The sequence below is a fragment of the Rhodococcus sp. KRD175 genome, from assembly GCF_017168275.1.
GTDB classification, from domain to species: Bacteria; Actinomycetota; Actinomycetes; order Mycobacteriales; family Mycobacteriaceae; genus Rhodococcoides; species Rhodococcoides fascians.
Genome location: NZ_JABFAQ010000005.1, coordinates 556,958 through 656,712, shown reverse-complemented (window position 1 = coordinate 656,712; position 99,755 = coordinate 556,958). Strand labels below are relative to the sequence as shown.

The 99,755-nt window shown below is 65.4% G+C and carries 112 protein-coding genes, 4 tRNA genes and 2 pseudogenes (1 of these 118 cut by a window edge); 79 read left to right on the top strand and 39 right to left on the bottom strand.

The window, feature by feature from the left end:
* From J1M81_RS11310 to J1M81_RS11270, 9 genes are all read left to right on the top strand, one after another.
* Positions 1-905 (top strand): hypothetical protein (locus J1M81_RS11310; protein ID WP_241257844.1); only part of this gene is annotated, 905 nt, incomplete at its 5' end.
* A 12-nt stretch (positions 906-917) separates the two neighbouring features.
* On the top strand, positions 918-1,760 hold the full coding sequence (locus tag J1M81_RS11305) for a sugar phosphate isomerase/epimerase (protein ID WP_032365210.1): 843 nt from the start codon (positions 918-920) through the stop codon (positions 1,758-1,760).
* Positions 1,761-1,780: 20 nt separating this feature from the next.
* Positions 1,781-2,638 (top strand): thioesterase family protein, encoded by an 858-nt coding sequence (locus J1M81_RS11300; RefSeq protein WP_032369773.1) that lies wholly within the window; start codon positions 1,781-1,783, stop codon positions 2,636-2,638.
* Positions 2,639-2,656: 18 nt separating this feature from the next.
* On the top strand, positions 2,657-3,472 hold the full coding sequence (gene proC, locus J1M81_RS11295; protein WP_027498355.1) for a pyrroline-5-carboxylate reductase: 816 nt from the start codon (positions 2,657-2,659) through the stop codon (positions 3,470-3,472).
* Positions 3,473-3,599: 127 nt separating this feature from the next.
* Positions 3,600-3,836: a helix-turn-helix domain-containing protein gene (locus J1M81_RS11290; protein ID WP_008713658.1), complete on the top strand. Its 237-nt coding sequence runs from the start codon at positions 3,600-3,602 to the stop codon at positions 3,834-3,836.
* A gap of 231 nt (positions 3,837-4,067) precedes the next feature.
* Positions 4,068-4,169, top strand: a complete 102-nt coding sequence (locus tag J1M81_RS11285; RefSeq protein ID WP_003402602.1) for a 30S ribosomal protein bS22 — start codon at positions 4,068-4,070, stop codon at positions 4,167-4,169.
* A 166-nt stretch (positions 4,170-4,335) separates the two neighbouring features.
* Positions 4,336-5,463, top strand: coding sequence for an NAD-dependent epimerase/dehydratase family protein (locus tag J1M81_RS11280; RefSeq protein WP_228139283.1), 1,128 nt, complete (start codon positions 4,336-4,338; stop codon positions 5,461-5,463).
* A complete protein-coding gene (locus tag J1M81_RS11275; RefSeq protein ID WP_027498354.1) occupies positions 5,460-6,509 on the top strand; it encodes a lysophospholipid acyltransferase family protein in 1,050 nt (349 codons plus the stop codon). The genes J1M81_RS11280 and J1M81_RS11275 overlap by 4 nt, the downstream gene beginning before the upstream one ends.
* Before the next feature lie 19 nt (positions 6,510-6,528).
* A complete protein-coding gene (locus tag J1M81_RS11270; protein ID WP_032365213.1) occupies positions 6,529-7,017 on the top strand; it encodes a GNAT family N-acetyltransferase in 489 nt (162 codons plus the stop codon).
* A gap of 18 nt (positions 7,018-7,035) precedes the next feature.
* Here J1M81_RS11270 and J1M81_RS11265 read toward each other — a convergent pair whose 3' ends face one another.
* Positions 7,036-7,971, bottom strand: coding sequence for an HAD family phosphatase (locus tag J1M81_RS11265; protein WP_045840673.1), 936 nt, complete (start codon positions 7,969-7,971; stop codon positions 7,036-7,038).
* A gap of 204 nt (positions 7,972-8,175) precedes the next feature.
* Between J1M81_RS11265 and J1M81_RS11260 the strand changes: the two genes are divergently transcribed.
* The 15 genes from J1M81_RS11260 to J1M81_RS11190 all read left to right on the top strand — a co-directional run bounded on the left by J1M81_RS11260 (position 8,176) and on the right by J1M81_RS11190 (position 19,233).
* Positions 8,176-8,457, top strand: a complete 282-nt coding sequence (locus J1M81_RS11260) for a glutaredoxin family protein (protein WP_027498351.1) — start codon at positions 8,176-8,178, stop codon at positions 8,455-8,457.
* 155 nt (positions 8,458-8,612) lie between these two features.
* Positions 8,613-9,425 carry a redox-sensing transcriptional repressor Rex gene (locus J1M81_RS11255; RefSeq protein WP_027498350.1) on the top strand — a complete coding sequence of 271 codons (813 nt, stop codon included), beginning with the start codon at positions 8,613-8,615 and terminating at the stop codon, positions 9,423-9,425.
* Positions 9,422-10,819 carry a glutamyl-tRNA reductase gene (locus J1M81_RS11250; RefSeq protein ID WP_032390607.1) on the top strand — a complete coding sequence of 466 codons (1,398 nt, stop codon included), beginning with the start codon at positions 9,422-9,424 and terminating at the stop codon, positions 10,817-10,819. The genes J1M81_RS11255 and J1M81_RS11250 overlap by 4 nt, the downstream gene beginning before the upstream one ends.
* The gene (gene hemC / locus J1M81_RS11245; protein WP_027498348.1) at positions 10,816-11,775 is read left to right on the top strand and encodes a hydroxymethylbilane synthase; all 960 of its coding nucleotides are present in this window, start codon (positions 10,816-10,818) and stop codon (positions 11,773-11,775) included. Before J1M81_RS11250 ends, hemC begins: the two co-directional genes overlap by 4 nt.
* Before the next feature lie 159 nt (positions 11,776-11,934).
* A complete protein-coding gene (locus J1M81_RS11240) occupies positions 11,935-13,497 on the top strand; it encodes a bifunctional uroporphyrinogen-III C-methyltransferase/uroporphyrinogen-III synthase (RefSeq protein ID WP_027498347.1) in 1,563 nt (520 codons plus the stop codon).
* A gap of 88 nt (positions 13,498-13,585) precedes the next feature.
* Complete coding sequence (hemB, locus tag J1M81_RS11235; protein WP_032399480.1) at positions 13,586-14,560, top strand: porphobilinogen synthase; 975 nt, start codon at positions 13,586-13,588, stop codon at positions 14,558-14,560.
* Complete coding sequence (locus tag J1M81_RS11230) at positions 14,557-15,195, top strand: hypothetical protein (RefSeq protein ID WP_230593372.1); 639 nt, start codon at positions 14,557-14,559, stop codon at positions 15,193-15,195. Before hemB ends, J1M81_RS11230 begins: the two co-directional genes overlap by 4 nt.
* An 81-nt stretch (positions 15,196-15,276) precedes the next feature.
* Positions 15,277-15,450, top strand: a complete 174-nt coding sequence (locus J1M81_RS11225; protein WP_155288423.1) for a hypothetical protein — start codon at positions 15,277-15,279, stop codon at positions 15,448-15,450.
* 35 nt (positions 15,451-15,485) lie between these two features.
* On the top strand, positions 15,486-15,926 hold the full coding sequence (locus tag J1M81_RS11220) for a hypothetical protein (protein ID WP_155288584.1): 441 nt from the start codon (positions 15,486-15,488) through the stop codon (positions 15,924-15,926).
* Positions 15,916-16,404 (top strand): hypothetical protein, encoded by a 489-nt coding sequence (locus J1M81_RS11215; protein ID WP_027498343.1) that lies wholly within the window; start codon positions 15,916-15,918, stop codon positions 16,402-16,404. The genes J1M81_RS11220 and J1M81_RS11215 overlap by 11 nt, the downstream gene beginning before the upstream one ends.
* Positions 16,401-16,652 carry a hypothetical protein gene (locus tag J1M81_RS11210; protein WP_032375558.1) on the top strand — a complete coding sequence of 84 codons (252 nt, stop codon included), beginning with the start codon at positions 16,401-16,403 and terminating at the stop codon, positions 16,650-16,652. The genes J1M81_RS11215 and J1M81_RS11210 overlap by 4 nt, the downstream gene beginning before the upstream one ends.
* Positions 16,653-16,668: 16 nt before the next feature.
* Positions 16,669-16,950 (top strand): metal-sensitive transcriptional regulator, encoded by a 282-nt coding sequence (locus J1M81_RS11205; RefSeq protein WP_027498342.1) that lies wholly within the window; start codon positions 16,669-16,671, stop codon positions 16,948-16,950.
* Positions 16,951-16,971: 21 nt separating this feature from the next.
* Positions 16,972-17,175 (top strand): heavy-metal-associated domain-containing protein, encoded by a 204-nt coding sequence (locus J1M81_RS11200; RefSeq protein WP_032375559.1) that lies wholly within the window; start codon positions 16,972-16,974, stop codon positions 17,173-17,175.
* A gap of 85 nt (positions 17,176-17,260) precedes the next feature.
* A complete protein-coding gene (locus tag J1M81_RS11195) occupies positions 17,261-18,436 on the top strand; it encodes a sorbosone dehydrogenase family protein (RefSeq protein ID WP_032375560.1) in 1,176 nt (391 codons plus the stop codon).
* Complete coding sequence (locus J1M81_RS11190; protein WP_032375561.1) at positions 18,436-19,233, top strand: cyclase family protein; 798 nt, start codon at positions 18,436-18,438, stop codon at positions 19,231-19,233. The genes J1M81_RS11195 and J1M81_RS11190 overlap by 1 nt, the downstream gene beginning before the upstream one ends.
* A 14-nt stretch (positions 19,234-19,247) precedes the next feature.
* On the opposite strand, the gene J1M81_RS11185 is transcribed toward J1M81_RS11190, so the two are convergent.
* Genes J1M81_RS11185 through J1M81_RS11175 form a run of 3 tightly spaced genes read right to left on the bottom strand, consistent with a single transcriptional unit; the run spans position 19,248 to position 22,858 of the window.
* On the bottom strand, positions 19,248-21,215 hold the full coding sequence (locus J1M81_RS11185; RefSeq protein ID WP_027498339.1) for an acyl-CoA dehydrogenase: 1,968 nt from the start codon (positions 21,213-21,215) through the stop codon (positions 19,248-19,250).
* Positions 21,216-21,258: 43 nt separating this feature from the next.
* On the bottom strand, positions 21,259-21,465 hold the full coding sequence (locus tag J1M81_RS11180) for a hypothetical protein (protein ID WP_027498338.1): 207 nt from the start codon (positions 21,463-21,465) through the stop codon (positions 21,259-21,261).
* 46 nt (positions 21,466-21,511) lie between these two features.
* Entirely contained in the window at positions 21,512-22,858 is a 1,347-nt protein-coding gene (locus J1M81_RS11175; RefSeq protein ID WP_052061315.1) for a serine hydrolase, read from the bottom strand.
* Positions 22,859-22,945: 87 nt separating this feature from the next.
* Here J1M81_RS11175 and J1M81_RS11170 point away from each other — a divergent pair, with 87 nt between their 5' ends.
* Genes J1M81_RS11170 through J1M81_RS11155 form a run of 4 tightly spaced genes read left to right on the top strand, consistent with a single transcriptional unit; the run spans position 22,946 to position 26,705 of the window.
* Complete coding sequence (locus J1M81_RS11170; protein WP_241257953.1) at positions 22,946-24,229, top strand: adenosylmethionine--8-amino-7-oxononanoate transaminase; 1,284 nt, start codon at positions 22,946-22,948, stop codon at positions 24,227-24,229.
* 39 nt (positions 24,230-24,268) lie between these two features.
* Positions 24,269-25,402, top strand: coding sequence for an 8-amino-7-oxononanoate synthase (locus J1M81_RS11165; protein ID WP_032375597.1), 1,134 nt, complete (start codon positions 24,269-24,271; stop codon positions 25,400-25,402).
* Entirely contained in the window at positions 25,399-26,088 is a 690-nt protein-coding gene (gene bioD / locus J1M81_RS11160) for a dethiobiotin synthase (RefSeq protein WP_032375563.1), read from the top strand. Before J1M81_RS11165 ends, bioD begins: the two co-directional genes overlap by 4 nt.
* 53 nt (positions 26,089-26,141) lie before the next feature.
* Positions 26,142-26,705 carry a hypothetical protein gene (locus tag J1M81_RS11155; protein WP_052061314.1) on the top strand — a complete coding sequence of 188 codons (564 nt, stop codon included), beginning with the start codon at positions 26,142-26,144 and terminating at the stop codon, positions 26,703-26,705.
* Here the strand turns inward: J1M81_RS11155 and J1M81_RS11150 are convergent.
* A complete protein-coding gene (locus J1M81_RS11150; protein ID WP_032365223.1) occupies positions 26,702-27,208 on the bottom strand; it encodes a pyridoxamine 5'-phosphate oxidase family protein in 507 nt (168 codons plus the stop codon). The genes J1M81_RS11155 and J1M81_RS11150 overlap by 4 nt on opposite strands.
* A gap of 117 nt (positions 27,209-27,325) precedes the next feature.
* Here J1M81_RS11150 and hemL point away from each other — a divergent pair, with 117 nt between their 5' ends.
* The 7 genes from hemL (at position 27,326) to J1M81_RS11115 (ending at position 35,087) form a co-directional block, all read left to right on the top strand.
* Entirely contained in the window at positions 27,326-28,645 is a 1,320-nt protein-coding gene (hemL, locus tag J1M81_RS11145) for a glutamate-1-semialdehyde 2,1-aminomutase (protein ID WP_032365224.1), read from the top strand.
* Positions 28,646-28,696: 51 nt separating this feature from the next.
* Entirely contained in the window at positions 28,697-29,359 is a 663-nt protein-coding gene (locus J1M81_RS11140; protein ID WP_027498332.1) for a histidine phosphatase family protein, read from the top strand.
* Positions 29,352-29,942: a TlpA disulfide reductase family protein gene (locus J1M81_RS11135; protein WP_032365225.1), complete on the top strand. Its 591-nt coding sequence runs from the start codon at positions 29,352-29,354 to the stop codon at positions 29,940-29,942. The genes J1M81_RS11140 and J1M81_RS11135 overlap by 8 nt, the downstream gene beginning before the upstream one ends.
* Before the next feature lie 5 nt (positions 29,943-29,947).
* On the top strand, positions 29,948-30,757 hold the full coding sequence (locus tag J1M81_RS11130; protein WP_032365436.1) for a cytochrome c biogenesis CcdA family protein: 810 nt from the start codon (positions 29,948-29,950) through the stop codon (positions 30,755-30,757).
* Complete coding sequence (locus tag J1M81_RS11125; protein WP_032375565.1) at positions 30,754-32,373, top strand: cytochrome c biogenesis protein ResB; 1,620 nt, start codon at positions 30,754-30,756, stop codon at positions 32,371-32,373. The genes J1M81_RS11130 and J1M81_RS11125 overlap by 4 nt, the downstream gene beginning before the upstream one ends.
* Positions 32,374-32,376: 3 nt before the next feature.
* Positions 32,377-33,360, top strand: coding sequence for a c-type cytochrome biogenesis protein CcsB (ccsB, locus tag J1M81_RS11120; RefSeq protein ID WP_032375566.1), 984 nt, complete (start codon positions 32,377-32,379; stop codon positions 33,358-33,360).
* Positions 33,361-33,734: 374 nt separating this feature from the next.
* Positions 33,735-35,087 (top strand): AAA family ATPase, encoded by a 1,353-nt coding sequence (locus tag J1M81_RS11115; protein WP_371828093.1) that lies wholly within the window; start codon positions 33,735-33,737, stop codon positions 35,085-35,087.
* A 9-nt stretch (positions 35,088-35,096) separates the two neighbouring features.
* On the opposite strand, the gene J1M81_RS11110 is transcribed toward J1M81_RS11115, so the two are convergent.
* Entirely contained in the window at positions 35,097-35,294 is a 198-nt protein-coding gene (locus J1M81_RS11110; protein ID WP_027498326.1) for a membrane protein, read from the bottom strand.
* A gap of 135 nt (positions 35,295-35,429) precedes the next feature.
* A complete protein-coding gene (locus J1M81_RS11105; protein WP_027498325.1) occupies positions 35,430-35,645 on the bottom strand; it encodes a BldC family transcriptional regulator in 216 nt (71 codons plus the stop codon).
* Between the two features lie 199 nt (positions 35,646-35,844).
* On the opposite strand from J1M81_RS11105, the gene J1M81_RS11100 reads away from it, so the two are divergent.
* Both J1M81_RS11100 and J1M81_RS11095 read left to right on the top strand, forming a co-directional pair.
* Positions 35,845-36,198, top strand: a complete 354-nt coding sequence (locus J1M81_RS11100; RefSeq protein WP_032399478.1) for a DUF4229 domain-containing protein — start codon at positions 35,845-35,847, stop codon at positions 36,196-36,198.
* Positions 36,195-37,277 carry a PLP-dependent cysteine synthase family protein gene (locus tag J1M81_RS11095; protein WP_027498323.1) on the top strand — a complete coding sequence of 361 codons (1,083 nt, stop codon included), beginning with the start codon at positions 36,195-36,197 and terminating at the stop codon, positions 37,275-37,277. The genes J1M81_RS11100 and J1M81_RS11095 overlap by 4 nt, the downstream gene beginning before the upstream one ends.
* 6 nt (positions 37,278-37,283) lie before the next feature.
* Here J1M81_RS11095 and J1M81_RS11090 read toward each other — a convergent pair whose 3' ends face one another.
* The 4 genes from J1M81_RS11090 to J1M81_RS11075 form a co-directional block, all read right to left on the bottom strand.
* On the bottom strand, positions 37,284-37,595 hold the full coding sequence (locus J1M81_RS11090; protein WP_027498322.1) for a hypothetical protein: 312 nt from the start codon (positions 37,593-37,595) through the stop codon (positions 37,284-37,286).
* Between the two features lie 5 nt (positions 37,596-37,600).
* Positions 37,601-40,060, bottom strand: a complete 2,460-nt coding sequence (pepN, locus tag J1M81_RS11085; RefSeq protein WP_032399448.1) for an aminopeptidase N — start codon at positions 40,058-40,060, stop codon at positions 37,601-37,603.
* Between the two features lie 25 nt (positions 40,061-40,085).
* The gene (locus tag J1M81_RS11080; RefSeq protein WP_057472747.1) at positions 40,086-41,480 is read right to left on the bottom strand and encodes an HNH endonuclease signature motif containing protein; all 1,395 of its coding nucleotides are present in this window, start codon (positions 41,478-41,480) and stop codon (positions 40,086-40,088) included.
* 67 nt (positions 41,481-41,547) lie between these two features.
* The gene (locus J1M81_RS11075; protein ID WP_032399446.1) at positions 41,548-42,456 is read right to left on the bottom strand and encodes an NAD(P)/FAD-dependent oxidoreductase; all 909 of its coding nucleotides are present in this window, start codon (positions 42,454-42,456) and stop codon (positions 41,548-41,550) included.
* 74 nt (positions 42,457-42,530) lie between these two features.
* On the opposite strand from J1M81_RS11075, the gene J1M81_RS11070 reads away from it, so the two are divergent.
* From J1M81_RS11070 to J1M81_RS11050, 5 genes are all read left to right on the top strand, one after another.
* Entirely contained in the window at positions 42,531-43,031 is a 501-nt protein-coding gene (locus J1M81_RS11070; RefSeq protein WP_052061312.1) for a MarR family winged helix-turn-helix transcriptional regulator, read from the top strand.
* A 68-nt stretch (positions 43,032-43,099) separates the two neighbouring features.
* Positions 43,100-43,441: a hypothetical protein gene (locus tag J1M81_RS11065; RefSeq protein WP_206498033.1), complete on the top strand. Its 342-nt coding sequence runs from the start codon at positions 43,100-43,102 to the stop codon at positions 43,439-43,441.
* A 55-nt stretch (positions 43,442-43,496) separates the two neighbouring features.
* Positions 43,497-43,712 carry a hypothetical protein gene (locus J1M81_RS11060; RefSeq protein ID WP_032365231.1) on the top strand — a complete coding sequence of 72 codons (216 nt, stop codon included), beginning with the start codon at positions 43,497-43,499 and terminating at the stop codon, positions 43,710-43,712.
* Positions 43,713-43,718: 6 nt separating this feature from the next.
* Positions 43,719-44,222, top strand: a complete 504-nt coding sequence (locus tag J1M81_RS11055) for a Clp protease N-terminal domain-containing protein (protein ID WP_204858209.1) — start codon at positions 43,719-43,721, stop codon at positions 44,220-44,222.
* 33 nt (positions 44,223-44,255) lie between these two features.
* Positions 44,256-44,636 (top strand): phage holin family protein, encoded by a 381-nt coding sequence (locus tag J1M81_RS11050; RefSeq protein ID WP_032365232.1) that lies wholly within the window; start codon positions 44,256-44,258, stop codon positions 44,634-44,636.
* On the opposite strand, the gene J1M81_RS11045 is transcribed toward J1M81_RS11050, so the two are convergent.
* From J1M81_RS11045 to J1M81_RS11035, 3 genes are all read right to left on the bottom strand, one after another.
* Positions 44,633-45,502, bottom strand: coding sequence for a 1,4-dihydroxy-2-naphthoate polyprenyltransferase (locus J1M81_RS11045; RefSeq protein WP_032399445.1), 870 nt, complete (start codon positions 45,500-45,502; stop codon positions 44,633-44,635). The genes J1M81_RS11050 and J1M81_RS11045 overlap by 4 nt on opposite strands.
* A 47-nt stretch (positions 45,503-45,549) precedes the next feature.
* Positions 45,550-46,800, bottom strand: a complete 1,251-nt coding sequence (locus J1M81_RS11040; RefSeq protein WP_206498032.1) for an Hsp70 family protein — start codon at positions 46,798-46,800, stop codon at positions 45,550-45,552.
* Between the two features lie 154 nt (positions 46,801-46,954).
* Positions 46,955-47,734 carry a PIG-L family deacetylase gene (locus J1M81_RS11035; protein ID WP_027498315.1) on the bottom strand — a complete coding sequence of 260 codons (780 nt, stop codon included), beginning with the start codon at positions 47,732-47,734 and terminating at the stop codon, positions 46,955-46,957.
* A 182-nt stretch (positions 47,735-47,916) separates the two neighbouring features.
* On the opposite strand from J1M81_RS11035, the gene J1M81_RS11030 reads away from it, so the two are divergent.
* Positions 47,917-49,473, top strand: coding sequence for an alpha/beta-hydrolase family protein (locus J1M81_RS11030; protein ID WP_206498064.1), 1,557 nt, complete (start codon positions 47,917-47,919; stop codon positions 49,471-49,473).
* Positions 49,474-49,478: 5 nt separating this feature from the next.
* Positions 49,479-49,859 carry a DUF4440 domain-containing protein gene (locus J1M81_RS11025; RefSeq protein WP_032365236.1) on the top strand — a complete coding sequence of 127 codons (381 nt, stop codon included), beginning with the start codon at positions 49,479-49,481 and terminating at the stop codon, positions 49,857-49,859.
* Between the two features lie 47 nt (positions 49,860-49,906).
* On the opposite strand, the gene aztD is transcribed toward J1M81_RS11025, so the two are convergent.
* From aztD to aztB, 4 genes are read right to left on the bottom strand one after another with little or no spacing between them, the layout of a single operon-like run.
* Entirely contained in the window at positions 49,907-51,100 is a 1,194-nt protein-coding gene (gene aztD, locus J1M81_RS11020) for a zinc metallochaperone AztD (RefSeq protein WP_179274505.1), read from the bottom strand.
* A 29-nt stretch (positions 51,101-51,129) separates the two neighbouring features.
* On the bottom strand, positions 51,130-52,056 hold the full coding sequence (aztC, locus tag J1M81_RS11015) for a zinc ABC transporter substrate-binding protein AztC (protein WP_032386212.1): 927 nt from the start codon (positions 52,054-52,056) through the stop codon (positions 51,130-51,132).
* Positions 52,053-53,276, bottom strand: a complete 1,224-nt coding sequence (locus J1M81_RS11010) for an ABC transporter (protein ID WP_206498031.1) — start codon at positions 53,274-53,276, stop codon at positions 52,053-52,055. The genes aztC and J1M81_RS11010 overlap by 4 nt, the downstream gene beginning before the upstream one ends.
* On the bottom strand, positions 53,258-54,139 hold the full coding sequence (gene aztB, locus J1M81_RS11005) for a zinc ABC transporter permease AztB (RefSeq protein WP_206498030.1): 882 nt from the start codon (positions 54,137-54,139) through the stop codon (positions 53,258-53,260). Before aztB ends, J1M81_RS11010 begins: the two co-directional genes overlap by 19 nt.
* Before the next feature lie 53 nt (positions 54,140-54,192).
* On the opposite strand from aztB, the gene aztA reads away from it, so the two are divergent.
* Entirely contained in the window at positions 54,193-54,843 is a 651-nt protein-coding gene (gene aztA, locus J1M81_RS11000; protein ID WP_032399440.1) for a zinc ABC transporter ATP-binding protein AztA, read from the top strand.
* A 22-nt stretch (positions 54,844-54,865) separates the two neighbouring features.
* Here the strand turns inward: aztA and menE are convergent, their stop codons facing one another.
* Genes menE through J1M81_RS10975 form a run of 5 tightly spaced genes read right to left on the bottom strand, consistent with a single transcriptional unit; the run spans position 54,866 to position 58,153 of the window.
* On the bottom strand, positions 54,866-56,002 hold the full coding sequence (gene menE / locus J1M81_RS10995) for an o-succinylbenzoate--CoA ligase (protein ID WP_032399439.1): 1,137 nt from the start codon (positions 56,000-56,002) through the stop codon (positions 54,866-54,868).
* Positions 56,003-56,012: 10 nt separating this feature from the next.
* A complete protein-coding gene (locus J1M81_RS10990; protein ID WP_027498307.1) occupies positions 56,013-56,327 on the bottom strand; it encodes a DUF3349 domain-containing protein in 315 nt (104 codons plus the stop codon).
* 4 nt (positions 56,328-56,331) lie between these two features.
* Entirely contained in the window at positions 56,332-56,661 is a 330-nt protein-coding gene (locus tag J1M81_RS10985; protein WP_027498306.1) for a DUF3349 domain-containing protein, read from the bottom strand.
* 26 nt (positions 56,662-56,687) lie between these two features.
* On the bottom strand, positions 56,688-56,975 hold the full coding sequence (locus J1M81_RS10980) for a hypothetical protein (protein ID WP_027498305.1): 288 nt from the start codon (positions 56,973-56,975) through the stop codon (positions 56,688-56,690).
* 5 nt (positions 56,976-56,980) lie between these two features.
* On the bottom strand, positions 56,981-58,153 hold the full coding sequence (locus J1M81_RS10975) for an inorganic phosphate transporter (RefSeq protein ID WP_027498304.1): 1,173 nt from the start codon (positions 58,151-58,153) through the stop codon (positions 56,981-56,983).
* A gap of 177 nt (positions 58,154-58,330) precedes the next feature.
* On the opposite strand from J1M81_RS10975, the gene J1M81_RS10970 reads away from it, so the two are divergent.
* Together J1M81_RS10970 and J1M81_RS10965 are read left to right on the top strand one after the other, a co-directional pair.
* Positions 58,331-59,659: a hypothetical protein gene (locus J1M81_RS10970; protein WP_230592925.1), complete on the top strand. Its 1,329-nt coding sequence runs from the start codon at positions 58,331-58,333 to the stop codon at positions 59,657-59,659.
* Positions 59,660-59,764: 105 nt separating this feature from the next.
* Complete coding sequence (locus J1M81_RS10965; protein ID WP_230593371.1) at positions 59,765-61,036, top strand: EAL domain-containing protein; 1,272 nt, start codon at positions 59,765-59,767, stop codon at positions 61,034-61,036.
* On the opposite strand, the gene J1M81_RS10960 is transcribed toward J1M81_RS10965, so the two are convergent.
* The 3 genes from J1M81_RS10960 to J1M81_RS10950 form a co-directional block, all read right to left on the bottom strand.
* Positions 61,033-61,413, bottom strand: a complete 381-nt coding sequence (locus tag J1M81_RS10960) for a VOC family protein (protein WP_032369747.1) — start codon at positions 61,411-61,413, stop codon at positions 61,033-61,035. The genes J1M81_RS10965 and J1M81_RS10960 overlap by 4 nt on opposite strands.
* Before the next feature lie 101 nt (positions 61,414-61,514).
* Positions 61,515-62,636 (bottom strand): diguanylate cyclase, encoded by a 1,122-nt coding sequence (locus J1M81_RS10955; RefSeq protein ID WP_230593370.1) that lies wholly within the window; start codon positions 62,634-62,636, stop codon positions 61,515-61,517.
* A 6-nt stretch (positions 62,637-62,642) separates the two neighbouring features.
* On the bottom strand, positions 62,643-63,536 hold the full coding sequence (locus J1M81_RS10950) for a 1,4-dihydroxy-2-naphthoyl-CoA synthase (RefSeq protein WP_027498299.1): 894 nt from the start codon (positions 63,534-63,536) through the stop codon (positions 62,643-62,645).
* Between the two features lie 68 nt (positions 63,537-63,604).
* Here J1M81_RS10950 and J1M81_RS10945 point away from each other — a divergent pair, with 68 nt between their 5' ends.
* Genes J1M81_RS10945 through J1M81_RS10935 form a run of 3 tightly spaced genes read left to right on the top strand, consistent with a single transcriptional unit; the run spans position 63,605 to position 65,713 of the window.
* Positions 63,605-64,249: a PaaI family thioesterase gene (locus tag J1M81_RS10945; RefSeq protein WP_027498298.1), complete on the top strand. Its 645-nt coding sequence runs from the start codon at positions 63,605-63,607 to the stop codon at positions 64,247-64,249.
* Complete coding sequence (locus tag J1M81_RS10940) at positions 64,246-65,217, top strand: o-succinylbenzoate synthase (RefSeq protein ID WP_032375579.1); 972 nt, start codon at positions 64,246-64,248, stop codon at positions 65,215-65,217. Before J1M81_RS10945 ends, J1M81_RS10940 begins: the two co-directional genes overlap by 4 nt.
* Before the next feature lie 52 nt (positions 65,218-65,269).
* Positions 65,270-65,713 carry a hypothetical protein gene (locus tag J1M81_RS10935; RefSeq protein ID WP_206498029.1) on the top strand — a complete coding sequence of 148 codons (444 nt, stop codon included), beginning with the start codon at positions 65,270-65,272 and terminating at the stop codon, positions 65,711-65,713.
* An 84-nt stretch (positions 65,714-65,797) separates the two neighbouring features.
* Here J1M81_RS10935 and J1M81_RS10930 read toward each other — a convergent pair whose 3' ends face one another.
* The 4 genes from J1M81_RS10930 to J1M81_RS10915 are packed head-to-tail and all read right to left on the bottom strand — an operon-like array spanning position 65,798 to position 69,764.
* Positions 65,798-67,195, bottom strand: coding sequence for a DUF2252 domain-containing protein (locus J1M81_RS10930; protein ID WP_027498295.1), 1,398 nt, complete (start codon positions 67,193-67,195; stop codon positions 65,798-65,800).
* Positions 67,196-67,217: 22 nt separating this feature from the next.
* Positions 67,218-68,066, bottom strand: coding sequence for a siderophore-interacting protein (locus J1M81_RS10925; RefSeq protein WP_032375580.1), 849 nt, complete (start codon positions 68,064-68,066; stop codon positions 67,218-67,220).
* A gap of 49 nt (positions 68,067-68,115) precedes the next feature.
* Positions 68,116-69,180: an AbrB family transcriptional regulator gene (locus J1M81_RS10920; protein WP_032375604.1), complete on the bottom strand. Its 1,065-nt coding sequence runs from the start codon at positions 69,178-69,180 to the stop codon at positions 68,116-68,118.
* The gene (locus J1M81_RS10915) at positions 69,177-69,764 is read right to left on the bottom strand and encodes a flavin reductase family protein (protein ID WP_032365245.1); all 588 of its coding nucleotides are present in this window, start codon (positions 69,762-69,764) and stop codon (positions 69,177-69,179) included. Before J1M81_RS10915 ends, J1M81_RS10920 begins: the two co-directional genes overlap by 4 nt.
* 62 nt (positions 69,765-69,826) lie before the next feature.
* Between J1M81_RS10915 and menD the strand changes: the two genes are divergently transcribed.
* Positions 69,827-71,437 (top strand): 2-succinyl-5-enolpyruvyl-6-hydroxy-3-cyclohexene-1-carboxylic-acid synthase, encoded by a 1,611-nt coding sequence (menD, locus tag J1M81_RS10910; protein ID WP_032375581.1) that lies wholly within the window; start codon positions 69,827-69,829, stop codon positions 71,435-71,437.
* On the opposite strand, the gene J1M81_RS10905 is transcribed toward menD, so the two are convergent.
* Positions 71,434-71,937 carry a DUF2505 domain-containing protein gene (locus J1M81_RS10905; protein WP_027498290.1) on the bottom strand — a complete coding sequence of 168 codons (504 nt, stop codon included), beginning with the start codon at positions 71,935-71,937 and terminating at the stop codon, positions 71,434-71,436. The genes menD and J1M81_RS10905 overlap by 4 nt on opposite strands.
* Before the next feature lie 55 nt (positions 71,938-71,992).
* On the opposite strand from J1M81_RS10905, the gene J1M81_RS10900 reads away from it, so the two are divergent.
* From J1M81_RS10900 to J1M81_RS10885, 4 genes are all read left to right on the top strand, one after another.
* Complete coding sequence (locus J1M81_RS10900; RefSeq protein ID WP_045840680.1) at positions 71,993-72,481, top strand: hypothetical protein; 489 nt, start codon at positions 71,993-71,995, stop codon at positions 72,479-72,481.
* Positions 72,474-72,899: a glutaredoxin domain-containing protein gene (locus J1M81_RS10895; RefSeq protein WP_032375582.1), complete on the top strand. Its 426-nt coding sequence runs from the start codon at positions 72,474-72,476 to the stop codon at positions 72,897-72,899. The genes J1M81_RS10900 and J1M81_RS10895 overlap by 8 nt, the downstream gene beginning before the upstream one ends.
* A 63-nt stretch (positions 72,900-72,962) precedes the next feature.
* Complete coding sequence (locus J1M81_RS10890; protein WP_197077412.1) at positions 72,963-74,102, top strand: glycosyltransferase family 1 protein; 1,140 nt, start codon at positions 72,963-72,965, stop codon at positions 74,100-74,102.
* A 14-nt stretch (positions 74,103-74,116) separates the two neighbouring features.
* A complete protein-coding gene (locus J1M81_RS10885; protein ID WP_027498286.1) occupies positions 74,117-74,812 on the top strand; it encodes a demethylmenaquinone methyltransferase in 696 nt (231 codons plus the stop codon).
* A gap of 12 nt (positions 74,813-74,824) precedes the next feature.
* Here J1M81_RS10885 and J1M81_RS10880 read toward each other — a convergent pair whose 3' ends face one another.
* The gene (locus J1M81_RS10880; protein WP_032375584.1) at positions 74,825-76,072 is read right to left on the bottom strand and encodes a geranylgeranyl reductase family protein; all 1,248 of its coding nucleotides are present in this window, start codon (positions 76,070-76,072) and stop codon (positions 74,825-74,827) included.
* Positions 76,073-76,366: 294 nt separating this feature from the next.
* On the opposite strand from J1M81_RS10880, the gene J1M81_RS10875 reads away from it, so the two are divergent.
* Together J1M81_RS10875 and htpX are read left to right on the top strand one after the other, a co-directional pair.
* Positions 76,367-77,386, top strand: a complete 1,020-nt coding sequence (locus J1M81_RS10875; RefSeq protein WP_032365250.1) for a polyprenyl synthetase family protein — start codon at positions 76,367-76,369, stop codon at positions 77,384-77,386.
* Positions 77,387-77,473: 87 nt separating this feature from the next.
* Complete coding sequence (htpX, locus tag J1M81_RS10870) at positions 77,474-78,343, top strand: zinc metalloprotease HtpX (protein ID WP_032375585.1); 870 nt, start codon at positions 77,474-77,476, stop codon at positions 78,341-78,343.
* 66 nt (positions 78,344-78,409) lie between these two features.
* Here htpX and J1M81_RS10865 read toward each other — a convergent pair whose 3' ends face one another.
* Positions 78,410-78,910: a YajQ family cyclic di-GMP-binding protein gene (locus tag J1M81_RS10865; protein ID WP_027498282.1), complete on the bottom strand. Its 501-nt coding sequence runs from the start codon at positions 78,908-78,910 to the stop codon at positions 78,410-78,412.
* A gap of 175 nt (positions 78,911-79,085) precedes the next feature.
* Between J1M81_RS10865 and J1M81_RS10860 the strand changes: the two genes are divergently transcribed.
* The 11 genes from J1M81_RS10860 (at position 79,086) to rplA (ending at position 83,827) form a co-directional block, all read left to right on the top strand.
* A tRNA-Tyr gene (locus J1M81_RS10860) sits at positions 79,086-79,168 on the top strand.
* A gap of 183 nt (positions 79,169-79,351) precedes the next feature.
* Positions 79,352-79,424, top strand: a tRNA-Thr gene (locus tag J1M81_RS10855).
* Positions 79,425-79,487: 63 nt separating this feature from the next.
* A tRNA-Met gene (locus J1M81_RS10850) sits at positions 79,488-79,560 on the top strand.
* Positions 79,561-79,641: 81 nt separating this feature from the next.
* The gene (gene rpmG, locus J1M81_RS10845; RefSeq protein ID WP_027498281.1) at positions 79,642-79,809 is read left to right on the top strand and encodes a 50S ribosomal protein L33; all 168 of its coding nucleotides are present in this window, start codon (positions 79,642-79,644) and stop codon (positions 79,807-79,809) included.
* 137 nt (positions 79,810-79,946) lie between these two features.
* Entirely contained in the window at positions 79,947-80,459 is a 513-nt protein-coding gene (gene hadA, locus J1M81_RS10840; protein ID WP_045840660.1) for a (3R)-hydroxyacyl-ACP dehydratase subunit HadA, read from the top strand.
* Positions 80,446-80,871 (top strand): (3R)-hydroxyacyl-ACP dehydratase subunit HadB, encoded by a 426-nt coding sequence (hadB, locus tag J1M81_RS10835; RefSeq protein WP_027498279.1) that lies wholly within the window; start codon positions 80,446-80,448, stop codon positions 80,869-80,871. The genes hadA and hadB overlap by 14 nt, the downstream gene beginning before the upstream one ends.
* A 189-nt stretch (positions 80,872-81,060) precedes the next feature.
* Positions 81,061-81,133: transfer RNA gene (locus tag J1M81_RS10830), tRNA-Trp, on the top strand.
* Between the two features lie 30 nt (positions 81,134-81,163).
* On the top strand, positions 81,164-81,634 hold the full coding sequence (gene secE, locus J1M81_RS10825) for a preprotein translocase subunit SecE (RefSeq protein WP_027498278.1): 471 nt from the start codon (positions 81,164-81,166) through the stop codon (positions 81,632-81,634).
* 60 nt (positions 81,635-81,694) lie between these two features.
* Positions 81,695-82,519, top strand: coding sequence for a transcription termination/antitermination protein NusG (gene nusG, locus J1M81_RS10820; protein WP_027498277.1), 825 nt, complete (start codon positions 81,695-81,697; stop codon positions 82,517-82,519).
* A 64-nt stretch (positions 82,520-82,583) separates the two neighbouring features.
* Complete coding sequence (gene rplK / locus J1M81_RS10815; RefSeq protein WP_008713829.1) at positions 82,584-83,018, top strand: 50S ribosomal protein L11; 435 nt, start codon at positions 82,584-82,586, stop codon at positions 83,016-83,018.
* Between the two features lie 89 nt (positions 83,019-83,107).
* The gene (rplA, locus tag J1M81_RS10810) at positions 83,108-83,827 is read left to right on the top strand and encodes a 50S ribosomal protein L1 (protein ID WP_027498276.1); all 720 of its coding nucleotides are present in this window, start codon (positions 83,108-83,110) and stop codon (positions 83,825-83,827) included.
* A 70-nt stretch (positions 83,828-83,897) separates the two neighbouring features.
* Here rplA and J1M81_RS10805 read toward each other — a convergent pair whose 3' ends face one another.
* Together J1M81_RS10805 and J1M81_RS10800 are read right to left on the bottom strand one after the other, a co-directional pair.
* Positions 83,898-84,809 carry an alpha/beta fold hydrolase gene (locus J1M81_RS10805; protein WP_045840661.1) on the bottom strand — a complete coding sequence of 304 codons (912 nt, stop codon included), beginning with the start codon at positions 84,807-84,809 and terminating at the stop codon, positions 83,898-83,900.
* 10 nt (positions 84,810-84,819) lie between these two features.
* Positions 84,820-86,766, bottom strand: a complete 1,947-nt coding sequence (locus J1M81_RS10800; protein ID WP_032375587.1) for a CocE/NonD family hydrolase — start codon at positions 86,764-86,766, stop codon at positions 84,820-84,822.
* A gap of 173 nt (positions 86,767-86,939) precedes the next feature.
* On the opposite strand from J1M81_RS10800, the pseudogene J1M81_RS26810 reads away from it, so the two are divergent.
* Positions 86,940-88,502: pseudogene (locus J1M81_RS26810) on the top strand (Mu transposase C-terminal domain-containing protein); the annotation flags it as partial.
* On the opposite strand, the pseudogene J1M81_RS10785 reads toward J1M81_RS26810, so the two are convergent.
* Positions 88,496-88,870: pseudogene (locus J1M81_RS10785) on the bottom strand (MFS transporter); the annotation flags it as partial. The pseudogenes J1M81_RS26810 and J1M81_RS10785 sit on opposite strands and share 7 nt — an antisense overlap.
* Positions 88,871-89,056: 186 nt before the next feature.
* Here J1M81_RS10785 and J1M81_RS10780 point away from each other — a divergent pair.
* From J1M81_RS10780 to J1M81_RS10765, 4 genes are all read left to right on the top strand, one after another.
* Positions 89,057-89,761 carry a TetR/AcrR family transcriptional regulator gene (locus tag J1M81_RS10780; RefSeq protein WP_027498235.1) on the top strand — a complete coding sequence of 235 codons (705 nt, stop codon included), beginning with the start codon at positions 89,057-89,059 and terminating at the stop codon, positions 89,759-89,761.
* A gap of 344 nt (positions 89,762-90,105) precedes the next feature.
* Positions 90,106-91,344 (top strand): SDR family oxidoreductase, encoded by a 1,239-nt coding sequence (locus tag J1M81_RS10775; RefSeq protein ID WP_027498234.1) that lies wholly within the window; start codon positions 90,106-90,108, stop codon positions 91,342-91,344.
* Between the two features lies 1 nt (position 91,345).
* A complete protein-coding gene (locus J1M81_RS10770) occupies positions 91,346-91,543 on the top strand; it encodes a hypothetical protein (protein ID WP_027498233.1) in 198 nt (65 codons plus the stop codon).
* 35 nt (positions 91,544-91,578) lie between these two features.
* Positions 91,579-92,283, top strand: a complete 705-nt coding sequence (locus tag J1M81_RS10765) for a phosphatidylserine decarboxylase (RefSeq protein ID WP_228139274.1) — start codon at positions 91,579-91,581, stop codon at positions 92,281-92,283.
* Between the two features lie 86 nt (positions 92,284-92,369).
* On the opposite strand, the gene J1M81_RS26305 is transcribed toward J1M81_RS10765, so the two are convergent.
* Entirely contained in the window at positions 92,370-92,927 is a 558-nt protein-coding gene (locus J1M81_RS26305; RefSeq protein ID WP_228139273.1) for a hypothetical protein, read from the bottom strand.
* A gap of 1 nt (position 92,928) precedes the next feature.
* Between J1M81_RS26305 and J1M81_RS26300 the strand changes: the two genes are divergently transcribed.
* Positions 92,929-93,429, top strand: a complete 501-nt coding sequence (locus tag J1M81_RS26300) for a hypothetical protein (RefSeq protein ID WP_027498230.1) — start codon at positions 92,929-92,931, stop codon at positions 93,427-93,429.
* Positions 93,430-95,649 carry an MMPL family transporter gene (locus tag J1M81_RS10755; protein ID WP_032375379.1) on the top strand — a complete coding sequence of 740 codons (2,220 nt, stop codon included), beginning with the start codon at positions 93,430-93,432 and terminating at the stop codon, positions 95,647-95,649.
* Here the strand turns inward: J1M81_RS10755 and J1M81_RS10750 are convergent.
* Both J1M81_RS10750 and J1M81_RS10745 read right to left on the bottom strand, forming a co-directional pair.
* Complete coding sequence (locus J1M81_RS10750; RefSeq protein ID WP_027498229.1) at positions 95,631-96,347, bottom strand: hypothetical protein; 717 nt, start codon at positions 96,345-96,347, stop codon at positions 95,631-95,633. The genes J1M81_RS10755 and J1M81_RS10750 overlap by 19 nt on opposite strands.
* Entirely contained in the window at positions 96,344-96,877 is a 534-nt protein-coding gene (locus J1M81_RS10745; RefSeq protein ID WP_045840763.1) for an RNA polymerase sigma factor, read from the bottom strand. Before J1M81_RS10745 ends, J1M81_RS10750 begins: the two co-directional genes overlap by 4 nt.
* 144 nt (positions 96,878-97,021) lie before the next feature.
* Between J1M81_RS10745 and J1M81_RS10740 the strand changes: the two genes are divergently transcribed.
* The 4 genes from J1M81_RS10740 to rplL form a co-directional block, all read left to right on the top strand.
* Positions 97,022-97,798, top strand: coding sequence for a CHRD domain-containing protein (locus J1M81_RS10740; protein ID WP_027498227.1), 777 nt, complete (start codon positions 97,022-97,024; stop codon positions 97,796-97,798).
* A gap of 155 nt (positions 97,799-97,953) precedes the next feature.
* Positions 97,954-98,430: a class F sortase gene (locus J1M81_RS10735; protein WP_228139272.1), complete on the top strand. Its 477-nt coding sequence runs from the start codon at positions 97,954-97,956 to the stop codon at positions 98,428-98,430.
* A gap of 328 nt (positions 98,431-98,758) precedes the next feature.
* Positions 98,759-99,340, top strand: a complete 582-nt coding sequence (gene rplJ, locus J1M81_RS10730) for a 50S ribosomal protein L10 (protein ID WP_008713855.1) — start codon at positions 98,759-98,761, stop codon at positions 99,338-99,340.
* A 90-nt stretch (positions 99,341-99,430) separates the two neighbouring features.
* Positions 99,431-99,755 carry the 5' portion of a 50S ribosomal protein L7/L12 gene (rplL, locus tag J1M81_RS10725; protein WP_008713856.1) on the top strand. The gene runs 62 nt beyond the window's last position, so the window shows 325 of its 387 coding nt (coding positions 1-325); its start codon is at positions 99,431-99,433; the stop codon falls past the right edge of the window.

Below are 99,755 nucleotides of genomic sequence, written 5' to 3'. Positions count from 1 at the left end.
GCCCGACCCCGTACCAACCGGCAGGCAAGCGCGACAAGCAGCAGCCCGAACCGGAACTGCTGTCGGGCTCCACGACCGTCGCCGGAGACCTGCTCAATCGATCGCACGACGACACCGCGCGCGGGTTGCGGCCCGCTGCTCCTGCCGCGCAGGGATCGGAGCGACGCCCGTACGGGGCGACTCAGGCCGAGCAGGGACGGGCCCGTCGATCGGCGGGATTCCAGCCGCCGCGTTCGACCGAATCCGCCGAACCCAAGACCGACGTCACCTCGCGTGCGCCGCTCGTGGAGAGCCCACATGCCGCTCTCGTCGAGGTGGACGACCTGGCGAAGACCGCGGTCACCCCGCGCATCACGCGCGGCATCGAGGTCGACGACGAGAAGACCGCTGACAAGAAGATCGCTGACGAGAAGACCAATGATGAATCGGCCGACGAGGCCGGCACTCAGGTCATACCCGAGGTAGTCGACCTCACGAAGCCGACCACCGACGACGACCCTGCCGACCCGAAGACCGCCGACACCCCGAGTACCGGCTCGCGTGCCGATCGACGCAAGTCGGCGAGCAAGGACCAGGCGAGCAAGGACACGGCGAGCAAGGACACGGGAAGCAAGGACAAGTCCCCGGTCAAGGGCAAGGGCGGCGCGGTTCGGCAGTGGCTGGTGCTCATCGGGCAGGCAGTGGTGTCGATCGTCGTCGGTGCGCTGCTGTTCAAGGGCTTCGAGCAGCTGTGGGACGTGCTGCCATGGGTGGCACTGGTGCTGTCTGTGCTGGTCATCGTCGGTCTCGTCGCGGTGGTGAGGATTCTCCGGCGTACCGACGATCTGGTCTCGATCGTCATTGCCATAGCCGTCGGTGTGTTCGTCACGCTCGGTCCGTTGGCCTTCCAGCTCAGTACCGGCTGAGTTTCGACAACGATGGCGGCGAAGCGAATCAAGGTCGGATTGTCCACGGCCTCGGTGTACCCGCAGAACACCGAGGCAGCGTTTCGCTATGCCGCCGATCTGGGTTACGACGGCGTCGAACTGATGGTGTGGGCCGAATCGATCAGTCAGAACGTCGATGCGGTGGCTGCGCTGTCACGTGAGTACTCGATACCGGTGCAGGCCATCCATGCGCCGTGTCTGCTGATCTCACAGCGGGTGTGGGGATCGGATCCGATCGTCAAACTGGCCCGGTCGGTCGAAGTGGCCGAGAAGCTGGGTTCGGCGACCGTCGTCGTGCATCCGCCTTTCCGCTGGCAGCGCAAGTACAGCGACGGATTCGCCGATCAGGTGGCGGAACTGGAATCGAACTCCCACGTCGTGGTCGCAGTGGAGAACATGTTCCCGATGCGTGCCGACAGATTCTTCGGTCGCAAGGAGAAATCCGCCCAACGGCTGGAACGACGCGGAGGCCCGGGAGCGGCGCTGTCGGCGTTCTCGCCGTCGTACGACCCGACCGACGTCGGTCACGGCCACTACACACTCGACCTCTCGCACACCGCGACCGCAGGCTCGGACGCACTCGAGATGCTCGACCGGATGGGCGACGGGATAGCGCACCTGCATCTGGCCGACGGCCGCGGCGCGTCCGTGGACGAGCATCTGATCCCGGGGCACGGCAGCCAGCCCTGTGCCCAGGTCTGCACCGAACTGGTGCGGCGTGGATTCGACGGCCAAGCCGTCATCGAGATCAACACTCAGAATGCGCGCACGGTGCCCGAGCGTTCGTCGATGCTGGACCAGGCGCTGCAGTTCGCCCGCGCACACCTGTCCTGACTGCCGGTAAGTTGTCCGGAATGAGTTCCACCAGCCCGTTCCGGGCCGCAACCACACTGGTCCCACTCGACGTCTCCGCAGACACGGCGTCCTTCGCCGGTGCGATCGATTCCACCTGGACCATCGGCCCCAAAGTGCACGGCGGGGCGATGCTCGCCATCTGCGCGGCCGCCGCGCGTCAGCAGATCGTGCTGATCGACCCGGCCCAGGTCGAGATCCAGCCTTTGGCCGTCAGCGTCAGCTATCTGGCCGCGCCCGACCCAGGCGAAGTGGCGCTCACGACGATCGTGCGCAAGCGCGGCAGGCAGGTCTCGCACGTCGACGTCGAGCTGACTCAGGCCGGACGCGTCGCAGTGCGGGCGGTGGTCACCCTCGGTCGGCCCGACTCGGAGGAACCGAACCACGAAACCCCGTTGTCGCTGACGTCGATGGCCGCGGAGCCTCCTGCGGACACCCTCGCGGTGGCAGGCGATCACCCCATGGCGTCGATCGTGCACGTCGCCAAGGGCTGCGAGATGCGGATCGAACCGTCGTCGGCATCGTTTCTCACCGGTCAGCAGGGTGAGGCCGAAATTCGACTGTGGGTGCGCCCCTTCGCGGGCGACGAAGCCGACGCCGACACGTCGGTGCTCTTCGCGTTGATGGCAGGCGACATCTCGGCCCCGGTGACGATGAACCGCGGAATGTTCGGCTGGGCACCGACGGTCCAGCTGACGACATATCTGCGTCGCCGCCCGGCTCCCGGGTGGCTGCGAGTGGCAGCGACCAGCTCCGTCATCGGCAGCACCTGGTTCGAGGAGGACCACCTGATACTCGACTCGACCGGTGCCGTGGTGGTGCAGAGCCGACAGTTGGCGATGGTGCCGCGCTCGAACTGACATGGCAGGCTTGGCCGTATGACGAGAATTGCAGTGATCGGTGGCGGACGGATCGGCGAGGCATTGATTGCGGGACTCCTCGAGGCCGGTCACGCCGTGCGCGACCTCGTGGTCGCCGAGAAGTCCGAGCCGCGCGCCAAAGAGATCGCGAAGGACTTCGGAGTGCTGACCGCCAGTGTCGCCGACGCGGCCGAGGGAGCCGACGTCATCGTGCTGGCGGTCAAGCCGGCCGACGTCGAAGGCGCCCTGAATCAGATCACCAAGATCGAGCTCGACGGTGACCGCGAACAACTCATCGTCTCGCTCGCCGCAGGAGTGCCCACCGCCAAGTTCGAGCCCAAGCTCCCCGCCGGATTCCCGGTCGTACGGGTCATGCCCAACACCCCCATGCTGGTGGGGGAGGGCGTCAGTGTGCTTGCGCCGGGGAAGTACGCCCGCGCCGAGCACCTCGAGCTCGTGCGTTCCATCCTCTCGGCCGTCGGCAAGGTCGTCGTCGTCAAGGAACATCAGCTCGATGCGGTGACGGCCGTGTCCGGGTCCGGTCCGGCCTATTTCTTCCTGGTCGCCGAGGCCATGATCGACGCGGGAGTGGGCCTGGGATTGAGCCGGGATGTCGCGTCTGCACTCGTCGCACAGACGATGGTGGGGTCGGGAGCGATGCTGGATCGCTCGGACGAGTCCGCCAGCGAGCTTCGGTATGCCGTGACCTCCCCGGGCGGAACGACCGCCGCGGCGGTACGCGAATTGGAGCGAAACGGCCTCCGAGCTGCGTTTTTCGATGCTCTCGGTGCCGCCAACGCCCGATCGATTGAGATGGGCATCACAGCAGAATAAAAAATCTTTTCCCCACACCCGTCGCAGTAACCCCATCTGTCCCTATAGGCTCGGGGGCAGCACGTGCGTGTCTGTTCGGCAGGAGGGGAAGCCTGCCGCATGAGACGTGCCGGAGGTAAGTGGATTGATGGCGTCTATAAACAAGCCGTCCAAGGGTTCGTCCCCGGACGGTCAACCGGCTCTGGCCGGAACACAGTTCCTCACTGTCGCCGAGGTGGCGACTCTGATGAGAGTTTCGAAAATGACCGTGTACCGACTGGTGCACGGCGGAGAGCTGCCCGCAGTACGGGTGGGTCGATCTTTTCGTGTGCACGCCAAGGCGGTACACGACTATCTCGAGACCTCGTATTTCGACGCAGGCTAGTGCACGTAGCTAGGTCGTAAGACCGGGCCGGTTTCGTAAGTCACGGCTCACACCGGTAGGATTGGCGTTCGTCGTGCCAGCCAGCCGGTGTGCAGCCGTGGGCGAGTACGTGGCCCCAGCGCCAGCTCGGTGACCAAGGTTGTTGGCTCGAAGCCTTCGGGCTTGGTTGTCAGGTAGGCGTACGCAAACGGCGTGCGCGAAAACGCTAGAGAAGAACGTGAGGACACCCGCATGGGTTCAGTGATCAAGAAGCGTCGCAAGCGCATGTCGAAGAAGAAGCACCGCAAGCTGCTTCGTCGTACCCGCGTGCAGCGCAGGAAACTCGGCAAATAAGCCTGCCGTCATCTGCTTCACGGCCGAGCCCGTCACCATCGGTGGCGGGCTCTGCTCGTTCGAAGGCGAGTTGCATCTTTCCTTCCAGTCCTCCTTTCCTTTCAGACCTCGCGGAAACCTGTCGATCCAGTAGGCTCGGCACGGGAGCCGAAGTTGGGGAGGCGCAGTGAGTCCGAGCGATCGTGGTGTTGCCGCGCCCCGGGTGGTGCTCGTGACCGGTGCCAGTCGATTCCTCGGCGGATACCTCGTTACCCGGCTCGCTCAGAACCCTCGCATCGAACGTGTCATCGCTGTCGACGAGAAATCTCCGAGCAAAGATCTGCTGCGACGTATGGGTCGCGCGGAATTCGTTCGTGCCGATATTCGAAACCCGTTGATCGGCAAGGTGATTCGTAACGCCGGCGTCGATACCGTCGTGCATGCGGCCACGGTCGCCAAGCCTCCGAAATCCGGCGGCCGCGCGACGATGAAAGACCTCAACGTCATCGGAGCCATGCAGCTGTTCGCGGTGTGCCAGAAGTCGCCGACCGTGGAGAAGGTGGTCCTGCGGTCGTCGTCCTCGGTATACGGATGCAGCGCCAAGGATCCGGTGAAATTCACCGAGGAGATGAGTGCCCGACGCCCACCGAGCGGCGCGTACGCCAAGGACACCATCGACATCGAGGGCTACATTCGCGGACTCGGTCGTCGTCGCCCGGATATCGCGGTATCGATCCTGCGTATGGCCCCACTGATCGGCCCGCGGCTCAACGGCACCATCTCCCGGTACATGACGTCACCGCTGATCCCGAGCATCGTCGGACGCGACGCGCGCATGCAGTTGTTGCACGAGGAGGACGCCCTTGCGGCCCTCGAACGCGCGACCATCGGCGGGCCGGCGGGCACGTTCAACATCGGTGCCGACGGCACCATCATGCTGTCGCAGGCGATTCGACGTGCCGGTCGCGTGCAGGTTCCGGTGCCGTTTCCACTGTTCAAGAGCGTGGGGCGGGCGCTCATGGGCGGAATGATGCGCGAATTCACGACCGAGCAACTCGATTACTTCCATTTCGGCTGCGGGCTGGACACCACACGGATGCGGTCCGTGCTCGGGTTCGAGCCTCGGTGGACCACAGTCCAGGCGTTCGACGACTTCGTGCGCGGCGCGGCTCTTCGGCCGGTCGTCCGAACCGAATGGGTCGACGCGATCGAGAATCGGCTGCTCGGGGCCGTCGACACGGGGGCGTCCGCGGCGCGCGTACTGGCCTCGCTCGGCAGTGCCGACACGGCGCGAGAATCCGGAGCGGACAGGTGAGCGACGTGGCCAAAGTCATTCCCTTGCACGGCGGCGCGTCCGCCCGGTCCGCCCGCGCAGCGCAGGGTTCACGCGAGCGGCACCCATCGGCCTACGCCGATCCACGTGAGCCGACGCCGCTGGTGGACCCGACCCCCGCCGCTTCTGCGGCCACGATCGCCGCAGAAGCGGCACCCGTGCTGTCGATGATCGACGACACCAAGACCGCGATCGTCGACCAGATCTCCTCGGTCGCCGAATTCGTGCGTCGACGCCTGGCCGGCGACTACAGCGTCGACGAGTTCGGCTACGACCCGCACTTCGCCGATGCCGTCTGGCTGCCGCTGCTGCGTCCGCTGTTCGACAAGTGGTTCCGCGTCGAGGTCAAGGGCATCGAGAACATCCCCGCCGAGGGAGGTGCGCTCGTCGTGGCCAACCACGCCGGAGTCGTACCGGTCGACGCGCTGATGACGTCGGTTGCCGTGCGCGATCATCACCCTGCCCACCGGCCGTTGCGAATGTTGGCTGCCGACATGGCATTCGAGATGCCCGGCGTCGGCACGATCGCCCGCAAGGCCGGGCATACGCTGGCGTGCAATCCCGACGCGGAGCGGCTGCTGCGCACCGGGGAAGTTGCCGCCGTGTTCCCGGAGGGCTTCAAGGGCATCGGCAAACCGTTCAGCGAGCGGTACAAGTTGCAGCGGTTCGGCCGCGGCGGCTTCGTCTCGGCTGCGCTGCGAACGGGTGCGCCGATCATTCCGTGCTCCATCGTCGGGTCAGAGGAGATCTACCCGAAGATCGGCGACATCGCCCCGCTGGCACGACTGATGGGGATGCCGTACTTCCCGGTGACACCGTTCTTCCCGCACCTCGGGCCGCTGGGCCTGATTCCGTTGCCGTCGAAGTGGTACATCGAGTTCGGCAAGCCCATTCACACCGACTCCTACGACGCCACCGCGTTCGAGGATCCGATGGTGCTCTTCGAGCTGACCGACCACGTGCGCGAAACCATTCAGCACACGTTGTACCGACTGCTTGCCAAGAGACGCAACGTCTTTCTCGGATAGCTCGGGTTATCCTCTGCCAGTGCATATTCGCGACACCACGGTAGAAGACCTCCCCGACATTCTCGACATCCACAACGATGCGGTCGCCAACACCACCGCCATCTGGGACGAGGAACAGGTGGACCTCGCCGATCGCACAGCGTGGTTCGAGGGACGGATCGCTGCCGGGTACCCGGTACTCACCGCAGAGGTCGACGGCCGGGTCGCCGGCTACGCGTCGTACGGCCAGTGGCGAGTCAAGAGCGGCTACCGGCACTCGGTGGAACATTCGGTGTACATCCACCGCGACTTCTATCGCCGCGGCCTGGCCAGTGCCCTGCTGAGCGAATTGATCGACCGGGCCAGAGGCGGCGACATCCACGTGTTGGTGGGGTTCATCGAATCCGAGAACACCACGTCCATCGCACTGCACGAGAAGTTCGGCTTCGTTCGCGTCGGACAGATGCCGGAGGTGGGGGTCAAGTTCGGGCGCTGGCTGGACCTGACCCTGATGCAACTGACGCTCTGACCCGACGGACGGGCGAGGTCAGGCCTTGCGGCGACCGATCACCGCGGCGAGACCGCCGCCCACCGCGCCCAGGGCCAGCGCAGTGGGAACGCCGATCTTGGCGGCCTTGCGTCCGGTGCGATAGTCGCGAATTTCCCAGCCGCGGTTCTTCGCCAGCTCACGCAGGTCCGGATCGGGGTTGATCGCGACCGCGGTACCGACGAGAGAGAGCATCGGCACGTCGTTGTGGCTGTCCGAATACGCGGTGCACCGCTTGAGGTTGAGGCCTTCACGTACGGCCAACGACCGCACCGCATGAGCTTTGCCGATGCCGTGCAGGATGTCGCCGACGAGACGGCCGGTGAAGACGCCGTCCTTACTCTCGGCGACAGTTCCCAGCGCGCCCGTCAGGCCCAGCCGCTTGGCGATGATCTGCGCCAGTTCGAGGGGAGTGGCGGTGACCAGCCACACCTGCTGACCTGCGTCGAGGTGCATCTGGGCGAGGGCACGGGTGCCCGCCCAGATCTTGTCGGCGATCATCTCGTCGTAGATTTCCTCGCCGAGCCGGCTCAGTTCGGCAGTGGGACGACCGGTGATGAACGAGAGCGCCTTCTCGCGGCCACTGGCCACGTCCTCGCTGTTCTCCTTGCCGCTGACCCTGAATTTGACTTGCTGCCAAGCGAATTGGGCCACGTCGCCCGTGGTGAAGTACTTTCGGGCGGCGAGTCCGCGCGCGAAGTGGATGATCGACGCGCCCTGGACCATGGTGTTGTCCACGTCGAAGAAGGCGGCTGCGGTCAGATCGCGGGGAACCGCTCCCTCGGACTCGACCTGCAGGGCGAGAGCGGCATCGGCGCTCGCTTCACCCGCGACGTTGGCGCGGACCTCCGCATCGGACGGGCCGAACGGATTGCGAATCCGGCGAATACGCCGCTTGCGCTGCTTGTCCCCGTCCGGATCGTTCGTGTCGACCATGTCGACATCGGGCGTGTCCTCGATCGGCAGGTCTGTGCCCCCGTCAGTCACCACGTCCACCTCCCTCGCCAGTACGTCACTCGCAGCCTAATGCGTGTGTCCGACACGAGCGTCGCACGACGGCACCTACCGACGATGAACAGTTCCCGACGCACCGCGCAGCTGTGACCTTCGTCTCTGTTACCGGCATGTCAGAGTGGACGGATGGAAACGACTCCGTCCGGCGTGGCACTTCTCACCCGCGCAGGCTGCCATTCCTGCACCCACGCGTCCGCGGTGCTCCACGAGGTGTGCGCCGAATTCGGCGTCGCCGTGACGGTCATCGACGTGGACGAGGCCGCAGCCGAATCGCCTGACCTGCGCGCGGAGTACGGCGACCGAGTGCCCGTGGTGCTACTCGACGGTGTCGAGCACAGTTACTGGGAGGTCGACGTGCCCCGATTGCGGGCCGATCTGGGCCGGGCAGGGCACCCTAAGAACGTGTGATTGCTCTCCGTGTGCAGGTGAGGGCCGGTATGCGCAACTTTGTTCATTCGTTCACAAGCAGTTACCGTGGTGTGAACAGCATTCGTGAAATAGACACGAACGCAGGATCAGCGTGAAGACCGGCATCGACGCCGTTCGGACGAGGAGCCCCAGACGTGACCGAAGAGCGCCCGTCGCCCAGCGGCGTAGAGCGGGTCATCCCTCAGGCTACGGTCACTCGTCTCGCGACATACCTGCGGGTCCTCTCGATCCTTGCAGACGAAGGCGTTCTCATCGTCTCGAGTGAAGAGCTTGCCACCGCAGCAGGCGTCGGATCTGCGAAATTGCGCAAAGATCTCTCGTTTCTCGGACCCAACGGTGTGCGCGGAGTCGGTTACGACGTCGCGCGCCTGCGCGCCAAGATCGACAGTGCTCTCGGGCTCGACCGTGGCCACCGCGTCGTACTGGCCGGTGTGGGCAACCTCGGTCAGGCCCTCGCCGGATACGGCGGTTTCGCACGTCGCGGATTCACCATGGTCGGCCTGTTCGACAACGACCCCGCGCGAGTCGGCACCGAGGTCGAGGGACTCACCGTTCGGCATATCGACGAGCTCGAAGACGCCTGCCGCGAACTCGAGGCGACCATCGGTGTCATCGCCACTCCCGACGAGGCCGTCCACCAGGTGGCGGGCCGGTTCGTTTCGGGCGGAGTCGAGTGCATCCTGAGCTTCTCGCCGATGGTGCTCGACGTCCCCGACCACGTCGAGGTACGCCGAGTCGACCTGGCCGTCGAGATGCAGGTTCTGTCCTTCAACAGCTCCCGCAACGTGTCCGGGCCGACGATCGTGACGGCCCCGGTGCCGACGCCCGTGTCGGCGTCACCACTGCCTTCCACCTCGCGTCTGGGTCGCAGTCACGGCCCGCGCATCGCCGGTAATCCAAGCCCAGTCAACAGTTCGACAAGAAACGGATCGGTGATTGCACCGTGAGTGTCCTTCTCGTCGGGATATCGCACCGTAGCGCTCCCGTCGCAGTCCTCGAGCGTGTCGCCATCACGGACACCGATCGCCCGAAACTGACCGACAAACTGATGGCCAGCGGAAACATTTCCGAGGTCATGGTGGTCTCCACGTGCAACCGCGTCGAGATCTACGCGGTCGTCGACGCGTTCCACGGCGCACTGACCGCCGTCGGCGAAGTTCTCGGTGAGCACTCCGGCCTCGAAATCGCCGACCTGACCAAGCACGCCTACGTTCGGTACAGCGAGGCAGCCGTCGAGCACCTGTTCGCCGTGGCCAGTGGCCTGGACTCGATGGTCATCGGAGAGCAGCAGATCCTCGGCCAGATTCGATCGGCCTACGCCGCCTCGGACGGTCAGCAGGCATCGGGCCGCGTCATGCACGAACTCGCGCAGCAGGCCCTCCGAGTCGGCAAGCGCGTGCACAGCGAAACCGGCATCGACGCCGCCGGAGCCTCGGTGGTGTCCGTCGCTCTCGACCGCGCCGCAGACGTGTTCGGCGGCTCGCTCCGCGGCCGCACCGCTGTGGTCCTCGGCGCAGGAGCGATGGGCGGACTCGCCGTCGCACACCTGGGCCGCGCCGGAATCGAGGCGCTGACCGTTGTCAACCGCACCCGCGAACGAGCCGACCACCTGGCCGAGAACGCCGTCTCGAACGGAATCACCGCCTCCTCGGTCGCGCTCGAGAACCTGGCCGACGCAGTGGCCGCCGCCGACATCCTCGTCACCTGTACCGGTGCGGTGGGGGCCGTCGTCTCCATCGCCGACGCCCACCTCGCACTCGCCCGCCGCGACGCAGACCGGCCGCTCGTGATCTGCGACCTGGGACTGCCGCGCGACGTCGACCCGGCCGTCTCCGGTCTGCCGGGCATCACCGTCTTCGACATGGAATCCCTGCAGCGCGACCCCGCTGCCGGAGCTGCCGCGAACGACGCGTCGGCCGCACGCGAGATCGTTTCCAACGAACTCTCGGGTTACCTTGCAGGACAACGACTTGCCGAGGTCACCCCCACCGTCACGGCGCTGCGCCAGCGCGCCGCCGAGGTGGTCGAGGGGGAACTGCTGCGGCTCGAGTCGCGGCTGCCCGGGCTCGACTCCCCGCAGCGTGACGAAGTGGCCCGCACAGTGCGCCGCGTCGTCGACAAGTTGCTGCATTCACCGACGGTGCGCGTCAAGCAGCTCGCCAGCACTCCCGGCGGAGATTCCTATGCTGCGGCGCTGCGCGAATTGTTCGAGCTCAGCCCTGGTTCGGTCGAGGCCGTGGCGACTCCCATGGAAATCGGTTCCCTGGAGTTGGTCGACGACTTCACGGCAAGCCGTACCGATCTTCGCCCCGGAACTACCGCCGAGGGGGATCAGGAATGACCGGCGTCGTCAAGATCGGTACTCGCGGAAGCCTTCTCGCGACCACTCAGGCCGATACGGTTCGGGTGGCTCTCGCTGCGGCGGGAGTCGAAGCCGAACTGGTGATCGTCAAGACCGCAGGCGACCTGTCGGCTGCACCGGTGCAGACCATCGGCGTCGGGGTGTTCACCGCGGCGTTGCGTGAGGCCCTGGCCGACGGCACCGTCGACATCGCCGTGCACTCGTACAAGGATCTGCCGACCGCCGCCGACGAGCGCTTCACCATCGCTGCCATTCCGGCGCGTGAAGATCCCCGCGATGCACTGGTGGCCCGCGACGGGCTCGTGCTCGGTGAGCTGCCGGCCGACGCGAAGGTGGGTACCTCCGCGCCCCGCCGTATTGCTCAATTGCGTGCTCTCGGACAGGGATTGGACGTTCGACCCCTGCGCGGCAACCTCGATACCCGCATCGGCAAGGTGGCCTCGGGTGAGCTCGACGCCGTCATTGTCGCGCGGGCGGGACTGGCCCGTATCGGCAGGTTGGACGTCGTCACCGAAGCGCTGGATCCGGTGCAGCTGCTGCCGGCACCCGCACAGGGGGCACTGGCCGTCGAATGTCGCAGTGGCGACACCGATCTCGCCGCCTCAATCGCCACACTGGACGACGCACATTCGCGGGCCGCAGTGGCCGCCGAACGCGGACTGCTCGCCGAACTCGAAGCCGGCTGCACCGCGCCGGTAGGTGCGATCGCCGAGGTCGTCGAGTCCATCGACGAGGACGGCCGCATCTTCGACGAGTTGTCGCTGCGCGGCTGCGTCGCGGCCATCGACGGCAGCGACACCATTCGCGCGTCGATCGTCGGGTCACCCGACCGGGCCGAGGAACTGGGCCGCGAACTGGCCCGCGAACTACTCGATCTCGGTGCACGCGAACTCGTTTCGGTCACCGAACCAGCACAGGGCGGATCTCATGTCTAGGGCAATAACGGCACCCGTTCGCGGACGCGCCAAACGCGCGGCGACCCGTCCCGTAGTGCGAAGAGAGTCGATCGCCACTGCCCGGCTGATTCCCAAACGGGGCACCGCAACCCCGATAGAACTGCAGTACCCATACAAGACAGCACTGGAGAACAACCGATGAGCCCAGTCCGCAAGAACACCAACGGACGGATCCTGTTCGTGGGATCCGGGCCCGGTGACCCGGCTCTGCTCACGGTCCGGGCACGGGAAGTGCTCGGAGCGGCCGAGCTCGCTTTCACCGATCCCGACGTCGACAAGGGTGTCACCGCTCTCGTCGGTGCCGACGTCCCTCGCGATGCCGAGACGGGTGAGAACGGGGTCGAGGTGCGCCCGGCACTGGGCGAGCCCGCCGAGGTCGCCAAAACCCTTCTCGCCGAAGCCAAGAACGGCCACGATGTGGTGCGTCTGGTCTCGGGAGATCCGCTGACCACCGACTCGGTGATCGCCGAGGTCAGTGCCGTGGCCCGCACTCACGTGCCGTTCGAGGTGCTGCCCGGTCTGCCTTCGGGCTCCGCGGTACCCAGTTACGCAGGCATGGCACTCGGCTCCGGCCACACCGAAGCGGACGTTCGCGGCGAGGTCGACTGGGCTGCACTCGCGGCTGCTCCCGGCCCGCTGGTGTTGCACGCCACGGCGGGGCACCTGGCCGAAACCGCCAGTGCCCTCGTCGAACACGGCCTGGCACCGCAGACACCTGCAGCCATCACCGTGCGCGGCACCACCCGTCAGCAGCGCACCGTCGAGGCCACACTGGCCACCCTCAACGACGCGGGATCCGAGCTCGTCGGATCTCTGGTGGTCACCGTCGGCAAGGTCGTCTCCGGACGAAACAAGATGTCCTGGTGGGAGTCTCGCGCACTGTACGGCTGGACCGTGCTGGTGCCGCGCACCAAGGATCAGGCCGGCGAGATGAGCGATCGCCTCGTCACGCACGGTGCCATCCCCATCGAAGTTCCGACCATCGCCGTCGAGCCCCCGCGCAGCCCGGCTCAGATGGAACGGTCCGTCAAGGGCCTGGTCGACGGCCGCTACCAGTGGGTCGTGTTCACCTCGACCAACGCCGTTCGCGCGGTGTGGGAGAAGTTCGAGGAATTCGGCCTGGACGCGCGTGCGTTCTCCGGCGTCAAGATCGCCTGTGTCGGTGAGGCAACCGCGGCCAAGGTGCGCTCGTTCGGCATCAATCCCGAACTCGTTCCGTCGGGGGAGCAGAGCTCGCTCGGACTGCTCGAGGACTTCCCGCCGTACGACGAGGTCTTCGACCCGGTCAATCGAGTTCTGTTGCCGCGCGCCGACATTGCTACCGAGACGCTTGCTGAAGGGCTGCGCGAACGCGGCTGGGAGATCGACGACGTCACGGCCTACCGCACCGTCCGGGCAGCGCCGCCCCCCGCCGAGACCCGCGAGATGATCAAGACCGGTGGATTCGACGCGGTGTGCTTCACCTCGAGCTCCACCGTGAGGAACCTGGTAGGCATCGCAGGTAAGCCGCATGCTCGCACGCTCGTCGCGTGCATCGGCCCGAAGACCGCCGAGACGGCCGTCGAGTTCGGTCTGCGCGTGGACGTGCAGCCGGAGTCGGCTCAGGTCGGACCGCTGGTCGAGGCGCTGGCAGAACACGCGGCTCGGCTGCGGGCCGAGGGTGCACTGCCGCCACCGCGCAAGAAGTCACGCAGGCGGTAAGAAGTCACGCAGGCGCTGATGCGCCTCGTGCGCGTTGTGCGTAGCTCCGGCTACGCACAACGCGCACGACGAACTAAGTGAGGCTCGCTTGTTCCCCACCGACCGTCCCCGACGCCTTCGCCGCACTCCGGCACTGCGCCGCCTCGTGGCCGAAACGTCGCTGCAGCCACGGCATCTGGTGTTGCCGATGTTCGTCGCCGACGGCATCTCCGAGCCCCGCGCGATCAGCTCGATGCCCGGAGTGTTCCAGCACACGCTGGACTCGCTGAGCAGGGCCGCCGAGGAAGCAGTCGCAGCCGGTGTCGGCGGCGTGATGTTGTTCGGTGTCCCCAAGGTCGAGGACAAGGACGAGAACGGTTCGGGGGCAACGGATCCCGACGGAATCCTCAACCGGGGCCTGGCCCGTCTGAAAGCCGATCTCGGTGACTCGACGGTCATCATGGCCGACACCTGCCTCGACGAGTTCACCTCGCACGGCCACTGCGGTGTGCTGAGCGAGAACGGCTCGATCGACAACGACGCGACGTTGCTGCGGTACGTCGACATGGCCGTCGCGCAGGCGGAATCCGGAGCGCACCTGCTCGGGCCGAGCGGCATGATGGACGGCCAGGTCGGTGCCATTCGGGCTGGACTCGATGCGGCCGGTCACTTCGAGGTGGGGCAGCTGGCGTATTCGGCGAAGTACGCGTCTGCGTTCTACGGACCGTTTCGTGAAGCGGTCGGCTCGTCGCTGCAGGGTGACCGTCGGACGTATCAGCAGGACGCGGCCAACCGCCGTGAGGCGACCCACGAGGTCGAGCTCGATCTTGCCGAGGGTGCCGACATGGTGATGGTCAAGCCGGCGATGTCGTATCTGGACATTCTCCGCGACGTGGCCGAGATGTCACCGGTTCCGGTTGCGGCGTACCAGATTTCGGGGGAGTATGCCATGATCACCGCCGCTGCCCAGAACGGGTGGATCGACCGGGATGCCGCGGTCCTCGAATCGCTCGTCGGCATCAGGCGCGCCGGTGCAGATGTCGTACTGACCTACTGGGCAACCGAAGTGGCGGGCTGGCTGTGAACGATTTTCCTCCGAGCAACAACGCGGACGGTAGCAATCCTGACAGCAACATGCCGAACAATCCTCCGTTGCAACCGGACTGGCAGCGCTGGGAGCTCGAACACGGCTTCCCTCAGTCCGGTCCCGAGCTCGAGCCGGCCGCTCGCCCGGCACCGGTGGATGTGGAGACTGCCCGGCACCTGTGGTGGGGAGTTGCACTGATTGGTGCGATCTCGGCGCTGTACTCGGTGTGGACGCTGTTCGGCGCACGCGCGGAATTCGCGCAGTCTTTGCTCGACGACCTCGCAGCACAGGGTGCGGCGGCGGACATGACCGTCGAATCCACGCAGTCCATGGTGACGGTGATGCTCGTCGTGACGCTGTTCGTCGTCGCGGGATTCGGTGCGTTGTTCCTGTTCTGGGTGAAGCGGATGCGCGCCGGCAAGATGTGGGCGCGCATGCTGCTGACCATCATCGGCTCGATCACCGTGTTCACCACGATTCTCGACCTGTTCGCGATCGCATCGAGTACCGGTGCGATGAACATCGTCATGAGCGTGCTGAGCATCGGCCAGGGTGTGCTCGCTGCGGGTGCGATCTACCTGATGCACCGCAAGGAATCCAACGAGTACTTCCTGTCCTCGCGGAAGCGCTGATTTCGAGCGTGTTCCGCGCGCCGAGCCTGTCGGTGTGACTACCATCACTTTCGATAAACGTATCGAGTGATCGGATCGAACATGGCAGAGAACATTCCGGTGCCGCCCAGTCGTGCCCTCCCGGAGTCGATCGCGGCGGCCGAGAGCAACGCGTGTCCCGCCGAGAACGGCAGGCCCGGGTGGGCATTGCTCGGTCTGCTGCTCGCCGTGTCGGCGGCCATCGCCATCATGGCGCTGGGAATCTCTGCCGGCTGAACTCCGTGCCACCGCGCGGTGGCAGTATGTCGAGCGTGAGTGCTGACATTGACGAATCGATGGTTCGTCCCCGGGTGGTCTCCACCGCGTACTGGTTGTGGTTGGCGTCGGCAGTGATGCTGATCGTCGTCTGCATGATCGCGCTCACGTTGCCCGTCGATCAGATCCGCGCGTCGTTCACCGACGGCGGTGCGAGCGACGAACAGATCGACTCTTTTCTGACCGTGTTCCGAGGGCTCGGTGTCATCTTCGGCGTGGTCGGCCTGGCAGTGGGGCTGATGTCGGGCCCCGTCCGAGGTGGCGCCCGACGGTTCCGACGGGCGTTGGTGGCGCTGTCCGGGGCCACCGCGCTGCTCTTGACCTTCGCCGCGCTCGTCTTCCCATTCGTGTTGCTGATCATCACGATCGCACTGGTCGTTGCATCGGTGCTGGTGTATCGCCCGTCGGCGCGAGAGTGGTTCGTTCGTGAGCAATGATCTCGGCGGCACCGACCCCGTTCTGTTCCACGAGCCCGGTGGCCGTTGGCGCGCCCTGCTGTGGGGCCCCGCGTTCTGTCTGGTGGTGCTCGCAGTCGAGCTGGCGTCGGGACCGGTGATTCACTGGTTCGCCCTGGCGCTGTTCTCGCTCATTCTCGTCGGACTGACCTACGTACAGCTCCGCGCGGCCCGCATGCATGTCAGCGTCGAGCTGACCACTCGGCAGCTGCGCCAGGGGACCGAAACCGTCGACGTCGCCGAGATCACGGAGATCTTCCCGCCTGCCGAGTACGAGGACGGCGAATACGAGCCGAAGAAGTGGGAAACCGCACGCGTTCTCGGTGAGCTCTCGGGGGTGCCGCGCAAACGGCACGGCATCGGGTTGCGACTGGTCGGTGGCGGTCTGGTGCAAGCGTGGGCGAAGGATGACGACGGTCTACGCGCCGCACTCGAGACGGCGAAGCAGGAGTACGTGTGAGGAAGTCCGTCGGCTGGGTGGAACTGGTCCTCGCAGTGGTCGCGGTGATCTGCGCGGTGGTGTGCTGGAAGGCAGGCGTACGCACCACCGAATTCGCCGCCGTTCCCGACGTGTCTCCGGCGTACACGGGCACGTACTACTCGGGGTCGTGGATTGCGGTCGCCGCCCTGGCGGTGATCGTCGGGGGACTGGTTGCCATCGATGGCGTCCGTCGCCTGCTGACGGACGAACCTTCCCATACCGGGTAGGGGTATGATCGACGGCATGAGCAGCTACAGCGCCGAACAGGACGACCTGCTGAAAAGACTGCGTCGCATCGAGGGGCAGGTGGCCGGCATTTCACGCATGGTCGCCGACGACCGGTACTGCATCGACGTCCTCACCCAGGTATCTGCGGTGACGAAGGCGTTGCAGTCCGTCTCGCTGAAGCTGCTCGACGCCCACCTCGCCGGGTGCGTCGTCGACGCCGCGCGGCAGGGCGGACCCGAAGCAGACGCGAAAGTCAAAGAGGCGTCCGAGGCCATTGCGCGTCTCGTACGTTCCTGACCAGGCACAGGAGGCAACAAAATGCAGACGACCTACTCCGTCGAAGGTATGACGTGCGCGCATTGCGCAGCGTCGGTGAAAGAAGAAGTGTCCGAGGTTCCGGGCGTCACGGGCGTCGATGTGGACGTCGACACCGGAGCCGTCGTGATCAGCAGCAACGCGGAACTCGACGCTGCTGCCGTCGACGCCGCGATCGAAGAAGCCGGCTACCGAATCGCGTCCTGACTGCGTCGGCCATCTCCTCGGTGTGTTTATGATCGTGTGATACCGGTCATATCGGGCTGGTGGCCGATCGTCGTCAGGAGTGTGGATGAACAAGCTGGTGTCCAGTTCCGGTGTACTCGCCGCCAGCGTCTTCCTGACGCTGGCATGCTCGACGGGCGCGACGGCACAGGCCGATCCACTGCCCGACCTGACGGTCACCACCGTGCTCGACGGGCTCGCGAAACCGTGGGATGCCGTGGTTGCCCCCGACGGGACGGTGCTGACCGGCGAGCGAGCGGGGCGATTCGTCATTCGTGACGTCGGCGGTGCCACCCGCGAGCTCGAAGCGGATCTCGGCGATCTCTACGCGTCGGGCGAGACAGGCCTGATGGGCATCGCACTGGCGACGGACTTCGCCACATCCAGAACCATCTACACCTGCCAGGGCGTGCAGGGTCAGGGAACAGGTGCCGGCAGTGCGGGCACCGGTAGTGCGGGCGGGGGCACCGACAACCATATCGCCGTGGTGTCGTGGACCGTCGACTCCGCATGGACCGAGTTGACGCGCACCGGCACACTCGTCGACGACATCCCCGTCGCCGACGGTGGTCGCCACGGCGGCTGCCGCATCTTGGCCCACCCCGACGGCACCCTGTACATCGGAACCGGAGACACCGCGTCGCCGTCGGTGCCGCAGGATCGAAACTCGTTGGGCGGCAAGGTGTTGCACATCAACGCCGATGGCTCGGCGGCGGCCGATGCACCCGGACGTGTCTTCACGCTCGGTCATCGGAACGTACAGGGGCTCGCGATACGGCCCGGCACTCAAGACATCTACGAGGTGGAGCAGGGAACCACCAGGGACGACGAACTCAACCTACTGGTCCCCGGCGGCAACTACGGCTACCGGCCGGATCGGCTGCCGTTCGTCTACGACGAGTCGGTGCCGATGACCGATCCCACCCGGGTGCCCGGGGCCCGCGCGGCGGTGTGGAGTTCGGGTAGCCCCACTATCGCGACGCCCGGCCTGACGTTCGCCAACGGCGCGGGATGGGGTTCCTGGAACGGTTCCGCAGTGGTGTCGAGTCAGCAGGGCGAGAAGCTCGTGTTCCTCAAGCTGTCCGAGGACGGCACGGACTACGTCGACGAAGCCGACGCCCTGGTGGGTACCTACGGTCGGCTGCGCTCGCTCACCAGCTTCGGAAGCGACGGAGCCTTCCTGCTGACCACCGACAACGGATCCGACGACAAGGTTCTGCTCGTCACCCCCGCTGCCGACTGATGTGCGGCCCCGAGGTCGTCGAAACTGTTCACCGCAGAATCGGACGTAGGGCGCTGTTCGGGTCGTTGGGGGCAGCTGCCCTGACGGTTGCGGCCGGCGGTGCTGCACACGCCGCACCGGCGGTCGTACCGGCGATCCCCGCGGGTCGACTGATCGATCTGACGCACACGTTGAGTCCGACGTTTCCGGTGTGGCCGGGTAACGAACCGTTCTCGATGCACCCGGTCGCCGCCTACGAGTTGGGTGGCTTCCTCGTCAACAAGCTCTCGTACTACGAGCACACGGGCACGCACATCGATGCCCCCGCACACCGAGTGCGCGGCGGTGCGACGGCCGACATCCTGCCGCTGGAAGACCTGATCGCCCCGCTGGTCGTGCTGGACATCTCCGCGCGGGCCGCGTCGGATCCGGAATCGGTCGTGACGACCGAGGACATCGCTCGATGGGAGCTCGAGCACGGACGCATACCCGATCGCGCGCTGGTGGTCATGCACAGTCGATGGCAGGGCCGGCTCGCCGAACGTGCCGCACCCGGGTTCGGCGGTGACGCGGCACGGATGCTGGTGCGCGAGCGCAACGTCGTCGGAATCGGGGTCGACACGCTCAGTCTCGATCGGATGAACGACCGCGACTATCCAGCGCACACAGCGGTACTCGGCGCAGGCCGATACGGAGTGGAGGCACTGGCGAATCTGGATGCCGTGCCCCCGACAGGGGCCACGGTCGTCGTCGGCGCACCGAAGCACGCGGGCGCGACCGGTGGTCCCTGCCGGGTCTTCGCGATCTCTCCCGGCTGAACCCCGATTACGCGTCAGTGCGCGTGGCTGGGGTTTCCGGCCGGTTCTTCCTCGGTACCCGCTCCGGGCTCGCCGAGCATTGCTGCACCGACGAGAGCCTCGGGCACACCGAAGCCGTCGACCAGCAACTCCGCATGCGGACGCAGGGTGCGGCACCGCTCGTTGATCGCGCGAGTCACTGCCTTGGAGCGCTCGGTGGACAGGTAGCGATGCTCGATGAACCAGGCCTTGTCGTCCTCGATCACCGACAGGGCGTAGAGATCGCAGACCTCCTCGAGCAGGTCCTTGGTGGTCGCATCCTCACACGACTCGATACCGGCGATGAAGGCCTCGAAGATGATGCGGTCGATGTGGGCGCTCGCAGCGTGCAGAACGTGGTCCTGTACCGCGTTGAACGCGTCGAACGAACTGCTCTCCTTCGACTTCGACTGCAGACGGCGCGCGACCGTGGACAGCAGATACTCCTCACGATCCTCGAACATCTTGACCTGGGTGCCGCGGTTGAACAGCGACCCCTCCTCTTCGTTGTCCTGACGCCGATCGAGAATGGTCTGCATGATCGCCTGCGCCGCAGTGCGTTTGACGACGCGATCGCCGACCATGTCGGCTGCGAACTTGACCCACTCGACCGGGCTCATCGACTTCACGTCGTCGGCGTACGCGGTGAGCAGTTCCTTGGCCACCAACTGCGTGAGCACGTGGTTGTCGCCCTCGAAGGTGGTGAACACATCGGTGTCGGCCTTGAGTGAGATCAGCCGGTTCTCGGCCAGGTAGCCAGCGCCGCCACATGCCTCGCGTGCTTCCTGGATCGCGGCAGTGGCGTGCCAGGTGTTGGCGGCTTTGAGGCCGGCGGCACGCGACTCGAGCTCGCGCTGCTCCTCGGCATCCGGGTTGTCCGCAGTCTGCAGCTCGTGCATCTTCGACACCAGCTCGTTCTGCGCGAACTGCAGTGCGTACGACTTGGCGATGAGCGGGAAGAGTCGACGCTGATGCACCAGGTAGTCCATGATCAGCACTTCCTGATCGGAACCGGGGGCAGCGAACTGCCTGCGCTGCAACGCATATCGCGTCGCGATGTCGAGGGCGACACGAGCTGCGGCCGCAGCGCTGCCACCGACTGTGACGCGCCCGCGGATCAACGTGCCGAGCATCGTGAAGAACCGCCTGGACGGATTCTCGATGGGGGAGGTGTACGTGCCGTCAGCAGAGACGTCGGCATACTTGTTGAGCAGGTTGTCCCGCGGAATGCGGACATGGTCGAACATCAGTCGGCCGTTGTCCACGCCGGGGAGTCCGCCCTTGTACTGACAATCCGAGGTCGTCACGCCGGGGAGGTCGTCGCCGTTCTCGTCCCGGAGCGGCACGAAGAAGCAGTGCACGCCGTGGCCCTCGGGCTCCTCGCCCGGCCCTGCGGTGATCAGCTGCGCGAAGACGGCAGCGACGGTCGCAGTCTCGGCGGCACCACCGATGTAGTCCTTGCGGGAGGACGGAGTGGGTGAGTTGATCACGAACTCGTCGGTCTTCGGGTCGTACGTCGCCGTCGTCTCGAGAGACTGCACGTCACTGCCGTGTCCGGTCTCCGTCATGGCGAAGCAACCCAGCAACTCGAGGTTGATGATCTTCGGTACGTACGCCTCGTGGTGACGCTCGGTACCCAGGTTCTCGATGGCACCGCCGAACAGTCCCCACTGGACCCCGGCCTTGACCATCAACGACAGGTCGCTCATCGCGAGCATTTCGATCATCGTCACCGCGGCACCGACGTCTCCGGTACCGCCGTGTTCCTTCTTGAATCCGTTGTCGGCAGCCCCGGCCGCGGCGAGAAGCTTGAGCTGCTCGAGCGCCTTGGTGCGGGCGATGACGGTGTTCGGTGTGTAATGCGGGCGGAACTCGTCGCGCGCGAGTTGCTTGCGCGCCTCGTTCTTCACATCACGCCAGCGGCCGTCCAGAGTGTTCCGAAGGTGATCCGTTGTGGTTGCCATACTCGACGGTAACCTTTTGCCGCGGCCCGTGAGGCCCGGAACTTCAGACCGGCCAGACGAATTCTCGGAACACGGCCCGGAAGGTCCGCCAGAAGCCGGATCTGCCGTAGGGACCGTCGTGGAACAGCGACGCGCAGTTGTCCTCCATGGCCCTGGTCACCAGGGGACTGAAGTCGGTGAACTCGCAGACCAGGAACTCTTTGAAGCCCGTCGGCCACGCCTGCTGAGCCGGTTCGTGTTGTGCCTCCACGGGCACGAGTGTAATCCAGCGGTAACACCGGTGTTACAAATCCCACTCACTTCAAGAGAGCAAAAGCTTCCTGCGCAACCAGGAACGCGTAGCTGGACGGGATCAGGTCGATGGCACCGTCCGCCCGGAACTGCTCGGTGACGATCCAGTCCTGCCCCGAGGCGTCGGTTGTCAGGAACGCCGCGGCGAGGTCGCCAGGAGCGTTTCCGCCTTTGAAGCCGGAGTACGGCCAGCGAGCGGGATCGAGCTGCACACCCGGGGTGATGGCCAGGATCCGTCGATTCTCCTCCGCCGACGGGCCGGTCGCCAGGTACCCCACGGCCGCACACACGTCCTGTGCGTTGGCGAACCACTCCACGCCGTCGGCCGATGCCGGGTTGTCGAGAAAATTCTCGAAGTCGATGTCCAGCGGCCGGGAATCGGCTTGCTTCAGGAGCTGCTCGCGAGCGTCGGCATCTGCGTCCGCCCATTCGGAACGAAGATTCGGATTCCCGAACCCGATGACGAAGAACTGTCGGGTGTCCATCATCGGCGTCATCGCCGCGGGATCGTGATGACCCATCGTGGCGAGCTGAGCCTCGACGCGGTCCCGACCGAGGCGTTCCATCAGCAGGTCCGTGGCGGTGTTGTCGGACAGCGAGATCATCTTCTCCGCGGCCTCGCGCACCGACACCGTCGTGCCGTCGCGGCGATTCTGCAGCTCACCCGATGGCGCACTCTTGTTCTCGTCGCGGATGGTGAGCTGCTCGTCCCATTGCACGCTGCCCGCCTCGATCTCGTCGGTCAGCGCCCCGAGAACGTACAGCTTGAACACCGATCCCAGCGGGAGCATCGCGTCGGCATTGACCGAGTACACCGACTCGCACTCACCGCCGTTCAGACGAGACGCACTGTAGGAGTAATTCGGAGCCACCTTCGACAGGGCGGCATCGAGCTCGTCGAAGGACGAGATCTTCGGAGTTTCCGGACTGGCCAGAATGCCGTCGAGCGTGCCGTCGGCACCGAGGGAGGTGGTGATCGTGGCCGGAATGCCGGCGGTGGTGAAGCGAAGAACGGCGCTGTCCGGTCCGGCCTCGAAACCCGTCGCCACGTTCGGCGCACCGGCGCGCAACTGCTCGAGAGGGGTGACGAGCCCGCCCATCGGCTCGAGTGCTGCCGCCAGCTCCGGGCCGGTGACGGCGTCCACCGCCGCGGGATCCGGGGCGGCGTCGGCGTTGATCCACTGCAGAATTCGGTCGTTGACCGCGCCCAGCGGCGTCGAGGTGTCGATCGCGAACGCCGGTGCCGTGGTGGTCGTGGGCGTCGGCGTTTCGGACGGTCCCCCGCAGGCGGACAGCGTCAGAGTTACGGCCACGACCACCCCTGCCAGTCTCGTCACGGTGCGCGTCGTCATGTCGCAATGCTAAAGGATTCGGACATTTCGCCACCCGCCCAGTCTCGGTACGGCCGGTCGGGTGCTGTGGCAGTGTGCTCTGGCGTGCTGACTTCAGACGACGTCCGTCGAATAGATTCCGAGCATCTCTGGCATCCCTACAGCGGGTTTCCGTCGACGACGACACCGTTGGTCGTCGACAGCGCGTCCGGGGTTCGACTGACGTTGGCCGACGGCCGCCAACTCGTCGACGGCATGAGTTCGTGGTGGGCGGCGGTGCACGGCTACCGGCATCCGGTGCTGGACGCGGCAGCTCGAGACCAGCTCGACCGCATGAGTCACGTGATGTTCGGAGGCCTCACTCATGCGCCGGCGGCGCGATTGGCGGAGCTGCTGGTCTCGATCACGCCGGCCGGGCTGGACAAGGTGTTCCTCGCAGATTCCGGGTCCGTGTCCGTCGAAGTCGCGGTGAAGATTGCATTGCAGTACTGGCGTGGGCGGGGTGAGAGCGGGCGTACGAAGTTGCTGACGTGGCGGGGCGGCTATCACGGGGACACGTTCGCGCCGATGAGTGTCTGCGATCCGGACGGCGGGATGCACAGGTTGTGGACCGGTGTGCTGGCGCAGCAGGTGTTCGCGCCCGCGCCACCCGCCGCGTCCGATGCGGCGGGTATCGCCGCCTACGTCGCCGAGTTCGGGCAGGTGCTCGCGGCGAATGCGAACGACGTAGCCGCGATCATCGTCGAGCCGATCGTGCAGGGTGCCGGCGGAATGCGCTTCCACGACGCACGTCTGCTGGTCGAACTGCGCCGACTCGCGGACGAGTACGGCGTGCTGTTGATCTTCGACGAGATCGCCACCGGGTTCGGCCGCACCGGTGAGCTTTTCGCCGCCGATCACGCGGGCATCGCACCCGACATCATGTGTGTCGGCAAGGCGTTGACCGGCGGCTACATGACGCTGGCGGCGACGCTGTGCACCACCGAGGTGGCCGAGACGGTGTCGAGCAGTGAGGCGGGCGGTCTGATGCACGGGCCCACGTTCATGGGCAATCCACTGGCCTGCGCGATCGCGGTGGCGTCGGTGGAGCTGCTGCTCTCGCGCGACTGGCGCGCCGAGGTCGCCGCCGTCGCAGACGTGCTGACCGAACGGCTCGAGCCGGCCCGGTCGCTCCCGGGCGTGGCCGACGTGCGCGTGCTCGGCGGAATCGGGGTGATCGAACTGACCGGCGCGGTCGACATGGCACGTGCGACGGCCGTCGCCGTGGACGCAGGTGTGTGGCTGCGGCCGTTCGGCAGGTTGGTCTATGCGATGCCGCCGTATGTCTGTACCGAGGCCGATGTGGCAGCCATCGCCGACGCCATGGTGGCGGTGGCGCGAGACCATACTTGAACACCCATACTTGAACACTGTTCAAGTATGGTCGTGGACATGAGTGCACTCGATTGGCTCGACGCCGCCGCATACGACCGTCGCGCGGCCGGGCTCGAGCGCGTCGTCGACGCTCGCAGTCCCGAGGATTCGACACTCGACCTGGCCTCGAACGACTACCTCGGCCTGTCTCGACATCCGCACGTCGTCGACGCGGCCTGCGCGGCCACGCGTCGGTGGGGTGCCGGGTCCACCGGATCTCGACTGGTCACCGGCACGACCACCGCCCACGAACAGCTCGAGCAGCACCTTGCCGACTTCGTCGGCGCCGAGACCGGACTGGTCTTCTCGTCCGGCTACACCGCCAATCTCGGAGTCGTCACCGCGCTCGCCGACCGCGACTCCGTCGTGATCTCGGACGCTGCGTCGCACGCGTCGTTGATCGATGCCTGCCGTCTGTCTCGGGCGCGGGTGGCCGTGGCGCGGCATCGCGACGTCGAGCACGTCGAGCAGTTGCTCCGCGAACGAACGGAATCTCGCGCGCTCGTGGTGACCGACTCGATCTTCAGCGCCGACGGCGACCTCGCGCCGCTGCACGAGCTGTACGCGGCCTGCCGGAGATGGAACGCTGTGCTGATCGTCGACGAAGCCCACGGGCTGGGCGTCCGAGGTGACGGTGGGCGCGGTGCCGTGCACGACGCCGGTGTGGCGGGACTGCCGGACCTGGTGATCACCGCGACGCTGTCCAAGGCGCTCGGATCGCAGGGCGGGGTGGTGCTCGGGCCGGCGGCGGTACGGCACCAGGTACTGCACAGTGCGCGCAGCTTCGTCTTCGATACCGCGCTCGCCCCGGCCGCGGTCGGCGCGGCATCGGCAGCGCTGGCGGTGCTGCGCAGCGAACCCGATCGGGTCGCTGCGATCGGTCGGCGGGCAGGGCAATTGGCGGCGGCCGCCGGTGTTTCGCCGACGGCGTCGGCGGTGGTTCCGGTAGTACTCGGCGACGCCGTGCGTGCCGTCCGCGCGGCCGGGGAGTGTCTTGACCTGGGCGTGCGCGTCGGGTGCTTTCGGCCGCCGTCGGTTCCCGCGAACGCATCTCGGCTGCGTTTGACCGCGCGTGCCGACCTCAGCGACATCGATATCGACCGTGCCACGTCCGTTCTCTCGACGGTATTGCGTGCGGCGGTGTCGGGATGACGGTTCTTCTCGTCACCGGAACGTCGACCGGCGTCGGCAAGACCGTGGTGACCGCGGCGCTCGCGGCCGCCACCCGGGCACATGGACGGACGGTGGCGGTGTGCAAACCGGCACAGACCGGAGTCGGTGACGACTGCCTGGGCGAGTCGGATATCGATGTGGTGGAACGTCTTTCGAGAGTCCGCGGAATCGAGCTGGCGCGATACCCCGAGCCACTCGCGCCCGATGTCGCAGCACGCCGTTCGGGTCGGTCGATGCTCGAACTCGACCACGTCGTCGACGCGGTGCGAGGGCTCGACGAGGCCCACGATCTCGTCGTGGTCGAGGGTGCGGGCGGGGTAGCGGTGCGCCTGGGTGCCGGCGGGTTCACCGCACTCGATGTCGCCGGCGCCGTCGGCGCATCGGTCCTGATCGTGGCAGGGGCAGAGCTGGGGACGCTCAACCACAGCGCGCTGACCGTCGCCGCGGTGCGCGCAGCGGGTGTGACATGTGCGGGCCTGGTGATCGGATCGTGGCCGGCCGAACCCGATCTGGCGGCGCGGGTCAACGTGGAGGAGTTGCCGCTCGTGACGGGCGTCGAGCTGCTGGCATGTGTGCCGAACGGGGCCGCCGCGCTGGACGCACAGGACTTCGGCGCGCTCGCCTGGACGATGTTCGGCGAGTTTGCCGGCTCATTACTCGGGTAACCGGCTCGGAACGTCTGCCACTTCGGCAGTCGGAACAGATCGGGAGTTCCATCATGAGCACCGCAGTGTGGATCATCGTTGCAGTAGTAGTCGTAGTGTTGGTCGTTGCCGTCGCCCTGGTTGTGGCACGCAAGGGCAAAGAGCGAAAGAGGCTGGAAGCGAACCACCTTCGCGAGAAGGCGGCCGATCAAGCGACCGTCGTCGAGGAGCGTGAACTGCAGGCCCGCGAGAGCGAGGCCAAGGCACGCCGCGCCCAGGCGGAGGCGGACGTCAAAGCTGCCGAGGCAGAGAAACTTGCTCAGCAGGCCCAGTCTCACCAGGGAGTCGCGGCGGCATCACGCGACGAAGTGAACTCACAGTTCGAGCGCGCGAACCACATCGATCCGGATGTGAAGGGCGACCGCAAGGTGACCGGTGACCACAACGTCGGCCGCGACGCGGGCGCGGATCGGGACTTCGGTGCGCAGCACAACGCGACTGTCGATCGGAACGCGAGTGCCGATCGGAATGCGACTGTCGATCGGAACGCGAGTGCCGACCGGTCCGAGGCAGGACAGCATGGCGTGACCGGTAATCCGGACCTGCCCCCGACGGCGGCCCGGCACGAGCGCAACTAGCTCGTCGAGGTATTGGGCAGTTCGAGTTCGACCACGTCGTTCTCGCCCAGGTTCGGACGCTCGTGGGTGACCTTCGCTTTGGCGTAGGCCAGCAGGGTCGACACCTTCGAGCCCGGGGTGGACCAGTACTCGGCACCTTCGGCGGCCACGTGGATCAGAGCGACCTCACGCGAATCGGGGTTCTTCTCGAACCACGCGGCCGCCCGAGAATTCCATAGCTCCTCCGCCTTGGCCTTGTTCTCGACGACCGCAGCAGTACCGGACAGTGACACCCAGCCCTGACCGGATTGGAACGAGACGTTGACCGTCGGGTCGGCGGCGATGTCGCGTACCTTTCTGGAGTCCTGCGCTGCGAAAAACCACAGGTCCCCGTCGAACTCCGCTTCCTGCAATGCCATCGGACGCGAGATGAGGTGGCCGTCCCGGCCCACGGTGGTGAACATGCACAGTCCGGCTTCGGACATCAATTCGGCGACCTTGGTGACGCCATCGGTGTTTGTCATCGAAAGTAAATACCCGGGGCGGGGGTCTTCAATCGCCGAAACCAGGCCGACTCCCCGTTTCGGTGATTATTACGCCCTGTAGTTGGTGATTTCGCAGAACCTGGGACACTGGAAGTCGTGACTGTTCCTGACGGCAACGACGCCCCCGTATCGGCCCAACTCTTCGCCCGCGCGAGCACAGTGATTCCAGGTGGCGTCAACTCTCCGGTGCGTGCGTTCGCATCGGTCGGCGGCACTCCACGCTTCATCACGCAGGCCAGCGGATACACGATGACCGACGCGGACGGGAAGTCCTACGTCGACCTCATCTCGTCCTGGGGTCCGATGATCCACGGACACGCGCATCCGGCCATCGTCGAGGCAGTCCAGAAGGCGGCCGCAACCGGACTGTCGTTCGGCGCACCCACCGAGCGCGAAATCGAACTCGCCGAGGAAATCGTGCGCCGCGTCGGCCCCGTCGACCAGGTTCGCCTTGTGAATTCGGGCACAGAGGCCACGATGAGCGCGGTGCGTCTGGCGCGCGGCTTCACCGGCCGCACCAAGATCCTCAAATTCTCCGGCTGCTACCACGGCCACGTCGACGCCCTGCTGGCCGACGCGGGCTCGGGACTGGCCACCTTCGGACTGCCGACGTCACCCGGAGTGACCGGCGCTCAGGCATCGGACACCATCGTCGTTCCCTACAACGACCTCGACGCCGTCACCGCCGCGTTCGACGCCAATCCCGGCGAGATCGCGTGCATCATCACCGAAGCGGCCGCGGGCAACATGGGCGCGATCCCGCCGGTCACCGGCTTCAACGAGGGACTACGCCGACTTGCGACCGAGCGCGGCGCATTGCTGATCATGGACGAGGTGATGACCGGATTCCGTGTCAGCGCCGCGGGCTGGTACGGCATCGACGGTGTCGCCGGCGACCTCTACACCTTCGGCAAGGTCATGTCCGGCGGGCTGCCGGCCGCAGCATTCGGTGGCCGCGCGGACGTCATGGCCTACCTCGCACCGGCCGGGCCGGTGTATCAGGCGGGCACCCTCAGCGGAAACCCCGTCGCCGTCGCTGCCGGCCTGACGAGCCTGCAACTGGCCGACGCCGCCGTCTACGAGAAGCTGCAGACCAACTCACAGCGACTCGGAACACTGCTCGGCGATGCTCTCACCGCCGAAGGCGTCCACCACCACGTGCAGTTCGCGGGCACTATGGTGAGTGTGTTCTTCGCCGATGGACCCGTCACCGACTACGCGCAGGCCAAGGCTGCCCAGACGTGGCGCTACCCGGCGTTCTTCCACGCGTTCCTCTCTCGCGGGGTGTACCCGCCGCCGAGCGCATTCGAGGCATGGTTCGTCTCGGCTGCGCTCGACGACCGAGCTTTCGAGATCATCGCCGACGCGGCCCCGGCCGCCGCGAAGGCTGCGGCAGCCGCTGTAGCACCACTGTGACGTCCACTCAGAAGTGATCACCACCCGACTAGCGAGAAACAGGACCCCGACGTGACCGAGGCCCCCGCAACACATCCGCACTCGACGACGCGCACCATCGTGCACGTCCTCCGGCACGGCGAGGTGCACAACCCCAAGGGCATCCTCTACGGGCGGTTGCCCGGCTTCAAGCTGTCGGTCACCGGCCAGTCCCAGGCCAAGGCCGTCGCAGATGCGCTCGCCGGTCACGACATCACGCACGTCGTCGCGTCGCCGTTGCAACGCGCCCAGGAGACTGCTGCCCCGATCGCGGCAGCCCACGGCCTGACGGTGTCCGAGGACGAGAACCTTATCGAGGCGGGCAACGAGTTCGAGGGGCTGCGCGTTGCCGTCGGCGATGGAGCCTTGCGTAGGCCTCGGCACTGGTGGAAGCTGCGCGACCCGTTCACCCCGTCCTGGGGCGAGCCGTATCTGCAGATCGCGCACCGCATGCTCGCCGCCGTCAACGCGGCCAGAGTCGCAGCCGTCGGGCACGAGGCCGTCTGCGTGAGCCACCAACTCCCGGTCTGGACGCTGCGCCGGTTCCTCCAGGGCGACCGGCTCTGGCACGACCCGCGCAATCGCCAGTGTGGACTCGCGTCGCTGACGTCACTGGTCTACGAGGGCGATCAGCTCGTCGATCTCGTCTACTCCGAGCCAGCAGGAGCATCCGACCCGAGGATCACCGGTGCGTAGGTTACTGCTTGCGATTGCCGCTGTGGCCCTCGTCGCCGGCTGTTCGACCGGCACCGACGCGGTTGCTCAGGGCGGAACCTTCCAGTTCGTCTCGCCCGGCGGAAAGACCGAAATCTTCTACGATCCGCCGTCCGACCGCGGCGCACTCGGCGAACTCTCCGGGCCCGACCTGATGACCGAGGGCAAGACGACCTCGCTGTCGGACTACGAGGGTGACGTCGTCGTCCTCAACGTCTGGGGTCAGTGGTGCGGACCGTGCCGCGGAGAAGCGGACGACCTCGAGAAGGTCTACGAGGCCACCAAGGCCTCCGGCGTCGAATTCCTCGGCATCAACGTGCGCGACGAATCACAGACCGCAGCACAGGATTTCGTCGTCAGCAACAACGTCACGTACTCCTCGATCTACGACCCGCCGATGCGCACCCTGACCGCGCTCGGTGGCGTTCCGACCTCTGTCATTCCGACGACCATCGTGCTCGATCGACAGCACCGCGTGGCCGCAGTGTTCCTGCGTGAACTGCTCGTCGAGGACCTGCAGCCCGTCGTCGAGCGCGTGGCAGCCGAGGAGCCTGTGCAGCCGTGAGCGAGATGTACCTAGCCGGCGTCGGCGCGAGTTTCCAGGAAGCTGCGGCCTCCGGGCCGCTGATCCTGGCCCTCGGAGCCTGCGTCCTGGCCGGGCTCGTCTCCTTCGCGTCACCGTGCGTCGTACCGCTGGTTCCGGGATATCTGTCGTACCTCGCCGGGGTCGTCGGAGCCGACGCACCGGCGGTCAGCGCCGACGAAGCGGCCGTCAAGACGAAGGTGCGCAGCGGTCGGCTGCGCGTCGCGGGAGCCGCGGGGCTGTTCGTCCTCGGATTCACCGTGGTGTTCGTTCTCGCCACCGCGTCGGTGTTCGGCGCAATTTCGGTGCTGGCGATCAACCGCGAACTGCTCATGCGAATCGGCGGCGTCGTCACCATCGCCATGGGCCTGGTGTTCGTCGGACTGATTCCCGCGCTGCAGCGCGATGTGCGGTTCGAGCCGAAGCAGATCGGCTCCCTCGCCGGAGCGCCCTTGCTCGGGGGAGTGTTCGCACTCGGCTGGACCCCGTGCCTCGGGCCCACCCTCGCCGGCGTCATCTCGCTCGCCGCAGGCACCGACGGTGCCACGGCTGCCCGCGGAGTCACCCTCATCGTGGCGTACTGCCTCGGTCTGGGATTGCCGTTCGTGATCCTCGCGTTCGGATCGGTCAGCGCACTGCGAGGCGTCGGCTGGCTACGTACACACGCACGACAGATACAGGTGTTCGGCGGAATCATGTTGATAGCGGTAGGAATTGCACTGGTCACCGGTGCCTGGGATCAATTCGTCGGCTGGGTGCGCGACGCCTTCGTCTCCGATGTGGTGTTGCCGATATGACCGCCGAGACCGAGGAGCGGACAGAAGCGTCGCCGCCGCACAAGCAATCCGTAATCGGTAAGGCCGTGGCCGTGGTGCGCAACACCTGGCGCGGGCTCACCAGTATGCGGACCGCGCTGGTGCTGCTGTTCCTGCTGGCCTTCGCCGCCGTGCCCGGAGCCCTGGTACCGCAACGCAGCCTCAACGCGGGCAAGGTCGACCAATACATCGCCGACCGTCCGACCCTCGGCCCCATCATGGACAAGCTCGAACTGTTCGACGTGTTCGGCAGCTTCTGGTTCACCGCGATCTACGCACTGCTGTTCGTCTCCCTGATCGGCTGCATCCTGCCGCGGTGCATCGAGCACGCAAAACAGTTGCGTACCAAGCCCGTTCGTGCGCCGCGGAACCTCTCGCGCTTGCCGCACCACACCCGGTACGACGTCGACGGCGCACCCGAGGAGATCGCAGCCCAGGTCCGTACTCAGCTGCGTGGGTGGCGCGTCGCGCAACGGTCCGAGGGCAGCGGGGCAGTGACGCTCTCGGCGGAGAAGGGCTACGTTCGCGAACTCGGCAACCTCGTGTTCCACCTCTCGCTCGTCGGACTGTTGGCCGCGATCGCCATGGGCAAGCTGCTCGGCTACGAGGGAAACCGCATCGTCATCGCCGACGACGGCCCCGGATTCTGTACCTCCACGCCTGCCAACTACGACTCGTTCCGGGCGGGCAACCTCGTCGACGGCACCGACCTCGAGCCGTTGTGCTTGCGAGTCAAGGATTTTCAGGCGGACTACCTCGACAACGGCCAGGCGGAAATGTTCACCTCGAACATCCAGTACCAGGCCGGCGAAGATCTGGCGAACAACGACTGGCAGGACGACCGACTGCAGGTCAACCATCCGCTGCGGGTCGCGGGCGACCGCGTCTACCTGCAGGGCCACGGCTACGCGCCCACGTTCACGGTGACGTTCCCGAACGGCGAGACCCGCACCGACACCATCCAATGGCAGCCGACGGACGCCACCACATTCCTCTCCAGCGGGGTACTGCGAGTCGACCCACCCGGTGGCCTCTACCCCGACGCGCTGGACCGGCGTAAGAACCAGATCGCCATCGAAGGACTGTTCGCCCCGACGGCGTCGTTCCACGGCAGTCTGCTGTCGTCGAGCTTCCCGGCGATGAACGACCCCGCGGTCGCCATCGACATCTACAAAGGCGACACCGGACTCGACACCGGACTCCCGCAGTCCATCTTCTCGCTCGACCAGGAAATGATCGCCCAGGGCAGGCTCGTCAAGCAGGACCGCGTCAACCTCATGCCCGGGGAATCGGCCACACTCAGCGACGGCACCGTCGTCAGATTCGACGGGGCGAAGGAATTCGTCAACCTGCAGGTCTCGCACGACCCGGCTCAGACCTGGGTCCTGGTGTTCGCGCTGACGATGATGGGCGGACTGCTCGTCTCACTGGTGATCAAACGCCGCAGAATCTGGGTCCGACTCACCGCCGACGGCGACTCACGACGTACTGTAGTAGAACTCGGCGGACTTGCACGCACCGATCAGGCGGGGTGGGGCGAAGAGTTCGACCGCCTGTGCACCCGCCTGCTCGGCGACACCTCGAAACAGGAGAACTGACCGATGCCGATCAACGAGACACTCTCGCAGTACAGCGACTGGTCGTTCGAATCAGCCTTCACCATCTACGTGCTCGCATTCGTCCTGCTCATCGCTCAGTACGCCTCCGCCAAGGCGACGGCCGCTCAGGCCAAGGAGCTCGTCGGTGCCGGAGCCCCGGTGACCGCGTCGTCGGTGGCTGCGTCCTCCGGCCCGGGACGCGTCATCGAGGCACCCAAGCGCCCGCTGTCCGAACGCCTCGCAGGTATGGGCTTCGCGCTGCTCGCACCGGCCCTCGTCCTCCACATCGCCTCGGTCGTGCTCCGCGGATTCGCCACCCACCGATTCCCGCTGGGCAACATGTACGAGTTCGTCACCATGGCAACCGCTGCCGCAGCACTGACCTCCGTGGTGGTGCTGCGCAAGAAGACGATGCGCCCGATGCTGGTGTTCGTCCTCGCACCCATCATCGTGCTGATGTTCTTCGCCGCCACCAAGCTCTACGCAGACGCCGCACCCGTCGTCCCGGCGCTGCGCTCCTACTGGCTGCCCATCCACGTCACCATCGTCAGCGTCGGCAGCGGCATCCTGCTGGTCTCCGGAGTCGCGAGCCTGCTGTTCCTGCTGCGCATCAAACAGCCCCTCGGCGAGGAGAGCGTGGGATTCTGGGGCCGCTTCGCTTCCAAGCTCCCCGACGCCCAAGCCCTCGACCGACTCGCCTACAAGACGACCATCGTCGCCTTCCCGCTGTTCGGAGCCGGCGTCATCCTCGGCGCGATCTGGGCCGAGGCCGCATGGGGACGTTTCTGGGGCTGGGACCCCAAAGAAACGATGTCCTTCATCACGTGGATCATCTACGCCGCTTACTTGCACGCCCGCGCCACCTCCGGCTGGCGAAACACCCGCGCCGCGTGGATCAACGTCGGTGGATTCACTGCCATGCTGTTCAACCTCTTCATCATCAACATGGTCGTCTCCGGTCTGCACAGCTACGCAGGACTGAACTGACCTCTGCGCGTTCCACACGCTCCGCTGCCGACGTGCAGCTGGTAGCGTCCGATCCGGCTCGATGGGGGAGACATCCGAGCCGGCACTCGACGCGGGACGCACACTGGGGGGAAATCGGTCATGGCCGATCGGCACGGAAACAATTGGCAACCCGTCCGACCGATGGACGACGACGAAACCCCGAACACGCCGGAGCCGGTGGTGACCGAGACCCCGGTTGTCGGGTCTGCCGGGGGGAGTCTCGGGTTTCGGGGGAGCGTGAACCGTTCCGATCCACCCCCATCTCCATGCCGCCCGCGGATGCTCCGAGCCCGACTCCTGTTGTCGCGGCAATGTCGACTCCACCCGTCGAGGTGACGCCACCGACCGACGAGATGCCGACGATGCCCGAAGCATCGGGTCCACCGGTTGTGTCACCTGTTTCGTCCGACATGGCCATGCCCCTTGGTCCGCCGACTCGGCCCATGCGCGAGCCGCAGCCGCCTGGGCAACAGGGTCAGCACCCTGTCCAGCCGCAGAACGGGATGGTGTTTCCCCAGAATGCTGTTGTGCCCCAGCAATATTGGCAGCCGAACAACGAGTGGGCAGCCCAGAATCAGTGGCAGGCCCAGAACGGCTGGCCGACGCATGGGCAGGGGCAGGGAAATGGGCAGGGTCAGGGGTATGGGCAGTGGGCTCCGCAACCCGGTTCGTGGCCGCAACCGATGTTGCCCGGCCATGTTCCTGTTGTGGTTCCTGCCGTGGCTGCTGTCGTTCAGCCGGATCATCGACCGCTGTCGCAGCCGATGTCGGCGGCCGACCTCGGCGATTCGTTGCTGATCAGGTCGGCAAGTGTCGCTCCGGTGGCCGGGTGGCGTCGTGCGCTGTATCTGATGTCCGGTGGTCGGATCGATGTGGGGAACAGTCCGGCGCAACAGCGACGCCTCGAATTGACCGCGCAGGTTGATCGACCATTGGTGGGGTGCTACCGCGTCGCGGTGCTCTCGTTGAAGGGTGGGGTCGGAAAGACGACGACAACGGCCACGTTGGGCTCGACGTTCGCAGACATCCGCGGTGACCGCGTGATTGCGATCGACGCGAACCCCGACCGCGGAACGCTGGGGCAGAAAGTACCGTCGGAAACGACGGCGACGGTCCGAAATCTGTTGCGAGACATGGATTCCTTGGAGCGCTACAGCGACGTTCGGGCCTACACCTCACAGAACGTCCATCGGCTGGAGGTGCTGGCCTCCGATTCGGATCCGGCGGCGTCCGAGGCATTCAGCGGTGAAGACTACGACCGAACGGTGACACTGCTCGAGAAGTTCTACAGCATCGTCATCACCGACTGCGGCACCGGATTGATGCATTCGGCGATGGAGAGCATTCTCGAGGGCGCGAACACTCTGGTCGTCGTCAGCTCAGGGTCTGTGGACGGGGCGCGGAGCGCGTCGGCGACATTGGATTGGCTGGATGCTCATGGCTATCGAGAGCTGGTGGCCACGTCGGTGGCGGTGGTCAACGCGGTAAGACCGAGGGCGGGAAAAGTCGACTTGCAGAAGGTGGTCGAACATTTCGAGCAGCGGTGCGCTCAGGTTCGGACGATTCCGTTCGACCCGCATCTGGAGGAGGGGGCTGAGATCGAATTGGGCAGGCTTCGTGGACGCACGCGAAAGGCACTCCTCGAAGTAGCTGCGGCGGTGGCAGCAGGCTTTCCGGCCTCGCCCACTACTTCTCGCCGCAGCTGATCGGAAACTTTATTCGCCGACTTCAGTGCCGGCGTCGGTCCCGTCCTTGCCTCCGCGACGAGCGTCCCGGTTGATTTTCCAGAGAAATTCCGGATCGTCATCGGGCCCGACAGTCCGCGGGGGTTCAGGTTGCGTGCTGGGTCCGAATGCCTTCCACAGCAGCACAATCACTGCCACCAAACCGATCAACGCCAATAGATAGATCACGACGCACCTCCTACTACGAGGGTAGCCGTCATGCAACGACCTCCGCACCCGTCGAGCGTCGAAGATTCCTGAGAATGTTCGATGAGTTCGTACGGGTGCGGAGGTCGTTGCCGAAACTGCGCCGAATGGCCTGTCTCAGTGCTGTACGCCGGCTTCGGTCGTCAGAGAAGTCAGCAGCTGCATGACCTCGGTTTCGCGGAAGCGGCGGTGTCCGCCGGGGGTGCGGAGCGATCCAAGACGTCCGGCGTGTGCCCAGCGAGTCACGGTCTTGGGGTCGACGTGAAAAAGCGCTGCTACCTGACCCGGTGTGAGAAGTGAGTCCTGAGCTTTGTGGAACGTGGGTGCGCTCATCTGTCGTGTCCTCCTACGGTGCGGTTCTGTGCATTTGCGTCGAACCGGAGATATCGGTCTGCGGTGTTGTGAGCCCCATGGTTGCACTCGGCCCCCTAGGTACTCGACTGATACAAGGTTGGTAAAGGGGAGGTAATGGACAAATCGGTCACGCCAGGGGTGGGTGGGAAGCCCTGCACGGCCCGGTAACCTTGAGCTCGTGAGTGATGCGACGAATGCCGACCGAAGCGACCCGACCAGCGGAAACCCCACGCCCGGCCGTTCTGCGAAGAAGTCCCTTGCCGTCGATCTCGCCGTGTACACGTTCGCGCGTCTGGCGCTCGTCATCGTCATTGCCGCGATCATCATCGGTGTCGGTTTACTCTTCGGCATCGAGGTTCCGATCCTCGTCGCCGCGATCTTCGGCGTCCTCATCTCGCTGCCGTTGTCCCTGCTTCTGTTCAAGCAGATGCGCATCCGCGTCAACGAGTCCATCGCTGCGGTCGACGAACACCGACGCACCGCTCGCGCGGACCTGCAGTCCAAGCTGCGCGGTGAAGACGGCCGCAAGTGACCACATCGGTGGACCGCTCCGGATCGCGTGAGTGGGTCGACAACGCAGTCCGGTTGATCGAAGCCGATTCTCAGCGCAGTGCCGACACACACCTGCTGAGCTATCCACTGCCTGCCGCATGGGGAATCTCGCTGTACCTCAAGGACGAATCCACTCACATCACCGGCAGCCTCAAACACCGGCTGGCGCGATCGCTATTTCTGTACGCGATCTGCAACGGCTGGGTCACCGCGCGAACCACGGTCGTCGAGGCGTCTTCCGGCTCCACGGCGGTCAGTGAGGCATATTTCGCCGGCCTGCTGGGATTGAAGTTCGTCGCAGTCATGCCCAGAAGTACAAGTCCCGCCAAGATCGCCCTCATCGAATCGCACGGTGGGCGATGCCACTTCGTCGACCACCCCGGCGAGATGTACACCGAGGCGCACCGGCTCGCAGCCGAACCCGACTGCCACTACATGGACCAGTTCACCCACGCCGAACGGGCCACCGATTGGCGAGGGAACAACAACATCGCCGAGTCCATCTACGATCAGCTTCGGCTCGAGAAATGTCCCATCCCCGATTGGGTGGTCGTAGGCGCGGGAACGGGCGGAACGAGCGCCACCATCGGTCGCTACATCCGATACCGCAGACACGCAACGCGTTTGGCTGTCGTGGACCCAGAGAATTCGGCCTTCATCGGAGGCTACGAAACCGGTGACGCGAGTTTCGAGACCGGTAAGTCCTCACGTATCGAAGGCATCGGGCGACCGCGGGTGGAACCGTCCTTCGTCGGCCAGGTGATCGATCGAATGATCGCGGTGCCCGACGCTGCGTCGGTGGCGGCCGCGAGATTCACTTCGGCTGCGATCGGTAAACGAGTGGGAGGATCCACCGGCACCAACATCTGGGGTGCCTTCGGATTGATCTCCGAGATGATTGCCGCGGGACGCACCGGCAGTGTGGTGACGTTGTTGTGCGACGGCGGAGACCGTTACTCGCAAACCTATTTCGACGACACCTGGGTCGCGGGCCAGGGGATGGATCTCGACGAACCGACCGCCGCGCTCGAGCAGTTCATCCGTACCGGGGTGTTCTGAGCAGATCTACCAGGTCACGACCATCGACGTCACCGCAGTGACAGCGGCGACCGTCCCGACGGCCGGCCACGCACCGATCTTCTTCGCGAGCGGATGCGACGCACCGAACGCCACGAGGTACGTCCCGAGCAGTGCGCCGGCACGAGCCGAGCCCGACGACTTCTGCCATTGCGTGGTGCAGACAACGCCGACTGCAGCGAGCACTGCTCCGCCGAGTTGGCGATTGTGCGACCGGCGAGCAACGGCGAAGCCGCCGAGCAAGCCGCCTGCGGCGAGAGCGGATGTGGCGAACGAACGTCGAGCATCATGGTCGGACATGATCGTCACCCTAGCCGAGCTTGCACGCGCAAACTCCGGTTCAGGTGATCTCTCTGCTCGATTACCAAGCGCCGCAACGCAGCCGGTGCCCACTCGTGCTCGGCGAGCCACACGTCTGCACTGTCGGTCGACGATTGCTGAGGAAAGAGGCGAACAACTATCCTCCGTGCGATCTCGATGCTGCGTGAGGTCCACAACGAGGAGATGGACTCGAAATACCGGTCCTCGTACGGTTGAGTGAGGTCCGGTCGGTGACCCGCCCCGAACCCGGTGATGTAGGCGTCGAGAACATCGTTGGACACGTCGTCGCGCTCGGTGATGGAAGTCCACGCGCTCGCTTTGACTGTGGCGTCAGGGATCGCCGTCGCCGCCGCGGTGTGGGCAGTGCGCCCCGAAAGTGTGTCGTCCGAACCGAGTTCGGTATCCAGCTCTGCGATAGTTGCGTGTCCGGTGGCGGCGAGTGCCAGCCAGAATGCCCAGCGCTGATCGGGGTCCAGCCTTAGCCCGGCAATGGTCGCGGTGCCATCGAGCAGGGAGCGTAGATCGTCGGCCAGGAAGTCGTCGAGTTGCGCAGCCGATGCGACCGCCCGCGCCCACACCAACTGCGCGTCGCTTCCGGGTTCGCTCGACTGCAGCTGCCGCCACGACGCTTCGAGCCAATGCCGGGTGGGCTCGTCCCGTCGGTCTTCGGGGAGGTAGTGCGCGAGTGTGTACGCGACGTTGGCCGTGACTGCGGAGAGCAACCCGATCTTGGGTTCGGTTGGCGCGAATCTGGTTGCGATGTCCAGGTATTCGATCGCAGAGAGCTCGGCGTCCCGGGTGGAGTTCCACAGTGCCGACCACACCAGCCCTCGTGCAAGGGGATCGACGATGCGATCGAGTGAGGTCCGCACGGTGGCGGTGGAGCGCTCGTCGAATCGGATCTTGGCGTAGGTCAGATCGTCGTCGTTGAGCAGAACCAGTGCAGAATCGGGGAAGTCGACGGGCGTTCGCGAGTCGGTGATGTCGAGTTCGTAGCGGTGGGTCCTCGTGAGATTTCCGGCCTCGTTCGGATCGTAGAGCCCGACCGCGATGCGGTGCGGACGCGGATCCGACTGCTCGACGGCGTCGCCGGTATAAGTCAGTGTGGACACGCCGGTGGTCTGCAGCCACGCGCCCGCCCAGGTCTCGAGGTCTCGCCCGCTGGCGGTGGACATCTCGCTCAAGAGATCCGTCAGGGTCGTATTACCGAAGGCATGCGTACGAAAGTAGTTGCGGGACGCTGCGAAAAAGGCGTCGGCACCGACGAACGCCCCCAACTGCTTGAGCACGCTCGCGCCCTTCGCGTAGGTGATGCCGTCGAAGTTGAGCTTGGCTGCCTCGAGATCGGTGATGTCGGCGACGATCGGGTGAGTGGTGGGAAGCTGATCCTGCAAATAGGCCCACGCCTTTCGGCGGTTCGCGAAACTGACCCAGGCATCGGTGAATCGGGTGGCTTCGGCCGACGCGTACGCACCCATGTAGTCGGCGAACGACTCCTTGAGCCACAGATCGTCCCACCATTGCATCGTGACGAGGTCGCCGAACCACATGTGCGCCATCTCGTGCAGAATCGTGTTCGCCCGAGCCTCGTACTGGGCTTCGGTTGCCGCCGAACGGAATACGTACGATTCGGTGAACGTGACGAGCCCGGGGTTCTCCATCGCACCGAGGTTGTATTCGGGGACGAAAATCTGGTCGTACTTACCGAACGGGTACGGATAGTCGAACTTGTCGTGGAAGAAGTCGAGGCCACGCTCGGTGATGTCGAAGATGTCCTCGGCGTCGAAATACTCGGCGAGGGATGCGCGGCAGTACGCGCCGAGCGGGACAGTCAGATCGCCTCGAGTCCAGGACGATTCGACGCCGTGGTACGGCCCGGCCGCAACCGCGGTGATGTACGTCGATATGGGCAGCGTCGGGGCGAACGTGGTGACTGTGCCGTCGGTGACTCCCGCGCGGTTGGACAGGACCGTCCATGCCGGGGTTGCTGTGACCCTCAGCGTGAACGAGGCCTTCAGATCGGGTTGCTCGAAATTCGCGAACACCCGTCGAGCATCGGCAGGTTCGTACTGGGTGTACAGGTAGACGTTGTCGTCGACGGGGTCGACGAAGCGGTGGAGTCCTTCACCCGACCTGCTGTACCGGCCGCGTGCACGTATTCGAACGACGTTGTGGTCGGCGAGTCCGACCAGTTGAATGCGAGCTCCGTCGTAATCGACCTGCGCATCGGTGCCGTTGACGGTGACCTCGTCCACGGACGCACCGATGAAATCGACCCATGTCGCCGCCGTCGTCGCATCGAATTCGATGGTCGTCACCGACTCGAAGGTGTCGACGTCCGTGTCCTCGGCGCGCAGGAGGTTCAGATCGACGAGATACTTCACCCCGTCTATGTGGCGCGATCGCCTGCGAGTTTCGGTTCGGGTCAGATTCGCGGTGCTCACCGAACCAACCCTAGGTGATTGTTTTTCACAGGGCGGGTGGGGTGAAGTAGTGACGTCCGAGTGGATCGACGATATGTAGCACTCCATCCGGAAGCAGTTCGGTGCGCCAAAGTTTGCGCGTTTTGAGGTTGTGGTGGAGCCGACAGCGCGGACCGATGTTCGTGAGGATGGTCCAGCCGCCCTTCTCGGGGCGGTGTCGGTCGAATTCGACGATGTGGTCGAGGTCGCATCGTTCCGAGGGCACGTTGCAGCCAGGATGCAGGCAGTACGGGTTCTCGGCTCGAACCTTCGCCGCGAGAGCTCGACTGGGCGTATAGCTCAGCGCGCCTGGCGGCGGGAGTTTCATGCCCCCATGGCCGTCGGGGTACAAGGCGTGGATCCCGATGGGGTCGTCCCCGACGGTGGCACGCCACCGTTCGATCAGCGTTCCCCCACCCGGCCGCGATCGGGTAGCTCTGGTATTCACAGAGCCGGGCGTGGGAAGCCTGGGTGGCGGTGCGTCCGGTGGGATCGTGTTCGGTGATTGGCTCGTCGGCGGCTCGTCCCCCGGTGCAGCGGAAGTGGAACTGCCGCTGCGTGTTCCGTCGGTTGCGGCGCAGTCGGTGTCCGATGGTTCGTTGTCCGCTGTGTCCGGATCATCGTGCTCGGGGGCCCTGTCGCCGTCGCGCGGCGTCAGGCATGTCGCGCACTCGCACAGCAGTGTCTCCCCGCGCATCAAGGCGGTCTGAGCGTCGGCCCGTCGTTGGTCGTCCGACCGCGGATCCTCCGGGTGCAGGCGTATGACCTCGGCGTCGATCCGCGCAAGTTGTTCGTCGGCTTCGCCGTCGGTCATCAGTGTGGTCAGGCTCGACAGTCCTCGTGCCCGGCGACGAAGGCGGATTCGCTTCTCGGTGCGTGCGGCACGCTTGCGTACCGCACGGTCCCAGTCGGCGTCGGCCTCGATGAGCAGTCGATCGATTTCGCGGCCCAGAGCTCCCGGTGCCATCTCCCGGGCGGCCTTGAGAATCTCGGTCTCCAGGGCAACGGCCGTCTCCGGACGGGCATGAAGTAGATGATCGTGGATCGTTCTGACTCGCTCCAGATCGAGGGCACCGTCGATGAAGCCCTGACGCACGAGAGGGCGCAGTTGACGCCACATCTGCACCTTGTTGTTGATGGCGGCAAACGTGGACGACAGAGCCGCCGCCAGTTCACAGACTGCCGAGTTGAACAGATCTTTCTCGGTGACCCCGGTGTCCCACGGTGACGCGCCGGCCGTTCGGCTGCGGACATACTCGTCCAGCAGAGCAAGTTCCGAAGCGACGGCAGCGTTGATCGTCCGTCGCGCTCCCAGAACGTCGGCGAGCGGAGAATGGTCCCCCGTCACCCACGCCGCTTTCCGTAGCCCCATGTCACCCCCCAGCGACTGAAGATCGAACACGTATTCGATCCACTGCGGCAAGTGTAGAACAGGGCACCGACACATTCTTCGGCGCTGGCAGGAGGCGTCAGACCGCGCTGACGGCTCGGGTCACATCGAGTTCGAGTAGGTAGTGATTGATGGCGATTGCAGCCTTCGATCCTGCTGCTGCCGAATTGATGAGCTGGGCGGGGGAATCCGAGACGTTCCCCGCAGCCCACAGGCCGTCGACGCTGGTGAGCCCGGTCGGGTCGGTGGCCACCCAGCCGTTGTCGAGGCGAGTGCATCCGATCGATCGCAGGAGCGCGTCGTTCGGAACGAACGTCGGCCCGACGAACACGACTGTTCGAGGAACGACGGTCCCGTTCGTCAGCTCGATGCCTATGACGCGACCGTCCTGCACAACGATTCGAGCAACCGGTACGTCGACGATTCCGACGGACCGCGCGTCGAGTCGAAGGCGTTCGTTTTCACTCAGTTCGATGCCGTTGGTGAAGAAGACGACGTCGTCCGACCATTGGCGAATCAGCGACGCCTGGTGGATCGTGAACGGTCGGTTGGATCCGCCGACCACGGCTATCGGCTGATCCCGAACTTCGTAGCCGTGGCAGTACGGACAATGCAGCACTCCCGAGCCCCACTGTTCGTGAACGCCGGGGATATCGGGCAGTTCGTCTCGAAGCCCGGTGGCCACCAAGACCGACCGCGAGTGCCGGGACTCGCCGCCCTCGAGGCGGACCTCGAATCCCTCGTCGAGTTCAATTACTTTGCCGCGCAGAATTTCTCCGCCGTATCGGAGGACTTCCTCGCATCCAGCCCGATGCAACTCCTCGGGTGTGGAACCATCGCGCGAGAGGAAGTTGTGAACATGGTCGGCAGGCGCGTTGCGTGGTTCTTCGGCGTCGACAACGATCACTTTTCGGCGGGCGCGAGCCAGAAGTGTCGCGGCACTGAGTCCGGCTGGGCCGCCACCGATTACCACGGTGTCGTACGTCAAGATGCCTCCTCGGTGGTGGGATATGTTGTGAACGTAGCAGAACTGTCAACTAGTTAACGATATTGGTGGTGCCGATGACCGATGCCTCGCTTCGTGAGCTGACCTGTGCACGGTGGGCCGAGTTCAACCCGGAGCTGGACACCTCGCCGATGCAGGTGGTGGCCGAGATCAAGCGCATCGTCGCGCTGCTCGACGTGGCCGTCGAACCGATATACGCCGCGGCCGATGTATCCGTCGCCGAGGTGGAATTGATGGTGCCCCTGCGTTACGCGATCGAACCGGTGACGGCAGCGCGGTTGGCGGAGCTGCTCGGCATGACCCGCGCAGGTGTGAGCAAGACGCTCGGAAAGCTCGAACGCCGCGGCTTTCTGCAGCGCGTGCCCAGCGCCGAAGACCGACGGTCTGCGTCGATCACCCTGACCGATCAGGGGAGGCGCATCGTGGATGATGTATTTCCCCGAGAGCTCGAAGCGCACGGACGATTGTTCGATGTGTTGGGTGCACGTCGAAACCGTGTTCTCGAGGCCCTGACCACGCTCGCCGAGTCGATGGAGTCCGGTCTGCCGTCTCGGTGACGTTCCCGTCGGCCTGTGTCACGGCTACGCTCGCCAACACGTGCGGGGCGATTCGTAAGGCGGACACGATGAACACATTTCAGAAGTCGGCGGCAGGGTTCAACAAGGTCTTCATGGTCGTGATGAAGGCACCGGTGCTCGACAGGGTGCTCGGACGCTCGATGGGCATTTCGACCTACACCGGCCGGAAGTCCGGCAAGAGGATCACATTGCCGCTTGCGATCAGCCGGAAGGGCGAGCACCTGAAGGTCAGGGTGGCGATGCCGGACAAGAAGAATTGGTGGCGAAATTTCGTGGACGGCGGCGGTCGTGTCGATGTCGACCTCGGCGGCGTCCGGTACTCCGGCCTCGCGACGGCGACCCGTGACGACCGTGGGCGAGTGTCCGTCGATATCACTGTGGACCACTGACTTGCGTGTCAATAAAGGTTGACAACCCCCTCTCTGTCAACCTACATTGACATTCATGACAGAAGCCACTGCATTGGCCGCCGCGGCCGCCAGTTCCGATCCGGGGGAGGGGTTGCGTGCCGTAGCCGCACTTCGCCGTCTACTCGAACGTCTGGAAGCCGTCCAGGTTCGCAATGCGCGGAATCAGGGATGGGCGTGGCAGGCGATAGCGGATTCGCTGGGTGTCAGCAGACAGGCCGTTCACAAGAAGCACGGCGGAAAGGGAAGGTAGACAACCATGTTCGAGCGATTCACCACTCAGGCCAGGGCGGTCGTCATCAGTGCCCGGCTGCACGCCCGGGCGTTGCACTCGGAGCGGGTCGAACCCATTCATCTGTTCCTCGGTGCGCTCGACAAGGCCGACGAACCGCTCGGGTCTGCGCTGGCCGAGGCGGGGTTCACCCTCGACAACGCGCTCGAGGACGTGCTGTCGAGGGACGCCCGGGCCCTACGGTCCATCGGCATCGACCTTCACGACGTGATCGACACCGTCGAGACTGCGGTGGGGTTCGGCGATGTCGACCATTCGAACGATTCTCACCTGCCGTTCGCGCCGTCGGCCAAGGAAGCGCTGAAGCTGGCCTTGAAGGAGGCCGTCCGATTGCGGGACAGGGAGATCGGTGTCGAGCACATGCTTCTCGGTGTGATCGCAGGTGCCGATCCATCGTTCACCGAGCTCGTGAGTGTTCGCTGCAGCCTGAACGATCTGCGCGACGCCGTCCTGCTGGTTCGCACGTCGTAGCTCCGAGCGGGCCCGAACTCTACGATGGGCGCCATGAACTTTCTGATTCGGCTCGTGATCAATGCCGTCGCCATCTGGGTTGCGAAGGAATTCGTCGACGGCATCACCGTGACCAGCTCGGGCCGCGGTGACGGGTGGGACATCGTGGTCCTGCTCGGTATTGCGGCCGTGTTGACGATCGTCAACGCGTTCATCAGGCCGATGGTGAAGCTGTTGTCACTGCCGCTGCTGATTCTCACCCTCGGGCTGTTCACTCTCGTCATCAACGCGTTGATGCTGATGTTGACGGGGTGGCTGTCGTCGCAGACCGGTTACGGCCTCGAGATCGTCGGTTTCGCGGCCGCGTTCTGGGGCGCGATCATCATCTCGATCGTGAACTTTCTGCTGGGCGCATTCGTGCCCGAGAAGCGTTAGGCGAACGCCAGCGCCACACCGGTAGCGGCACCCCAGACGAGCATTGCCAGTCCCGAATCACGCAGCGCCGGTATCAATTCGAAGCCGTGAGCACCGCCGCGAACCGGCGAATTGGCGCGCGCAGCGAGGGGTAGCGCGAGCAGGGCAACCAGGGCCCACGGGGTTCGGGCGGTCAGCGCGACGGTCATGGCGAACGGGACGACCAACAGTGCCAGGTGCAGATAGCGCGTGCGGGTATCGCCCAATCGCACTGCGAGTGTTCGCTTTCCGGATTCGGTATCGGTAGGAATGTCCCGAAGGTTGTTCGCGACGAGTACGGCACTGGAGAAAGATCCGACGGCTACCGCGGCGAGCACGCCCGCCCAGTCGATCTGCTCGGCCTGCACGTATTGGGTGCCGAGCACGGCGACGAGTCCGAAGAACACGAATACGGCAATCTCGCCGAATCCGCTGTAGCCGTAGGGCTTCGAGCCGCCTGTGTAGTACCAGGCACCGGCTATGCAGATCAGGCCGACGATCACCAACCACCAAGCGCTCGTGGCGGCCAGGACAAGACCTGCGACGGCACCGACCGCGAAGCAGCCGATGGCTGCCCGTTTGACGGCTCCTGCCGAGGCGGCCTTGGAGCCGACGAGTCGGAGTGGGCCGACTCGGTCGTCGTCCGTGCCGCGGATTCCGTCGGAGTAGTCGTTGGCGAAGTTGACGCCCACGATCAGCGCCAACGAGACGATCAGTGCCAGTAGTGCCTTCCACCACACGCCTGCGTCCAGGGACACGGCTGCACCGGTGCCGACGAGGACGGGGGCGATAGCGTTGGGGAGCGTTCGGGGTCGCGCCCCTTCGATCCATTGTGCTGTGGTGGCCATGAGCGACGATCTTTCCGTATCTGCCGGGAGGGTGCGGACGCGGCCGGTCAGAACGGCAGGCGCGGCAGTACCGGCAGCGGGATGACAGGCATCTGGACTCCGGGGATCTGCGGGAGCGGCACCGTCGGAGCGGGCGGCGGTGGCGGCGGGTTGTAGTGCGGTTGATACTGCACGTACGGCGCGCTGTCGGCGGCTGGAGGTGGTGCAGCGGACGTCGGCGGCGGGGCCGGGATGTCCGGGGTCGGTGACGGTGTGGCGGTGGTGGTCCGTGCAGCCGAGGGTGTCGTGGTCTGCCGGATGCCCTCGTCCACGCTGGCAGGGGTGCTCAGCGGTTGATCTTTGCTCTCGGAACTCAGGCCCGAGAACAGTCCGACGGCGGCGATGACGCCCACAATCGGTAGCGCGATCAATCCGAGCCGCGCCAGCGCCGGTCGGTGCGAGACGACCGGTGCAATGCGGTCGACGTCGACGCGCGCAGCGTGCACGGCCGCCCCACCTGCAACGACGAGTTCTGGTTGCTCGGGGACGATGATCGGCAGCTGCAGAAACCGTTCGAGTGTCGTGCGGACCAGAGGGACATTGCTCGTACCGCCGATGGCGATGACCGCGTCGGGATAGAACTCGGCTTCGAGCCCCAGTTGGCGGACCGTGGTGGCAGCCTGTTCGGTGGCCCGGGCAATCGACAGCTCGAAGATGTGGCGCTCGAGAAGAATGTGCTCGCCGTCGGGCGTGCTCGTGGTCTCGTGCGTGGACAGTGCCTCTTTGATGCCACGGCAGAATGCCGTCAGAGCAGTGTCCTCGTCGTGTGTGTGCGGCTCCCGCACGATGCCGAGGCCCAGTATGTGTTCCCGAACCACCGCATCGAACGAGGCTCCGCTGATTGCTGTCGTACGAGTCGAGCCGTAGGAGCGGCCGGATTCGACGTCGACGATGTCTATGTCGACACCGGTCTCGCCTGCGTCGAACAGGGCGATGGTGCGGTGCTGGCTGGCCAGGCCGGGACGCAGGTACTCGAGGGCAGCGTCGGTCTCGTCGATCAGATGTACGTCCGAGACGTATTCCTCGGCCAGAGCCTTCGTGATGCGATCACGCTCGTCGGCGGTCCGGTATGCAATGCCCAGTGATTGCGGCGCGTCCGGGCGGTCGACGATTCCGCGAACGACCCGCGCGACGTCCTCGGGGGAGGGGGAGAGCTGCCAGTCGTCGAAGGGAGCGGCGTCTGTCCACGTGCCGTCTTCGGTCGTCCGAGACGTGCGGATGCCGCACGTTCCCAGGGACACACCTACCGACGAACGCATCTCCAACCGGCCTCTCCTGTACGACGACGTGGACACTGTACCGTCTCGAGGTTTGATTAGAGGTCCAAAACAATCCGAACGTCAGGTCGAGGGTGTTCGACGGGCCGCCTCCGACCCCAATACGACGGACCTCACGACCGGCGACCCGGTGGTGTCAGAGCGGCAGCGATGTCTCTGTCAGTCCGACCCCGCCGGTGCCCCGCAATTTGCGGAACCATTCGAGACCGAACGCAGTGGTCAGTTGCTCGATCGGCATTGCGAGAAACGGCCCGAAATCGCCGACCTGCGTTTCGTGCGCTTCCATCGCGGCCCGCTTGGCCGCGATGACGCTCGACACGTCCACGACAGTGGTGATTTCGGTTTCCGGCAGTCCGAACGACTCCATGTCCGGTGGTGACGCCTCTTCGCTCCAGTGGGGATTGGCTTCCATCAACCTGCGCATGTGGTCACGGTTGGTGGTCGTCTCGTACACGTACGGCGTCTCGGCGATCTCGGCGGCGCGCTTGCCGACGACGTGCACCTGAATGTGGTCGGGGTGGCCGTATCCACCGTTCGGGTCGTAGATGGTGACGACGTCGGCCTGCTCCTCGCGCAACACGTCGGCCAATCGCCCAGCCGCGGTGTCGACGTCGACATTGCAGAACGCCTCCGGGTTGCCGTTCTCCGGTGTGCCGGCCATTCCGGAATCGGCATAGTGCAGGCGAACGACGCGCGCGACCCCCAGGACGGCAGCCGAACGGTCCAATTCGATGTGTCGGCGCGCGGCCAACGTCTCTCCGTCGGCGAGGATGCCGTCGGGATATTCGCCGACGGCACCGTCGGTGGCCGTCACGAGTACGACGCGGTGGCCGGCGTCGGCCGCGAGCCGCATGACGCCGCCCGTGCCGAACACTTCGTCGTCGGGATGCGCGTGGAAGCAGACCAGAACACTCATGGCGTGAATGCTTGCACGTCGAAGTGGGTGCGGCCCAGTCGGCGGGCCAATACGATCTATGGGTGACCACACGGCGGTCGGCCTCGATACGTTCGTATTGGCGGGATTCGCGAGCGGATCGGTACTGTCGCGCACTACATCCGGTGGGGATCTTCTTCGCTCTGGTGTTCTTCGCGCTGTCGATGACTCCGTCTCTGCTACCTCGTGTGTGGTACCTGCAGGCGGTGGCCACGGGGATCAGCGTCGCGATCGGGTACGGCGTGGGGTGCCTCGTTGCCTGGGTGGTCCGGCGCTGCGGAGTGTCACCGAACTGGTCGGAGCAGTGGCGTCGACGTGGGTGGTGGGCGTTGGCCGCGGCTGCGGTGGTGGTGATTCCGCTGTTCCTGATCTTGGGATCGTGGTGGCAGCAGATCGTCCGCAGGCTGGTCGGTGTGGAGGACCCCGGCAGACCCCTGTACATCGCGGTGCTGGTGCTCTCGTTGGTGGTAGCGGTGGCGGTGCTTGCTCTCGCCCGCCTGCTGCGCAGAGCGACTCGGGCACTGACGCGATGGGCGAAGCAGTACGTACCGAGGCCGTTGGCGAGGATCGCCAGCGTGATCGTGGTTGCCCTGCTGGTGGTGTTCGCCGTCAATGGTGCCCTGATCCGGGGGATCGTGGCCGGCGCGGAGAAGTCGGCGTCGACCGCCGACCGCGGCAACCACGAGGGTGTGGAAAAGCCTGATGCAGCAGAACTGTCGGGGTCCGATGCGTCGAACGAGGACTGGGATTCGCTGGGGCAGGAGGGGCGACGCTTCGTGGTCTCCGGGGCATCGCCCGACGAGATCAGTGACTTCACCGGAAGGCCTGCAGTGCAACCGATCCGCGTGTACGCCGGTGTCGAGTCGGCCGAAACGGTCGAGGGTGTGGCAGAGCGGGTGGTGGCCGAACTCGAACTTACCGGCGCATTCTCACGGGCCGTGCTCGGTGTCGCGACCACCACCGGACGTGGCTGGGTCAACGAATCCGTCGCCGGCCCTCTCGAGTATCTGTACGACGGAAATTCGGCGATTGCGTCGATGCAGTACTCGTTCCTGCCGAGCCCGATGGCATTTCTGGCCGACCGGCAGACCCCGCAGGATGCCGGACGAGCCCTCTTCGAGGCGATCTACGCGGTGTGGAGCGAACTCCCGGAAGATTCACGACCCAAGTTGGTGTTGTTCGGCGAGAGCCTCGGTGCCTACGGCGGGCAGGATGCATTCAGCGGTGCGCAGGACATGATCGCTCGTATCGACGGCGCTCTGTGGGTCGGCAACCCCAATTTCACGCCTCAGTGGGCGCGTATCACGAGCGGACGCGACGCCGGTTCCCGCGAGATCCTGCCTGTCATCGACGGCGGAGAGCACGTGCGATTCGCGAGTTCGTCCGGGGATCTCGACATCGGTGGTCCGTGGGAAGAGCCGCGAATCGTTTACTGGCAGCACGCATCCGACCCGATCGTGTGGTGGTCACCCGATCTGATCCTCGGCAGGCCCGACTGGCTGCGGGAACCCCGCGGCACCGACGTCGATCCGGGAGTGCAGTGGTTCCCGTTCGTGACGTTCTGGCAATTGACCTTCGACCAGGTGTTCTCCACCGACGTCGACGACGGGCACGGCCACAGCTACGGAGCCGACGCAGTGCGCATGTGGGCCGACATTCTCGAACCGGCGGGATGGTCCGACGCCGACGTCGAGCGGCTGTACGAGAAAATGGCGGGTTGACATCGGTGCCGGAGAACGACGAGGTCGGCCAGGTGTTGGAGCTGGAGCGGCAGCTGCAGCGGGCCGAGACTCGGGCTGACAGAAGCAGATTCGTGGCGCTGCTCGCGGACGATTTCGTCGAGATCGGAGCATCGGGGGTGGTGTGGACCAAGCAGTCGATACTCGAGCTGTTGGGCGGAGAAAGTGCGGACGACGGCATCATCGAGGTCCACGATCTCTCCGGACGGATACTGGACGTGGGTGTCGTTCTGGTGCAGTGGACGTCACGACGGTCGGGACGTCGAGCCCGTCGATCGTCGATCTGGCGACGCACCTCCGATGGATGGGAACTGGTGCATCACCAAGGCACACCTGTGGTCGACGGTCCGCCGGATCGGACGGGGTAGCCGAACCCGGGGACGCAGAGTGGATTTCTGCGTCCCCGGTTGCAGGGTCAGGCAGTCACGACGACGAATTCGTTGGGCGTGACATCGAGTTGCTTGCTCTCGGTGACGTTTCCGGAGGTGAGGTCGACGGCGTGGATGCTGTTGCCGGCCGGTTCGGTGACGTAGGCGGTGTCACCCGCGATGGAGATGCCGGGGTGGGCGTCCTGGTATTTCGCGGGACCTTCCCAGGCGTCGATGACGGGGTACGAGGCGGTGAATGTCTTTGTCGTCGGGTCGAATACGTGGACTGCGCCGTCCGATCCGATGATGTAGGCCAGGTCGCCGGGGCCTCGGGCGACTCCGCGCCAGGTGTATTCGGCACCGTCGGGGAGCTTCACGACGTCGAGGGTCTTGGCCGCGGGGTCGATGACGGTGACCGCGTGCAGGAGTGAGCCCTCTGCGTCCGGGTCGTCCTTGTAGTCTCCGACGATGAGGGGGCTGGTCTCGCTCACATACGCGTTGCCCGTCCGTCCGTAGGGCTGGTCCGGAGCGTCGAGCTTGGTTATCTGGCCCTTGTCGTAGATCAGAGCGCCGTTCTCGCAACCGAAGACGACGATCTCGCCTTCCGCTGTTCCCTCTCCGTGGACGCCGGGGCACTGATCGTTTTTGGCGACGACCGCTCCCGATGCGTCACGAACCTCGATGCCGGTGCGGCCGTTCGAGTTCCCGACCGTGGTGAGAAACGTGCCGTCTTCGAGGACGATCGAGACGCCGTGGTGCGCGTCGACACCGGGGATGCTCTCGGTCTCCGGGAGCCCGTCTGCGGATTCGAGCGCTGCGGTGTCGAAGATCGTGGTGTCGCTGGTGCCGTCGGCGTACAGGATGGTCTTGCCGCCGTGTCGTACGACGTGACCGGGCTTCTCGGCTTCGAAGACGGTGTCGGTCAGTTGCGGTTGCTCGGTCGTCCCGGCCGCGGTGTCGAGCACACGGAAGCCCTCGCTCGTGGTGACCATGACGTTGCGGTCGTCGCCGGCGAGGTTGAGGCGCGTGTACTCCTCGGAGTCGAAATCAGCGACGGTCTCGAACGTCTCGGCGTCGAGCACCCGAAGGCCGCCTTCGTAGGACACTGCGACCCGTGGCCCGGCCGCAATCGATGTGGATTCGGCGGCGGGGGTGGTGCCGGAGGAGCAGGCCGCCAGGGTCGCTACCGCACCGAGGGCGAGCGCGGTGACGCTCGCCCTTCGAAAATCGTTGATACGCATGATTGTTCCTTTTCTGTGTGACGAATCGGTCAGCTGGTGAGTCCATCGGAGATGCGCTCGGTGTTGACGCGCATCATGGTGAGGTAGTCGGGGGCACCGCCGTCGGGTGCGGTGAGGGATTCGGTGAACAGTTCGATCACAGTGACGCGAATGTCGGCCTCACTCGCCAAGGCCTGGACGAGACGATCCGGAGATGACGATTCCGCGAATATCGCAGGAACACCGGTCTTTTCGATGGCTCCGACGAGTTCGGCCAGATCGGAAGCAGACGGTGCCGCCAGGGTGGTGCCGCCGGGAATGGCTGCCCCGATCACCGTGAAATCGAAACGGTTTGCGAGATAACCGAATACATGGTGATTGGTGACGAGTGCGCGGCGCTGATCCGGGATCGCAGCGAAGGTGGCGCTCATGTCGTCGTCGAGCCCCTTCAACTGCAGCCGGTAACCTGCTGTGCGGTCGCTGATTTCGGCAGAATCGACACCGTCCAGCTCGGCGAGCGCCGGCTCGAGGGCGTCGACGACGGCTGTCATGCGCGCGGGATCGGTCCAGAAGTGCGAATCGGGACTGCCTGCGGCGTCCCCTTCCGTGTACTCGAGGACGTCGATGGCGTCGCCCGCGACGAAGGTGGGCACGTTCTCCGCCGTTGCCTCGTCGAGGTGTTGCTGTAGACCTTCCTCGAGGCCGAGACCATTGGAGACGATCAGGTCTGCCGTGCGTAGGCGGGCACCTTCCTGCGCCGAGATCTCGAAGGAATGCGGGTCGGCGTTCGGCTTCATCAGCGTCACCACGTCTGCCTCGTCGCCGACGAGCTGCTGCACGACGTCGCCGAGGATGTTCGTCGACACGATCACCACCGGGCGGTCGTCACCGTCGGCGGAGCAGCCGCTCAGGCACAGTCCGATTGCTGCGGCCACCGCCACTGCCGATGAGAAACGGCCGACGCGTCCGCTCGTCATCGTCCGGTCTCCGCGGTGAAGGCCGGTTCGGTCGCGGTGTCGAAGGTCCGCGCTATGCGGGCACCGTCGGCGTAGTCGATTTCGTACAGCCGTCGTTCGGTCGGGGCGCTGAGATAGGCGCGCTGATCGTCGGCGACGAGAGTCGGGGACGCGCCGGCCTCGAGTGATTCGGCCACCAGCGGTTCGGTTTCGGCCAGAATTGCACCGTTGTTGCCGTCGAGTATCAGGACTCGGCCATCCTCGGTGAGGGCCAGCACGTGCTCGTCCGCATCGTCCACGGCGGTGACGTGCACCAGGGGTGCCGGTGCCGGGAGTAGGGACCACGACCGTTCGCGGGTATCCAGCATCCAAATGCCCTCTGCACCGGCAGAACCTGCGACCGTGGGGCGGCCCTCGCGGTTGTCGAACGACGTCGCTGCCGCGGCGGTAGCGCCGGCCGGGTAGGGGATTCTCTCGACCGCCAATTCGTCACCGGTGGCCGAGGCGAGCAGTGCGCCGTCTGCGCACTCGATCACGGCACCGACCCTGGTGGTGATCGTGCCGCGGGCCTGCGGGCACGGCTCGACCGGCCCGGTGCGTTCGCCGTCGGCGGTGTACCCGACGACCGAGGTCGACGGACCGGAGCCCTCGGTCACGAGCGCGAAAGTGCCGACGGGAACGACCGTTCCGGCACCGGGCGTGGTGACCTTTCGGAATCGTTCCACGACTGTGCCTTTCGACAGGGCCTCGGTGTCGAGCAGCACAGCCTCGCCGGAGTCGGCAAAGAACAGTCCGGTACCTCCCGAAGTCGAAAGGTTGGACGTGGCAACGGTTGCCGAACCTGAGCCGCCGACCGTGCCGAGCAGTCGAGGCTCGCTGCGGTAGTAGTGAAAATGGTCGACGTGGTCCCAGGTCCAGACCCCGCTGTCGACGATCTCGACGCCCGCGTCGGTCTGCACGAACAGGTAGCGGCCGTCGGTGTGCAGAGCCTGCGGGGCTCCGATGGTCCCGAGATCGGTGACGGTGTCGTCGAGCAGATCGCGATGGGACACCCGCCCCGTCGGGTCCACGGACGTGAGCCCGAGCCGCGGTTCGGCGAGTTCGGCGGCACCGGCTATTGCCCCGTGGCCTTCGCCTGCGGGTTCGTCCGTGCGTGGCAGGTTCGTCTCCGAGGAACAGGCCGTCGATGCGAGAACGAGGGCACCGACGGCGATTGTGGTGGTCAGGATGCGGGTGCGCACGTGTTCCTTTCGGGTGAAGTGGGGCGAGGACGGATGGCGGTGACGGCACTGCGTATCGCGTACGACAGGCCGGACACCGCGATCGCGGTCGCCGCCACGGAGGCACCGGCGGCGGTGGCCGCGTGCCAGGAGATCAGTAGGCCGCCGAATACGGACAGCACGCCGAGGGCGGCCGCCACCAGCATTCGAGTGGGAATGCGGGTGGTCCACTGCCCGGCGGCGACGGCAGGGGCGAGCAGGAGTCCGACGACCAGCAGCGAGCCGACGGCTTGGTACGACGCGACGACTGCCAGCGTCACGAGTGCGACGAGAACTGCTTGAGCCGAGCGCGGCCCGAGTCCGAGCACCGAGGCAATTCGGGGGTCCAGCGCAACGGCGACCAGCGGTCGATGAAACAGCGCCGCGACAGCAACTCCGAGTGCGGCCGCTCCTGCCAGGAGATAGAGGTCCGTGTGCGAGATGGCAAGAATGTCGCCGAACAGTATGGACGTGGCGTCGGTGGCGAAGCTCCCCGAGTGGGAGATGACGATGACGCCGAGCGCCAACATGGACACGAACAACATCCCGATGCTCGTGTCGTAGGACAGTGTTCCGCGGCGTTGCAGCGCGGTGATCCCGAGGCTCATGGCGACCGCGCTCAGTGCGCCGCCGATCATCACCGGAACTCCGAGAACGGTCGCGAGAGCGACACCGGGCAGCATTCCGTGTGCGAGCGCCTCACCCAGAAATGCCATGCCGCGGATCACCACCCACGTTCCGACCACCCCGCACAGCACGGCGACCAGGGCTCCGCCGAACAGGGCGCGTTGTACGAAACCGAGGTCGAACGGCTCGAACAGCGCGTCGATTGTCTGAAATGGCACATTCGGGAGCTTAATGAGATTGATAACGATATTCAAAATCGTATGGTGGCAATGTGAACACCTCAGCTGTCAGCGCGTCGTCCCAGTTCGCTCGCCTCCGGGGCGTCCGCGTCGAGTTCTCCGGCCACACGGCACTCGCAGGCGTCGATCTGGACCTGCTACCCGGTCGGCTCACGGCCATCGCAGGGCCGAACGGTGCCGGCAAGTCCACGTTGCTCGAGGTGGTCGCCGGCACCCGGCCACTGACGGGCGGGACCCGAAGCGCAACTCGCGCAATTGCATTCGTTCCGCAGCGCGCTGCTGTGCCGGATCGGTTGCCGTTGACCGTATGGGACGTCGTGGCAGTGGGTGCGTGGGGACGCCTCGGCCGGTGGCGTCCGATGAACACCGAGGCTCGGGCATCGGTGCGCGACGCTCTCGAGCGCCTCGACATCGCGGAACTGACCGGCATGCCGTTCGCCGACCTGTCCGGAGGGCAGCGTCAGCGGACCCTACTGGCGCAGGGTGTGGCCCGCCGGGCCGATCTCCTGTTGCTCGACGAACCCACGACAGGTCTCGACGCCGCCAGTGGACAACGGATTCGAGCCGTCATGCGTGAGGAGACGATGCGCGGAGTTGCCATTGCGTGTGTGTCTCACGATCCCGAGGTGTTGGCCGCGGCCGACCGAGTCGTGCGACTCGAGGACGGTCGAATCGTGTCCTGACGGATACGCGCGTCGGGTGCTCTCACCGCGCTGCCAACGCGGCTCGCAATCCCGCGCGGTCCAGTTTGCCCGGGCCTCGGGTCGGCAGTGCGTCGACGAGGAACAGCTCCCGCGGTGCAGCGGTGGCATCGAGCGACTGCTCGACGTGAGAGCGCAACTCCGCCAACGTCACCGGCGCAGAGGCAACCACTGCTACCACCACCTTCTGGCCGAGGCGCTCATCCGGCAATCCGACGACAGCGCACTCGCGGACAGCGGGATGCGTTGCCAGCGCGGCTTCGACCACCTGCGGTACGACGGTCAAGCCGCCCGTCGAGATGGCCTCGTCGAGTCGACCGGTGATGCTCAGCACCCCGTCGATCATCGTGCCTGCGTCGTCCGTGCGGAACCATCCCGGCTCGGCGAACGCCGGGTGATCGGGTAATCCGCGATAGCCCGAGGCCAGAGTCCGCCCGCCCAGAACCACTCGTCCGTCGTCGATCCGAACGACGGTGCTGTGCAACGGAACTCCGTCGTACACACAGCCGCCCGCGGTTTCGCTCATGCCGTAGGTGCGTACCAATCGAACGCCCGCGGCAATGGCTCTCTCGCGCAACGGAATCGGCGTGGCAGCGCCGCCGAGCAACACGGCGTCCAGTGATGCCAGTGCAGCAGTGGCCTCGGGGTTCTCGAGTGCTTTGACCAACTGGCCGGGCACCAGGGAGGTGTAGCGCAGCGGACCCGACATCCGTCCCACGGCCTCGATCAACGCGGCCGGGTCGAAGCCGGCAGATACGTCCATGATCACCGGCGACGTGCCGGCGAGCACGCTGCGCAGCAACACCTGCATCCCGGCGATGTGGTGTGCGGGCAACGCCAGCAGCCATGAGCCGGGCCCGCCGAGTCGCTCCTCTGTTGCCGTCGCCGACGCGACCAGTGCGGACGCAGAAAGCATGGCACCCTTGGGAATTCCCGTCGTCCCCGACGTCGCGACGACCAATGCGACGTCGTCGTCGATGGGGGTTCCGGGGGCCAACGCGTCGTGCAGGCGACGGATCTCGCGTGGATCGTCGGCGGGGACGGGGAGGACGGCCGGGCCGTCGCCGGCCAGCAGACGGCTCAGCCGCGGCAGGATGTCTGCCGCGGCCGAGCCTGCTGGAATGGGAACGCTCTCGAGCACACTGGCGAGATTAGTCCTTGCGCCGGATCGTGAACGGGTCGGCCAGAGGCCAACCCCCGGCGGCGAGGTTCGCGCGCACCCGATTGACGTCCTCTTCTCGGGGCAGCTCGTTGGTGACCTTGGTGATGGTGACGGAAATTCCTGCCTTGTCGGCAGGTAGCTGGCCGTCGGCGATGAGGGCATCCATCACCGACTGCACTTCGTCGTCGGACAGTCGCCGATTCAGAAGGGCAAGGAGGGGAACGTAATCCGCTTCGGGTACCCCGTCGGGATACCCGCCGCGGAGCCACTCGACGATCGAGTGGAGGAACGACGGGACCGCCATGGTCTTACAGGGCAGCCGGATCCGCGAGCGGCCAGCCACCGGCGGCCAGTCGTGCCGAGACACGGGAGATGTCCTCGGCCGTCGGCTCGGCGTCGATCTGGTCGCGGATGTACGTCGCGATCTCCTCGGTCGAAATGGCCCCGTCGTCGAGTGCGCCGGTGGCGGGAGAAACCAGTTCGAGAACGATCTCCTGCACCTGTGCGTCGGTGAGTGCGGCGCGGCGCAGAAGGGCGACGAGCGGGAATCGGTCCTTGGGCGGAACGCCCTCGGGGTATCCGGCTCGGAGCCATTCGAGCACCGAGGCCGGGAAAGCGGTCTTGGTGGAGTCGGTCATGAGAGCTGTACCCCTTCTCGGGTGTGTCAGAAGACGGAGATGCCGAATGTGCTGTCGAGGAAGTTCTTCATGATGAAGAGAATTCCGGCCACGATGGCGACGACGACCACTGCGAAACAGAGGACGGCCGCGGCAGTGGCCACTGCCGGGCGGGCCACGCGTGTGGTGCCCGAGGCAGTGGCCTCGTCCGAGGGCTCACCGACCGAGAGTGCCTTGAGTCCGAAAGCGAAGATCGCGGGCAGTCCGGCACCGAGCAGCAGGCCGACGAGAACAACCTGCCAGAGCGAATCGAGTGTGTGCTTCAGGGTTTCCATGATGTTCAGACCTTCGCGGGGGAGTCGGTTTCGGCGGCGGCAGGAACGAGTCCGCCGTCCCATTCGGCGTTCACGTTGTCCGGATCGACGGGTTCGCGGCGCGAGCGGATGTACATGACGGTGGCCAGGCCGACGAGGATGGCGAAGACCACGAGGATGCCGGGCAGACCGCCGATCGTGTGGGCGAGCAGCCAGCATGCGGCGCCGACCACGCCGGCGAGCGGCAGGGTGATGACCCAGGCGACGGCCATGCGTCCTGCGACGTTCCAGCGCACGGCGGCACCGGGCTTGCCGAGTCCCGATCCGAGGATCGAGCCGGTCGCGACCTGCGTGGTCGAGAGCGGGAGGCCGAGGTGGCTCGACGTCAGAATGATTGCCGCAGATGAGGACTCGGCTGCCATGCCCTGCGGGGATGCGATCTCGACGAGGCCCTTACCGAGGGTGCGGATGACGCGCCAGCCGCCGAGGTAGGTGCCCAACGCGATGGCGAGGGCGCACGTGACCTTGACCCACAGGGGCATTTCGGCGTCCGGCGAGACGGTCCCGTAGGCGACGAGCGCCAGGAAGATCACGCCCATCGTCTTCTGGGCGTCGTTGGTGCCGTGGGCGAGGGAGACGAGTGAGGCCGAACCGATCTGGCCCCAACGGAATCCGCGCTCCTTGGATTTCTCGGGAACTGCGTTGGTGATGCGGTAGATGATCCAGGTGCCGACGGTGGCGACGAGGCCGGCGACGATGGGGGCCAGTACGGCGGGCAACACGATCTTGCTCCACACCCCGTCCCACACGACGCCGCTGGTTCCCAGGCCCGCCATGGTGGCACCGATGAGGCCGCCGAACAGTGCGTGCGAGCTGCTCGACGGGATGCCGAGCAGCCAGGTGGCGAGGTTCCACAGAATGCCGCCGACGAGGCCGGCGAAGATGATGGTCAGCAGGGCCTGGCCGCCGGTGTCGCCGAGATTGACGATCCCCTTCGCGACGGTGGCTGCGACCTCTACGGACAGGAAGGCGCCGACCAGGTTGAGGACGGCAGACAGGGTGACCGCGACCTTGGGCTTCAATGCCCCCGTTGCGATCGACGTCGCCATGGCGTTGGCGGTGTCGTGGAAACCGTTGGTGAAGTCGAAGGCCAGGGCCGTCACGACCACCACGAGAAGCACGAGAAATTCAGCGCTCACGGTGGAAAGTGTGGGACACGAACGGTCATTGGAGGAAATTTCTTGCGAAGTGTTCTTCTCGGGTGCCGCGAAGTCGTCTCCAGTTCACCTCCAGTTCACCTTTTTGCCTTATATGTCCACTTCGTCTGTGGCGTAGCGCACGGCGGTGGTCTCCTCCGGTCGAAGCATTGTGGAACAGTGGACGACGTGAAGGGATCGGGTATGGATGATGCGGTGTCGGCCGCCCTGTCGTACTTCGATTCCGTCGACCCGGCTCTTGCCGCCGACGCCCGGCTCGGGTGGGACGGACTGGCCGCGGTGTCGCCGCCTGCGGGGCCGACACAGCATTCCGTACAGACATTTCTGTGGATCTATCTGCGCCACGCGGCCGAGGGCCCCGACCGGGCCGTCGACATCGCCCGTGCGCTCGGGGATCTGCTCGAGCGGCTGGGACGCGTCGCGTATGCGGAGATCGCACGCAGCGGCGTGACGGATGAGCTCGTACGTGCCACCGACGATGCGATCTGGCTGCAGCAGTATCGCGCCGCCACCGAGCAATCCGGTATCGGAGCAGTCGACACCGAGTTGGTGACGTGGCAGGACGCTCCGACCGGGGTCGAGCGGGCCATCGTCGAAAAGATCGGTGAGACACTCGAAGTGGCGACCATCGCCGGTGAGTTCGAGCCGTCGAAGCCCGGTGGCCGACCACTGGGAGTCACCGCACGGGCGACGCGTCGCCGCGGCGTGACCGACGCGGTGCTGACCTCGGATCAGGGCAAGAACGACACCGACGACGTTCTGCTCGAACAACTTCTCGACCACCGCATCGAACTGTGGAGCAGTTACAGCGCTCCACGCGCCGAGCTCTACCTGGGCTTGCGCGAGGCGCTGCACGAGGCGGCCGAGCCGGTGTACGGGTGCGTGCGCAGACTCGAGAGCTTCATCGGCTGCATCGGCGACGGCGTGGCGCTGACCGATGCCGGGTATCTGCCGGACGATCTGGTGGCGCGGATCGCTCGCACCGTCTTTCCGGTAGCCGAGCGTCCGCAGTTCGTCGGACGCGAACTCGATACCGACAAGGTTCTCGCTCTCCGGCGTCTGGTGATGCGACTTCGGTTGATGCGGCGGTCCGCAGGCAGGCTGGTACCGACGACGCGCACCCGGCAGCTGAGCTCGGACGGATTGTGGCGCGTGCTCACCGGGGGAATCGTCGGCAGCGACTACCACCCCGACTCGATCGCTGCTGAGGTTCTCCTGGCCCGGATGATCCTGGGCAACGACATCGCCGACGCGCAGGCGACGGCCGACGATTCGGCTCGACTGTTGCGTGCGGAGGGATGGACCCACGCGGGGGAGGAGCCGGAGTCGGAGCACGCCGAGACTCTGGCGGACACGTTGATCGCAGAACTCGACGCTCTTGGAGCGTTCCGCTCGGCCGACAACCGCGTCGCAACCGACGAAGGCGCACGGGTGGCCGCGGCTGTGTTGCGTCATCGGCTCCTGCACACGCGCTTCCCGGCATTGTGACGAGCTCGAGATGGGGTTTGCCTGCGGTCTGCCGCTCGTGCACGGTTAAACTCGGTTCCACCCGGGTCGAGAGCGTGCCCGGATGTCGGCTGCGAGGAGATGCTGGTGGACGGTGAGGTGCACGACACCGCACGCTCCCAGTCCCGGCGGCAGAGCGACTCGGCTCGCCGCTACCTCGATCTGGAAGCAACCACACCCGCGTTGCGCTCCACCGTCGAATTCGCGGCACGCAGTGTCGGATTCGCCATCGCCCAGCTGAACGTGTTGGACGAGGACACCCAGTACACATTGGTCAACATCGGCGGTCCACCGATGTCCACCGTGGTTCGGGCCGACACCCTGTGCGACGACGTGGTGCGCACGGGAGTGCCTGCGGTCGTCGCCCATGGCCGGGTCGATGCGACCACCCGGCAACGCGCGCTGCTCGACGAGAACGGCATCGAGTCCTATGCCTCGGTTCCGCTTCGCGGACGAGAAGGTCTGGTGATCGGCACTCTGTGTCTGCTCGACCGCACTTCGAGGCCCCTCTCCAACGACCAGATGCAGGAGCTCGAACAGTTCGCGTCCGTCCTCGAGGAGCAGCTCGATCTGCATCGGCGGGTCGGCTCGGGATCCACCCGACTCGGCAGCGACAACGACATCGCCGACTCCCTCGCCGACGGTCACATCGTGCCGTGGTTCCAGTCGATCGTGGACCTACGGACAGAGGAGATAGTCGGCTTCGAGGCATTGGCGCGCTGGCACCATCCCACTCGGGGTCTGGTGGTGCCCGCGGACTTCGTGCCGTTCGCCGAGGCGAGTGAACTGATCATCGACGTGGATCTGAGCGTGCTCGCGCAGGCAGCCGTGGAGATGAAGAAGTGGCACGTACACCGACCGGACCTGCGGCTGACCGTCAACATTTCCGGACGTCATCTGGCGCATCCGGACGGCGTCGGCCAACTCGAACGCGCGATCGCGTCGACCGAGGTGTCGCCGAAATCCATTTCGCTCGAACTCACCGAGACCTCGTCGGTGACGCCAGGGCCGTTGTTGCGCAAGCACATCGACGACGTGCACCGGCTGGGTTTCCGCGTCCTGCTCGACGACTTCGGCTCCGGCTGGTCGTCTCTCGAACGCTTGGTGACGTTGCAACCGGACGGCATCAAGATCGACGGACATCTGACGCGGTTCATCGACACCGTGGCCGGTCGGGCGATGATCAAGTCGTTGGCCTCGGTCGCCAAGGATCTGGAGCTGACGATGATCGTCGAGGGGATCGAGAGTCGAGCTCAGGCCGACGCCGCTCTCGATCTCGGATGCACTCTGGCGCAGGGATATCTGTGGTCGAGGCCGCAATCGGCGTCGGCGGTACTGCGAACCGTCTCGGGTGGCTAGCGAGTATCCCGGCGGAGTGGGTGGTCCTGCGGAATCTGCACCAGCACGATGGGGATTCCATCGGGATCCTCGATCCACATCTCGATGAGTCCCCAGGGTTCGGTGGTCGCCGCCCGCACGATCGCAATGCCGGCCTGCTCCAATTCCGATGTGGCAGAATCGATGTCGCGCACCTGCAGCCACAGTGCCCCGGAGAACGAACCCGGCTCCTCGGTGCCACCGTGCGCTGCGATCTCGATCAACCCTTGGCCTGCGAACAGCACCGTGCCGCCGGGATATTCACGGCACACCGCAAGAGACAGGCCGTCTCGATAGAACTCGAGGGTCTTCCGGTAGTCGACCGGGCGCAGGATGGTACGTGCAGCGAGGATGTCCACCTCGCATGGATATCACGCAACCGACCATCACTGCCGCAGGATGGTCACAGCGAGAGTGGAGCCTGCGGAACGACCCGGATCAGTGGCATCGATCAGTGGCATCACAGCACCGTCGTGACGATCCGGTTTCCGCCGGCTGCTTTGGCCTCGTACATCATCGAGTCCGCCACCCGCATCGCCCGCGTCACGAGGTCGAGGTTCTGCTCCCACAGGGGTGAACTCGCGTGCAGGATGGCTGCCCCCACGCTGACCGTCACGGCGACGCCGTCGTCGGGATCGCGCATGGCTCGTCGAACACCATGGATCAACGCATCGATGTGCAGGCGCGACGTCGAGACCACGGCGAGGTATTCCTCGCCGCCGGTGCGCGCGATCACGCCGTATCTCCCCATGTGTGCGCCCAGACGCTCGGCGACGCGAACGATGACGGCGTCTCCCTCCTCGTGCCCGTAGTCGTCGTTGACGGCTTTGAAGCGATCGATGTCCACGACCACGACGGCCGAGCAGCGATCCTCCTCGCGGCCGAGCAACCAGACGTCGTGGATCACCGATTCGAGCCCGCGCCGATTCAGCAACCCGGTGAGCGGATCGAGCAACGAACTGCGGGCGTCGTCGGTCAACACGGTGACCAACAGATGCGAGGTGAGCGGCACCCCGGCGATCGCGAGCAACACCACGTCGGTCCGGAAGATCAGTGACGCGACGTCCACGTCGCCGGTGCGGTACGTCGCCGCCGCGGCAACGACGGTGCACGCCACCGAGAAGATCAGGTGAGCCACCAGCCACCGTGGACTGACGAAGAACGTGCAGAACGTGCCGATGACGGCGAACAACGCGCACGTCAGGATCGCGTCGGCGATCGGGTTGACGAGGATCGACGACGCGGTGCCCAGATCGGCGAACACCGCGAATGCCACCACCCCGAGACGACCCGGGAACGGCTTGACGATCCACGCGGCCGCGACCGCCACCGCCATGACGACCAGGAATGCCTTCCAGCCGATCGCCGCGGCGTTCCGCGTGGCACCGTCGGAGAAGAGGGCCACCACCGCCAGAGCGCCGTAGTTCAGCGTCAGGATCGCCATCACCCATCGGATGAGTTTTCCGGTGGGCCGCGAGTTCTGGAAGTCCGCCATCCAGCGGTAGTCGTACGGCTGCGTGAACCAGGCCCACAGAGCACCCGCGGCAGTACCGCGATCGCGGTGATGCGAGTTCGGGGTCACGAAGCGTCAGAAATATCGAGGAAACGGCGACCAGTCGGGCTCGCGCTTCTCCAGGAACGCATCGCGTCCCTCGACGGCCTCGTCGGTCATGTACGCCAGCCGGGTGGCTTCACCGGCGAACAACTGCTGGCCGACGAGACCGTCGTCCTGCAGGTTGAACGCGTACTTGAGCATCCGCTGCGCCTGCGGCGACTTGGCGTTGATCTTCGCGGCCCACTCGATGGCGGTGTTCTCGAGTTCGGCGTGATCGACCACCTTGTTCACCGCGCCCATGCGGTGCATTTCCTCGGCCGAGTACGTCTCGCCGAGGAAGAAGATTTCTCGGGCGAACTTCTGGCCGACCATCTTGGCCAGGTACGCACTGCCGTAACCACCGTCGAAGCTGCCCACGTCGGCGTCGGTCTGCTTGAAGCGAGCGTGCTCGCGGCTTGCGAGCGTCAGATCGCACACCACGTGCAAGCTGTGACCGCCACCCGCTGCCCACCCGTTGACGAGGCAGATGACGACCTTCGGCATGAAGCGGATCAGCCGCTGCACTTCGAGAATGTGCAGACGGCCCGCGCGCGCCTTGTCGACCGTCTCGGCCGTTTCACCGTCCGCATACTGGTAGCCACTTCGTCCGCGAATACGCTGATCGCCACCGGAACAGAACGCCCAGCCGCCGTCCTTGCTGCTCGGCCCGTTGCCGGTGAGCAGCACCGTTCCCACGTCCGAACTCACGCGTGCGTGTTCTAGCGCGCGGTACAGCTCGTCGACGGTGTGCGGCCGAAAAGCGTTGCGAATCTCGGGACGATCGAACGCCACCCGCACGGTCGCGTCGGACACGTGGCGGTGATAGGTGATGTCGGTCAGATCTTCGAAGCCGGGAACGGGACGCCACAGTGCGGGAGTGAAGGTCACGTGGGCCAGCTTAACGGTGGCGAGGGCTGAATCCGCTGCGGCCGGGCGATGCAGCTAGCGTGCAGGTCATGACCGATCCGATGCAGCTCGACCGCAGTTCCGACCCCGATTACGACCACCACGGCGGCTTCCCGCGTTTCGTTCCGGCGAAGGTGGGGCCGGAATACGGACAGTTGCTCGAGGCACTGCGCACGGTCCAGGATCTCGCCGTGTCCACGTCGCTACCCGCAGACGTCACCGAGGCAGCCGCGAGCAAGACTCGAGAATTGATCGAGTTGTTGGAGCCGCACGTGGTCGCCGAAGGCAAGCAGACCGCGGGGCGGGTACCTGCTCTGCCGGGCCGGGGTTCGCTGCTGCTGCCGCCGTGGATCATCGAGAAATTCGCAGCCGACGGCGTCCGCAGCCGTGGCATGTTCCGTCGCTTCCACCTCGGTGGCAACGCCGCCGCGCACGGCGGCACCCTTCCGCTGCTGTTCGACGACCTCTTCGGCCTGATCCAACATGCGTACGGTCGGCCCATCAGCAGGACCGCATATCTGCACATCAACTACCGCAAGGTGACCCCACTGAACACCGAGTTGGTCGTCGAGGGTGCCGTGGACAAGGTGGAGGGTCGCAAGACGTTCATCAGCGCGAGGCTGACGGACCTGGACGGCAACCTGCTCGCCGACTGCGAGGCACTGATGGTGCAGTTGCTCCCGGGGCAGCAATGATTCCCCCGATCGACGATCTGCTCGACGGTGCGCACGTGCTCTCGATGCCGATGCGGACGAAGTTCCGTGGGATCACCACCCGTGAGGTGATGTTGATTCGTGGTCCCGGTGGGTGGGGTGAATTCTCTCCGTTCCCCGAGTACGACGACGTCGAGTCCGCCCCGTGGTTGGCGTCGGCGATCGAGGCCGCGTGGGAGGGCCCACCGAATGCGGTGCGTCGACGCATCGCGGTCAACGCGACCGTGCCCGCAGTCGACGCCTCCGATGTGGCGGGCGTGCTGAGCCGCTCACCCGGGGCCGAAACGGCCAAGGTAAAAGTGGCCGAGAAGGGGCAGAGCCTGGCCGACGACGTGGCTCGCGTTCGTGCGGTGCGCGAGCTGGTGCCGCGGGTGCGGATCGACGCCAACGGGGGCTGGACCGTCGACGAGGCAGTCACTGCGTTGGCTGCTCTCACTGCGGACGGGCCACTCGAATACGCGGAGCAGCCGTGCGCCACGGTCGCCGAGCTCGTCGAGCTGCGCCGCCGGGCTCCGGGAGTTCGGGTGGCCGCGGACGAGAGCATCCGCCGGGCCGAGGACCCGATGAAGGTCGTGCGGGCCGGCGGCGCGGACATCGCGGTACTCAAGGTCGCTCCGCTCGGCGGCATGCGCGCACTGCTCGAACTGGCCGGCGAACTGGGGGAGTACGGCGTGCCGGTGGTCGTGTCGAGTGCACTCGATTCGGCTGTGGGCATCGCCTCCGGGCTCGCCGCTGCCGCCGCGCTGCCGCATCTCGAATTCGCCTGCGGACTGGGGACGGGCAGCCTGTTCGTTCGCGACGTCGCACCGGCACCCGAGGTGGTCGACGGAACGTATCCGGTCCAGAGCGTCGAGCCGGATCCGCACGCGTTGATCGAACTCGGTGCCGACGCCGAGCGCACCCAGTGGTGGATCGAGCGAGTGCGGCGCTGCCACGCACTGCTGCGGTAGTGTTGCGCCCGGTCCGCGTGGGGCCGCCGACACATCTGGGAGGAAGTTCGAAGTGGTTGCTGCACTGAAGGATTCGCTGCTCGACGAGTCGAAGGCCGACGCTCTGCGCGTCGACGTGCTGGCATTGATCGACGCCGAGGTAGCCGACAAGAAGGGCGCCAGTGGCCTCGCGGTCAAGGGGGGCTACGGCGCAGTGAAGAAGGTCGGTCCGTCCTACATCGACAATGCGGTCTCGGCTCTGTGGCCCGATTTCGTCGACAAGCTCGATCCGTTCTGGCAGTCGTACAACGCCGCCCCGCAGGGCACGTTCGGTGAGTATCTCGCCGCCAACGGAGATGCCGCGTCCGACGCTCTGCTCTCGGTCACCGATGCGCGCATCGAGGAGACGGACAAGTCCGTCGTCAAGAAGTTCTACGGCAGCCTGCGTGGCTCGGCGAAGAAGAACGTCACCGAGGCACTGCCGCGCGTCGGCGATCTGGTCGCCAAGCACGTTTGAGCGGCTTCGCCGCATGTGAGTGGAAATTCGTAGCAGGCTACGAGGTGGGAGTGGAGCCCGCGGAACGACCCGAGGGCTCCACGCTCACATGCGCGTAGCGCTCAATCGCTCCCAATCGGCCTCGGTTTGGTCGGCGTAGAGTCGCGCGAATCGGCACAGTGCGACGTCGAGTTCATCGGAATCGCCCGTGTATCCCGAGATCATCGACGCGCCGCTGGTGCGAGCGTGTCCCTTCGCGAGTAGTCGACCCACCACCCGCGCGTAGTCCACCAGCGCGGGTGCATCGATCGACGAGAGATCGATCGTCCCCTTCATGTTGCGGAACTGCCGCACGTAGTACTGCCGTCCGGCGATCGTGCACCACCCCAGCAGTGGATCGCTGACCGTCTGCAGATCCTGCTGGTACTCCACCACGCGTTGTCCCTGATGGTCGTGCCAGGCCGATTCGCCGTGCACGTACGGGGCAAGCACCGACCGTCTGGCCTGCTTGAGCTGCAGGAACACGACGTCGTCCGCGCTGGTGCCTTCGAGCAGTGCCACGTACGCCCGGAGCCCGACACTGCCGACTCCGACGACGCGATGCGCGACGTCGATCAACGTGTATCCCCCCAGCACCCGACGCCAATGCGGGGTGAGGGTGAGCAGGTATTCGTCCAGTCCGACGGCCAGCAATTCCTCGTCCTCGGCCGAGATTCGGGTGGTGATCGGCGGCTCCTCGACGATCCTGCGAGTGCCCTCGTGTTCCTCGGTGAATCGCGGCAGGACGCGGTCACTGGTGCGTCGACGCGCTTTCTTGGTGGCGCGTTTGATCTCCTTGCGCAACGATCCCGCAGTGGCATCCCGTTGCAGTTTCTCGGCCGTCAACCGTTGGAACGACCGCGACATCAGCGGTTCGTCGGCGAGGCGCGCGACCTCGATTCGATACGCGGACACGCAGGCGGCGACGGCATCGCGGCACCGATCCTCGCTGCGTCCGTTCTGTCGGCCGGCCACCCAGATGCTCGCGGCGAGGCGTCGTAGATCCCATTCCCAGGCACCCGGGTGCGCTTCGTCGAAGTCGTTGAGGTCGATGACGAGGTCGCGTTCGGGGGAGGCGTAGAACCCGAAGTTTCCGAGGTGGGCGTCGCCGCTGATCACCGGATTGATACCGGTCGACGGCAGCATCGCTACATCCCGAGCCATGACGATGGCCGTGCCGCGCAGGAAGCCGTACGGGGATTCGACCATGCGCTCGAGGCGCGTGGGTATGAGCCATTCGATCCGGCCCTGGTGCGAGTACTCGATCTGCTGCACCGGGTCCGGGCGATCCGGCGGCGGTGTCCAGTCGCCCAGCGATGCGATCGGGACCTTGTCGCGCAGGCGTCGACCCAGCTCGTATCGTTCCGCTCGGGGGAGTGGCCGCGCACGCAACGACGCGTACGGCGCGCTGTCGACTGCTGCCGAGTCGGTGACGACGGTATGACCTTTTCCGGAGCCGGGCATGTGAAGTCACACTAATCGAGGGCTACGGGGCGGCTTTACCGAACTTCCAGTATCCGGTGAAGCAGATCCGAGACTTGGGTACGGAACGCTCGTTCACCAGGTATCTACGCAGGCCCGTCGCCAACCCCTGTTCCCCGGCCACGTAGACGAAAGGATCGCCGTCCGGAAGCTCGGCTTTCTGCACCGCGGCCAACGCGGCCTCGCCCGGCTTGGCCAGCGGGTTGGGGCGCACGATCCATTCGATGTCGACGCCTGCGTGCACGTCCTGCTTCTGGATGTCGGCCTCGGTGGGCACTTCGACGAAGGCCTTGACCCGAACGTCGGCCGGCAACGACCGCAGAATGCCGAGAATCGCCGGGGCAGCACTCTCGTCGCCGACGAGCAACTGCCAGCTCGATTGTCCCTCGAACGTGTAGATGCGGCCTTCGTCGAAGATCGCGACGCGATCGCCTGGGACCGCCCTGGTAGCCCACGATGACGCCGGACCACTGTGACCACCGGTTCCGCCGCCACCATCTACTTCGCCGTGTACCACGAAGTCCACATCCAGCGCCGGGCCGTCGCCGTACGTGCCCTCTCCCGCAGCGCGGTATCGGCTGACCGTGTAGTTGCGGACCGCCGGCTTGGTGTCTTTGGAGAACGTCAGATACTGGGCGTACCAGAGCATCGAGGTGGCGCTGGGGATGCGCGGCTCGTCCTGGCCCGCCTGCGGCAGGAACAGGCGAAACCAGTGGTCGTAGCCCATGTAGCGGAAGTTCGACAACGAATCGCCGCCGAGGGTCACCCGGATGAAGCTGGGGCTGATTCGCTCGCTCCCGAGCACGGTCAGGCGGTAGAACGCGGGGTTCTCCGGTTTGAGGTACTTACCCATGCCGCACAGGTTAGCCGACCCTAAGCTGTGATGGGTTTCCGTCGATCTCTCACTCGGGCCGACCGCGCCGGTAGCGCTGGACCACCTTGGCTCCGACGGGTACTGCGAACAGCATCATGAACACGCGGATCACCTGGGCGGCCACGACGAAGGTGACGTTCGCCCCGGTCGACGCGGCGATGGCCAGCACCGCGTACACTCCGCCGGGAGTGGTTGCGAGGTAGCCCTCGTAGCCGCTCGTCCCCGTCGCGGACGCCAGCCACAGGCCGAGCATCGCGCAGCAGACGGTGACGGCGATGATCAACATCAGCGATGCGGGCAGGACCCGCGAGATCGACTTCAAGCTGGCGACGGTGAACCGCAGTCCGGCCTGCCAGCCGATGACGATGTACGCCGCCCACAGCAACAGCGTCGGGACGGACGCGTCGAACGAGACGCCGAGCACGTCGGCGAGCGTGGCGATCATCAGCGGGCCGAGCAGGGCGGGGGCGGGCAGCCGGATCACCTTGGCCAGCATTACCCCGATGACGCCGCAGATCAGGACGAACGCAAGATCGATCCACAGCGCCTCGTGCACGTCGGCGGTGACCGAAGATTGTCCGGGTTGGGCGTCGAACACCAGGGTTGCGACCAGCGGCAGCGTTGTGGTCACCAGTACCACGCGCAGGTATTGCACCACCGCGACCACGCGTTCGTCGCCGCCCAACTCCTGGGTGATCGCCACCAGTCCCGAGGCTCCGCCTGCGACCAGCGCCAAGGAGCCGGTCAGTGAATCGATGTCTTTACGAAGCCCCAACAGCGCGCCGGCCGCGATCGACAGCAACAGGGTGCCGATGCATGCCAGCAGTACCGGCAGCCAGGTATCGCCCAGCGAGCTCAGAGTGTCGCTCTGCACGAGCGTGCCGATTTCGACGCCGAGGATTGCCTGCGCCGCCATGCCGAGTCTGCGGGGGAGCGGCGCTCGCTCGGTTCCGGTCGTCGGAGCCCATCCGGCGAGCGCGAACACGATCGCCACCAACAGTGCAACGAACAACGCAGCCGACGGCACGCCGAGCGCATCGGCCCCGACGGTCAGTGCGACCGTGACGAGAACCAGCAGCAGCCAGCGAATCAAGAAGGTCGCTCGATCTCGCGAACCTCGGGCGGCAGTCCCCACTCGGTACGGCCGAGTCGACTGAGCGGAGCGATGGTCTCGAACTCGGGCAGGCCGTCCTCGGCGAGAAATTCGGGTCGAACCGACACCGCGACGACGCTGCCCATGACGACGAAGCAGTTTCCCACCTCGACGACGCGGTGCAGGGTGGCTTCGATGGCGATCGGGGCCGCGGCTACCCGCGGCGGCGTGACGATCGCACTGGGTTCGCTCTCGATGCCGACGGCCTCGAACTCGCTGACGCCGTGCTCGAAGCTCGCCGAGCTGCCGTTGACCTGATCGACCAACGGTGCCGTGGCCAGGTTGACGACGAACTCGCCGGTGGCCTCGATGTTGCGCAGACTGTCCTTGCGGGTCACGGACGTGAACTGGACGACCGGCGGTTCCACGGACGAGACGGTGAAGAAGCTGTAGGGCGCGAGGTTCGCCACACCGTCGGCCGAGACCGTGGAGATCCAGGCGATGGGCCTGGGGACCACCGACGCGGTCAGTAGCTGGTAGAAGCGGCGGGAGGAGACCTCGTCGGGCCGGAAGACTGTACGCACGCCTCAATACTGTCAAAGCCCGGTTGCGGCGGCCGACCGGAGCATCTGACACTCTGGAAACTGTGAATCCGTCCACCGCTCAGGCCACTGCAGTCGTCGACGAACTGGCGCGCAGCGGGATCGAAGACGTCGTGCTCTGTCCCGGCTCGCGCAACGCCCCGTTGGCCTTCGCTCTGCAGGAAGCCGACGCGGCCGGCCGGCTACGACTGCACATGCGGATCGACGAGCGGACCGCCGGATTCCTGGCCATCGGACTGAGCCTGGGCAGCGGCCAACCTGTCCCGGTGGTGATGACGTCGGGAACAGCGGTGGCGAACCTCGGGCCCGCAGTGCTCGAAGCGAACTACGCCCGGATCCCGCTGATCGTCATCAGTGCCAACCGGCCGTACGAGATGCTCGGCACCGGTGCCAACCAGACCATCGAGCAGTTGGGCCTGTTCGGTTCGCAGGTCCGCGCAACGATCAGCCTCGGGCTCGCCGAGGAAGGACCCAAGCAGAACAGTCAGTGGCGAAGCGCGGTCTCGCGAGTCATCGCCGCTGCGCGCGGTGCGCGCTCGGGCAACGCCGGACCGGTGCACTTCGACATTCCACTGCGTGAACCGTTGGTCCCCGCCCTCGGCGATCCGGGGGCCCGGCCCGAAGGACGTCCCGACGGGATGCCGTGGACCTCGACCACCCAGGCGACCCTCGACGTGCCGGTCGAACTCGATCTGTCGGTCGACACCGTCGTCGTGTCCGGGCACGGCGGAGCCGTTCGTCCTGAGCTCGCCGGGCTGCCGACCGTTGCCGAGCCGACAGCGCCACTGCACGGAATTGCGTTGCATCCCTTGGCTCTTGCGCAGTTGAAGCCGCGTCAAGCCGTCATCACCGGTCGTCCGACCCTGCACCGTCAGGTGTCGGCGCTGCTCGCGGATCCGGCGGTGGACGTCATCGCGCTCACCACCGGCCCGCGTTGGCCCGACGTCTCGGGCAACGTGCTGGCCACCGGCACGCGTGCCGTGACCACCGGCGCACCCGATCCCGCGTGGATCGCCCGTTGCGCCGCGCTGTCCGAGAGAGCCGAAAAGGCTGTGCACCAACAACTTCGAGAGCACCCCAAGCCGACGGGTCTGCACGTTGCCGACGCGGTGATGTCGGCATTGCAGCCCGGAGATCAGCTGGTGCTCGGAGCCTCCAACCCCGTGCGCGACGCGGCCCTGGTCTCGACTCCGATCCCGGGCGTGAAGGTTCTGTCCAATCGTGGCGTGGCCGGCATCGACGGCACCGTCTCGACGGCCATCGGTGCGGCGATGGCCGGAAAGCGCCGCACGGTGGCGCTTCTCGGTGATCTGACGTTCCTGCACGACGCGGCCGGTCTGCTCATCGGCACCGGCGAGCCGAGTCCGGACGACCTGACGATCGTCGTCGCCAACGACGACGGCGGCGGCATCTTCGAGCTTCTCGAACAGGGCGACCCGCAGTACGCGGGTGTGTTCGAGCGGGTGTTCGGAACACCGCACGGAATGGACCTGGGAGCGTTGTGCGGGGCCTACCGCGTGGAGCACCACCTGGTCGACTTGGCCGATCTGGCAACCGAACTCACCGGCCATGCCACGGGAATCAGGGTGCTGGAAGTGACCACGGAGCGCTCCGGGCTGCGCGACCTACACGCAGCGATCCGGGCCCGTCTCTAATTCTGTTGCGCAGCAACCCATTCGAGTGTTTCGCCGGTTTCCTGATCGATCATGTCCTTGATCATCTTGTTGATCAGGTCTTCGATCTTGCCGCCGACGAGCGGAATCTTGACGGTCGACTCACCCTTGACGACCAGTTTCGCTCCGGTGCCGTCGGGGCGAAGCGAGAGGGTGCCGTTCACTTTCGCGGGGAGACCCGTGGTGCCGCCGACCAGCGTGCCCTCGGCGTGGTCGCCTTCGAGCGGACCCCAGTGGTCGGTACGCGAGACGATCAGCTTGCCCTTGATGACTTTCGTGACGAACCCGGGCAGTTCGGACGTGCCGACCTCCTCCGTGATGTCCACGGTCAAGCCGCCGTCGTCGTGCTTGGTCATCTCGTACCCGTCCGTCTTCTTCGCCTTGGCGAAGCGAGCGGCCCACTGGTCTTCACTGGTGAGTGCGGCATGCACGTCAGCGGGCGGATTGGACGATTCGACGGTGAACTCGAAGCTGCGCGACATGAGCACAGAGGCTACCGGAGCGGAGGCGAACCGGCCGCGAAGTAACCTGAATGCTGTGACCGACACCGAGAGGGGCAGCCGAACTCTGCACAGAATCCGGCTGGTCGTGCTCGTGGTCGCGGTTGCCATCTCGGTTCTGTCGGTCCTTTTGGTGGTCGGTGCCTGGCGAAACGACGTCACCATCGACTCCGACAAGGGCGTCGCGACGGCCGAGGTGCTGTCGGCGGGCAAATTGCGTTCGGCGGTCAGTTTCATCACCCCCGACGGCGTGACCCACAATCCCAGACTCGGCGTGCTGTACCCCACCAATCTCGTCGTGGGTCAGCGCATCGAGGTCGAGTACTACAAGGCGGACTCCGACGACAACGACAGCGACAGCGACCTGCTGGTGCGGGTAGCCGGCCGTGACGCCACCGTGGCCATCGTCCCCGCTGGATCGGTCATCGTCGTCACCTGGCTGATCGCCCTGCCGGCCCTGTTCTGGTTACGTCGCAAGGAGACCCAGCGTATGGGGGCCAAGCGCATGGAGGTACAGGATGCGTAATGCCAGGCAGTGGGTCATCGCTGCTGTCGCCGCGGTGGCCGGGTTCGCGTTGGTGAACTTCGGCAACGTCGCGTCCTCGATCGTGATCATGGTGCTCGTGGTGGTGTTCCTGCTCGTCCTGACGACTCCGGTGCTGTATCCCCGTTCTCTGTCCGACGACGCGTCTCGAGTGGCTGCGACCGAAAAATCGGTGCCGCTGATCTACTGGCGTCCCGGTTGCATCTTCTGCCTTCGGCTACGGGTTGCGCTGTTGCTCCGCGGAAAGAAGGCCGTGTGGACGAACATCCGCGCAGATGCAGCTGCCGCAGCGCGGGTTCGGTCGGTGAACGACGGGAACGAGACGGTTCCGACGGTGTTCGTGGGTACCGGACACCGCACCAACCCGAGTCCGTCGTGGGTCGCCCAGCAATTCGTGTGACGTTGGCCCACACGTAACGTCGTCCATGCCTGGGCGACTGCGTGGCCACCCACACTGAGGACCGTGCGAGTAGCCATCGTTGCGGAATCGTTCTTACCCAACATGAACGGCGTCACCCACTCGGTGATCCGTGTCCTCGAACATCTCGAGAAGACCGGGCACGACGCCATCGTCGTCGCCCCCGACAACCCGTCGGGACCGCGAGCGGCGACCTGGCACAACGGCGTCCCGGTCCACCGAGTGCCGTCCGTGATGGTGCCGAAGGTCAGCTCCCTACCCGTCGGTGTTCCTGGCCTCGGGATGGTCTCTGCGCTAAGGACCTTCGCGCCCGACGTCGTGCATCTGGCGTCCCCGTTCCTGCTCGGAGCGGGTGGTCTGGCCGCCGCGAACCGCCTCGACGTGCCTGCCGTCGCCGTCTACCAGACCGATGTCGCAGGATTCGCCGCGAGCTACGGCCTCGGCTTGACCTCGAAGGCCGCGTGGCGTTGGACCAGGAGACTGCACCGCGGAGCGGCCCGCACTCTGGCACCGTCCACCTCGGCCGTCGACGCTCTCGAGCAGCACGGCATCCCGCGCGTACACCGGTGGGCCAGGGGAGTGGACGCGGTTCGGTTCGCGCCCTCGGCCGCGTCGGCCACCCTTCGCGGCCGATGGGGAGCAGGTGAAAAGCTGATCGTCGGGTTCGTCGGCAGGCTCGCGCCGGAGAAGCACGTCGAGCGGCTCGCCGTGCTGGCCGCAGATCCGTCGGTTCAGCTGGTGATCGTCGGCGGCGGACCCGATACGGCAACACTGCAGGCGTTGATGCCGAATGCGATCTTCACCGGGCAACTCGGCGGAGACGAACTCGCGCAGGCCTACGCCAGCTTCGACATCTTCGTCCACCCCGGCGAACACGAAACCTTCTGTCAGGCAGTCCAAGAAGCCCTCGCCAGCGGAGTACCCGTCATCGGGCCCGACGCCGGCGGACCCCGCGATCTGGTCTCGCACTGCCGCAACGGCTACCTACTGCCGGTCGACAAGTTCACCGAGCTGCTGCCCAGTGCAGTCGGCGCCCTCGCCGAACCCACCACCCGCGCCCGCTTCGGCAACGCCGCCCGCCGATCGGTTCTGCACCGCACCTGGCCTGCCATCTGCGACGAGCTGATCTCCCACTACTACGACGTGCAAGGCATCACAGCGCCACGGGTGACCGAAGCAGCCTGAGTAAGCTGGAGTTCGTGGCCACGACATCGCGCGCAACCCTGGAAAAAGAGCCCCACGAGGTGGCGTCGATGTTCGACGGCGTCGCCCGCCGCTACGACATCACCAACACCGTTCTGTCGTTCGGCCAGGACCGCAGCTGGCGCAAGCTGACCCGCCGAGCACTCGACCTGAAGCCGGGCGAGCGGGTCCTCGATCTCGCCGCCGGCACCGGCGTCTCCACGGTCGAACTCGGACGCAGCGGGGCCTGGTGCGTCGCCACCGACTTCTCCAAGGGCATGCTCCGAGCCGGACTCTCCCGCGGAGTGCCGATGGTCGCCGGTGACGCGATGGCGCTTCCGTACGCCGACGCCAGTTTCGACGCCGCCACCATCTCGTTCGGTCTTCGCAATGTCTCCGACTTCGATGCCGGTCTGCGCGAAATTGCCCGAGTCACCAAACCCGGTGGGCGTCTTGTGGTGTCGGAATTCTCCACCCCGGTCTTCGGCCCGTTCCGCACGGCATACATGGAGTACCTGATGAAGGCGCTCCCCAAAGTCGCTCGCGCAGTGAGCAGCAACCCCGACGCCTACGTCTATCTCGCCGAGTCCATTCGCGCGTGGCCAACCCAGGAGCAGTTGGCTCAGCGCATCGCCGACGCCGGCTGGACCGACGTGCAGTGGCGCAACCTCACCGGCGGAATCGTGGCTCTGCACAAGGCAATTCGGCCCTGAGTCCGCGCGCGGCTACGAAAACGGCGGCCGCGAATCGATTTTCAATGACGTGGTTCCCGCGGTTCGCCACGTACGAGCGACGAGGTCGCTGTCGGCCTCGGTGACCAGATTGCCCATGCACCGGACGGCAACTTTCATCAGTGCCCGCGAGCGCATGCCCACCGGGCCCGCTGCGGGCAGGAACCTCGGCACGGTCAGCAGTCCGGCGAGGCGTCGAGCAATGGAGAAGGCTTGACCGTAGTGCTCACGCAGCACAGTCGGCCAGGCGTCGGTCAGGTCGGCGTGATCGAGAAGGTCGACGACCATGCGGCCGCCTTCGAGTCCGTAGTCGATGCCCTCACCGTTGAGTGGGTTCACGCACGCTGCGGCGTCGCCGATGATCGCCCAGTTCACCCCCGCGACGCCGGAGACCGCCCCGCCCATCGGCAGCAGCGCCGAAGCGACCGACCGCAGCTCGCCGGTCAATTCCCATTCCGACCGCCGCTGCTGGGTGTAGAGGTCCAGCAGGGGACGCAGGGCTCCCGGTGCGGGCCGGGTGGCGGTGGCCAGCGTGCCGACGCCGATGTTGATGTTGCCGTCGTTCAGGGGGAAGACCCATCCGTAGCCGGGCTGCAGCGTGCCTGCGCCGTCGCGCAGTTCGAGGTGTGAGCTGATCCATTCGTCGTCGCTGCGCGCAGACGTGATGTACGCGCGGGCGGCGACGCCGAACGCGGTGTCGCGGTGCCACTGGCGTCCGAGTTGCTTGCCCAGCGTGGACCGGACTCCGTCGGCGACGATCAGAGTGCGGCACGCGACCTCGTGGCTGCCTTCGCCGGTCTGCAGCGTCACCGTTCGGACCGCATTTCCGTCGCGGGTGACGGACACCGCTTTGGCACCCTCGGCCATCACAGCCCCGGCCTCGACGGCGACGCGGCGAATACGGTCGTCCAATTCGGTTCGCGGGACGGCGCTGCCCACCGCCGGGAAAGATCTGCTCGGCCATTCGAGCTCGAGTTCCTGGCCGAACCCACTCAGGCGCAACCCGCGATTGCGCGCGGTACCGCGAACCCATTCACCCAGGCCCAACCGATCGAGTTCGGCGACCGCGCGCGGAGTCAGCCCGTCGCCGCACGTCTTGTCCCGGGGAAAGACGGCCGCGTCGGCGAGTACGACGTCGCGGCCGGAACGCGCTGCCCACGCTGCCGCGGACGATCCTGCGGGGCCCGCGCCCACGACCAACACATCGGTCGAGGAGGGCAGGGCCGGGTTGGATGAGGTCACAGATCCCAGTATCCCGATTGCCGCGGTGCTGCGCCGTCAGGGCCTTCGGTCGACCGTTGTCGAGGCCCTGCTCATCGGGGGTGTTCACCGTCGGAGCGGTGACGTCGTTCACTCATTGGCCCTGCAGGCCGCGTCGGGAAGCGACTCGGGCTCGGTTCGGTGAGGGAATAGTCACCTGTGGTGGGCGGCACCGTCGTGCGAGTGTGCACACTAGGTTCACTACGGTAGTACCCGAGCAGCAGTTTCCGTCATCCATCGCCGCTCGACGCCGACGACAGGACAGGGATCAACATCGTGAGTACAGACGACGCGACCGCAGTAACGGTCGTTGCCGGAGTCGACCTGGGTGACCCGGAGCTCGCTCGATCCGTCGCCGACGGTCTCGCGCGCGTCGAAGAGCTGATGATCAGTGAACTGTCCGACGGCGAAGAGTTCCTCACCGAGGCTGCTCTGCATCTGGCGAAGGCCGGCGGCAAGCGATTCCGACCCCTGTTCACCGTGCTGACCGGCCAGCTGGGGCCGTCGCCGACAGATCCGGCGATCGTCACCGCCGCCACCGTGGTCGAGCTGGTGCACTTGGCGACGCTCTATCACGACGACGTCATGGACGAGGCGTCGATGCGCCGCGGAGCCGAGAGCGCGAACTCTCGCTGGGGCAACAGTGTGGCGATTCTCGCGGGCGACTACCTCTTCGCACATGCGTCGCGTCTGGTGTCCACCCTCGGACCCGACGCCGTCCGCATCATCGCCGAGACCTTCGCCGAGTTGGTCACCGGGCAGATGCGCGAAACGATCGGGGCCAAGAGCACCGACGATCCCATCGCGCACTACTTGAAGGTCGTGTGGGAGAAGACCGGGTCGCTCATCGCCTCCTGTGGGCGCTTCGGCGGCACGTTCAGTGGCGGCGATGCCGAGCACGTGGGACGCCTCGAGCGCCTCGGTGACGCTGTCGGCACCGCGTTCCAGATCTCCGACGACATCATCGACATCTCCTCGGCCACCGAGCAGTCGGGTAAGACTCCCGGCACCGACCTGCGGGAAGGCGTGCACACCCTGCCGGTGCTGTTCGCGCTCCGCGAGGAAGGTGCCGACGGCGACCGCCTGCGCGAGATCCTGGCCGGCCCGGTCACCGAGGATGCGCTGGTCACCGAGGCCCTGGAGCTGTTGCAGCGATCACCCGGCATGGTCGCGGCCAAGAAGACCCTCGGCGAGTACGCCGACCGCGCCCACGCCGAGCTCGCACTGCTGCCGCAGGGACCGGCCAACGACGCCCTGGGCCGACTGGTGAACTACACCGTCGAACGCGTGGGGTAGTCGCCCACTCGGTGGTCGGGAACTGCACGTCGGGGTGCCGTCGTTGAATCGGGTAGGAACACCCGGTACGAGGAGGCACCCGTCACGATGAACAGTTACGCCAACGGTGCGAAGACATTCGGCCTGCTGGTCGGGATGTCTGCGCTGATCGTCTTCATCGGTTCGTTGTTCGGTAACTCGATGATTCTGATCGGGTCGATCGTGCTGGCCGTCGGCGTCAACGGCTACGCGTACTTCAACAGCGCGAAGATGGCTCTGAAGTCGATGCACGCGGTGCCGGTGAGTGAGCTCGAACAGCCGGCGATGTACCGGATCGTGCGGGAACTGGCGACAACGGCGCATCAGCCGATGCCGGCGCTGTACGTGAGCCCGACCAACAATCCCAACGCGTTCGCCACCGGGCGGAACCCGCGCAACGCAGCCGTGTGCTGCACCGAGGGCATTCTTCGGATCCTCGACGAGCGGGAACTTCGAGCGGTGCTCGGACACGAACTCTCGCACGTCTACAACCGCGACATCCTGATCTCGTCGGTGGCCGGTGCCATGGCGGCGGTCATCTCGGGCCTGGCGAACCTGGCCTTCTTCGCCAACGTCTTCGGTGGCCGCGGCAACGGGGGAGCCAATCCGCTCGCTCTGCTGTTGGTGTCGATGCTGGGGCCCATCGCGGCCACGTTGGTGCGGCTCGCGGTCTCTCGTTCTCGGGAGTATCAGGCCGATCAGTCCGGTGCCGAGCTGACCGGTGATCCGCTGGCGCTGGCGTCGGCACTGCGCAAACTCGAGCAGGGGGTGCAGCTGGCACCGCTGCCGCCCGAGCCGCGGCTGGCCGCGGAGTCGCATCTGATGATCGCCAATCCGTTCCGCATCGGCGACAAGGCGGGCGCGCTCTTCGCCACCCACCCGCCGATGGCCGACCGAATCGAACGGCTCGAGCGGATGGCCGGCCACCGGCCCTACTGAGCGGAGCCTGCGGCATGTGAGTGGAACTTCGTAGTCTGCTACGAGGTTCCACTCACATGCGGCGCTCTACCGGTAGTTGACGAACTGCAGGGCGATGCCGAAGTCCTCGTTCTTGAGCAACTGTTGGATTGCCTGCAGGTCGTCGCGCTTCTTGCTGCTCACGCGCAGCTCGTCGCCCTGGATCTGCGCTTTGACGCCCTTGGGGCCGTCGTCGCGGATCTTCTTGGAGATCTTCTTGGCGTTCTCGGTGCTGATGCCTTGCACGAGTTTGCCGGTGACCTTGTAGACCTTGCCGGACGCGGCCGGGTCGTTGGTCTCGAAAGCCTTGAGCGATACGTCGCGTCGGATCAGTTTCTCCTTGAAGACGTCCAGAGCTGCCTTGACCTTCTCCTCGGATTCGGACGTGATGACGATGGTCTCGGACTCGCCACTGCCGGACCACTCGATGCTGGTGTCCGATCCTCGGAAGTCGAAGCGGGTCGCCAGCTCCTTCGCGGCCTGTCCGAGAGCGTTGTCCACTTCCTGCCGGTCGACTTTGCTCACTACGTCGAAGGACGAATCAGCCACTTCTCACACTCTCCAGTCGAATCGAAAATTTGTTTCTGCGGTGGTGTCGGTCCACATCCCGCTGGGACTTTATCGGCCCGCTACCGACCGTATCCACCCGGTTTGCGTTCCGGGGGGACGTTCGTTGTATTCTTCTCACCGCGCCGAAGACCAGCACGGACTTCGATCGCAGCACGGCAGATTGCCCGAGCGGCCAATGGGAGCGGACTGTAAATCCGTCGGCTTATGCCTACGTAGGTTCGAATCCTACATCTGCCACACCTGGAACCCCGGCGAGAAATTTTCTCGCTGGGGTTTCCATGTGAAGAGGACATATCAGGGCCGCTGACCTCGCAATTTGGCAGTCGGTGCTCGGAATGTGTAACCTCTTGAAGGCTTCAGCGCACGGCTTGTTCGTGTTCTGAGGTGGAGCCTGCGGAACGAGAGTTCCCGTAGTCACCCGCCCCCTTAGCTCAGTCGGTAGAGCGTTTCCATGGTAAGGAAAAGGTCAACGGTTCGATTCCGTTAGGGGGCTCGCTGGATTGGATGGCTCGACGTCGCGCTCCCGTTCGTGGGATGGTGGACGATGAGCACCTGAGGCGGTGTAGCTCAGTTGGTAGAGCAAACGACTCATAATCGTTGCGTCGCCGGTTCAAGTCCGGTCACCGCTACACAGTAGGCAAGCACGGCAAGTAGCACGCATGAACAGTCCTGATTGACCCAGATCAGATTTACCCGAAAGTAGGCGTCCAGTGGCCTCCTCCACCGATGTGCGGCCCAAGATCACCTTGGCCTGCGAGGTTTGCAAGCACCGCAACTACATCACCAAGAAGAACCGTCGGAACGATCCCGACCGCATCGAGCTGAAGAAGTTCTGCTCCAACTGCGGAACGCACCGGGCTCACCGCGAATCTCGCTAGATTGCACGGCTCGCTGGTTCGCAGTTCCGATCTCTAGTCGGCGCCCGGCGTTAGGTCACTTTTTCTCCCCCTAACGGCTCTTGCGTCCAGGGTAGAAAAGGTTTTCCGTGTCACAAGCTCCACACGATGTCCCGACCATGGATGCATCCGCACACGCGGCGTCCATGGTCGGTTCTCATTTCCGCGTCGACGACTTCTACGAGGTCGGCCGCGAGAAGGTTCGTGAATACGCGCGTGCCGTCCAGGATTTTCATCCCGCGCATCACGACGAGGACGCAGCGAAGGGCCTCGGTTACGACGGTCTCCTCGCGCCCTTGACCTTCGTTTCCCTGCTCGGGATCATGTCGCAGACCCGGATGCTGCAAGAGGTCATCACCGGTTACGACCCGAGCCAGATTCTGCAGACCGACCAACGACTGGAATTCCATCGCCCGATTCAGGTCGGCGATCGAATCTTCTGCGACGTGTACCTCGAGTCCTTCCGGCAGATGAGCGGCAGCGACATCATGACCACGAAGAACATCATCACCGACCAGAACGGTGATCTCGTACAGACCACGTGGACGACCATCGTGGCGCGGACCGGCGGGGAGATCGACGAGAACATCGCCCATGCGGTCAAGGAAGTGATCAGGCATGGCGCTTCGTAGTTTCGACGACGTGTCCGTCGGCGAGGAGCTGCCCGAGCGAGTCGTGTCCTTGACCCGCGGCGACCTGGTGAACTACGCCGGTGTGTCCGGCGATCCCAACCCGATCCACTGGAGTGACGAAGTTGTCGCGCTGGCCGGATTGGACAACGTGATCGCGCACGGAATGCTGACGATGGGCCTCGGTGCCGGCTTCGTCACGTCATGGCTCGGCGATCCGGGTGCGGTCACCGAGTACAACGTGCGCTTCACCAGCTCGGTGTTCGTCCCGGCGGATTCGGCGGCGCAGGTCGAGTTCACCGGCAAGATCAAGACGATGGACGTCGAGGAGCGAACTGCCGTGATTGCCATCGTGGCGAAGTTCGAGGGCAAGAAGATTTTCGGGCGAGCTACCGCAACGGTACGTTTGGCCTGAGCATGTCGATCCGGCAGAAGTAGTTCGTGGCCGGGACGACGGGATTTATCTGTTCCGAAGAGTGTGCAGTACACTGAGATTTCTGGGGTAATCCGGCGCTCTGCGCTGCCCGCGTCCTCTTTCCGAGGTGACGTGGGCTCGAGCGTGTGAGTCGGATCGACACCAGAGCGGCCGAGAAGTTTCGGCCGAAGGGGCGTAGCTCAATTGGTAGAGCAACGGTCTCCAAAACCGTAGGTTGCAGGTTCAAGTCCTGTCGCCCCTGCCCAAGGTGTCAGCAACTGAGAGGAACGACGTGAGCGAGGAGCGCGGTAAGCGCGACGGTCGATCGGGGGAGTTCGAGGACTCTTCGGCCCCAGACGACGTCGTACCTGGCTCCGAGGGCCGTCTCTCCGATGCTGATACGTCTGCCGGTGGATCTTCTGCGGAGGCTGTCGTACCCACCGGTAAGCGATCGTCGAGCAGGGCACGCAGCACCGGTGCTGCCTCGGTGTCGATGACGAAGACTGCGACCGCGTCCACGAAAGCCACGTCCGGCAAGGGACGTTCGGGCAAGGCCAAAGCAGACAAGCGGCCCAACGTTTTTCTGCGGCTGCTGCAGTTCTTCCGCGAGGTTGTTGCCGAACTGCGCAAGGTCATCTGGCCGAACAAGAAGCAGATGGTCACCTACACCACCGTCGTGCTCGTCTTCCTGACGTTCATGGTCGCGTACATCAGCGGTCTCGACGTGTTGTTCATCAAAGGCGTCGGCTGGCTGTTCGGCTGACCGAGACGGCCGACTTTTCGACGATCGAACCGAGCAGGAAACTAGAGAAAGGGTGCTGACGTGAGCACGCCGCACAACGACGCCACCGAAGTGGCCGCATTCGACGCCGATGTCGAGGCGACCAAGCAGGGCCTCGAAGCGGAGCAGGCCGCTCAGGACCGCGAGACCGACGAAGCAATCAAGGCCGACGTGGCCGCTGCCGCCGGGGACGACGTTGCCGCCGAAGGCGACGAGGCCGCTGACGCCGACGTCACGGCAGAGCCCGAGGATCCCGTCGCCGAGATGAAGGCGGCTCTGCGTCGCGCTCCCGGCGACTGGTACGTCATCCACTCGTACGCCGGATACGAGAACAAGGTCAAGGCCAACCTCGAGACCCGTGTGCAGAACCTCGACGTCGGCGACTACATCTTCCAGGTGGAAGTTCCCACCGAAGAGGTCACCGAGATCAAGAACGGCCAGCGCAAGCAGGTCAACCGCAAGGTTCTGCCCGGCTACATCCTGGTCCGCATGGAACTCAACGACGAGTCCTGGGGCGCAGTGCGCAACACCCCCGGCGTCACCGGATTCGTCGGTGCGACGTCGCGTCCGTCACCGTTGACCATCAACGAGGTCGTCAAGTTCCTCATGCCGCAGGAAGGCGCCAAGAAGGACGCGAAAGCGACCGCAGGCGCAAGCGACCAGAGCGGCGACACCACGTCGAAGCCGACCATCGAGGTCGACTTCGAGGTCGGCGAGTCGGTCACCGTCATGGACGGCCCGTTCGCGACTCTCCCCGCCAGCATCAGCGAGGTCAACGCAGAGCAGCAGAAGCTCAAGGTGTTGGTATCGATCTTCGGCCGTGAAACCCCGGTCGAGCTCGGCTTCACCCAGGTCTCCAAGATCTAGAAGCCGCGCGCACAGACTTGCAGTAGCAACCGCAAGAAACCCGAGCGAATACAAGGAAAAAGAAATGCCCCCGAAGAAGAAGAAGCTAGCCGGGATCATCAAGCTTCAGATCCAGGCCGGTGCCGCCAACCCGGCACCGCCCGTCGGCCCCGCATTGGGCCAGCACGGCGTCAACATCATGGAGTTCTGCAAGGCGTACAACGCCGCGACCGAGTCGCAGCGCGGCAACGTCGTGCCGGTCGAGATCTCGGTCTACGAAGACCGCACGTTCGACTTCAAGCTCAAGACTCCTCCCGCTGCCAAGCTGCTGCTCAAGGCTGCAGGCGTGGCAAAGGGCTCCGGCGAGCCGCACAAGACCAAGGTCGCCAAGGTGACCATGGATCAGGTGCGCGAGATCGCCAAGACCAAGCAGGAAGACCTCAACGCCAACGACATCGATCAGGCCGCGAAGATCATCGCCGGCACTGCTCGCTCGATGGGCATCACGGTCGAAGGCTGATTACCAGCTCTCTGCAGTAACCGAAGTACACGTGGGAGAGCCGGCCAGGCTCGTCAACCACACTGAACTCGAACGAAGGACAGCAAGACATGGCAAAGCGCAGCAAGGCCTACCTCGAGCAGGCCGCAAAGATCGACCAGGACAACCTCTACTCGCCTCTCGAAGCCGCCAAGTTGGCCAAGGAGACCGCGTCGAGCAAGTTCGACCCCACCGTCGAGGTTGCAGTGCGACTCGGCGTCGATCCCCGCAAGGCGGATCAGATGGTGCGCGGCACCGTCAACCTTCCCCACGGCACCGGCAAGACCGCTCGGGTTATTGTTTTCGCCGCTGGTGAGAAGGCTGCAGAGGCCGAGGCAGCAGGAGCCGACGTCGTCGGAGCAGAAGATCTGATCGAGCGCATCCAGGGCGGATTCCTGGACTTCGACGCCGCGATCGCCACCCCCGATCAGATGGCCAAGGTCGGCCGCATCGCCCGTGTCCTCGGACCGCGTGGCCTGATGCCGAACCCGAAGACGGGCACGGTCACCAACGATGTGACCAAGGCCGTCAACGACATCAAGGGCGGCAAGATCAACTTCCGCGTCGACAAGCAGGCCAACCTGCACTTCGTCATCGGTAAGGCCTCGTTCGACGAGACCAAGCTGGTGGAGAACTACGGCGCTGCGCTGGACGAGATCCTGCGTGCGAAGCCGTCGTCGGCCAAGGGTCGTTACGTCAAGAAGGTCACCGTCTCGACCACCACCGGACCCGGCGTCCAGGTCGATCCGAACCGCACGCGCAACCTCCTCGAGGACGACGCGAACGCGTAATTTCGTAACTGCGAACGAAGGCCGGTCTCCCCAGGGAGGCCGGCCTTCGTCGTAGGGTCTTGCCGAGGATCTAGGCCGCGTTCGCGCGAGCGAAGTTGGCCAGGACGATGCCGCTGATGCGGTCGAGCAACGCGGCGGGTAGGTCGTGGGCCATGCCGTCGATCAGCGTCAGCTCGGCACCGGGAACGGCGCGGGCGATGGCCTTGCCGCACGAGGGTCGGACCAGTCTGTCGGCGGTCCCGTGAATGACGGTGGTCGGCGCGGTGATCTTCTTCGCGTACGGCCGCAGGCTGCCGGTGCCGGTGATCGCAGCCATCTGCCGCACGACGCCCGAGGGGTTGTAGTTCCGCTCGTACATCACCTGCGCAATCTCCAGTTGTTCCTCGAGCGGAGTGCGGAAGCCGGGAGAGTCGATGGTGGACAACGTCTTTGCCGAATGCGCGATGATTTCCTCTTTCGTGGCGTCCTTCCCGACGCCACCGAGCAGGGGCAGCAGGGCGCGTGGGTCCGGCGGAGGTAGGAACGGCTCGTTGGTGCTCGAGAAGAGAATGCCCACCGATTCGGTTCGTTCGGGGTAACTACCGGCGAAGACTTGAGTGATCATGCCGCCCATCGATGCACCGACGACGTGCACGGTGTCGACCCCGAGGTGATCGAGTACTCCTACGGCGTCGGCGGCCATGTCGACGATCGTGTAGGGCACGTCGGAAGACATCCCGAGCTCGTGTCGGATCATTCGGAGGATCTGGGATCCCCGCACCTTCTGCCCGGTCATCTTCGTGGACAATCCGATGTCGCGGTTGTCGATGCGGATCACTCGGTATCCCGCATCGACGAGGCGGGTACAGAAATCCATGGGCCACAACGTCAATTGCGCGGACAGGCCCATGATCAGCAGGACCGCAGGGTCATCGACCGAACCCATGTCCTCGTACGCGATCTCGACGGAGTTCGCCGGCGCGATGCCTTGTTCGATTCTCATGGTGTCGTTCCTACCAGCCCGGCTCACCGAGTATGGGCACCACCAGGTAGCTCGGGCTTTCCGGGTCGATGCTGATGTCCTGTTTGCGTAGTCGAGTGCGCAGTAGGTCCGGCAAGATCGGGATGAACCGTGGTGTGTCGGTGGCGAATACGTCGACCCGGAGTCGGTGGCCAGTGGCGATGACGGCCTCGGTGGTGAGAATGTCGATATCGAGAACGATGGGTTCGCCGATGGGTACCGGAAGCAGCGCCGCTTCGGTGAGCGGGTGGTAGGGCCGGGTGTAGTCGCCGTTCGGCGCGAACAAGGAACGTTCGTCGTCCACGGCTCGACGCGAGGCCAGAAGAGCGCCGTTGCTGAGCACCGTCGAGGTTCCGTCGGGAGCGACGTCGCAGATCATGATGGCCCACAACGCTTCCCGTGCGTGGCAGATCACCCGAAGATGCAGATTCATCGGACCGGACAGGACGGCGTCCGACTCGGCAGCATCGGTGGTGAAGGTGACTGCGGCGCCCTCGGCGAATCGGTTGTCGTAGGTGAATCCACCACCGAACACGGCCGTCACCCCGGCCAGCACCTGCGTGGTGTCACGCGAGACGACGGCCCGCAACGAGGGCCGCACCGTCAGGACGTCGCGGGCTGTGGCAGGTTCGGTGGTGAGGCTGCCGTCGGCGACGGCATGGGCCGCGGTGCCCGAGGACGCTGCCGACAGGTACAGCCTTCGTGGCTGGGCCCGAGGTGCCGGAAAGCGGCCGTGCGCAGTCCAATTCCCGCCCTGTTGCCGCAGTGTGACGGGACCGTAGTTCTCTATTCCGTTGTCGACGTCGCGCAGCCACTTGTCGAACCAGGCCCGCTCGAGTACGTCGAGGCGCGGTGGAAATCCTGGTTCGCCGAATCCGATACCGGGGTTGCCGTGGTAGCCGTCGCCGACGAGCAACTGCTTCGATCCACGTTCGAGGGGGAGCCGGTTGTAGATGTCGGGAGCGGATCCGCCGAAGATGTCGTGCCAGCACCCGTACAGAAAGGTCGGTACCGCGATGTCCTCGATGACGGCGTCGATGGTGTCGTAGTACTCGTTGTCGTAGATTCGCGGATCTCGGCCTGTGACAAAGCCTTTGGCCAGATCGAGCAAATTGGTGGCGGGGGATCGCACGCGATCGCGGAGCCAGGTGAACGTATCGACTCCGCCGACGGCCGGTGCCCACTTCAACCCGTTGACGGCGGCGAGCCACAGCGGGATGAACGCCGATGTCGCGCCTCCGGTCGCGAAGATTTCGCGGACGATGTCCACCGAGCCCTCGACGGCGAAGATGGCGTCGAGCCCGGCGGGTTGCTTGGCCGCGGCCTGCAGCGAATTGATCGCGGAATACGAAATTCCGGCCATTCCCACCCTGCCGTTGCACCAGTACTGGCGTCGGGCCCACTCGATCACCTCGAGCGAATCGAGTTGTTCCCTGGGTCCCAGCACATCCCAGGTGCCCGAGGAACTACCGGTGCCGCGGACGTCGACGATCATCTGTACGTACCCACTGCGCACGAGGTGACGGTTCACCGAGAAAAGGTCCGCCGCCCCGCCTGCCACCACACGGGTGATTTCGGTGATGCCGTCGAATGCCGTTCCGGTGAGATCGAAGGCGGCCGAGAAGGCTCTGACAGCACGGCCGAGAACCGGCGTTTCGAGGATCGTGTCGATCCCCTTGATGAGCAGTTTGTTGTAGGGCGTGAGATTGAGGACGGTGGGAAAACTGCCCTCCACCGCGTGACCCGCTGCGTCCGCGGGGCGGATGACGTACGCGCGCAGCGCCGTGCCGTCGCTCATCGGGATACGAACGTTCGCCGAGACGGAGACCCTCGGAAAGCGCGGTTGTTCGCGCACGATTTCCGCCCACGCCGCTGCTGCGTCGCCGCCGCTGGGATCGCGTACGGGTTGCAGGAGGGGGTGGGGCTGCACGGCAGTCATGAACGTCGACTAGACCGTCGAACGACCCTGTTTGTCCCGAGGTGTCAACTTCAGAAGACGGCTGCACTCTTTGCAGGCGTTTCGAGGGTGAGTGCACGTGTCTTCTGACATTCTGATGTCAGAAGTGCGGTGCACGGTCGCACGTTCGGCTCTCGGTGACAGGGAGGCTTGTGGTGGACCCCGACAAGCTCGACGTCGTGGAGACCGGTGTGCTGACAGCGTCGGGGGAGCGGTGGTCCCAGGCCGAGGCCCGTTTCGCTGTCTTGGCTCCCTTGCTGGAGATGCATTCGGTGCGTTTGGCAGCGGTCGACGATGCCGCGCAACGGTTGGGATTGTCCAGGCGGCAGGTCTACACGTTGGTCGGCAGGCTCAGGGACGGGACGGGGACAGTCACCGATCTTCTGACGAAGGTCTCGTCGGGAGGGCGTGGCCGCAGCCGAGTAGCGGCTGAGGTCGAGGAAGTGATCGGCGATCATCTCACCCGATATTTTCTTCACCGCCAGAAGCTGAGTGTCGCTGCGCTGCACCGACGTATAGCACTGGCGTGTCATCGCGCGGGTTTGCCGGTGCCGGCCAGAAATACCGTCACCGCGCGTATCGCCGCGCTCCCTCCGGCATCGGTGGCCAGGTCAGGCGGAGGACCCGATGCCGCCCGCCCACGTCAGTCCGCCGGCGACGTTCCACCGACGGTTTCGGGGATTCTCGATCAGGTCCAGATCGACCACACCGTCGTCGATCTGATGGTCGTTGATGAGTAAGAGCGGTAACCGATCGGTCGCCCCTACCTGACGATCGCCGTTGATGTCTTCAGCCGTTCCGTACTCGGGTTCGTCGTCACTCTGGAGCCGCCGTCGTCGATATCGGTCGGGTTGTGCCTGGGCCGCGTGTGCTGCGGGAAGCAGACGTGGCTGGAGGCATGCGAGCTGGCGGAGCAGGTGCAGTGGCCGATGGCGGGGAAGCCGAAGCAGTTGTATCTCGACAACGCCTCCGAGTTCAAAAGCGAAGCGCTGCGCCGCGGATGCGCCCAGCACGCCATCACCCTCGAGTACCGTCCTCCGGGCCGACCGCACTACGGCGGGATCGTCGAACGCATCATCGGAACGGCGATGACGGCGGTGCACGAGCTGCCTGGGACCACCTTCTCGAACCCAGCGGACCGAGGAAGTTACGACTCGGACAAGCACGCGGCGTTGACATTGCGTGAGTTGGAGCGTTGGCTGGTCCTGGCTATAGCCTCGTATCACGCGAGCGTTCACGCAGGGATCGGGAACACTCCGGCCGCCGTGTGGGCCGGTGGGGTCGCCGCAGTTGGTCATGCCCCTCGTGTGGTGCTCGGCGAAACCGCGTTCTTGGTGGACTTTCTTCCCGTCATCCGGCGACGTCTGACGCGCACGGGCTTCGTTCTCGATCACGTGCACTACTTCTCGAACGCGCTCAAACCGTGGGTTGCGCGGCGAGAGGATTTGGGGCGGTTCGTGATACGACGTGACCCACGCGATTTGAGCAGAATCTGGGTCCTCGAACCAGACGGTGCCGGCTATGTCGAGGTGCCGTACCGGACGATGTCACATCCCGCGGTGACACTGTGGGAGCACAGAGCTGCTATCGCCCGTCTCCGCGAACAAGGTCGGTCGAACGTCGATGAGAGCGCACTGTTTTCGATGATCGAGCAGATGCGCGAGGTCACCGACCGCTCGCAGAAAGCCACCCGCAAAGCCCGGCGCAACCGTGCCCGCCCGCGATGCGCCGGTGGAAATCCCGCGGTCAGTATCGACAGCGTCGAGGGCATGACCAGCGCCGCACCCGCCCCAGCCAACGCGCGAGCAGCGATCAGCCACGCCGGGTCGGCGAGAAACAAGGGCAAGGCCGACGCGAAAGCGAACAACGCCAACCCCGCCACGAGCACCCCGCGGCGACCGTACCGGTCACCGATCGCACCGGCAGGCAGAACGAAGCACGCCAATACCAGCGTATAACCGTCGACTATCCAGGTCAGTTGAGCTTGCGTCGCCCCTGTCGCGACCGCGATCTGTGGCAACGCTGAATACAATGCCGCCATTGCGGCCACCACCAACGCGACCGCCATGCACGACACAATCAACATCCACCACTGGGCACCGCTCCATCGAGCGACGCTGGCAGAGTCGGATCTACGTTCGTTCAACGGCCAGCCTCCCAGTTAGAGACTGATCGTCTCGGTACGAGACTATTAGTATCATAACTTTGCGGGTGTGACAGAATGGTCAAGCGAGGACATGTTTTGTCAGTCAAAATGGAGCGGAGCCCGTTCATGGTCGACCCTCTCGTTGCAGCCGAGGGCCCGGCCGACCCCCGGCTGGCGCGCTCACGTAACCGGTTGCTCGAAGCGGCGGGCCAGCTGCTGTCCACCGGCGGTGTCGAGGCGGTCACCGTGGAGGCGGTCACCCGCATGTCGAAGGTTGCACGTGCCACTCTGTACCGCCACTTCGGAAGTACCACTGACCTGCTTGCTGCAACCTTCGAGCGACTACTACCCCCAGTCGACACCGATATCGATACCGGTCCGCTACGTGAACGTCTGATTTCGTTGCTCACCACCCAAGCCGACCTCATCGACCAAGCTCCGGTGCAGATGACCACGCTGGCCTGGCTGGCAATGGGACCCGTCAACAGCGGCGACGCCAGCCGGCGCGATCTCGATCCTGGCGCGGTGGTCTCGCTTCGGGCCCGTGTCATAGAGCAATACCGCAGGTCCCTGGATCAGATCCTGACGGCCCCTGACGCTCGCGCTGTACTCGGCGAGATCGACACCACCTTCGCCCTCATTCAGCTCCTCGGACCGATAGTGTTCGCTCGCCTCACAGGACTGCGCCACATCCACGCCGACGACTGCATCCAAATCGTCGACAACTTTCTCGCCGCCCATGCCGCAAGTGTCCGATCGAGCACTTCGCGCGACCACAGCCGTCCACGGCCGGCCGCGACGCTAGACCCGCAGCTCACCGACGGCCAATAAAACTTGATGCGAAATTTCACCATCAATGCGCTATCCAGTCAGGGATCGCAGCGCTCACTGGATACGGCCGGACGTGTGCTCGAGAACTCGGAGTTGCACTGCAGTGCACTTCTGACATCGTGCAGCCGTCTTCTGAAACTGACACGAGGAACGCGAATCGGTCGTAATCTGCTCCAATAATCCGCCCGTTCGACTGTGTTCTGTTGGGAACCCTCTCAACAAAAGTTGAGCAACGCTATGGGGCGTACCAGACTTTCCCGGTCACCCGATCTCGAGCCCTCGAAATTGCTACGTTCTGCCGGTCCGAAGTGACATGGGACACCGATCGTTGCAGGGGAGCGAGAATGCACGTAGAAGCACTGTTCGGAGATGGTTCGTTGCGTCCGGTCTGGCCGCACGCGGATGCACTGATCACCAGCGAATGCACGGGGCTTCGCTTCGCCGGCAAGTACGCCGACGTCGTCGCTCTGAGCAACGGTGATCCGACCGCGTTGCGGCCGTTCGTCGACGAGGACACCCGACGCCGGGTGGCGAGCATGGCACCGCCGCGCACCGACACGGCGCTGGTGTTCGGAGCCAACGGATTCCTCGGCGCGCACCTGATCGGCCGACTCACTCGTGATTCCGCCGTCGAGGTCGTCTATGCGATGGTGCGCCCCACCGAGGAGGAGACGGCGTTCGAGCGCCTGCAGCGCACCTTCGACCAGTACGAGATCGAGGTCGACGCCGACAAGATTCGCATCGTCGAGGGCACTCCCACGACGTTCCGGTTCGGCCTCGACAAGGCCGCCTACTACGACCTGGCTGCCGGAGTGGGGCAGATCTTCAACTGCGCCAGCTCCACCGATTACACCGAGAGCTATGCCGAACTGCGCGACGACTGGTTCGTCAGCGTGCTGCGGATCCTGGAATTCAGCATCACCTCCGCCCGTAAGCACCTGACGTACGTGGGCAGCATCGGTGCCCACCTCTATCAGAAGCCCGAGGACTTCCGTCGTCCCGACTCGTGGTGGTACTCCGGATACGCGCAGATGAAGTGGGTCAACGCAACTCTGCTCGGATGGCTGTCGATGTCGGACACCTACTCCGTCACTCTGTGCGAGGCTCCGTACATCCTCGGCAGCACGGAGCTCGGCCGAGATCCCGGTCGCGTGTACAGCTTCTGGCGCATCATCGAACTGGCGATCGCAGCCGGTGCCATCTGGGACGGCCCGGGCATGAACTACGTCCCGGTCGACGTGATGTGCGACGTCATGGCGAGCAACTCGTTGCGCAGTCATCCTCTGACGAGGCTGTTGCCGAGCAATCCCACCGGATACGGGCACGACCTCTACGCCGAGCTGCTCGGGCTCGATCTGGTGAGCTGGGAGGAGTTCAAGGAGCGTGTCAGCGTGCGTATCTCTCCTCGTTTCGCCGAGACGATGCTGGCCGACAACATCGACCAGCTCATGCGCCTGGTGCACAAGCCCGAGGCGATACTCCCACTCGACCACGACATCTCGTGGTGCGACCACCGCCGACTGTTCGAGCTCTATTTCGAGAAAGCACAGCTCAAGACGCTCACGCCCGCCGCCGTCAACTGACGTGGCAGACGGATTCGAGCCCACCTCGGTGCGCCTACGGGACGTACCCATCGGCCGCGAGGTGACCAACGGCGTTCTCTCGCTCGGCTTCTACGTGGTGTGTGGGCTGATCGGACTGCTGCCCGGCCCGGTGCGGAACTGGGCAGCGGATGCCTTCGTGACCTGGTCGGAGAGCGTCGACGAACAGCGGCACAGCTGATGTCGTGGTGTCGGTGGGCCCTCGGCCTCGCTGCGGTGCCGGCGGCTCTCTTCGCGTTGTTCGTGTACTGGCGGACCCGGTTCTTCTTCCGCGATCCGCACCGCGAACCGCCGGCCGATCCGCGGGCGGTGCTCGCTCCGGCGGACGGGTTCGTCACGTACGTCAAGCGTGTGGAGGCGGGCAGTGCCGCGTTCGCCGTCAAGAAGGGGCGGACGATCGTCCTCGACGAGATCGCTGGGGTCGCCTCGACCGACAGCGGCTACCTGATCGGGATCTACATGTCCGAATACTCGGTGCACCGCAACCGAATTCCGGTATCGGGCACCATCGGTATGCGTCGTCATCGGTCCGCGGCACCGTTCAACAAGTCGATGGCCAGAGTCGGTGCGAACCTGTTGACCCGGCGCACTCCCTACGACGAGGGCTGCGACTACCTGCTCACCAACGAGCGGCTCACCATCTCGATCGAGCACGAGTCCGGTGCCGTGGTGACGGTGACGCAGATTGCCGATCTCTGGGTCGATCGCATCGTCGCGCACGTCGCCGTCGGTGACACCGTCGAGCGCGGCGAGCAGTACGGAATGATCCGCTTCGGTTCTCAGTGCGACGTGTTCGTGCCCGACGCACTCGTCGACGAGATCACTGTCCGGCCAGGCAATTACGTGTTCGCCGGCGAGACGACGGTGGTGCGTTCACCGATCCTCGTCGACGGCAGACAACCGAGCGAAGAGGAACGATGATCACGATCGAAGAGGTCGACGGCAAAGCCGGTTGGCGTGAATTCGAGTCCGTCTCGGACCTGGTCTACCAGGGCGATCCGTACCGCCTACCCGACGAGTCGATGGACCTGGGCCGAATTCTCATCGCACCGCCGCCCTCGGTTGCCGCCACCCGCGTCACGAAAGCATTTCTGGCTCGCGAGAACGGGATTGCCGTCGGTCGCGTCGTGGCCATCCACGATCTGTCGTTCACCGAGTACACGGGGGAGCCGATCGGCTTCTTCGGCTTCTACGAGGCGGTCGACGATCACGACGTCGCCGAAGCGCTGCTCGACGCTGCGGCGCACTGGCTTTCGGCGCGCGGACTCGCGACGATTTCCGGGCCCTTCGGTCCGTCGATGTTCTACAGCGCAGGCATCGTCGTCGACGAGGTCCCGGCGCTGCCCCTGGTGGGGATGCCGCACAATCCGCTCTACTACGCGGCCCACTTCGAGAAGTGGGGTCTGATGGCGGTCAAGGACTTCTACAGTTACCTTTTCGACGACCCGTGCATCATCTACAACGACCCCAAATACGCGCGGCACATGCAGATCTTCGAGAAGATCAAGGCGCGATCCGAGGTGACGTTCCGGTCGATGAAATACCGGACGTTGCGACGCGCGCATCGTGCGGGATCTCTACAACAAGACGTTCGTGAACTTCTGGGGCTTCTCGCCGCTGTCCTACACGGAACTGTTCGAGTTGCTGAAGATGATGCTTCCGGTCATCGATCGTCGGCTCACCCTGCTGGCCGAACTCGACGGCAAGCCCGTCGGCTTTCTGATGGGAATCCCGGACGTCAATCAGGCCGCCGCGAAGGCGTCGCACCTGAAGTCGCGCTGGGCACGAGACCTGGTGACGCTGTGGCACGTCAAGCGTCCGGGTCGCACGGAGGTCATCGACGGAGTGCGGGTGGACATGCTGTTCGTCGATCCGGATTGCCCCGATCGAGCCGTGTCCTCTCTGCTGATCATGGAGATGTCGGTGCGTATGCGCGATCTCGGGTTCACGCGCGTCGAAGCGGCTCCCGTGCTCGACGACAGTCCGTGGATGAAGGGCTCGGTCCTGTCCCGGACGAAACTCGCTCCGCACCGCACGTACCGCATCTTCAGCCGGGAGTTGACGTAGATGACCGACACGATCTCGCGAATCGACCCGCAGGTGAGCTGCGGAAACATCGGCGACCGGTGGGGTCGACTGGTCGCGCGGCGACGCTGGGTGGTGCTGGCGATCTGGACGCTGCTGGCGGTGGGATCCGCGATTCTGTACCCAGCGCTGCAGAACTCCCTGGTGGGGGCCAACTTCTCCGTTCCCGGAACCGAATCCAGCCGCGCCGACCAACTGGTCGAGCAGCATTTCGCGTCCTTCGGCTCGGAACAGCTCGTCGTCACGTTCACCTCGGATTCGGTGGACAGCCGGAACCCGGCCTTTCGTGCACGGGTGGCCGAGGTCGCCTCGTCACTGAGGCAGTCACCGGACGTACTGCGTGTCGTCGACCCCTACGAGAGCGCAGGATTCGTCCCGACGATCTCCGACGACGGGACCTCGGCGCTCGCATTCGTCGGCATCGGCGGAGAGGCCAGCGATCGGATCGCAGTGGCCGAACGCGTGCAGGAGATGATCGGCGGTGCGTCCGGTGATGGCGTCGAGGTGGCGGTGACGGGCTACTCGCCGATGACCGTCGATCTCACCCGCGTCGAATCCGAGGACGCCGTGCGGGCCGAGAGCATCGGTCTGCCCATCGCTTTCGTGGTGCTGGTTCTGGCGCTGGGTTCCGTGGTCGCGGGCATCGTGCCGCTGGTCACCACCGGAATCGGAGTGCTGGCGGCGTTCGGCATGTTCGCGTTGCTGTCCAACGTGATGACCTTCGATGTTCTCGTCACCACGGTGGCGGCGATGTTCGGTCTGGGTCTGGGAATCGACTACGCACTCTTCATCGTCAGTCGGTTCCGGGAGGAGATCGGGCGGGCCGGACCCGGTGAAGATTCGGACAGGACCGAGCGCGCGGTGGGGGCGGCCATGGGCACCGCCGGACACATCATCGTCATCTCCGGTCTGGTCGTGTTGATCGCACTCGGAGCCCTCGCGATCGTCGATGTCCCTGCGGTGCAGAGCATCTCGTTGGTCGTCGCGCTCACCATCGCCACCGTCGTCGTGGTCGCGTGGACCCTGCTGCCGGCACTTCTCGCGGTGCTGGGAACGCGCATCGGGGCCTGGTCGCTGCCGCGACGATTCCAACCTCCCTCGGTCGACGAGCACGACGCCGCAGTTCCCACGTGGTGGTCGCGGTGGGCGCAGCACGTCATCGAGCGCCCCTGGCGTTACACGGTCGCATCCGCCGCCGTCCTCATCGTCTGCCTGGTTCCCATCGGTTCGATCTCGTACGGGGTCGATCTCGGTGCCGAGGCGCTGAGCGCGGAACCGTCCGGACGAGCCAACACGGTCCTGACCGAGAAGTTCGCGCCCGGCACCATCTCGCCCATCACCATCGTGTTCACCGGCGAGGACGACAGTCCATTGGGACCGCAGCAGATCGCCACGGTCGACGCGTTCGCGAACTCCGTGCGCGGAGACGATCGCGTCGCCTACGCGTTGGCGCAACCCGAGGGCGGCCGGTCGTTGCTGATCGTGGTCCCGTCGGTCCCGATCGACTCGACGGAGGCCGCCGACCTCGTCGAAACCCTGCGTTCTCAGGCAGTTCTCGCCGGTGACGTGGACGGCACCAGCGTGTCCGTGGGCGGTACCACCGCGCTGGTGGTCGACGCATCCGAGGAGATCTCCGGCAAGTTCGTCTGGGTCGTCGCCGCGGTACTGGCCTTTTCTCTCTGTTACTTGGCCGTCGTGTTTCGCAGCGTGGTGATCCCGCTCAAGGCCGTCGCCATGAACCTGCTGGTCACCGGGGCAGCGCTGGGTGCCACCGTCGCCGTCTTCCAATGGGGTTGGGGTTCGAGCATTCTCGGCTTCGAGAGCCCGGGTTACATCCAGGTGTATCTACCGGTGACGGTGTTCGCCGTGGTCTTCGGTCTGTCGATGGACTACGAGGTGTTCCTCATCGGCCGTATGCGAGAAGTGTTCGTGCGGGAAGCGAGCAACGACGTCGCCGTCGTCGACGGCATCGAACACACCGCCAGGCCGATCACCGCCGCCGCCGCAATCATGATCGCCGTGTTCGCCAGCTTCCTCACCGCAGACGTGCTCGAGCTCAAACAGTTCGGCTTCGCTCTTGCCATCGCGGTGCTGTTCGACGCCGTGCTGGTGCGCATGATGCTGGTGCCGGCGATGATGAAGCTCTTCGGCGAGCGCAACTGGTGGCCCGGTACGCGGAATCGTCAGGTGGTCGGCAACTGAGCCGACGCCAGCAGCGAGCCGTCCGCGCCGCGGATCTCGATCTCGGTGACGTCGCCGCGAAGTACCGCCGCGTTCATGCGGCATTCGATGGTGACGTCGCTACCGAGAAACGTGCCGGACGGGAGTTCGGTGCCCCACCGATCGACGAGGACGACCTCGTACGGGCCTCGATCGGACACGCCGTCCATGTCGAGGAACGTCTCGGTGCCCCACGTGTGCGCAACGAGGCCGCCCTCGATGTCCACGCTCGGCATGCTCGTGGTGAAAGCGACCTGCTCGTAGGCACCCAGGGTTCCCGGAGGTCCGGTGATCGCGGCCGGTGGATCCTCGGGTTGCGGTCGAGAGGCGTCGATACCGAGCACGACGCCGCTGCCGACGACCAGCCCCGCGATCGCGGCGGCGGCCGCCAGGCCGGCCGATCTGCGCGGTCCACGTGTCCGCTGGGGTGGCCACGCAGAGCCGGGTGACGTACCCAGAACTCGGGCGCGGAGGTCGGGTGACGTCGATGCTTCGAGCCACGGTTCGGTCGGACCGCGACGACCGAGAGTCCCGGTCAGCGCGCGCAGTTCGGCGATGTCCCTGTCGACGGTGGGATCGGATGCTGCGAGCTCGCGTAGCTCGGCGGCCTCGGTGTCGTCGAGGTCGTCGCCGACGGCAGCGGCGATCAGTTCGGCTCGGCGATCGTCTCGGGCGTTCATGCTTCCTCCTGTCCGTCGAGATGGTCTCGCAGCGCCCTCAGTGCGTAGAAGGCGCGAGTGCGCAATGTTCGTACGGCAACGCCCGTCGACTCGGACAGTTCCGCATAGGTGGTTCCCGCCAGGTGCACCGCAACGACGACCTGCCGATGATCGGGAGAGAGAAGGGCGAGCGCGGCGATGATGCGCAGTCGCTCGTCCACGTCGGGACTGGTGTCACGCGAGATCGCGACCGATCGTCGGTCGAGGTCCTCGATCCTTTCCGACGCCGGCTTCGGCATTCTGCTCAGAGACCGTTGGACGTCGACGATCACATTGCGCTCGATGGCGAACAGCCAGGTACGCAGCGCTCCTCGGCTGGGCTCGAATCGGGACCGGGCCCGCCATGCGCGAAGGAACGTCTCCTGGACGCAGTCCTCGGCAAGCGCTCGGTCGCGCAGTGCGTTGACGGCGAAACCGAGCATGGCCGACGCATGCTCGTCGTACGCGGCAGCGACGTCGAAGTGCAGTTCGATCACGCTCCCGATGCTCATGACAGTGACTACGTCGACGGACCCCCGGACGTTCATATCCGAGACTGGAGTATTTCTTTACCGAATTTTGAACATCGTGGCATCGACCGTCGTACACCTCTGCACGGGCTCGCCTGCCCGATACTCCCACGGAAGGCCCACGAGATGACCAGACGCTCGATCACCCGCCCGACCATGTCCGTCCGCGGCACCGCCACCGCAGTCGTCGGCGGCACGGCCGCTGCACTGATGCTGTTCACCGCGGCCCCGGCCGGTGCCGATACCCCCGTTGCCGAACCGGACTCGTTCACCAGCGCGTTCACCGCGATGGCAACTCCCGACCAGGTGGTGAACGGCGACGGTGTCGCCACTCCGGGCCAGCCGGGCGCGACGGGCACGTTCACGCTGCGCATCAATTCCGATCTCGACATCGTCTGCTACGACATCGCGCTCGACGGCGTCACCGGCGATTACATGAGCCCGGCCAAGACCGCCACACACATTCACGAGGCGGCGGCGGGTGCTGCGGGACCTCCGCGTCTGGCGTTCCCGAACCCGACGCCGATCGGTGACGGCCCACGTTCGAGCACCGGCTGCATGCAGGGACCGTTCACCACCGGCCTGACGCCGGCCGGTGCCGACGCCGACAGTGGAACCGGATTCACGCTGGACCAGATCGAAGCAAATCCGGCGGGCTTCGCGGCCGACACCCACACCGTCGACTTCGTGGCCGGAGCGGTACGCGGACAGCTGACGCAGATTCCGGTCGGCTCCGTCGCCACCGGAGGTGGCGGTTCGGCTCTGGCCGCGGCGTCCGATTCGGCCTCCAGTAATGCGGTGCCCGTCGTCGGCGCGGTTGCCCTCGGCGCAGTAGTCCTGGGTGCAACGGCGATCGCGGGAGTGACGTTGGTTGCTCGCCGCAGCGGAACGGCACGCAGCTGAGATCTCGGCTCCTGGTTGCTGTTACGGCAGTGGTGGTGGTGACGGGCTGTACGTCCGCACCGCCGCCATCTGCCGCACCATCACCACCTGCCGCACCAACACCTACCTCGGTACCACCTGCCGCACCAGCGACCGAGTCCTCGACCGCTGGAGATTTGCCGGGACCGGGCCCGACGGCGGATTTCGCGGCGCAGGCACCGACCCGGCTCAGCGTCGAGGCCATCGACCTCGACGAGCCGTTGATCGGCCTGGGTCTCACCGAGAACGGCGAGATGGAGGTGCCGAGCGACTACGACGACGTCGGGTGGTTCACCGGCGGCGGCAGACCGGGCGTGATCGGTAGTCCTACCGTGCTGGCCGGGCACGTGGATTCCACGACCGGTCCCGCAGTGTTCGATCGGTTGTCGGAGCTTCGACCGGGAGATGTCGTGACGGTGGGGGACGGGACGGGTGGTCGAGTCGACTACCGCATCGATCGGGTCGGCGACTACGGCAAAGTGGAGTTCCCGACGGTGCAGGTCTTCGGGGCGGTGCCCACCGACGAGATCAGGCTGATCACGTGCTCGGGCGACTTCGACGCCTCGGTGGGCAGTTACGAGCGCAACCTCGTCGTCTACGGAGTGCGGCAATAGCCCAGCGTTTTGGAGTTGACGCGGAGTATGTTGTAACCTGAACAACGGTTCGGATCACGAGTGCTCGCACTCCGGTCCAGACCGCCCAATCAAGTTCTACCCAAGACCGTTGGTCACCGCCTTCTCGAAGGATTCACTTCCGGGAGTTGCGCGGTTGAAGGTCCGAGATCGTGTCGGACGGCCCACGCAGGAGAACGAGGTAGGGAACCTGTCTGCAGTCCTCGCGACTGCCTGCTCGTTCACGCCCCGTGTGCTTCTTGCGCCGGGGCGTTCGTCGTTTTCCGGCCCTCTCGCGATCGACACAACTTCCCACGAGAGGAGGCGAAGTATGGCAAAGCCCGAAAAGGTCTCAGCAGTATCGGAGATCACCGAACAGTTCAAGGGTTCGACGGCTGCCGTCGTCACGGAATACCGTGGCCTGTCGGTGTCCGGTCTGACTCAGCTCCGGCGTGCGCTCGGCGAAGGTGCCACGTACTCCGTCGCCAAGAACACCCTGGTCAAGCGCGCAGCGGCCGAGGCAGGTATTACCGGCCTCGACGAGTTGTTCGTCGGACCGACCGCCATTGCATTCATCAAGGGCGAGCCGGTCGACGCAGCGAAGGCCATCAAGGCCTTCGCGAAGGACAACAAGGCCTTGATCGTCAAGGGCGGCTACATGGACGGCGCAACGCTGTCCGTGGAAGAGATCAACAAGATCGCAGACCTCGAGTCGCGCGAAATCCTGTTGGCCAAGCTCGCCGGCGCCATGAAGGGCAACTTGTCGAAGGCTGCAGGCCTGTTCAACGCTCCCGCATCGCAGTTCGCGCGTCTGGCGTTCGCGTTGCAGGAGAAGAAGGCTGCCGGCGCACCCGCCGCAGCCGAGGCACCTGCAGAAACAGAAGCACCGGCGGAAGCTCCCGCCGAAAGCTGATCCGCTGGTATTGGCGTACAGCTCAGCTCCACACCATCAACACCATGCCGCGGATCAGCGGTTAGGTACTTACAGGAAGGACCCGCCACCATGGCGAAGCTCAGCACCGAAGAATTGCTCGACCAGTTCAAGGAGCTCACTCTCCTCGAGCTCAGCGAGTTCGTGAAGGCATTCGAGGAGACCTTCGAGGTCACCGCAGCTGCCCCCGTCGCCGTTGCTGCTGCAGGCGGCGGCGCAGCCCCCGCCGAGGCTGCTGAAGAGCAGGACGAGTTCGACGTCGTCCTCGAGTCGGCCGGCGACAAGAAGATCCAGGTCATCAAGGTCGTCCGTGAGGTCGTTTCCGGCCTGGGCCTGAAGGAAGCCAAGGATCTCGTCGAGAGCGCTCCGAAGGCAATTCTGGAGAAGGTTGCCAAGG

Excerpts from the sequence above, each read along its gene's own strand:
- J1M81_RS10905 (WP_027498290.1), bottom strand. The coding sequence starts at position 71,937 with ATGTCGCGCAGCTTCGAGTTCACCGTCGAATCGTCCAATCCGCCCGCT.
- J1M81_RS11265 (WP_045840673.1), bottom strand. The coding sequence starts at position 7,971 with ATGGTCGACACGAACGATCCGGACGGGGACAAGCAGCGCAAGCGGCGT.
- J1M81_RS11285 (WP_003402602.1), top strand. The coding sequence starts at position 4,068 with ATGGGTTCAGTGATCAAGAAGCGTCGCAAGCGCATGTCGAAGAAGAAG.
- J1M81_RS11045 (WP_032399445.1), bottom strand. The coding sequence starts at position 45,502 with ATGGCCACCACAGCACAATGGATCGAAGGGGCGCGACCCCGAACGCTC.
- J1M81_RS10740 (WP_027498227.1), top strand. The coding sequence starts at position 97,022 with ATGACCAGACGCTCGATCACCCGCCCGACCATGTCCGTCCGCGGCACC.
- ccsB (WP_032375566.1), top strand. The coding sequence starts at position 32,377 with ATGCCGATCAACGAGACACTCTCGCAGTACAGCGACTGGTCGTTCGAA.
- hadB (WP_027498279.1), top strand. The coding sequence starts at position 80,446 with ATGGCGCTTCGTAGTTTCGACGACGTGTCCGTCGGCGAGGAGCTGCCC.
- J1M81_RS11150 (WP_032365223.1), bottom strand. The coding sequence starts at position 27,208 with ATGACAAACACCGATGGCGTCACCAAGGTCGCCGAATTGATGTCCGAA.
- J1M81_RS11055 (WP_204858209.1), top strand. The coding sequence starts at position 43,719 with ATGTTCGAGCGATTCACCACTCAGGCCAGGGCGGTCGTCATCAGTGCC.
- J1M81_RS11240 (WP_027498347.1), top strand. The coding sequence starts at position 11,935 with ATGAGCCCAGTCCGCAAGAACACCAACGGACGGATCCTGTTCGTGGGA.
- J1M81_RS11090 (WP_027498322.1), bottom strand. The coding sequence starts at position 37,595 with ATGTCCGACCATGATGCTCGACGTTCGTTCGCCACATCCGCTCTCGCC.
- J1M81_RS11105 (WP_027498325.1), bottom strand. The coding sequence starts at position 35,645 with ATGAGCGCACCCACGTTCCACAAAGCTCAGGACTCACTTCTCACACCG.
- J1M81_RS11030 (WP_206498064.1), top strand. The coding sequence starts at position 47,917 with ATGACTCCGTCTCTGCTACCTCGTGTGTGGTACCTGCAGGCGGTGGCC.
- rplK (WP_008713829.1), top strand. The coding sequence starts at position 82,584 with ATGCCCCCGAAGAAGAAGAAGCTAGCCGGGATCATCAAGCTTCAGATC.
- J1M81_RS11185 (WP_027498339.1), bottom strand. The coding sequence starts at position 21,215 with ATGGCAACCACAACGGATCACCTTCGGAACACTCTGGACGGCCGCTGG.
- J1M81_RS11115 (WP_371828093.1), top strand. The coding sequence starts at position 33,735 with ATGCCGACGATGCCCGAAGCATCGGGTCCACCGGTTGTGTCACCTGTT.
- J1M81_RS10940 (WP_032375579.1), top strand. The coding sequence starts at position 64,246 with ATGATTCCCCCGATCGACGATCTGCTCGACGGTGCGCACGTGCTCTCG.
- J1M81_RS10985 (WP_027498306.1), bottom strand. The coding sequence starts at position 56,661 with ATGACCGACTCCACCAAGACCGCTTTCCCGGCCTCGGTGCTCGAATGG.
- J1M81_RS11205 (WP_027498342.1), top strand. The coding sequence starts at position 16,669 with ATGAGCAGCTACAGCGCCGAACAGGACGACCTGCTGAAAAGACTGCGT.
- bioD (WP_032375563.1), top strand. The coding sequence starts at position 25,399 with ATGACGGTTCTTCTCGTCACCGGAACGTCGACCGGCGTCGGCAAGACC.
- J1M81_RS10755 (WP_032375379.1), top strand. The coding sequence starts at position 93,430 with ATGACCGACACGATCTCGCGAATCGACCCGCAGGTGAGCTGCGGAAAC.
- J1M81_RS11035 (WP_027498315.1), bottom strand. The coding sequence starts at position 47,734 with ATGAGTGTTCTGGTCTGCTTCCACGCGCATCCCGACGACGAAGTGTTC.
- J1M81_RS11195 (WP_032375560.1), top strand. The coding sequence starts at position 17,261 with ATGAACAAGCTGGTGTCCAGTTCCGGTGTACTCGCCGCCAGCGTCTTC.
- J1M81_RS11225 (WP_155288423.1), top strand. The coding sequence starts at position 15,277 with ATGGCAGAGAACATTCCGGTGCCGCCCAGTCGTGCCCTCCCGGAGTCG.
- J1M81_RS11200 (WP_032375559.1), top strand. The coding sequence starts at position 16,972 with ATGCAGACGACCTACTCCGTCGAAGGTATGACGTGCGCGCATTGCGCA.
- J1M81_RS10895 (WP_032375582.1), top strand. The coding sequence starts at position 72,474 with ATGCGTAATGCCAGGCAGTGGGTCATCGCTGCTGTCGCCGCGGTGGCC.
- J1M81_RS10805 (WP_045840661.1), bottom strand. The coding sequence starts at position 84,809 with ATGAGAATCGAACAAGGCATCGCGCCGGCGAACTCCGTCGAGATCGCG.
- J1M81_RS11305 (WP_032365210.1), top strand. The coding sequence starts at position 918 with ATGGCGGCGAAGCGAATCAAGGTCGGATTGTCCACGGCCTCGGTGTAC.
- hemC (WP_027498348.1), top strand. The coding sequence starts at position 10,816 with ATGACCGGCGTCGTCAAGATCGGTACTCGCGGAAGCCTTCTCGCGACC.
- J1M81_RS10800 (WP_032375587.1), bottom strand. The coding sequence starts at position 86,766 with ATGACTGCCGTGCAGCCCCACCCCCTCCTGCAACCCGTACGCGATCCC.
- J1M81_RS11190 (WP_032375561.1), top strand. The coding sequence starts at position 18,436 with ATGTGCGGCCCCGAGGTCGTCGAAACTGTTCACCGCAGAATCGGACGT.
- J1M81_RS10750 (WP_027498229.1), bottom strand. The coding sequence starts at position 96,347 with ATGAACGCCCGAGACGATCGCCGAGCCGAACTGATCGCCGCTGCCGTC.
- J1M81_RS11260 (WP_027498351.1), top strand. The coding sequence starts at position 8,176 with ATGGAAACGACTCCGTCCGGCGTGGCACTTCTCACCCGCGCAGGCTGC.
- rplA (WP_027498276.1), top strand. The coding sequence starts at position 83,108 with ATGGCAAAGCGCAGCAAGGCCTACCTCGAGCAGGCCGCAAAGATCGAC.
- aztD (WP_179274505.1), bottom strand. The coding sequence starts at position 51,100 with ATGCGTATCAACGATTTTCGAAGGGCGAGCGTCACCGCGCTCGCCCTC.
- J1M81_RS11070 (WP_052061312.1), top strand. The coding sequence starts at position 42,531 with ATGACCGATGCCTCGCTTCGTGAGCTGACCTGTGCACGGTGGGCCGAG.
- J1M81_RS11175 (WP_052061315.1), bottom strand. The coding sequence starts at position 22,858 with ATGACGACGCGCACCGTGACGAGACTGGCAGGGGTGGTCGTGGCCGTA.
- J1M81_RS10990 (WP_027498307.1), bottom strand. The coding sequence starts at position 56,327 with ATGGCGGTCCCGTCGTTCCTCCACTCGATCGTCGAGTGGCTCCGCGGC.
- J1M81_RS11300 (WP_032369773.1), top strand. The coding sequence starts at position 1,781 with ATGAGTTCCACCAGCCCGTTCCGGGCCGCAACCACACTGGTCCCACTC.
- J1M81_RS10780 (WP_027498235.1), top strand. The coding sequence starts at position 89,057 with ATGGTCGACCCTCTCGTTGCAGCCGAGGGCCCGGCCGACCCCCGGCTG.
- J1M81_RS11050 (WP_032365232.1), top strand. The coding sequence starts at position 44,256 with ATGAACTTTCTGATTCGGCTCGTGATCAATGCCGTCGCCATCTGGGTT.
- J1M81_RS11155 (WP_052061314.1), top strand. The coding sequence starts at position 26,142 with ATGAGCACCGCAGTGTGGATCATCGTTGCAGTAGTAGTCGTAGTGTTG.
- J1M81_RS11125 (WP_032375565.1), top strand. The coding sequence starts at position 30,754 with ATGACCGCCGAGACCGAGGAGCGGACAGAAGCGTCGCCGCCGCACAAG.
- htpX (WP_032375585.1), top strand. The coding sequence starts at position 77,474 with ATGAACAGTTACGCCAACGGTGCGAAGACATTCGGCCTGCTGGTCGGG.
- J1M81_RS11060 (WP_032365231.1), top strand. The coding sequence starts at position 43,497 with ATGACAGAAGCCACTGCATTGGCCGCCGCGGCCGCCAGTTCCGATCCG.
- J1M81_RS10930 (WP_027498295.1), bottom strand. The coding sequence starts at position 67,195 with ATGCCCGGCTCCGGAAAAGGTCATACCGTCGTCACCGACTCGGCAGCA.
- proC (WP_027498355.1), top strand. The coding sequence starts at position 2,657 with ATGACGAGAATTGCAGTGATCGGTGGCGGACGGATCGGCGAGGCATTG.
- J1M81_RS10925 (WP_032375580.1), bottom strand. The coding sequence starts at position 68,066 with ATGGGTAAGTACCTCAAACCGGAGAACCCCGCGTTCTACCGCCTGACC.
- J1M81_RS11065 (WP_206498033.1), top strand. The coding sequence starts at position 43,100 with ATGAACACATTTCAGAAGTCGGCGGCAGGGTTCAACAAGGTCTTCATG.
- rplJ (WP_008713855.1), top strand. The coding sequence starts at position 98,759 with ATGGCAAAGCCCGAAAAGGTCTCAGCAGTATCGGAGATCACCGAACAG.
- J1M81_RS10945 (WP_027498298.1), top strand. The coding sequence starts at position 63,605 with ATGACCGATCCGATGCAGCTCGACCGCAGTTCCGACCCCGATTACGAC.
- J1M81_RS11040 (WP_206498032.1), bottom strand. The coding sequence starts at position 46,800 with ATGCGTTCGTCGGTAGGTGTGTCCCTGGGAACGTGCGGCATCCGCACG.
- J1M81_RS11130 (WP_032365436.1), top strand. The coding sequence starts at position 29,948 with ATGTACCTAGCCGGCGTCGGCGCGAGTTTCCAGGAAGCTGCGGCCTCC.
- J1M81_RS11165 (WP_032375597.1), top strand. The coding sequence starts at position 24,269 with ATGAGTGCACTCGATTGGCTCGACGCCGCCGCATACGACCGTCGCGCG.
- hadA (WP_045840660.1), top strand. The coding sequence starts at position 79,947 with ATGGATGCATCCGCACACGCGGCGTCCATGGTCGGTTCTCATTTCCGC.
- J1M81_RS26305 (WP_228139273.1), bottom strand. The coding sequence starts at position 92,927 with ATGCGCGCGTCGCAACGTCCGGTATTTCATCGACCGGAACGTCACCTC.
- J1M81_RS10980 (WP_027498305.1), bottom strand. The coding sequence starts at position 56,975 with ATGGAAACCCTGAAGCACACACTCGATTCGCTCTGGCAGGTTGTTCTC.
- J1M81_RS10775 (WP_027498234.1), top strand. The coding sequence starts at position 90,106 with ATGCACGTAGAAGCACTGTTCGGAGATGGTTCGTTGCGTCCGGTCTGG.
- J1M81_RS10745 (WP_045840763.1), bottom strand. The coding sequence starts at position 96,877 with ATGAGCATCGGGAGCGTGATCGAACTGCACTTCGACGTCGCTGCCGCG.
- J1M81_RS11290 (WP_008713658.1), top strand. The coding sequence starts at position 3,600 with ATGGCGTCTATAAACAAGCCGTCCAAGGGTTCGTCCCCGGACGGTCAA.
- aztC (WP_032386212.1), bottom strand. The coding sequence starts at position 52,056 with ATGACGAGCGGACGCGTCGGCCGTTTCTCATCGGCAGTGGCGGTGGCC.